General features: G+C 42.4%; 112 protein-coding genes, 1 tRNA gene and 1 riboswitch (2 of these 114 only partly in view). Of the genes, 78 read left to right on the forward strand and 35 right to left on the reverse strand.

The features are described from left to right. A protein-coding gene (locus tag QWZ01_RS21065) for an NIPSNAP family protein (RefSeq protein ID WP_290326823.1) crosses the window boundary here: on the reverse strand, positions 1-73 show its start. Its footprint begins 719 nt before the window's first position; the window shows 73 of its 792 coding nt (coding positions 1-73); its start codon is at positions 71-73; the stop codon falls past the left edge of the window. 169 nt (positions 74-242) lie between these two features. Here QWZ01_RS21065 and epsC point away from each other — a divergent pair, with 169 nt between their 5' ends. Together epsC and cysM are read left to right on the forward strand one after the other, a co-directional pair. Then, a complete protein-coding gene (gene epsC / locus QWZ01_RS21070) occupies positions 243-1,073 on the forward strand; it encodes a serine O-acetyltransferase EpsC (RefSeq protein WP_290326825.1) in 831 nt (276 codons plus the stop codon). A 30-nt stretch (positions 1,074-1,103) separates the two neighbouring features. Continuing rightward, a complete protein-coding gene (gene cysM / locus QWZ01_RS21075; RefSeq protein WP_290326827.1) occupies positions 1,104-1,976 on the forward strand; it encodes a cysteine synthase CysM in 873 nt (290 codons plus the stop codon). Between the two features lie 342 nt (positions 1,977-2,318). Here cysM and QWZ01_RS21080 read toward each other — a convergent pair whose 3' ends face one another. Both QWZ01_RS21080 and QWZ01_RS21085 read right to left on the reverse strand, forming a co-directional pair. After that, complete coding sequence (locus QWZ01_RS21080; protein ID WP_290326828.1) at positions 2,319-3,320, reverse strand: glycoside hydrolase family 43 protein; 1,002 nt, start codon at positions 3,318-3,320, stop codon at positions 2,319-2,321. Between the two features lie 4 nt (positions 3,321-3,324). Further along, positions 3,325-4,551 carry a DEAD/DEAH box helicase gene (locus tag QWZ01_RS21085; protein ID WP_435404569.1) on the reverse strand — a complete coding sequence of 409 codons (1,227 nt, stop codon included), beginning with the start codon at positions 4,549-4,551 and terminating at the stop codon, positions 3,325-3,327. A 375-nt stretch (positions 4,552-4,926) separates the two neighbouring features. On the opposite strand from QWZ01_RS21085, the gene QWZ01_RS21090 reads away from it, so the two are divergent. Next, positions 4,927-5,328, forward strand: coding sequence for an EthD family reductase (locus QWZ01_RS21090; protein WP_290326832.1), 402 nt, complete (start codon positions 4,927-4,929; stop codon positions 5,326-5,328). A gap of 120 nt (positions 5,329-5,448) precedes the next feature. On the opposite strand, the gene QWZ01_RS21095 is transcribed toward QWZ01_RS21090, so the two are convergent. Then, complete coding sequence (locus QWZ01_RS21095; RefSeq protein WP_290326834.1) at positions 5,449-5,880, reverse strand: CBS domain-containing protein; 432 nt, start codon at positions 5,878-5,880, stop codon at positions 5,449-5,451. Positions 5,881-6,177: 297 nt separating this feature from the next. Here QWZ01_RS21095 and QWZ01_RS21100 point away from each other — a divergent pair, with 297 nt between their 5' ends. The 6 genes from QWZ01_RS21100 (at position 6,178) to rbp (ending at position 12,045) form a co-directional block, all read left to right on the forward strand. Continuing rightward, on the forward strand, positions 6,178-7,221 hold the full coding sequence (locus tag QWZ01_RS21100) for a hypothetical protein (protein WP_290326836.1): 1,044 nt from the start codon (positions 6,178-6,180) through the stop codon (positions 7,219-7,221). Between the two features lie 154 nt (positions 7,222-7,375). After that, positions 7,376-8,047: a 3-keto-disaccharide hydrolase gene (locus QWZ01_RS21105; protein WP_290326838.1), complete on the forward strand. Its 672-nt coding sequence runs from the start codon at positions 7,376-7,378 to the stop codon at positions 8,045-8,047. A gap of 127 nt (positions 8,048-8,174) precedes the next feature. Beyond that, a complete protein-coding gene (locus tag QWZ01_RS21110) occupies positions 8,175-9,908 on the forward strand; it encodes a GMC family oxidoreductase (protein ID WP_290326840.1) in 1,734 nt (577 codons plus the stop codon). A 24-nt stretch (positions 9,909-9,932) separates the two neighbouring features. Continuing rightward, positions 9,933-10,571, forward strand: coding sequence for a gluconate 2-dehydrogenase subunit 3 family protein (locus QWZ01_RS21115; RefSeq protein ID WP_290326842.1), 639 nt, complete (start codon positions 9,933-9,935; stop codon positions 10,569-10,571). Between the two features lie 425 nt (positions 10,572-10,996). After that, positions 10,997-11,449 carry a 3-oxoacyl-ACP synthase gene (locus QWZ01_RS21120; RefSeq protein WP_290326844.1) on the forward strand — a complete coding sequence of 151 codons (453 nt, stop codon included), beginning with the start codon at positions 10,997-10,999 and terminating at the stop codon, positions 11,447-11,449. A 215-nt stretch (positions 11,450-11,664) separates the two neighbouring features. Next, positions 11,665-12,045 carry an RNA-binding regulator gene (gene rbp / locus QWZ01_RS21125; protein WP_290326846.1) on the forward strand — a complete coding sequence of 127 codons (381 nt, stop codon included), beginning with the start codon at positions 11,665-11,667 and terminating at the stop codon, positions 12,043-12,045. A gap of 219 nt (positions 12,046-12,264) precedes the next feature. On the opposite strand, the gene QWZ01_RS21130 is transcribed toward rbp, so the two are convergent. Beyond that, a complete protein-coding gene (locus QWZ01_RS21130; RefSeq protein ID WP_290326848.1) occupies positions 12,265-13,596 on the reverse strand; it encodes a MutS-related protein in 1,332 nt (443 codons plus the stop codon). A 269-nt stretch (positions 13,597-13,865) separates the two neighbouring features. On the opposite strand from QWZ01_RS21130, the gene QWZ01_RS21135 reads away from it, so the two are divergent. The 9 genes from QWZ01_RS21135 to QWZ01_RS21175 all read left to right on the forward strand — a co-directional run bounded on the left by QWZ01_RS21135 (position 13,866) and on the right by QWZ01_RS21175 (position 23,636). Further along, complete coding sequence (locus QWZ01_RS21135; RefSeq protein WP_290326850.1) at positions 13,866-14,711, forward strand: dienelactone hydrolase family protein; 846 nt, start codon at positions 13,866-13,868, stop codon at positions 14,709-14,711. Positions 14,712-14,792: 81 nt separating this feature from the next. After that, the gene (locus tag QWZ01_RS21140; protein WP_290326852.1) at positions 14,793-15,767 is read left to right on the forward strand and encodes a lysylphosphatidylglycerol synthase transmembrane domain-containing protein; all 975 of its coding nucleotides are present in this window, start codon (positions 14,793-14,795) and stop codon (positions 15,765-15,767) included. Further along, positions 15,751-16,881: a glycosyltransferase family 2 protein gene (locus QWZ01_RS21145; RefSeq protein ID WP_290326855.1), complete on the forward strand. Its 1,131-nt coding sequence runs from the start codon at positions 15,751-15,753 to the stop codon at positions 16,879-16,881. Before QWZ01_RS21140 ends, QWZ01_RS21145 begins: the two co-directional genes overlap by 17 nt. Positions 16,882-16,962: 81 nt before the next feature. Continuing rightward, the gene (locus QWZ01_RS21150; RefSeq protein ID WP_290326857.1) at positions 16,963-18,159 is read left to right on the forward strand and encodes an ABC transporter permease; all 1,197 of its coding nucleotides are present in this window, start codon (positions 16,963-16,965) and stop codon (positions 18,157-18,159) included. A gap of 38 nt (positions 18,160-18,197) precedes the next feature. Next, on the forward strand, positions 18,198-19,436 hold the full coding sequence (locus QWZ01_RS21155; protein ID WP_290326859.1) for a PP2C family protein-serine/threonine phosphatase: 1,239 nt from the start codon (positions 18,198-18,200) through the stop codon (positions 19,434-19,436). 327 nt (positions 19,437-19,763) lie between these two features. Continuing rightward, positions 19,764-20,360 (forward strand): ribonuclease HII, encoded by a 597-nt coding sequence (gene rnhB / locus QWZ01_RS21160; protein ID WP_290326861.1) that lies wholly within the window; start codon positions 19,764-19,766, stop codon positions 20,358-20,360. A 56-nt stretch (positions 20,361-20,416) separates the two neighbouring features. Continuing rightward, on the forward strand, positions 20,417-21,616 hold the full coding sequence (locus tag QWZ01_RS21165) for a glycosyltransferase family 4 protein (protein WP_290326863.1): 1,200 nt from the start codon (positions 20,417-20,419) through the stop codon (positions 21,614-21,616). A 131-nt stretch (positions 21,617-21,747) separates the two neighbouring features. After that, entirely contained in the window at positions 21,748-22,830 is a 1,083-nt protein-coding gene (gcvT, locus tag QWZ01_RS21170; RefSeq protein ID WP_290326865.1) for a glycine cleavage system aminomethyltransferase GcvT, read from the forward strand. 65 nt (positions 22,831-22,895) lie between these two features. After that, the gene (locus QWZ01_RS21175; RefSeq protein ID WP_290326866.1) at positions 22,896-23,636 is read left to right on the forward strand and encodes a 2-phosphosulfolactate phosphatase; all 741 of its coding nucleotides are present in this window, start codon (positions 22,896-22,898) and stop codon (positions 23,634-23,636) included. A 95-nt stretch (positions 23,637-23,731) separates the two neighbouring features. On the opposite strand, the gene QWZ01_RS21180 is transcribed toward QWZ01_RS21175, so the two are convergent. Together QWZ01_RS21180 and dtd are read right to left on the reverse strand one after the other, a co-directional pair. Further along, positions 23,732-24,058, reverse strand: coding sequence for a nucleotide pyrophosphohydrolase (locus QWZ01_RS21180; RefSeq protein WP_290326868.1), 327 nt, complete (start codon positions 24,056-24,058; stop codon positions 23,732-23,734). 12 nt (positions 24,059-24,070) lie between these two features. Beyond that, positions 24,071-24,529, reverse strand: a complete 459-nt coding sequence (dtd, locus tag QWZ01_RS21185) for a D-aminoacyl-tRNA deacylase (protein ID WP_290326869.1) — start codon at positions 24,527-24,529, stop codon at positions 24,071-24,073. A 225-nt stretch (positions 24,530-24,754) separates the two neighbouring features. Here dtd and QWZ01_RS21190 point away from each other — a divergent pair, with 225 nt between their 5' ends. Then, a complete protein-coding gene (locus QWZ01_RS21190; RefSeq protein WP_290326870.1) occupies positions 24,755-25,990 on the forward strand; it encodes a cystathionine gamma-synthase family protein in 1,236 nt (411 codons plus the stop codon). A 261-nt stretch (positions 25,991-26,251) separates the two neighbouring features. Here the strand turns inward: QWZ01_RS21190 and rsgA are convergent, their stop codons facing one another. Continuing rightward, positions 26,252-27,172 (reverse strand): ribosome small subunit-dependent GTPase A, encoded by a 921-nt coding sequence (gene rsgA, locus QWZ01_RS21195; RefSeq protein ID WP_290326871.1) that lies wholly within the window; start codon positions 27,170-27,172, stop codon positions 26,252-26,254. 518 nt (positions 27,173-27,690) lie between these two features. Here rsgA and thrA point away from each other — a divergent pair. From thrA to QWZ01_RS21220, 5 genes are all read left to right on the forward strand, one after another. Beyond that, entirely contained in the window at positions 27,691-30,141 is a 2,451-nt protein-coding gene (gene thrA / locus QWZ01_RS21200) for a bifunctional aspartate kinase/homoserine dehydrogenase I (protein ID WP_290326873.1), read from the forward strand. A gap of 89 nt (positions 30,142-30,230) precedes the next feature. Further along, positions 30,231-31,235, forward strand: coding sequence for a homoserine kinase (locus QWZ01_RS21205; protein ID WP_290326875.1), 1,005 nt, complete (start codon positions 30,231-30,233; stop codon positions 31,233-31,235). Between the two features lie 298 nt (positions 31,236-31,533). Continuing rightward, positions 31,534-32,841: a threonine synthase gene (thrC, locus tag QWZ01_RS21210; protein WP_290326877.1), complete on the forward strand. Its 1,308-nt coding sequence runs from the start codon at positions 31,534-31,536 to the stop codon at positions 32,839-32,841. A 210-nt stretch (positions 32,842-33,051) separates the two neighbouring features. After that, the gene (locus QWZ01_RS21215; RefSeq protein WP_290326879.1) at positions 33,052-33,396 is read left to right on the forward strand and encodes a hypothetical protein; all 345 of its coding nucleotides are present in this window, start codon (positions 33,052-33,054) and stop codon (positions 33,394-33,396) included. After that, positions 33,393-33,998: an HAD family hydrolase gene (locus QWZ01_RS21220; protein ID WP_290326881.1), complete on the forward strand. Its 606-nt coding sequence runs from the start codon at positions 33,393-33,395 to the stop codon at positions 33,996-33,998. The genes QWZ01_RS21215 and QWZ01_RS21220 overlap by 4 nt, the downstream gene beginning before the upstream one ends. A gap of 174 nt (positions 33,999-34,172) precedes the next feature. On the opposite strand, the gene QWZ01_RS21225 is transcribed toward QWZ01_RS21220, so the two are convergent. The 4 genes from QWZ01_RS21225 to pdeM all read right to left on the reverse strand — a co-directional run bounded on the left by QWZ01_RS21225 (position 34,173) and on the right by pdeM (position 38,848). Next, on the reverse strand, positions 34,173-34,967 hold the full coding sequence (locus QWZ01_RS21225; RefSeq protein ID WP_290326883.1) for a succinate dehydrogenase/fumarate reductase iron-sulfur subunit: 795 nt from the start codon (positions 34,965-34,967) through the stop codon (positions 34,173-34,175). A gap of 121 nt (positions 34,968-35,088) precedes the next feature. Further along, complete coding sequence (locus QWZ01_RS21230; protein WP_290326885.1) at positions 35,089-37,023, reverse strand: fumarate reductase/succinate dehydrogenase flavoprotein subunit; 1,935 nt, start codon at positions 37,021-37,023, stop codon at positions 35,089-35,091. Positions 37,024-37,131: 108 nt separating this feature from the next. Next, complete coding sequence (locus QWZ01_RS21235) at positions 37,132-37,911, reverse strand: succinate dehydrogenase cytochrome b subunit (RefSeq protein ID WP_290326887.1); 780 nt, start codon at positions 37,909-37,911, stop codon at positions 37,132-37,134. 271 nt (positions 37,912-38,182) lie between these two features. Continuing rightward, a complete protein-coding gene (gene pdeM, locus QWZ01_RS21240) occupies positions 38,183-38,848 on the reverse strand; it encodes a ligase-associated DNA damage response endonuclease PdeM (protein ID WP_290326889.1) in 666 nt (221 codons plus the stop codon). 349 nt (positions 38,849-39,197) lie between these two features. Here pdeM and QWZ01_RS21245 point away from each other — a divergent pair, with 349 nt between their 5' ends. The 10 genes from QWZ01_RS21245 to QWZ01_RS21290 all read left to right on the forward strand — a co-directional run bounded on the left by QWZ01_RS21245 (position 39,198) and on the right by QWZ01_RS21290 (position 46,188). Then, on the forward strand, positions 39,198-39,590 hold the full coding sequence (locus tag QWZ01_RS21245) for a hypothetical protein (protein ID WP_290326891.1): 393 nt from the start codon (positions 39,198-39,200) through the stop codon (positions 39,588-39,590). An 84-nt stretch (positions 39,591-39,674) separates the two neighbouring features. After that, positions 39,675-40,094: a cobalamin B12-binding domain-containing protein gene (locus QWZ01_RS21250; RefSeq protein ID WP_290326893.1), complete on the forward strand. Its 420-nt coding sequence runs from the start codon at positions 39,675-39,677 to the stop codon at positions 40,092-40,094. 6 nt (positions 40,095-40,100) lie between these two features. Beyond that, positions 40,101-40,883, forward strand: a complete 783-nt coding sequence (locus QWZ01_RS21255; protein ID WP_290326895.1) for an enoyl-CoA hydratase/isomerase family protein — start codon at positions 40,101-40,103, stop codon at positions 40,881-40,883. Between the two features lie 345 nt (positions 40,884-41,228). After that, a complete protein-coding gene (locus QWZ01_RS21260; protein ID WP_290326897.1) occupies positions 41,229-41,831 on the forward strand; it encodes an outer membrane beta-barrel protein in 603 nt (200 codons plus the stop codon). A 172-nt stretch (positions 41,832-42,003) separates the two neighbouring features. After that, positions 42,004-43,428 (forward strand): sigma-54-dependent transcriptional regulator, encoded by a 1,425-nt coding sequence (locus QWZ01_RS21265; protein WP_290326899.1) that lies wholly within the window; start codon positions 42,004-42,006, stop codon positions 43,426-43,428. Then, the gene (locus QWZ01_RS21270; RefSeq protein ID WP_290326901.1) at positions 43,429-43,644 is read left to right on the forward strand and encodes a hypothetical protein; all 216 of its coding nucleotides are present in this window, start codon (positions 43,429-43,431) and stop codon (positions 43,642-43,644) included. Positions 43,645-43,732: 88 nt separating this feature from the next. Continuing rightward, the gene (locus QWZ01_RS21275; protein ID WP_290326903.1) at positions 43,733-44,776 is read left to right on the forward strand and encodes an AI-2E family transporter; all 1,044 of its coding nucleotides are present in this window, start codon (positions 43,733-43,735) and stop codon (positions 44,774-44,776) included. Positions 44,777-44,934: 158 nt separating this feature from the next. After that, positions 44,935-45,201, forward strand: a complete 267-nt coding sequence (locus tag QWZ01_RS21280) for a YtxH domain-containing protein (protein ID WP_290326905.1) — start codon at positions 44,935-44,937, stop codon at positions 45,199-45,201. A 182-nt stretch (positions 45,202-45,383) separates the two neighbouring features. Next, positions 45,384-45,734: a phage holin family protein gene (locus tag QWZ01_RS21285; protein ID WP_290326906.1), complete on the forward strand. Its 351-nt coding sequence runs from the start codon at positions 45,384-45,386 to the stop codon at positions 45,732-45,734. Positions 45,735-45,738: 4 nt separating this feature from the next. Beyond that, the gene (locus QWZ01_RS21290; protein WP_290326908.1) at positions 45,739-46,188 is read left to right on the forward strand and encodes a hypothetical protein; all 450 of its coding nucleotides are present in this window, start codon (positions 45,739-45,741) and stop codon (positions 46,186-46,188) included. Positions 46,189-46,440: 252 nt separating this feature from the next. Here the strand turns inward: QWZ01_RS21290 and QWZ01_RS21295 are convergent, their stop codons facing one another. Continuing rightward, on the reverse strand, positions 46,441-46,563 hold the full coding sequence (locus QWZ01_RS21295) for a hypothetical protein (RefSeq protein ID WP_290326910.1): 123 nt from the start codon (positions 46,561-46,563) through the stop codon (positions 46,441-46,443). Positions 46,564-46,760: 197 nt separating this feature from the next. On the opposite strand from QWZ01_RS21295, the gene trmB reads away from it, so the two are divergent. Then, positions 46,761-47,411 (forward strand): tRNA (guanosine(46)-N7)-methyltransferase TrmB, encoded by a 651-nt coding sequence (gene trmB, locus QWZ01_RS21300; RefSeq protein ID WP_290326912.1) that lies wholly within the window; start codon positions 46,761-46,763, stop codon positions 47,409-47,411. Between the two features lie 55 nt (positions 47,412-47,466). Beyond that, positions 47,467-47,799: an MGMT family protein gene (locus QWZ01_RS21305; protein ID WP_290326914.1), complete on the forward strand. Its 333-nt coding sequence runs from the start codon at positions 47,467-47,469 to the stop codon at positions 47,797-47,799. Here the strand turns inward: QWZ01_RS21305 and QWZ01_RS21310 are convergent. Together QWZ01_RS21310 and QWZ01_RS21315 are read right to left on the reverse strand one after the other, a co-directional pair. Continuing rightward, positions 47,794-48,150 (reverse strand): VOC family protein, encoded by a 357-nt coding sequence (locus QWZ01_RS21310; protein ID WP_290326916.1) that lies wholly within the window; start codon positions 48,148-48,150, stop codon positions 47,794-47,796. The two genes, QWZ01_RS21305 and QWZ01_RS21310, sit on opposite strands and share 6 nt — an antisense overlap. Before the next feature lie 101 nt (positions 48,151-48,251). Further along, complete coding sequence (locus tag QWZ01_RS21315; RefSeq protein WP_290326917.1) at positions 48,252-49,517, reverse strand: hypothetical protein; 1,266 nt, start codon at positions 49,515-49,517, stop codon at positions 48,252-48,254. 398 nt (positions 49,518-49,915) lie between these two features. On the opposite strand from QWZ01_RS21315, the gene QWZ01_RS21320 reads away from it, so the two are divergent. The 6 genes from QWZ01_RS21320 to QWZ01_RS21345 all read left to right on the forward strand — a co-directional run bounded on the left by QWZ01_RS21320 (position 49,916) and on the right by QWZ01_RS21345 (position 57,513). Next, a complete protein-coding gene (locus QWZ01_RS21320) occupies positions 49,916-50,260 on the forward strand; it encodes a carboxymuconolactone decarboxylase family protein (RefSeq protein ID WP_290326919.1) in 345 nt (114 codons plus the stop codon). Positions 50,261-50,437: 177 nt separating this feature from the next. Continuing rightward, positions 50,438-50,998 (forward strand): DNA-3-methyladenine glycosylase I, encoded by a 561-nt coding sequence (locus QWZ01_RS21325; protein WP_290326921.1) that lies wholly within the window; start codon positions 50,438-50,440, stop codon positions 50,996-50,998. A 162-nt stretch (positions 50,999-51,160) separates the two neighbouring features. After that, positions 51,161-53,968 carry a DNA polymerase I gene (gene polA / locus QWZ01_RS21330; protein ID WP_290326923.1) on the forward strand — a complete coding sequence of 936 codons (2,808 nt, stop codon included), beginning with the start codon at positions 51,161-51,163 and terminating at the stop codon, positions 53,966-53,968. A 605-nt stretch (positions 53,969-54,573) separates the two neighbouring features. Next, positions 54,574-55,998, forward strand: coding sequence for a glycogen synthase (locus tag QWZ01_RS21335; protein WP_290326926.1), 1,425 nt, complete (start codon positions 54,574-54,576; stop codon positions 55,996-55,998). Beyond that, positions 55,995-57,257, forward strand: coding sequence for a glucose-1-phosphate adenylyltransferase (locus tag QWZ01_RS21340; RefSeq protein ID WP_290326927.1), 1,263 nt, complete (start codon positions 55,995-55,997; stop codon positions 57,255-57,257). The genes QWZ01_RS21335 and QWZ01_RS21340 overlap by 4 nt, the downstream gene beginning before the upstream one ends. Before the next feature lie 76 nt (positions 57,258-57,333). Next, entirely contained in the window at positions 57,334-57,513 is a 180-nt protein-coding gene (locus tag QWZ01_RS21345; protein ID WP_290326929.1) for a hypothetical protein, read from the forward strand. Positions 57,514-57,581: 68 nt separating this feature from the next. Here the strand turns inward: QWZ01_RS21345 and QWZ01_RS21350 are convergent, their stop codons facing one another. The 3 genes from QWZ01_RS21350 to QWZ01_RS21360 form a co-directional block, all read right to left on the reverse strand. Continuing rightward, complete coding sequence (locus QWZ01_RS21350; protein ID WP_290326931.1) at positions 57,582-58,262, reverse strand: metal-dependent hydrolase; 681 nt, start codon at positions 58,260-58,262, stop codon at positions 57,582-57,584. A 119-nt stretch (positions 58,263-58,381) separates the two neighbouring features. Beyond that, complete coding sequence (locus tag QWZ01_RS21355) at positions 58,382-58,687, reverse strand: YbaB/EbfC family nucleoid-associated protein (protein ID WP_290326933.1); 306 nt, start codon at positions 58,685-58,687, stop codon at positions 58,382-58,384. Positions 58,688-58,786: 99 nt separating this feature from the next. Further along, positions 58,787-60,001, reverse strand: coding sequence for a serine hydrolase domain-containing protein (locus QWZ01_RS21360; RefSeq protein ID WP_290326935.1), 1,215 nt, complete (start codon positions 59,999-60,001; stop codon positions 58,787-58,789). Between the two features lie 109 nt (positions 60,002-60,110). Here QWZ01_RS21360 and QWZ01_RS21365 point away from each other — a divergent pair, with 109 nt between their 5' ends. The 7 genes from QWZ01_RS21365 (at position 60,111) to QWZ01_RS21395 (ending at position 65,427) form a co-directional block, all read left to right on the forward strand. After that, positions 60,111-61,112, forward strand: a complete 1,002-nt coding sequence (locus tag QWZ01_RS21365) for a tetratricopeptide repeat protein (RefSeq protein WP_290326937.1) — start codon at positions 60,111-60,113, stop codon at positions 61,110-61,112. Positions 61,113-61,126: 14 nt separating this feature from the next. Beyond that, a complete protein-coding gene (locus tag QWZ01_RS21370) occupies positions 61,127-61,633 on the forward strand; it encodes an SMI1/KNR4 family protein (protein WP_290326939.1) in 507 nt (168 codons plus the stop codon). Further along, entirely contained in the window at positions 61,614-62,006 is a 393-nt protein-coding gene (locus QWZ01_RS21375) for a hypothetical protein (protein WP_290326941.1), read from the forward strand. Before QWZ01_RS21370 ends, QWZ01_RS21375 begins: the two co-directional genes overlap by 20 nt. Before the next feature lie 93 nt (positions 62,007-62,099). Then, positions 62,100-63,497 carry a class II fumarate hydratase gene (fumC, locus tag QWZ01_RS21380; RefSeq protein WP_290326942.1) on the forward strand — a complete coding sequence of 466 codons (1,398 nt, stop codon included), beginning with the start codon at positions 62,100-62,102 and terminating at the stop codon, positions 63,495-63,497. Between the two features lie 59 nt (positions 63,498-63,556). Next, positions 63,557-64,093, forward strand: coding sequence for a fumarate hydratase (locus tag QWZ01_RS21385; protein ID WP_290326944.1), 537 nt, complete (start codon positions 63,557-63,559; stop codon positions 64,091-64,093). Between the two features lies 1 nt (position 64,094). Further along, the gene (locus QWZ01_RS21390) at positions 64,095-64,889 is read left to right on the forward strand and encodes a S1/P1 nuclease (RefSeq protein WP_290326946.1); all 795 of its coding nucleotides are present in this window, start codon (positions 64,095-64,097) and stop codon (positions 64,887-64,889) included. Positions 64,890-64,986: 97 nt separating this feature from the next. Continuing rightward, positions 64,987-65,427, forward strand: coding sequence for a low molecular weight protein-tyrosine-phosphatase (locus tag QWZ01_RS21395; RefSeq protein WP_290326948.1), 441 nt, complete (start codon positions 64,987-64,989; stop codon positions 65,425-65,427). Positions 65,428-65,579: 152 nt separating this feature from the next. Here the strand turns inward: QWZ01_RS21395 and QWZ01_RS21400 are convergent, their stop codons facing one another. Next, positions 65,580-66,140: a GNAT family N-acetyltransferase gene (locus QWZ01_RS21400; protein ID WP_290326950.1), complete on the reverse strand. Its 561-nt coding sequence runs from the start codon at positions 66,138-66,140 to the stop codon at positions 65,580-65,582. A gap of 154 nt (positions 66,141-66,294) precedes the next feature. Between QWZ01_RS21400 and hisS the strand changes: the two genes are divergently transcribed. After that, on the forward strand, positions 66,295-67,665 hold the full coding sequence (gene hisS, locus QWZ01_RS21405) for a histidine--tRNA ligase (RefSeq protein WP_290326952.1): 1,371 nt from the start codon (positions 66,295-66,297) through the stop codon (positions 67,663-67,665). Between the two features lie 118 nt (positions 67,666-67,783). Here hisS and porX read toward each other — a convergent pair whose 3' ends face one another. Beyond that, entirely contained in the window at positions 67,784-69,337 is a 1,554-nt protein-coding gene (gene porX, locus QWZ01_RS21410; protein WP_290326954.1) for a T9SS response regulator signal transducer PorX, read from the reverse strand. A 265-nt stretch (positions 69,338-69,602) separates the two neighbouring features. Between porX and QWZ01_RS21415 the strand changes: the two genes are divergently transcribed. From QWZ01_RS21415 to efp, 6 genes are all read left to right on the forward strand, one after another. Continuing rightward, on the forward strand, positions 69,603-70,829 hold the full coding sequence (locus QWZ01_RS21415) for an HD domain-containing protein (RefSeq protein ID WP_290326956.1): 1,227 nt from the start codon (positions 69,603-69,605) through the stop codon (positions 70,827-70,829). A gap of 152 nt (positions 70,830-70,981) precedes the next feature. After that, entirely contained in the window at positions 70,982-72,025 is a 1,044-nt protein-coding gene (gene lpxD / locus QWZ01_RS21420) for a UDP-3-O-(3-hydroxymyristoyl)glucosamine N-acyltransferase (RefSeq protein WP_290326957.1), read from the forward strand. Positions 72,026-72,119: 94 nt separating this feature from the next. Further along, positions 72,120-73,529 carry a bifunctional UDP-3-O-[3-hydroxymyristoyl] N-acetylglucosamine deacetylase/3-hydroxyacyl-ACP dehydratase gene (locus QWZ01_RS21425; protein WP_290326959.1) on the forward strand — a complete coding sequence of 470 codons (1,410 nt, stop codon included), beginning with the start codon at positions 72,120-72,122 and terminating at the stop codon, positions 73,527-73,529. Further along, the gene (gene lpxA, locus QWZ01_RS21430) at positions 73,526-74,311 is read left to right on the forward strand and encodes an acyl-ACP--UDP-N-acetylglucosamine O-acyltransferase (protein WP_290326962.1); all 786 of its coding nucleotides are present in this window, start codon (positions 73,526-73,528) and stop codon (positions 74,309-74,311) included. Before QWZ01_RS21425 ends, lpxA begins: the two co-directional genes overlap by 4 nt. 107 nt (positions 74,312-74,418) lie before the next feature. Beyond that, positions 74,419-75,039, forward strand: a complete 621-nt coding sequence (locus QWZ01_RS21435; RefSeq protein WP_290326964.1) for an ABC transporter ATP-binding protein — start codon at positions 74,419-74,421, stop codon at positions 75,037-75,039. A gap of 123 nt (positions 75,040-75,162) precedes the next feature. Beyond that, positions 75,163-75,726 (forward strand): elongation factor P, encoded by a 564-nt coding sequence (gene efp / locus QWZ01_RS21440; RefSeq protein WP_290326966.1) that lies wholly within the window; start codon positions 75,163-75,165, stop codon positions 75,724-75,726. 261 nt (positions 75,727-75,987) lie between these two features. On the opposite strand, the gene QWZ01_RS21445 is transcribed toward efp, so the two are convergent. The 3 genes from QWZ01_RS21445 to QWZ01_RS21455 form a co-directional block, all read right to left on the reverse strand. Beyond that, positions 75,988-76,755, reverse strand: a complete 768-nt coding sequence (locus tag QWZ01_RS21445) for an exodeoxyribonuclease III (protein ID WP_290326968.1) — start codon at positions 76,753-76,755, stop codon at positions 75,988-75,990. 80 nt (positions 76,756-76,835) lie between these two features. Continuing rightward, positions 76,836-77,534: a peptidylprolyl isomerase gene (locus tag QWZ01_RS21450; protein WP_290326970.1), complete on the reverse strand. Its 699-nt coding sequence runs from the start codon at positions 77,532-77,534 to the stop codon at positions 76,836-76,838. A gap of 51 nt (positions 77,535-77,585) precedes the next feature. Then, complete coding sequence (locus QWZ01_RS21455; protein WP_290326972.1) at positions 77,586-77,933, reverse strand: hypothetical protein; 348 nt, start codon at positions 77,931-77,933, stop codon at positions 77,586-77,588. Positions 77,934-78,159: 226 nt separating this feature from the next. On the opposite strand from QWZ01_RS21455, the gene QWZ01_RS21460 reads away from it, so the two are divergent. The 15 genes from QWZ01_RS21460 (at position 78,160) to QWZ01_RS21530 (ending at position 95,032) form a co-directional block, all read left to right on the forward strand. Then, on the forward strand, positions 78,160-78,492 hold the full coding sequence (locus QWZ01_RS21460) for a hypothetical protein (protein ID WP_290326974.1): 333 nt from the start codon (positions 78,160-78,162) through the stop codon (positions 78,490-78,492). Between the two features lie 67 nt (positions 78,493-78,559). Continuing rightward, positions 78,560-81,076, forward strand: coding sequence for a TonB-dependent receptor (locus QWZ01_RS21465; protein ID WP_290326976.1), 2,517 nt, complete (start codon positions 78,560-78,562; stop codon positions 81,074-81,076). Positions 81,077-81,476: 400 nt separating this feature from the next. After that, entirely contained in the window at positions 81,477-81,893 is a 417-nt protein-coding gene (gene tsaE / locus QWZ01_RS21470) for a tRNA (adenosine(37)-N6)-threonylcarbamoyltransferase complex ATPase subunit type 1 TsaE (RefSeq protein WP_290326978.1), read from the forward strand. Between the two features lie 52 nt (positions 81,894-81,945). Then, on the forward strand, positions 81,946-83,172 hold the full coding sequence (locus tag QWZ01_RS21475) for an alanine dehydrogenase (RefSeq protein ID WP_290326980.1): 1,227 nt from the start codon (positions 81,946-81,948) through the stop codon (positions 83,170-83,172). A gap of 4 nt (positions 83,173-83,176) precedes the next feature. After that, positions 83,177-83,860 carry a M15 family metallopeptidase gene (locus tag QWZ01_RS21480; protein WP_290326982.1) on the forward strand — a complete coding sequence of 228 codons (684 nt, stop codon included), beginning with the start codon at positions 83,177-83,179 and terminating at the stop codon, positions 83,858-83,860. Positions 83,861-83,931: 71 nt separating this feature from the next. After that, positions 83,932-84,903: a YihY/virulence factor BrkB family protein gene (locus QWZ01_RS21485; protein ID WP_290326984.1), complete on the forward strand. Its 972-nt coding sequence runs from the start codon at positions 83,932-83,934 to the stop codon at positions 84,901-84,903. Positions 84,904-85,113: 210 nt separating this feature from the next. Then, complete coding sequence (locus QWZ01_RS21490; RefSeq protein ID WP_290326986.1) at positions 85,114-85,845, forward strand: Bax inhibitor-1/YccA family protein; 732 nt, start codon at positions 85,114-85,116, stop codon at positions 85,843-85,845. Positions 85,846-85,978: 133 nt separating this feature from the next. Then, a riboswitch (SAM riboswitch) is annotated at positions 85,979-86,088 on the forward strand. 161 nt (positions 86,089-86,249) lie between these two features. Further along, positions 86,250-89,939, forward strand: coding sequence for a methionine synthase (gene metH / locus QWZ01_RS21495; protein WP_290326988.1), 3,690 nt, complete (start codon positions 86,250-86,252; stop codon positions 89,937-89,939). Positions 89,940-89,998: 59 nt separating this feature from the next. Then, positions 89,999-90,361 carry a four helix bundle protein gene (locus QWZ01_RS21500; RefSeq protein WP_290326990.1) on the forward strand — a complete coding sequence of 121 codons (363 nt, stop codon included), beginning with the start codon at positions 89,999-90,001 and terminating at the stop codon, positions 90,359-90,361. Between the two features lie 37 nt (positions 90,362-90,398). Then, a complete protein-coding gene (gene metF, locus QWZ01_RS21505) occupies positions 90,399-91,355 on the forward strand; it encodes a methylenetetrahydrofolate reductase [NAD(P)H] (protein WP_290326992.1) in 957 nt (318 codons plus the stop codon). Between the two features lie 85 nt (positions 91,356-91,440). Beyond that, complete coding sequence (locus tag QWZ01_RS21510) at positions 91,441-91,998, forward strand: hypothetical protein (protein WP_290326993.1); 558 nt, start codon at positions 91,441-91,443, stop codon at positions 91,996-91,998. A 407-nt stretch (positions 91,999-92,405) separates the two neighbouring features. Further along, a complete protein-coding gene (locus QWZ01_RS21515) occupies positions 92,406-92,924 on the forward strand; it encodes a hypothetical protein (RefSeq protein WP_290326995.1) in 519 nt (172 codons plus the stop codon). 14 nt (positions 92,925-92,938) lie between these two features. After that, positions 92,939-93,589, forward strand: a complete 651-nt coding sequence (locus tag QWZ01_RS21520) for a hypothetical protein (RefSeq protein WP_290326998.1) — start codon at positions 92,939-92,941, stop codon at positions 93,587-93,589. A gap of 71 nt (positions 93,590-93,660) precedes the next feature. Beyond that, positions 93,661-94,335 carry a sensor histidine kinase gene (locus QWZ01_RS21525; RefSeq protein ID WP_290327000.1) on the forward strand — a complete coding sequence of 225 codons (675 nt, stop codon included), beginning with the start codon at positions 93,661-93,663 and terminating at the stop codon, positions 94,333-94,335. Between the two features lie 46 nt (positions 94,336-94,381). Then, positions 94,382-95,032: a response regulator transcription factor gene (locus QWZ01_RS21530; RefSeq protein WP_290327002.1), complete on the forward strand. Its 651-nt coding sequence runs from the start codon at positions 94,382-94,384 to the stop codon at positions 95,030-95,032. A 6-nt stretch (positions 95,033-95,038) separates the two neighbouring features. On the opposite strand, the gene QWZ01_RS21535 is transcribed toward QWZ01_RS21530, so the two are convergent. Further along, the gene (locus tag QWZ01_RS21535) at positions 95,039-95,935 is read right to left on the reverse strand and encodes an AraC family transcriptional regulator (RefSeq protein ID WP_290327003.1); all 897 of its coding nucleotides are present in this window, start codon (positions 95,933-95,935) and stop codon (positions 95,039-95,041) included. A gap of 125 nt (positions 95,936-96,060) precedes the next feature. Between QWZ01_RS21535 and QWZ01_RS21540 the strand changes: the two genes are divergently transcribed. After that, the gene (locus QWZ01_RS21540) at positions 96,061-96,882 is read left to right on the forward strand and encodes a phytanoyl-CoA dioxygenase family protein (protein ID WP_290327005.1); all 822 of its coding nucleotides are present in this window, start codon (positions 96,061-96,063) and stop codon (positions 96,880-96,882) included. 19 nt (positions 96,883-96,901) lie between these two features. Here QWZ01_RS21540 and QWZ01_RS21545 read toward each other — a convergent pair whose 3' ends face one another. The 6 genes from QWZ01_RS21545 to QWZ01_RS21570 are packed head-to-tail and all read right to left on the reverse strand — an operon-like array spanning position 96,902 to position 103,280. Then, entirely contained in the window at positions 96,902-97,894 is a 993-nt protein-coding gene (locus tag QWZ01_RS21545; RefSeq protein WP_290327007.1) for an L-histidine N(alpha)-methyltransferase, read from the reverse strand. Positions 97,895-97,915: 21 nt separating this feature from the next. Next, positions 97,916-99,064, reverse strand: coding sequence for an ergothioneine biosynthesis protein EgtB (gene egtB / locus QWZ01_RS21550; RefSeq protein WP_290327009.1), 1,149 nt, complete (start codon positions 99,062-99,064; stop codon positions 97,916-97,918). Positions 99,065-99,068: 4 nt separating this feature from the next. Continuing rightward, positions 99,069-100,643, reverse strand: coding sequence for an ABC transporter permease/substrate-binding protein (locus QWZ01_RS21555; RefSeq protein WP_290327011.1), 1,575 nt, complete (start codon positions 100,641-100,643; stop codon positions 99,069-99,071). After that, the gene (locus QWZ01_RS21560) at positions 100,640-101,599 is read right to left on the reverse strand and encodes an ABC transporter ATP-binding protein (RefSeq protein WP_290327013.1); all 960 of its coding nucleotides are present in this window, start codon (positions 101,597-101,599) and stop codon (positions 100,640-100,642) included. Before QWZ01_RS21560 ends, QWZ01_RS21555 begins: the two co-directional genes overlap by 4 nt. 8 nt (positions 101,600-101,607) lie before the next feature. Next, entirely contained in the window at positions 101,608-102,996 is a 1,389-nt protein-coding gene (locus tag QWZ01_RS21565; protein WP_290327015.1) for a mercuric reductase, read from the reverse strand. Positions 102,997-102,998: 2 nt separating this feature from the next. Further along, complete coding sequence (locus tag QWZ01_RS21570) at positions 102,999-103,280, reverse strand: DUF427 domain-containing protein (RefSeq protein WP_290327017.1); 282 nt, start codon at positions 103,278-103,280, stop codon at positions 102,999-103,001. A 194-nt stretch (positions 103,281-103,474) separates the two neighbouring features. Between QWZ01_RS21570 and QWZ01_RS21575 the strand changes: the two genes are divergently transcribed. The 3 genes from QWZ01_RS21575 (at position 103,475) to QWZ01_RS21585 (ending at position 105,344) form a co-directional block, all read left to right on the forward strand. Beyond that, a tRNA-Glu gene (locus QWZ01_RS21575) sits at positions 103,475-103,546 on the forward strand. Between the two features lie 250 nt (positions 103,547-103,796). Continuing rightward, a complete protein-coding gene (locus QWZ01_RS21580) occupies positions 103,797-105,017 on the forward strand; it encodes a site-specific integrase (RefSeq protein ID WP_290327018.1) in 1,221 nt (406 codons plus the stop codon). A gap of 75 nt (positions 105,018-105,092) precedes the next feature. Then, on the forward strand, positions 105,093-105,344 hold the full coding sequence (locus tag QWZ01_RS21585; protein ID WP_290327019.1) for an ORF6N domain-containing protein: 252 nt from the start codon (positions 105,093-105,095) through the stop codon (positions 105,342-105,344). A 205-nt stretch (positions 105,345-105,549) separates the two neighbouring features. On the opposite strand, the gene QWZ01_RS21590 is transcribed toward QWZ01_RS21585, so the two are convergent. From QWZ01_RS21590 to QWZ01_RS21605, 4 genes are all read right to left on the reverse strand, one after another. Beyond that, positions 105,550-106,347, reverse strand: a complete 798-nt coding sequence (locus tag QWZ01_RS21590; protein ID WP_290327021.1) for an FRG domain-containing protein — start codon at positions 106,345-106,347, stop codon at positions 105,550-105,552. A gap of 164 nt (positions 106,348-106,511) precedes the next feature. Then, complete coding sequence (locus tag QWZ01_RS21595; RefSeq protein ID WP_290327023.1) at positions 106,512-107,375, reverse strand: DUF6615 family protein; 864 nt, start codon at positions 107,373-107,375, stop codon at positions 106,512-106,514. A 10-nt stretch (positions 107,376-107,385) separates the two neighbouring features. Continuing rightward, on the reverse strand, positions 107,386-108,831 hold the full coding sequence (locus QWZ01_RS21600; protein WP_290327025.1) for a phage exclusion protein Lit family protein: 1,446 nt from the start codon (positions 108,829-108,831) through the stop codon (positions 107,386-107,388). Next, positions 108,828-109,148 (reverse strand): hypothetical protein, encoded by a 321-nt coding sequence (locus tag QWZ01_RS21605; protein WP_290327027.1) that lies wholly within the window; start codon positions 109,146-109,148, stop codon positions 108,828-108,830. The genes QWZ01_RS21600 and QWZ01_RS21605 overlap by 4 nt, the downstream gene beginning before the upstream one ends. Positions 109,149-109,691: 543 nt before the next feature. Between QWZ01_RS21605 and QWZ01_RS21610 the strand changes: the two genes are divergently transcribed. The 3 genes from QWZ01_RS21610 to QWZ01_RS21620 all read left to right on the forward strand — a co-directional run bounded on the left by QWZ01_RS21610 (position 109,692) and on the right by QWZ01_RS21620 (position 113,586). Beyond that, the gene (locus tag QWZ01_RS21610) at positions 109,692-110,045 is read left to right on the forward strand and encodes a hypothetical protein (RefSeq protein WP_290327029.1); all 354 of its coding nucleotides are present in this window, start codon (positions 109,692-109,694) and stop codon (positions 110,043-110,045) included. 59 nt (positions 110,046-110,104) lie between these two features. Further along, positions 110,105-111,184, forward strand: a complete 1,080-nt coding sequence (locus QWZ01_RS21615; protein ID WP_290327031.1) for a hypothetical protein — start codon at positions 110,105-110,107, stop codon at positions 111,182-111,184. Between the two features lie 284 nt (positions 111,185-111,468). After that, positions 111,469-113,586 carry an ATP-binding protein gene (locus QWZ01_RS21620; RefSeq protein ID WP_290327033.1) on the forward strand — a complete coding sequence of 706 codons (2,118 nt, stop codon included), beginning with the start codon at positions 111,469-111,471 and terminating at the stop codon, positions 113,584-113,586. A 183-nt stretch (positions 113,587-113,769) separates the two neighbouring features. On the opposite strand, the gene QWZ01_RS21625 is transcribed toward QWZ01_RS21620, so the two are convergent. Further along, positions 113,770-115,343, reverse strand: partial view of an ATP-dependent nuclease gene (locus QWZ01_RS21625; RefSeq protein WP_290327035.1) — the 3' portion only. It continues 481 nt past the right edge of the window; 1,574 of the gene's 2,055 nt are visible here — the last part of the coding sequence; its start codon lies beyond the right edge, outside the window; its stop codon occupies positions 113,770-113,772.

Consider the following 115,343-nt stretch of genomic DNA (forward strand, 5'->3'; position numbering starts at 1 on the left):
TACTGCTTAGGGGTAATATACTTGCCGCGGCACCTGTTAAAACGGATGCCTTTACAAATGATCGTCTTTTCATTTATTGAAGGTTAATATGCTAAAGATAACAAGTAAACCTTAAACCGCAATATCATACAGCGCTTAGGTTATCTATCAATTAAGTAGTTGTTTTTACATATAAAACACATTCTTTTATATAAACTTGCAATTGTAAAACAGTTGCCACCCTTGGCAACCAAAAGTAAAACATGAGTCAGGAGTTTTATCAGCAAATTTTTAACAAGCAGCAAAGGCTTGAGGCTGTGCCATCTAATAAGGAGATCACCAAATGGGCTCTCCAGGTTATTCATTTGCTGTATCCCGAACAAACTGGAAAGGTATTTGGAAATGTGGATGACCTGAAGGCAGAGTTTGCATTGCTGGAAAAAGAGCTTTGCCATATAATGGAGGTTACCAAAGCCTGCATTAATCACGATAACAAGAAACGGGCAAGCTACTTTTTTGAACAGCTGCCGCAGCTGTACGAGGTATTGAATACCGATATACAGGCCATATTTAACGGCGACCCTGCTGCACGCAGCGAGTTTGAAGTGGTACGCACCTACCCCGGTTTTTATGCCATATCGCTTTATCGCCTGGCGCATAGTTTATATAAGGAAGATGTGCCCCTGATACCCCGGATACTGACAGAATATGCCCACTCCAAAACAGGTATTGACATACACCCTGCCGCGGAAATTGGTGAGTATTTTTATATAGATCACGGCACAGGAATAGTTATTGGCGAGAGCTGTAAAATTGGCAATCATGTAAAATTATACCAGGGCGTAACCTTAGGTGCCTTAAGTGTTGATAAGAGCATGGCCAATACCAAACGCCATCCAACGGTTGAAGATAATGTGGTGATCTACTCGGGCGCTACCATACTCGGCGGCGAAACCATTATTGGGCACAACAGTATTATTGGGGGCAACGTTTGGCTTACCAAAAGCCTGCCGCCAAATTCAAGGGTGTATCACACACCAAGTCACCGGATACTTAAAAGCCTGAGCCGGCGTATATTTGGTGATAAGAAATAAGCATACATCTACATATAAAAGCAATATATTATGGCTGGTATAATTGATATAATTGGTAATACGCCACTGGTTGAGATCAAGAAACTGAACCCCAACCCTAACGTTAAAATATACGCCAAACTGGAGGGAAATAACCCCGGTGGCAGCGTAAAAGACCGAGCCTCGCTCAATATGATCCGCAGCGCTATTGAACGCGGAGAAATAAAACCAGGCACTAAATTGATTGAGGCTACCAGCGGTAATACCGGCATAGCCTTGGCCATGATAGCACGCCTGTTTGATCTGGAGATTGAACTCATTATGCCATCAAGCTCTACCCGTGAGCGTACACTTACCATGGAAGCCTATGGGGCTAAAGTGACCTTAATGGAGAGCATGGAAGCAGCCCGCGACTATGCCGAAGAGAAAGGTGCTACAGCAGGTTACTTTTTGCTGAACCAATTTGCCAACCCGGATAACTATATGGCCCACGTAAAAACAACCGGCCCCGAAATATGGCGTGATACCGAGGGAAAAATAACTCATTTTGTAAGCGCCATGGGTACTACCGGTACTATTATGGGTTGTTCTCGATATTTAAAAGATCAGGATAAGGATATTCAGATAGTGGGCTGCCAGCCAACCGAAGGCTCATCAATACCAGGTATACGCCGCTGGCCCGAACCCTATTTGCCAAAGATATTTGATGCCACCCGGGTTGACAGGGTAATGGATATATCTGAAGCTGATGCCACACAAATGGCCCGGGATATGGCCAAAACCGAAGGCATTTTTGCCGGGATGAGCAGCGGAGGAGCACTATCTGCAGCTATAAAACTGGCAGGGGAGCTTACCGAAGGTGTGATCGTTTTCATTTGCTGCGACCGCGGCGACAGGTATTTAAGCAGCGACTTGTTTGGGTAAACCAAAAGATAGATAGGAGCCCAAAGTAAAGAAAGCAATTCCGTCATCCTGAACTTGTTTCAGGATCTCACAGATAGAGGTTCTTGTAGTAAAAAGGTGACCTGAGCAGTGGGATGCCGAAATAAATTCGGCATGACGTCCTGTTTACAATATTTATTATTCAGAAAAATCAACCGTACAATCTTTTGTCATTTCGATAGAGCATAGGCAGGCCAGAGCTGGGTGCGAAAGAGAAATCTTATACATATGCCAACAGATTTACTGCTTGTTTTATATAAGATTTCTCCTCGTTCCTCGTCGAAATGACAGCTTTTATGTTTAAAAAGTGGTGAGTTTTCCTCGCTATTTCAATTTTCTGGCAGTCACCCCTTCATTGGTGATCTTCACAGGTTGAATGTTACCATCAGCATCAAAGTACATTTTATCAATACACATCACGCGGTGGTTGGCATCGGTTTCTGTTAGCGGGCGGCGATGGTAAACAATATACCATTCATCAGTTCCGGGAACGTTGATCACCGAGTGGTGGCCTGCCCCGGTTGCTATACTTGCATCCTGCTTAAGGATGGTAGCAATACGTTTAAAGGGGCCAAAAGGCGAATCGCCAACGGCATAAGCCACACGGTAATCGGGACCTGTCCAGCCGCCTTCGCTCCACATAAAGTAATATTTCCCTTTGCGTTTAAACATTACAGGGCCTTCTACATAGCCTTCAGGAGTTATCTTTTTATAAGTTTCGCCGTCTTTGAATGGTATAAGACCTGTAAAATCATCTTTTAACTTCGCGATGTTGCACTGACCCCATCCGCCATATATCATATAATACTGGCCGTCATCATCTTTATAAACAAACTGGTCAATAGGTTGTGCTTTGTTAATGATCTGGTCAATAAGAGGTTTGCCTAAAAGGTCTTTAAAAGGGCCTTCGGGCTTATCGCTAACAGCAACACCTATCCCTCCCTTTTCATTATTATTCTGGATATCATTAGCACCAAAAAAGATATAATATTTGCCACCTTTTTCAGTAACGGCAGGTGCCCATAAGGCGCGCTTTACCCATTTTACACCGGTGGTATCAATAATGTGCGGGTGTTTTGTCCAATGCACCAGATCGGTTGAAGAAAAGGCATCCATAAATACCTGCTGGTTGTATTTGGCCGAGTAGGTTGGATATAACCAGTACTGGTTATTGAAAATTTTAGCTTCAGGATCGGCATACCAGCCTTCTACAACGGGGTTACCCGAAGTTTTTTTGTCTTGTGCAAAAGTATTAACGGCAGGCGCAACCAATGCGGCGCCTAATAGTACTTGTAAAAGCAGCTTTTGGGCTACGTTGTTTTTCATTTTATTACTGTATGTTCTTTTTAGGTTTCTTTTTGTTAAAGCGCCTGTTGGGTTTCCTTTTAGCGTCGGATTTTTGATCGTGCTGGCCAGGCAGCGGCTGTATAGCGGCAAGTTCGTCAGGTAAACCAACCAGCCTGATAGGTTTTTCTATCAGCTGTTCAATATTTTTCAGCTTGCGCTCGTCGCGGTGGTTAACAAAGGTGATGGCGGTGCCGGTAGTTGCAGCGCGGGCGGTGCGGCCAATGCGGTGAATATAATCTTCGGGGTCGCCCGGTACATCATAATTGATCACGAGGTCTATACCCTCCACGTCAATACCGCGCGATAAGGCATCGGTGCCGATAATTACCGGTAACTGCTTGTTTTTGAATTTCAACAGTATTTCTTCACGTTCCTTTTGTTCCAGATCGGAATGAAAGGCCATGGCGTTGATCTTGATTGCCTTAAGTTCTTTGTACAGTGATTTTACAATTTCCTTGCGGGAAGCGAAGATGATGGTGCTGGTATAAGCCGAATCGCGCAGGATAAGCTGCAGTAACGGTGTTTTTTGCTGATCATGCAGGCGGTAGATCTGCTGATCGATACCAACGGCAGGTTGAGAAATAGCGATATTGATCTGCTGTGGATCTTTCAGTACCGACTTAGCCAGCGAACGGATGCGCCCCGGCATGGTTGCCGAAAACAGCAGCGTTTGCCTGGTTTTAGGCAGGTAGCTGATGATCTTCATAATATCGTCGGAGAAACCCATGTCCAGCATGCGGTCGGCTTCGTCCAATATCAGATGGGTTAAATGGTTAAGCTTTAAAACACCTGATGTAAGGTGAGCGATTAAGCGGCCGGGTGTGGCAATAATAATGTTCACATTATTTTGTATTCCCCTGCGTTGCTGTTCATAAGCCATGCCATCGCCGCCGCCGAATACGGCAATAGAACTAACGCCTGTAAAATAAGCCAGGCCTTCAACCTGCTGGTCAATTTGCTGGGCAAGCTCACGGGTTGGCGCTAATATAAGTGCGCTGGTATGGTGTTTATTGGTGCTGCTGATGTGGTTTAAAACAGGCAGCAGGTATGCGCCGGTTTTACCGGTACCGGTTTGTGCGCAGGCAATAAGATCCTGCCCGTTCAAAATAACCGGGATGGCCATTTCCTGTATAGGCGTAGGGGTGGTAAATCCCATACTTTGAATGCCTTCAAATAATTGTTCGTTGAAATTAAAATCCTGAAACGTCACTATATGTTGTTAGTAAATTATGCAAGGTATGAAAATTTGTTGTTTAAATAGCAATTAAACAGGATGGTAGGTGCCAGAAGTATTGGCCTGCTTAAAACCATGCCCGCACCCCGGAGAGGTATACTGTTTATAGCAAAGTCATTTTTGCACATTTGAGCTCCGTGGGAGCTTCCTATAATCAGTATATCTATCATCAGGAAGCTCCTCCGGAGCTAAGAGGTTATCAATTGAATGCTAAAAACTGGCGGCCCTGGTGGGGTATTTACCAGCATTAATCTAATTGCTTTAACGGTATTAAATGATTGATTATAAGTTCTTAAAATTTTGAATGATGATTTTTTTCTATCTTTAATTTAACCTTAAAGCATGATGAAAATGAAAACAAAGACTATTCTACTACTCTTATTTTTTGGCCTTTCTTTCGGTAACCTGAAAGCCCAAACAAAAGATGCTTCACAGATTAAAAAGGGAATGATCAAAGTAACCATTCTTTACCCGAACGGCGAGGGTAAAACATTTGATATGGACTACTACACCAAGAATCATATGCCTATGGTGGCTAAACTCCTTAACCTGAAAGCTTACTCAATTGATAAAGGAATAGCCGGCGGCGCGCCAAATGCACCGGCCCCTTACCTGGCGATTGGCTACTTATATTTCGACAAACTTTCCGATTATCAAAGCGCTATCCCACAGCATGTAGATGAGATCAGGGCCGATTTTTCGAAGTACACCAATGTTACGCCTGTTATCCAGATCAGTGAGGTGGTTCAATGATATTTTCGGGATACCAATGGACTATAAAAGTTAACGCCTTGTGTTTTTAATAGCACAAGGCGTTAAGTTGGATCTTTGATCCATTATTTTTTATTTCCACTTCATCAGCATTAACTGATGTTACGAATGGATGTAAGTTTTTAGTTGTTCAATGGTTTCTGCTTGCGATAATATAGTTTCGGTAACAAGGTCATTGATGGATATGATACCACACAGCGCGTCGTCAATAAAAACGGGCAGATACCTGATGTTGCTTTCGCTCATGATGTGCATACAGGTTTCGATGGAGTTATCCGGAAGTATGCGCGGCAGGCCGGTACTCATAATGTCCCTTACCAGTGTTTCATGTGATGATTTGCCTTTCAGGATAACCTTGCGGGCATAATCTCTTTCGGTTAGTAAACCCACATACTCGCCATCATCTTCTAATACTACAACCGAACCAATATTTTTCTCGGCCATTAATTTTAAAGCGTCTAAAACAGATGAACCGGCATCAATAGTAATTAAGCGGCCACCCTTGCGTGCAAGGATATTTGAAACTTTTATCATGGTAATCAGATTAAAATTGGGGAATTGGCTTTAAACAAATATAACAAAACAGAATTGAAAAGCAAACCAAAGTTTTTTATAAATAGCAACAATTCAGCATTTTAATGTTTTAACACGCGTTATGTAGGACTAATAATTACAGACAGCTTTTACGTTTGCTTGACACTGTGTATGCCTTACGGAATAAGAATAATATCTAATATTGCCAACTCAATTCTTAACAGTATTTTAACATGTATTGCTAAGTAAATTGATGATAAAATTCAATTACTATCGGTTAAAATAATACATACTCAATTGACTACTTTACCCCTGAGGGCCGTTATAAAAAAAGCGGTTCGCGATATTAAATTCCTGACCTTGATTTGCTGCCTGCTGGGTTTTACCTTGCCAGGTAGGCTGATGGCTAAAGCTACTATCTTGAATCTGTCATACCACTTTGTATCAGACTCACTGGCTGATTCTGTCTTGTTAAAAAAGCGGCTTATCAATAATGCATTTGATGATATTTTTGTACAAAACCTCAGGGCATCTGAGGGAGGTAATGACTACTTTAACAAGGTAAAAACGTTGCTCACTGCCGATCTTCAACCCAACTTTATATTATTCAGCACGCCTAAATCAAGGTTTTTCGCGGTATTTACCCCACGGGTGAAGATTCGTTTGCTTGATTCAAGAGGAGCTCCCGTAAAATCACCAAGTTTTATGCCGGGCCTAACGGTGTTTTACCATCTTAATGATGATACTTACAAACCAAAGTTCTTATCGTTCGGGTATTCACATCACTCCAATGGGGTGCGTGGGCCCTCGCTTAACCCCGATGGCAGCTTTAACCGCGACAGCGGCAAGTTTACTACCAACTTTTATACCCTTACCTATTATACAGGTAAACGTGTAGATAAAAAGGACCTGATCATTAACCGTTACGATAATGTGGCGCTGGAGGTTCATGCCGGGCTGTTTGGTCTTGGTGCTTCTGAAGGCTTAAAAGATCATTACGGTTTTATCAGGGTTAACGGCAGCCGCATGTATAATTTTGCCAAAGCCTATGAAGATCCATTGGTAAAAGGGAAAAAGACCTACAAAAACTGGCAGCAGGTACGGTTTGATTTTACCTACATTGCCGATAAGTATGACAACTACTCGGCCGCTGATATTAAAAAGCGGCTTAACGTGAGCCTGCGTTATTATTACCAGTTCCCTTTTATGCCAAGTGCAGCACTGATGTTTGGCGGAGGATACCGCGGGCAGGATGATTATAACCAGTTTTTTGAGGATAGCTATGGATACATCACCATAGGTTTGGCATCAAGCCTGGCGTTTAGTTTTCATCAGCACTAAGCCCTAATGGCACCTGATTTTTATATAACCACATTTTTACATTGTCGGGCATAGCTACGGCAATTTATTTTTAAAAGAATCGTTTTAGCATTGAAAAAAAGCCAATATATTAGCCCGAGCTAATGATATATCTTAATTAATTCTAAAACTTTAAATGAAGAAGATCTTTTTAGGCCTTATGGCTATTCCTGTGCTGCACTTTGGTGCGCTTGCACAAACCAAGGGATACAAGCCATTATTTGATGGTAAAACCACTACAGGCTGGCACACCTACTTAAAAACCAACGTTACCGCATGGAAAGCCGTTGATGGCACCCTGCAGCTTGATCCTAATGCCGAAGGTCAGGGCGATCTGGTTACCAATGACGAGTACGAAAATTATGAACTGAAACTGGATTGGAAAATCTCTGAAACCGGCAACAGCGGAATTATTTTTGGTGTGCACGAAGATCCTAAGTTTAGCGATACCTATTTAACCGGTGTTGAAATGCAGGTGCTTGATAATCAAAAAGCATCTGATAATAAAAAAGCCACTCACCTTGCCGGTTCATTATATGATTTGAAAGCTCCATCGGCAGATGTAGCTAAGCCTGCCGGCGAGTGGAACGCTGTTGTGCTGCGCAAAAAAGATGGTCACCTTACCTTTTGGTTAAACGGTACCAAAATAGTTGAGATCCAGATTGGCGGTGAGGAGTGGAAACAATTGGTGGCCAACAGCAAGTTTAAAGACTGGGCAGATTTTGCCAAATATCCAAAAGGACACATTGCCCTGCAGGATCATAACCACGAGGTTGCCTTTCGTAACATTTATATAAAACAATTATAAATTAACAACATAAATGTGTTTAACGCCCGGCGTTTAATATATTTATGCCCACAAACCAACTTAACGCAGATGCATGTGTTAGCATGCATTTTCTTCTGCTAAAAACAGAAGATACACTTGACATTATATGAGCGATCTACAAATCAAAAAATCAACAACTACTTACGATGTGGTAATTGTTGGTTCTGGTGCCGGTGGCGGTATGGCAGGCTATGTTTTAGCCAACGCCGGTGTAAAAGTATTAATGCTGGAGGCAGGCGCGTATTTTGACCCTGCTAAAGATTCGCAGCAGTTAAAATGGCCATGGGAGTCGCCTCGCCGCGGTGCAGGTACTACCCGCCCTTTCGGTGATTTTGATGCTGCCTTTGGCGGCTGGGAAATTGACGGCGAGCCCTACACTACCAAAGATAATACCGAATTTTCATGGTTCCGTTCACGTATGCTGGGCGGCCGTACCAATCACTGGGGCCGTATCTCTTTACGTATGGGTCCAATTGATTTTCAACCTAAAGATGGCCTTACCGACAGCTGGCCAATAACCTATGATGATGTTAAACCATATTACGATAAGGTTGACAAGCTTATAGGTGTGTACGGTACCAAAGAAGGATTGGAAAACGAACCTGATGGTATCTTCCTCCCTCCTCCTAAGCCAAGGCTGAATGAATTATTTATAGTTCAGGGCGCTAAAAAAGCAGGTGTTAAGATTATCCCTGGTCGTGGAGCGGTATTAACCGAAGCGCTTCCGGGTAATAAAGACCGTGGCGCATGTTTCTTTTGCGGTCAGTGCGGCCGTAGCTGTAAAATTTACGGCGATTTCTCGGCATCATCATGTTTGGTAATACCGGCCCTTAAAACAGGCAATTTAAAGGTAATTACCAATGCTATGGTACGCGAGGTAATCACCAATAAAGAAGGTTTAGCTACCGGTGTATCATACGTTAATAAAGAGGATATGCAGGAATACCAGGTAAATGCCAAAACGGTTATACTTGGTGCAAGCGCCGGCGAATCGGCCCGTATCCTGCTTAACTCACGTTCGGCAGAGCATCCGGGAGGTTTGGCTAACAGCAGCGGTGTAGTTGGCCGTTATCTGCATGATTCAACCGGATCAAGCGCGGGTGGCTTTTTACCGCAACTGATGGATCGTAAACGTTATAACGAAGACGGTGCGGGCAGTGTGCACATCTACTCACCATGGTGGTTGGATAACAAAAAACTTGATTTCCCTCGCGGTTACCACATCGAGTACGGCGGCGGTTTACATATGCCATCATACGGTTTTGGCCACGGCATTCAGAATATGAATGGTATGGTACCTGATCGTAATGGCAAAACAAAAGAGGCCGGAGGTTACGGCGCATCATTAAAAGACGATTACCGTCGTTTTTATGGTACCCAGATAGGTATGGCTGGTCGTGGTACTGCTATTGCCCGTTGGGATAACTATTGCGAAATAGACCCTAACGTAGTTGATAAATATGGTATTCCGGTATTGCGTTTCCACTACAAATGGGCTCCTGACGAAATTAAGCAGGCTAAGCACATGCAGGAAACCTTCCAGGAAATTATGCACAATATGGGCGCAATTTACGGTCCGCCGGCAGGCCCAGAAACCAACTACGGTTTAGAGGCTCCAGGTAAGATCATTCACGAAGTAGGTACTATCCGCATGGGTAACGATCCTAAAAAATCGGCCCTGAATAAATGGTGCCAGGCTCATGATTGTAAAAACTTATTCGTGGTTGATGCCGCGCCGTTTGTACAGCAAGGTGATAAAAACGCTACCTGGACTATATTGGCCATGTCTATGCGTACCGCGGAATACATATTACAGGAAAGAAAAAAATTAAACGTTTAACAAGCCCATCCATAACAATTTATTATGAACAGACGTGACTCCCTTAAAGCCTTAGGCTTAGGCACACTTTCGGCAGGATTATTACTGGAAGCCTGTAAAACCGAAACTAAAAAAACAGCAGAAGAAGCAGTACCGGCATCAGGCGAAGTGCCTCCCGGCCGCCAGCCTTTTGAAGTTGAGCGTGATAAAAAGCTAAATGCAGATAAGTTTTTTACCGCTGCAGAAATGGCCACAATAACCGTTTTGGGTGATATTATTATCCCTAAAGACGAAAAATCTGGCAGTGCATCTGATGCTAAAGTGCCCGATTTTATTGAGTTTATTGTAAAGGATATTCCAGAGCACCAAACCCCAATGAGGGGTGGCCTGCGCTGGCTTGATCTGCAATGCTTAAATCGCTTTGGTAAAACATTTACCGATTGCTCAAAAGCTGAGCAAATACAAATGGTTGACCTGATAGCTTATCCTAAAAAAGCTACCCCGGATATGGCTCAGGGTGTTGCCTTTTTTAACCGCATGCGCGATTTAACCGCATCGGGCTTTTTCACCAGCGAAATGGGTGTTAAAGATGTTGGCTATGCCGGTAACGCTCCAAACAAATGGGTAGGTGTACCAGCCGATGTGTTGAAACAATACGGTATGGAAAACGTAAGTTTTTCATAGGCACCAATTTTAATAATTTTAAAAGGCCTGCAGATTTATCTGCAGGCCTTTTGTGTTTTTTATATACTGGTTGAAAATAATTTAAATAAAAAATTTTCTTTTAAGTAAATATTAAATAATTGATTATCAGATACTTGTTTGTTTTTGTGATATGCGATTATCATTTTTTTGTCAATTACCCATACCCCAATATACCAATTCGGCAATTTGATACGTTTATCTACTTTGTAGGTTCACACCTGCAAATAGTGATAAGGTTTAGGTTTAAAGCCCCCAAGCAGCGAGTGCAAGGGGGCTTTTATTTTAAGCCATATTTGCTTGCTCTCAATCTTAATAATTTGTTTTACTTTGTTGCTTTTTAATTGATGAGCCTCCTCGTTTTGGATGGCTTTGATCTTCTGTTTGATATAATCTGATACCTGTAAATGAGCGATCTGAAGAAAAAATTATATGACCTGTGTATAAGCTACGTGCGCAAAAGTATGGACGCCGCTGAGCTGGGTATCCAGGAGGCACAAAAAGCATCAAACGAAGATACCAAAAGCAGCGCCGGCGATAAGTACGAAACGGGCCGCGCCATGATGCAGCAGGAAACCAACCGCAATTTGGCCCAGTTAAATGAAGCTAATAAATTATTGGTTGCCCTGAACCGGATCAGTACAAGCAGTTCCGCTGCCAAAGCCGAAACAGGAAGTGTAATTATCACCAGTAACGGTAATTTTTACCTGGCTATAAGCGCGGGTAGCTTATCGGTTGATGGCAAAACCTATTTCGCTGTTTCACCGGCTTCGCCTGTGGGTTTATTGCTGGCGGGTAAAACTGCGGGCGAAAGTTTTATGCTTAACGGCAAGCAATACCTTATTCAATCAGTAATTTAATGATGTCTGGCATAATATTCTCTGATTTTTAGACCAGCCAAAATAGCATCATAGGCCAATATTTTGTTTTAATTAACCGTTATTTTAACTGGTAAAAAAAAATAAAAATGTTCATTCACAAATTCTTGCAGTAATCATCAAATATCTATTACTATATTTGATGTTAACAAAAGATGGCAAGCAAAATGATCTTGCTCATTATAAATTAAAGATTGATGAACATATTTGTAGGAAGCCTTCCTTTTTCATTAGAGGAAGCCGATTTAAAAGAGCTTTTTGAAGCGTATGGTGAAGTAAGCACCGTAAAATTAATTATTGACAGAGAATCTGGAAGAAGCAAAGGTTTCGGATTTGTTGAAATGCCTGATGATGAGGCTGCTCAAACTGCTATTACCGGCTTAAACGGCTCTGAAGTTAAAGGCAGGTCAATTGCAGTAAGCCAGGCAGAAGAGAAAAAACCAAGCGATCGCAGAAGCGGCGGTGGTGGTTATGGCGGCAACCGTGGCGGCGGTGGCGGCTATGGCGGCGGCAACCGTGGTGGTGGCGGTGGCTACTCAAAAGATAACAGAGGCGGCGGCGGTGGTGGTCGCTGGTAAATTATAAATTAAAAGAAAACACCGGAGGATGTTTCCCCCGGTGTTTTCTTTTAAGATAATAAATCCCCTTTTATCGGTTTACAGGTCATTTGCATTTTGCGGGTACTTTACCTGCTTGAGCTTGCTTTATCAAAAAAGTACTATTTAATACCGTAATGCAATTCAAAATATTGGGTTAGGGTACAACCAAGTACTTCATGAGAGAATCTCTGCAAAACACTAAGATTTTAAAGCACCATTTATAATTTCCAAGATTCCTTCATTTTTCACGATCCACATCCCTAATCGTTCCTCTGTAATACCCTTCTTAAGTTTATAACTATTTATAGGATTGGTTTCTTCAAAAATAGTTTCCATATATCTGAAATTGATGTTTTCAATAGATGATAATTCGTGAGCAACCTCAACAATGTGAGTAGAAACTACAAAAAAACAGTTTCTTACTTTGGCAAATGCATCGATTATGGCGAGAGAGGCATCATACGCATCCTTGACATTTGTTCCCCTGAACAATTCATCAAAAATCACGAAAAGATCTTTTGACTGATTTAATTTTTCAGCTACATGTTTAACACGTAGTACTTCTTTATAAAAATGGCTATGTCCCTGTTCTACATCGTCGGCCAGATTTATCGTTGTAATCAAACCTTTAAATGTAGAAGTCGCCATACTTTTAGCTGGCACCGGAAAGCCTATTTGAGATAAATAAATTGCAATGCCAATTGATTTAAGCAAAGATGATTTTCCCGCCATATTAGTACCGGTAACAAAACATACATTTTTACCTGTGCTAAATTTTACGTCATTACTTTTAGCATTGACAATAAATGGGTGGAATAAACCCTTGATATTTAATTCCCTTTCAATACTTTCATCAATTACCGGAAGTGTGAAACCAAGGGCTTTACCGCTTTGACTAACCGATTGATAAACATCTAACTGATAGGCAACGTTTAATAAAGCCTTCATTCGCTCATAAGCAAGCTGTCTGAAAAGATGGTCTGCTTTGGCTACATCCAAGGCGCTTCTACGAGGTTTCCTTATCAGTTGTTTTAGCCATTTAATCTCATCAGGATAAAAGGTGTTTAAAATTGTTGATCGAAAATCCTGTATCTTTTTTGGCACATTCCCCCGTAATGCCTCAGCAAAGTTTATCAGGCTATCAAGTATTGATAATGTACTTTCCACACCGGTTTTAATTACATAATGATCATTACTATTGTAAAATGTATTGATGATTTTCTCTAAAAAGCGGGTTATACCGGAAAATGGCTTAGCATGATAACGTTTATTAAGATAAAACTCTACGAAATCATAATCATTTCTATTTAAGCTGAGTTTAATATGATGTGCCTCAATGTATGAAAATACTTCAAGCCTTTCCTTTATGTGAGTAGGATTAGTGAGGGGCTTATTAAACATTTCTTGCAATACTTCACTACCGCCAATAGTGCTTGTGTTGCTAAAAAGACTATATATTGACTGGCGGGAATTGTTGTTATGAAATATGGCCAAATCATTTAGCGTTTGCCTGTCTATATCAAAATTCATAACATGATTGTAAGAGGTGCTTAAAACTAAACTTCTGATATTAATTAATACTAAGATTAGCCGCTGCTGACAAGTGTTGGTTTATACATCAACGCATAAAATACTATTGTAGTTTCCATGCGGTATTATTTAATAAGTTAAAAATAATCATCGATGCTTTTACCAAAAATGCCTAACTTGATATGTTTATTTTGCCCTATCAGCAACGCAAATCGTAGTATCATCGTAATGATAGCGTACCTATAATTCAACAATAAAAATCAATCCCAATGAAAAAACTTATCTTGTTTACCCTATTTATCTGTGCGGGAGTTTTTGCCTTTGGGCAAAAAAGAGTGGTGTGCTGCAGCAAGCCCTCAGCTACCAGACAATTTGCCATGTTGGCCTCCAATCCTAAATTTCAAATGGAGCATAAAACGCCGTTGCCTGTTCATTTCCAGAGTGCTATTGGTACAACCATCAACTATAAAACGGCAGATGGTAAAGAATCGGCTGCTTATTTCCTGAAAGCGAAAAAGGCAACCAATAACTACATCCTGGTTATCCACGAATGGTGGGGTTTGAATGATTTTGTAAAGCGCGAATCGGAAAAAATATATAACGACCTCGGTAACGTAAACATTATAGATGTTGACCTTTATGATGGCAAGGTAGCTACCACCCGTGAAGATGCCGGTAAATTTATGCAGGCTGTAAATGACAACCGCGCAAAGGCAATCATTAACGGAGCTATAGCCTATGCAGGTAAAAACGCGCATATAGCCACCCTGGGCTGGTGCTTTGGTGGAGGCTGGAGCCTGCAGGCCAGCTTACTGGCAGGCAAACAAGCGGCTGCGTGCGTAGTGTATTATGGTATGCCTGAGCAGGATGTTAACAAGCTGAAAACATTGAATGCCGATGTGCTGGGAAATTTTGCTAATAAGGATCAGTGGATAAACCCTAAGGTAGTTGCCAAATTTGATGACGATATGAAAAAGGCCGGTAAAAAGGTTTACCTGCACCAATATGATGCCGATCATGGCTTTGCAAATCCAAGCAATCCTATATATGACAGCAATGCCACTAAGGATGCTTATGCCAATACCATCACTTTTTTGAAGGCACGTTTAAAATAAACAAATCATATTAATGTTATGTTATACCGGGCAAGTTAACGCTTGCCCGGTTTTTTTGTAACATTGCATAAATTTTTCTTTTTGACCACTTCTACTAAAAAAATAATCTCTGTTTCATTGAAAGCCGCTGTATTGGTCATGGCGGGCTGGTATATATACCACCAGTTTTACAAAAAGAACAATGATCTGAAACAGTTTGAAGCACTTACTGCTCAAATAAACAGCACACACGTATTAGTAACCATGGGTATTGTGGTTTTACTGATGGTGGTAAACTGGCTGCTCGAAGCCTTTAAGTGGCGTTATCTTACCAAAACCCTCGTTAACATTACCTTGTGGGAAGCTGTAGAAGCCGTTTTTTGCGGACTTACCTGGGCTATTTCTACCCCTAACCGTGTTGGTGAATATGGCGGGCGGGTAATGTTTTTGCCTAATCGCAAGCGCATTCATGGGGTTTTTGCCATGGCTGTTGGGGCTTTCGGGCAAATCATCATGACCAACTTATTGGGCCTCATAGCTATTGTATGGCTCTTTTATAATTATATACCGGTAAGTACGTGGCTGTTTTGTCTTATTATACTGGTATCGGTTTTAACCATGGGCATATTGCTGATTTTTTTCTTTAATATAAAATGGATAGTAAACCTGCTTGACAGGATAGGTTTTCTGAAAAAATATCATAAGTTTTTTGAGATCATGGGGCGCTATAAAAAGCGCGAGCTCCTGAATGTGTTGGGTTACAGTATGGCTCGTTACGTTACATTTACCATTCAGTACTGCTTTGTGTTTCATCTGCTTATCCCCCAGTTCGCGTTTTTCCCGATGGTGATGATGCTGTTTGTGTACTTCTTTGTTACCTCGGCAGTGCCCTCGCTTGATCTGCTTGATGTAGGTGTCCGCAGCTTTACGGCATCACATTTATTCGCATTTGTAACCGATCAAAAAATAGCCGTTATTGCCGGTGTATCGTCAATATGGCTCATAAATTTAATTATTCCGGCTATTTTAGGATCTTTATTCGTTTTTAAACTCAAATTCTTTGATCGCACTGCATAGTTTTGTTTCGCTTTTTTTAACCGGCATTTACCTGCTGTTGGTAATTTATTTGATTCGTGGATGGGGTAAAATAAAAGTTACCACACCCCGTGCTGTCCCCTTTCAAACCAAAGTTACCGTATTGATAGCGGCCCGAAACGAGGAAGAAAGAATAAGCCTGACCATTGAAGATGTGCTGGCCCAAAATTATCCCAAACACCTGTTAGAAATAATTATTGTTGACGATCATTCAACAGATAATACAGCTGCTATCATCAGCAGCTATGCCAATCGCGGGGTAACGTTATTAAAGCTTAACGAGGCAGAACCGCTTAATTCTTACAAAAAGAAGGCTATTTCTGAGGCTATCAAGCTATCAACCGGAGAGTTGATGGTGGCTACTGATGCCGACTGCCGCATGGGACCCAATTGGCTGTCATCCATAGTAGGTTATTATGAAACCCAAAACCTGGTGATGATATCATCGCCGGTAACTTATTTTGAAGAGCGATCCTTATTTGAGCTGATGCAAACTCTGGAGTTTGGCTACCTGATTGGTATAGGCGCGGCATTTATCGGCAACGGCAGGGCATCAACCTGCAACGGAGCAAATTTTGCTTACCGTAAGGATGTATTTTACGAGGTGGGCGGCTTTAAAGGTATTGATGAACTGGCATCGGGCGATGATGAATTACTGCTTCAAAAAGTTGCCGAACGTTATCCCGGTAAAATAGGTTTCCTGAAACAAACAGAGGCCGTTGTTTATACACACGCCAAACATACCCTTCGCGAGTTTATGCAGCAAAGGCGCCGCTGGGCATCCAAATCAACCAAGTACAAGGACAAAAAAGTGGTGGCCTTTGGTATATGCATCTGGCTGTTCAATATCTCATTGCTGTTAAACGCGGGTCTGGGTTTCTACAATTTTTACTTTTTTAAACTTTTCCTGGTACAGATATTATTAAAATACCTGTTTGAGGTGGTTTATCTGCTGCCTATAACTTCGTTCTTTAAACGGAGCTACCTGGTGAGTTTGCTTGTTTTGCTGATACCGCTGCACATTGTATATTTTGTGATCATTGGCCTTATGGGCAATAATCATAAGTATTTATGGAAAGGCAGGGTAGTAAAATAGCCATCGATTGCAAATATTAGCCTGCACGCTTGCTAATTGTGTGTATTTGAGCGATATTTAGCCTCGACGCAAAAATTACTATTGACAGATCTTACTCCTTCAAAACGCACCTGGCAGGCGTTTAAACGCAATAAAATTGCTATCGCCGGTCTTGTTTTTATTACGCTCACCCTATTGGCGGCTATATTGGGCTATTTAATAATGCCCGACCAATCCCCGCACGCCAATAACATGACTATACAGTTAAGTATCAAAAAGCCGGGCAGCTCATTTATGATGTTGCGCATTAGGAAAAGTGAACCTGTTGATACCGTAGGCTTTTTTACACGCATGCTTTTTGGCCAGCCAGGTTTTTACCGTGACGTTCCTATAACCGGCTACCACTTTGCACAGGACTCTATTTATGTAAGCGAATACATTGGCGATGAGGACAAGCCCGAAATAAAGGCCTATAATATTTTTGAAGTGGTGCGGGGAACTAAGCCTTTATATAACCACGATACCATTTCTCTAAAACCGGGTGTTTTTATTAAAAACGAGGCATTATATAAACGATTTACAGACAAAATCATTACCGAACAGATCACCAACAGAACCTTTTGGCTGGGTACAGATATTTATGGGCGCGATATGTTGAGCCGCTTACTGCTGGGCACCCGTATATCACTGGCGGTTGGCCTTATGTCGGTTATCATCAGTATGCTTTTGGGGATAACTATAGGTGCTATTGCCGGTTATTTTGATGGCTGGATAGATAATTGCCTCAGCTGGCTCATGAATATATTGTGGAGCTTACCGGCATTATTGCTGGTTATTGCCATATCATTTGCATTAGGTAAGGGTTTATGGCAAATATTTATAGCCGTAGGTTTATCTATGTGGGTTGAGGTGGCACGAATGGTACGCGGGCAGGTAATGGGCCTGAAGCGGGTTGAATATATTGAAGCTGCCGGGGCTTTAGGTTTTAATAATACCCGCATCATTACCAGGCATATTTTACCTAATATTACCGGACCAATACTGGTATTGGCATCTTCCAATTTCGCGTCGGCTATTTTGCTGGAAGCGGGGCTTAGCTTTCTGGGTTTTGGGGCGCAGCCACCAATGCCAACCTGGGGCGGAATGATTAAAGAACATTATGGTTATATTGTTATGAATTCGGCGTATCTTGCTATAATTCCGGGCGTGGCCATTATGTTGCTGGTGTATGCTTTTAACCTGGTTACCGTTGGTCTGCGCGATGCCTTCGATATTAAATCACAAAGTGCCCGCATTTAAAAATATTTTTTTATTTTAGTCAGACCCACTAATAACAAATGCAATATATAGACGATAGTTCTGGCGAGGACGAATTAATCAGGCTGTTACTCAAAAGACAGTCAGAACTTAACTCCCTTCTGGAGATTACCCGCGCCATTAATAAGAATACGGCTACCCCTATATTGATACAAATGCTTGAGGTAATATTACAAAGTTACCTGCAGGTGGGTAAGCTCCGGTTTTTGATTGAAAAGGAAAATAAATTTGTTTGTATCTCCAGGTACGGCGGCGAAATGGAGTCGGCGGTATTATTAAATAAGGCCTGCAGCAAATTAAGTAAAATTAAATCACCCATTTCCATAGCCGATCACCCCGATCCACTACTTAAAAAATTCAATTACTTTATACCTATATACCATAAAAGCAAGGCCCTGGCGTATGCCCTCATCGGCGATTTCAATACCTCTGGTGAGATGCTTAACAACGATCTGAACTTCATACAAACACTGATGAATGTGATCATTGTGGCGTTGGAGAACAAGAAACTTTTTCGAGAGCGCCTGCAATCAGAACGTTTTCAGCGCGAAATGGAACTGGCCGTTGAGGTACAGAACATGCTGATACCGCTGCGGATGCATAAAGACCACAGCGTGGAGATAGGTGCCAAATACCTGCCGCATCAAAACATCGGCGGCGATTATTTTGACTTTATCAGGCTTAATGAAAGCGAATTTTTGTGGTGTATTGCAGATGTATCGGGCAAGGGAATATCGGCTGCACTACTGATGGCCAACTTTCAGGCCAGTTTGCATGCCTGGGCTGCGGTAGAGAACAACCTCACCAATATCGTTGAACGTCTTAATAAAATAGTACTGAGCAATACTAAAGGCGAACGATTTATAACCCTGTTCCTGGCCCGTTATGATGAAAAAACACGTAAGCTAAATTATGTTAACGCCGGGCACAATCCACCGGTTTTATATGCCAAAGGCGAAGTTTCACCTCTTAAATTAGGAACCACCATGATCGGTGTTTTTGAGGATCTGCCGTTTTTAAATGAAGGAGAGATTGATATGGAGCCCGGCAGCCTTATCTTTAATTATACCGATGGCTTAATGGATTTTGAATCAACCAGTTCCAGGGTATGGAATGAGGATAAGCTGATCAATTTTGTGAAAGACAAAGGACATCTATCGCCAGATGATTTGAACGATTCACTTTTAAACCACCTGAACCACGCCTTCAAAAGCAAACCAATTGATGATATTACCTTGCTTACTTTAAGGATATTTTAGAGTGGTGAGTGGTGAGTGGTGAGTGGTGAGTGGTGAGTGGTGAGTGGTGAGTGGTGAGTGGTGAGTGGTGAGTGGTGAGTGGGATTATGTTAAATAGAAATGCAAAGCCTATTAATATCGTCATGCCGAATTTATTTCGGCATCCCACAGGACAGATTGGGCGTATGACGTTTAACTCAGCATATGGGATCCTGAAACAAGTTCAGGATGACGGTTCTATTCGGCAATGTTGCTGGCAAGACAGGATCAGCTTACGCTTAAAAATCTTGATACCTGATACTCGTTACCTAATACCAACAACAGCCAACATTTTTTATATTTGCCCTCATGTTAGCAGCGAGGTACCAGCACGAGTTTATTGAAGCAGGATGTGACGAGGCCGGGCGCGGCTGCCTTGCCGGGCCGGTATTTGCGGCCGCTGTGATACTTCCGTATGATTTTGACCACCATTTGCTTAACGATTCTAAACAGATTTCCGAAGATATCAGGTATCAGCTGCGTGTGGAGATAGAACAAAAGGCCATTGCTTATGCTGTTGCATCTGTTGATAATTTTGAGATAGATGAGATCAATATCTTAAATGCTTCGTTTTTGGCCATGCACCGGGCCATTGAAAAACTAAGCATGGTTCCGCAGTTTTTAATTATTGATGGCAACCGCTTTAAAAAGTACCCTAACATACCGCACGAGTGTATCATCAAGGGTGATGGTAAATATTTCAGTATTGCCGCGGCATCCATACTGGCTAAAACCTATCGCGACGATTATATGCTCCAGATAGCTGCTGAGCATCCGGAGTATGACTGGCACAGTAACAAGGGCTATCCAACCATCAAACACCGTGAAACGGTAATGAAAATAGGCTATACACCCTATCACCGTAAAACTTTCAGGGTGACCGACCCTCAGTTAAGTATTTTTTAAAGATACTTTGATTAGCACTTGCAGGTTGGTATTTTTACAGCAAACCAAGTAACCATTTGAAGATCCTTATTTTAACCCATCGAGTTCCGTTTCCGCAAAACGGGGGCTATGCTATTGTGGTATGCAACACCATAAAGGGTCTGGTTACGCTTGGGCATGAGGTATCGCTGGTAGCTCTCAATATCAAAAAATACAATGGTAATCCGCAGGAAATAACCGACGAATTACTAAGCAAAATAAACTATACATCGTACAATATCGATATTAGCGTTTCCTTGCTTGATGGTTTAAGAAACCTGATCGGAAAAAAATCAAACGATGTTGACCGCTATTATGATCCGGAATTTGAAAAACTGTTGATACGCGAACTGCGGCAAACAGACTATGACGTTATTCAGTTTGAGGGATTATTCGTAACACCTTATTTATCAGCTATCCGCAAACACTCCAGGGCCAGGGTAATTTACCGCTCGCATAATATTGAACACCAGGTATGGGAAAGATTGGCGCAGCAAAAAAGCGACCTGTTTAAAAAATGGTACCTGCGCACACTGGCCCGGCGGGTAAAGGATTATGAGCTGCAGCAACTAAACAAGGTTGATGCCATAGCCGTTTTTACGGCCGAAGATAAAAGCACCATTTTATCATACGGAACTACTATCCCGGTGGAGATATTCCCGGTGGGGATAGATCTTACCCAATATAATCCCGACTTTAGTCGTACCGAATTTCCGAGCCTGTTTTTTCTCGGTTCGCTGGATTGGCTGCCCAACCGCGAGGGCATTGAATGGTTTATTGACAATTTTCATAAAGACCTTACCGATGGCGACCTGCGGGTGAAATTTTACGTAGCCGGCCATAACATCCCCGAAAGGTTTGATGATTACGAGGTGATGGGTAAGATATTTATCCAGGGCGAGGTTGATGATGCCTTTGAGTTTGTGAACAGCAAATCTATCATGATAGTGCCCCTCCTATCGGGCGGTGGTATGCGGGTAAAAATTGTGGAAGGTATGGCCATGCAAAAATGTATTATCTCCACATCATTGGGTGCCGAGGGCATCAACTTTGAAAATGGAACCAATATCATTATCGCAAACGATCAGGATGAGTTTTATAATGCCATTGAACGCTGCATCACCGATGAGGAACATTGCCGTACCATTGGCATAAATGCCCGTAAACTGGTTGAGCAGCAACATGATGTAAATGTGGTTACCCGCGGCCTGGCAGAGTTTTATACCAAACTCGTATAACCTTCAAATTTCCGGTCAGAATAATTACTTTTGCGCCAATAAATTTGATGATGAAACCTCATTTGTTACCGCTCAAAACAAGGGCGATCAACAGTTGATGGCCACATCTCAGGTATAAAACAATTACTCTGATGAAAAACACGGCTTTAACCGATATCCATATTAAAACCGGCGCCAAAATGGTACCCTTCGCCGGTTACAACATGCCTGTACAATACGCGGGTATAAACGCTGAACATGAAACCGTACGTAAAGCGGTTGGCGTGTTTGATGTTAGCCACATGGGCGAGTTTATTTTAAAAGGCGATAGCGCTATCGATCTTATTCAAAAAGTTACCAGTAACGATGCTTCCAAGCTATATGATGGCAAAGTGCAATACTCCTGCCTGCCCAATGAAGATGGCGGTATTGTTGACGACTTGCTGGTTTACCGCATTGACGAGAAAACCTATATGCTGGTTGTTAATGCCTCAAACATTGATAAGGATTGGGACTGGATCTCTAAATACAACACCATGGGTGTTGATATGAAAAACATATCTGACCGTACTTCACTGCTGGCTATTCAGGGCCCCAAGGCTGCCGAAGCCCTTCAAAGCCTTACAGATGTTGATTTGGTATCAATGGAGTATTACACTTTTAACAAAGGTACTTTTGCAGGTGTGGATAATGTACTGATCTCGGCTACAGGATATACCGGTGCGGGTGGTTTTGAAATCTACTTTGAAAACCAATATGCAGAGCAGATTTGGGATGCCATCTTCAAAGCCGGCGAACCTTTCGGCATTAAGCCAATTGGTTTAGGCGCCCGCGATACTTTACGATTGGAAATGGGTTTTTGCTTGTATGGTAACGACATTGACGATACCACCTCCCCTTTAGAAGCTGGATTAGGCTGGGTAACCAAGTTTAATAAAGAGTTTACCAACTCTGAAGCTTTACAGCAGCAGAAACAAGCTGGTGTAAGCCGCAAACTGGTTGGTTTTGAAATGATAGAGCGCGGTATTCCCCGTCATGATTACCCTATTGTTGATGCCGATGGCAACAACATTGGCAAGGTAACTTCCGGAACACAATCATACTCGCTGCAAAAAGCAATCGGCCTTGGTTATGTGGATACCGCGTTTGCCAAAGAGGGATCAGAAATATTCATCAGCATTAGGGACAGTAAGGTAAAAGCTAAGGTTGTAAAACCCCCTTTTTACAAAGCGTAGATCCCCTATTCTCCTGAAGGGCAAACTATAAATAATAGTTTGCCCTTCAATATTAATTAAAAACTATGTCTAACGAAACTCAAAATAGCACCGCACGGGCGGCCCACGTTTGCCTTACGCCTGCTTTATTGCCTTTATACAATGTAGCCGAATATATTGTAGTGGTTATTGATATTTTCAGGGCAACATCATCTATATGTTATGGTATTGAAAACGGTGCTGAGGCTATTATCCCGGTATCACAGGTTGAGGAGTGTGCCGCGTATAGAGAGAAAGGGCTGGATTACTTGCTGGCAGCAGAGCGCGACGGAAAAGTAGTGGAAGGGTTTGATTTTGGCAACTCGCCATTTTCATACACTGCCGAAAAAGTGGCGGGTAAAACCATAGTGCTTACTACTACAAATGGCACACACGCGCTGCATTTATCACGCAGTGCCAAACGTATTGTTATAGGTTCGTTTTTAAATCTTACAGCTTTAAGTAACTGGCTAAAAAGCCAGCATGAAAATGTATTGCTGGTATGCTCTGGCTGGAAAAATAACTTTAACCTGGAAGATACCCTTTTTGCCGGTGCTGTTATTGAGCAGCTAAAAACCGAAGGTTTTGAACTTGACGATGCCGCCATTGCAGCCAATGATCTGTTTCAATTAGGTAAAGGTGATATTAATGAATACCTCAAAAAAACGTCGCACAGCGAACGCCTCAAAAAACTGGGCATCGAAAAAGATATTGAGTTTTGCCTGCAAACTGATGTGATCACCGCTATCCCCGTATTAGACGGAGAACGCCTGGTGAAGCTGGTTTAGAGCGTTTAATCATCATAAAATGTTTCAAGACTTACGAAGTTTTAAAAACTTCGTAAGTCTTCTCGCCGTTAATAGTTCTGCCGCAAAAAAGCTAATTACTTCAGCTTTTCATTATTCTTATGCCTGTCGGCATCGCGGATGCTTTTCTTTTCTAAATTCTTTAACAGGGCTTCGGTAAGGTCGATACCGGTTTGGTTGGCCAGGCAAATCAGTACAAAAAGCACATCGGCCATTTCTTCGGCCAGGTTAACTTCGGTATCTGATTTTTTATAAGACTGCTCGCCATACTGCCGGGCCATAATGCGGGCCACCTCACCTACCTCCTCCATCAAAATAGCCGTGTTGGTCAATTCATTAAAATACCGGATACCCATGGTATTTATCCATTTATCTACAAGTTGCTGTGCTTCCTTAATCTCCATTGTTAAAATACTTTAATGATTTTCTTTGTCTTTCGTGTCCATTATGATGGTGACAGGGCCATCATTCACCAGACTAATCTTCATATGGGCCCCAAAAATGCCGGTAGCAATTTTTTTACCGGTGAGGTTTCGCAGGGTTGTGATCATCTGCTCATACAGCGGGGTAGCCTTATCGGGTTTGGCCGCACGGATAAACGATAGGCGGTTACCCTTTTTGGTTTGAGCGTACAGCGTAAACTGCGATATCAGCAAAATATTGCCGTCAATATCGGCCAGGGCTTTGTTCATCAGCCCGTTTTCGTCGCTAAAAACACGCATGCCGGCAATTTTATTGGCCAGCCAGTTCAGGTCGTCATCGGTATCGGTTTCTTCGATACCGAGTAGTACGAGGAAACCTGTTTGGATCTCGCCGGTTGTTTGGCCATCAACCCGGCAGCTTGCTTCAGAAACACGTTGTAATACAGCTCTCATAAATTATAAGTGAACACTAATTAACACGAATAAGGCCGAATTACACGAATAAAAATTTAATTTCCGGGTTTATCAGTCGTATTTATGTCAATAAGAATGTATTAGTGCTGTTAGTGCCTTTTTAATTCGTGCCTATTTCCTTAAGTTCGCAACCGCTACTAAATAAACACTGATTGCTCTTGATAATTACCCTGGTGTAATTGGTGCCTTTAAATATTTAATAAAATGACTACTAAAAGAGGCTTTACCACCACCATTTTACATGACGACCGCCTGGGCAAACCAGAGCATGGTTCCTTACACAAACCCATACATACCTCGGTAACGTACGGGCATGAGGATGTACAGGATCTGGTTGATATTTTTCAGAACAAGAAAAAAGGTTATGCTTACTCACGCCAGGGTAACCCAACGGTTACCGCGCTGGAGCATAAGGTAACCAACATGGAAAAAGGAATGGCTTCTATTGCCTTTTCAACAGGCATGGCAGCAATTTCGGCTACGGTAATGGCCCTCATTAAACATGGCGATCATATTGTGGCCAGTTCATTTTTATTTGGCAATACCCGAAGTATTTTTCAAACCTATACCGATATGGGTTTGGATGTTACCTATGTTGATGCCACTGATGTGCAAAACGTACGCAACGAAATTAAGGCAAGTACCAAAATGGTTTTTGTTGAAACCATTGCCAACCCGGCCACACAAATAGCCGACCTGGAAGCTATTGGTGATCTTTGCGCCGAAAAAGGCATCATATACGTGGTGGATAACACCATGACCTCACCCTACCTGTTTAACCCAATTGATGTTAAGGCAAGTTTGATCATCAACTCATTAACCAAATATATTGGCGGCCATGGCAATGCACTGGGCGGTTGCGTTACCGATACAGGCTTGTTTAACTGGATAAAGTTCCCTAATATTTTTGAAACATTTAAAAAGCAGGTAAAGCCAGAAACACTGGGCCTTACGCAGATCCGTAAAAAAGGATTGCGCGATTCGGGTGGTACATTATCACCGGAGGCAGCACATTCCATTTCTGTAGGTGCGGAAACGCTTGCTTTACGTTTGGAGCGAGCAAGTAACAATGCATTGGCGCTGGCTAAATATTTTGAGTCGCACCCGCTTATTAAAAAAGTATTTTACCCGGGTTTAGAGAGCCATCCGCAGCGTGAGCGTGCAGCCAAATTGTTTGCCAAATTTGGAGCCCTGATGAGCATTGAGCTTGATGAAAGCATTGATTGCCTTGCCTTTTTAAATAAATTGAAACTGGTTGTAAAATCAAGCAATCTTGGTGATACCCGCACCCTATCTATCCCGGTGGCTCAAACCATATTTTTTGAGCTTGGTGCTGAAAAGCGTGCCGAAATGGGAATCCCTGAAAGCATGATCCGCCTGTCGATAGGTATTGAAGACCTGGACGATCTGATGGATGATTTTAAAACGGCTTTGGCGTAAGCTGTTTTACACTACTTGTCATGCCGGGCGTAGCATCTATTTTACAGTATACATAGTTTAGGAAGATCCTTCACTACGCTCAGGGTGACAAGTAGTTATTATATTAGTAATATAAGCAAGTCATGCCGAATTTATTTCGGCATCCCACATGCAAGGCTTCCTTTTCGTTGGAGTAGTTTTATCCGAGAGATCCTGAAACAAGTTCAGGATGACGGAAAAGTTGTCTTAACTCTTGATTCTAAACTCTTGGCTCTTCCCAAATCAAGCTCTTGTATCGTTGCCGTTGTAAATGCTTAGGTAGCTTTCATAGCGCGATAGTTCTATTTCACCTTCTTCCAGGGCTTCCAGTACGGCGCAGCCGGGTTCGTTGATGTGGCGGCAGTTATTGAAGCGACATTGGTTCATGCGTGAGCGCATTTCCGGAAAAAAGTGGCTCAGTTCCTGTTTTTCTATGTCGATAACACCCAATTCGCGAATACCAGGAGTATCAATGATGAAGCCGCCTTGGGGCAGTTCAAACATTTCGGCAAAGGTGGTAGTGTGCATCCCCTTGTCGCTCCATTCAGATACCATGTGCGTGCGGAGGTCTAAACTGGGCAGCAAAGCGTTAATAAGGCTTGATTTACCCACGCCCGAATGGCCGGAAAACAACGTTACCTTATCTTTCAACAGGTCCTGAACCTGGTTAATATTGGTACCTTCCAGCGCCGAAACCTCAAAGCAGGGATAGCCAATGTTTTCGTAAATAGCTTTATAATCGGCCAGTATTTCCAGGCCCTCATCGCTAAACAGGTCGAGTTTATTAAAAATGAGCCTTGCCGGAATATCATAGGCTTCGGCTGTTACTAAAAAACGGTCGATAAAGCCCAGAGAAGTACGCGGTGATGCGAGGGTAACCACCAACAGGGCCTGGTCAAGATTGGCGGCGATGATCTGTGCCTGTTTGCTCAGGTTAATGGCCTTGCGAATGATGTAGTTTTTACGCTGATGCAAATTGGTGATCACACCATTTTCACTATCGGGTTCCATATCAAAGTCAACCACATCGCCAACGGCTACCGGGTTGGTGGTGGTGATACCCTTCATCCTGAACTTACCCTTAATGCGGCAATCTATCTTTTGCCCATCGGGTGTTTGCACCTGGTACCAGCTTCCGGTTGATTTTGTAATGAGTCCCTGCATATTATATAACCCCAAAAGTAATCATTACCGTTGGCTAAAGCCAAACGGCAATGAATGAAAAGGAAACATTGACAGGAGTTCGTTAAATTCATTGCCGTCCCATTTATGGGACGGGATGGAGAATGAGAAAGAGGCTTTAGCCAAAGCAATGCCAATAACTCTGTAAGTAACTCGTGCTCATTAATTAATTTAAAATAATGCTTGTTTATTAAAAAATAATCTACTTACTTTACAGACATTATATATGACAATTAACAACACCATTATTACATCTATTATTACCACCGGCATAAAACTCGGAGGAAGATAATCGTATGGTGTAAAACATAAAAGAAAAAACCAAATGAAGCCTTCCTCCGAAACGGGGAAGGCTTTTTTGTTTAAACATTAAAAAGAAAATTAAACAAGGCTAAACCGGCCTCACCTAAATCCTCTCCAAAAGAGAGGACTTTAAAAAGGAGAGTTTTAGAACCCTCTCCTTTGGAGAGGGCAGGGTGAGGCAACATACTAAACCATAAATGAAAGTTTTAAAATTTGGCGGTACATCCGTAGGGTCAGTTGCAAGCATCCAAACCCTTCTAAACATCCTGAGCGATGAAGTTAAAAACGACGAAAAACCGGTAGTTGTGCTATCGGCTATGGGCGGGGTTACCAACCTGCTGGCATCCATGGCCGAAGACGCGGCCAACGGCAATGAGTTTACAGCCGCCCTGGCCGAACTGGAAAGGCGGCACTTTGAAGTGGTGAAAAGCCTGCTTGATGTGCAAAACCAAAACCCGGCCTTTACCCGTTTAAAAATTCATTTTAACCAGTTAGAAGAATTATTGCAGGGGGTACTTACCCTAAGGGAGCTTACCCCTAAAACCCGCGACCAGATTTTAAGCTACGGCGAACGCTGCTCAACCATTATGGTGAGCAAAATTGCCGCCCAGCATTTTAAGGATGCACTTTTTGTTGATGCATCTGAAGTGATAAAAACCGATAGCTCTTTTGGCCAGGCTAAGGTAAATACAGAGCTTACCGAAATGCTGATCCGTAACCTGCACGATCAAAATAAGGATAAAATGCTGTTTGTAACCGGTTTTATTGCCGGTAACGAGGCCGGCCAAACCACCACCCTCGGCCGCGGCGGCAGCGATTATACAGCGGCTATATTTGGTGCGGCCCTTAACGCCAGCGAAATACAGATCTGGACAGATGTTAACGGTATGATGACCGCCGACCCACGTATGGTGAAAAAAGCCTTCCCGCTAACTGAGCTTACCTATACTGAGGCCATGGAGCTTTCCTACTTTGGTGCAAAGGTTATCTATCCGCCAACCATGATCCCGGCATTTTTGAAAAAGATCCCTATCGTTATTAAAAACACTTTTGAGCCCGGTTTTGAAGGTACCGTGATCCGTCATAACTGTAAGCCATCGGTGCTGCCAATAAAGGGTATCTCATCTATCAACAATATCAGCATTCTTAATTTAGAGGGCAGCGGTATGGTGGGTAAATCGGGCTTTAGCGGCCGCCTGTTCTCGTTACTGGCCCGCGAGCAGATCAACATTATCCTCATCACCCAATCATCATCTGAGCATAGTATCACCTTCGCGGTGCAGCCTCAGGATACCGAGCGCGCCAAACAGGTAATTGAACAGGAGTTTGAACTGGAACTGCTGGCCAAGAAACTGGAGCATTTAGTTATAGAAAAAAATCTGGCCATACTGGCCGTAGTGGGCGAAAATATGAAGCAAACCCCGGGTATGTCGGGTAAGTTGTTTCATGCCCTGGGCCGTAATGGTGTTAATGTGAGGGCCATAGCGCAGGGGTCGTCAGAGTATAATATATCGGTTATCATCTCGGCCAATGATCTGTCAAAAGCCTTGAATGCTGTTCACGATGCCTTTTTTGTGCAGCTGACCAAAACCCTGCATGCGTTTTGCCTGGGTACCGGCAACATCGGTAAAACCCTGTTCAACCAGCTTAGCGCTCATAGCGAATATTTAAAGGATAACAACGGGATACAGGTTAAAATAGCAGGTATCAGCAATACCCGCAAAATGACTTTTAATAGTGATGGCATATCGCTGGATACCTGGCAGGATGATCTCATTGCTTCACCACATGCAGCCGATCTGGAAGTATTTATCGATAAAATGAAAGAAATGAACCTGCCCAACTGCGTGTTCATTGATAATACCGCCAGCCCGGTACCGGTAGGTTTTTACGAGGAGGTTTTTAAAGCCAATATCTCGGTGATCACTTGTAATAAAATTGGTAACTCGGCAAGCTACAAACAATACAAAACTTTCCGCGATACCGCCCGCCAGCACGGGGTTGATTTCTTTTACGAAACCAATGTTGGTGCCGGTTTGCCTATCATCAACACACTAAAAAACCTGATGAACAGCGGCGACAGGGTACAGCGCATTGAGGCTATTCTTTCGGGTACTATCTCATTCATCTTTAATAACTTTAAGGGCGATGCCAATTTCCACGATGTGGTGAAAGAGGCCCAGGAAAAAGGTTATACCGAACCCGATCCGCGCGACGACTTAAGCGGTAAGGATTTTATGCGTAAAATGCTCATCCTGGCCCGTGATGCAGGCTACGCTATGGAAGAGGCCGATGTGGAAATTGAAAGTGTACTGCCAAAGGCGAGCCTCGAAGCTAAATCGGTAGAGGATTTTTACGCCAGCCTGAAAAGTGAGGACGCGCATTTTGCCAAACTGAAAAGCCAGGCCGAAAGTGAAAATAAAGTACTGCGCTACATAGGCAAACTGGAGGATGGCAAGGTGGCCATCACCCTCCAAATGGTTGATGAAAGCCACCCTTTCTTTACCTTATCGGGCAGCGATAACATCATATCATTCACTACCGACAGGTATAAGGAGCGTCCGCTGGTGGTAAAAGGCCCCGGTGCAGGTGCCGAAGTTACCGCCGCCGGTGTATTTGCCGACCTGATAAATCTGGGCGCGAATTAGAGCAGGGCTCATAAGCCCCCCTCCCCCTAAAGGGGGAGGGATAATTTGATAAGTATAATCCCTGAAGGGAATCATAATTTGAATATAAAATGGAACATAATAAAGTAGAAGATTTAAACCCATCGGCCACGCAAGTAGCACCCCCTTTAGGGGGCGGGGGGGGCATCCACGTTTTTGCCCCGGCTACGGTAGCCAATGTGGTTTGCGGGTTTGATGTACTGGGCTTTGCCGTTAATGCTCCCGGTGATGAAGTGATCATGCGTATTACCGATAAACCAGGCATCACCATCAGTAAAATCACTGGCGACGACGGACGTTTACCGCTTGATCCGGCTAAGAATACCGTAAGTGTGAGCGTGCAGCATTATCTGCAAAGTGTTGGCCGTACAGATATTGGATTGGATATTGAACTGCATAAGAAAATGCCGATAGGCAGCGGTTTAGGCTCAAGCTCGGCCAGTACCGTGGCGGGGTTGTTTGCCATTAAAACCTTGTTGGGCGATGATGCTGACCCTGCCAAACTGTTGCCCTTTGCCATGAAAGGCGAAGAAATGGCCTGTGGACATGGCCATGCCGATAACGTAGCCCCTGCCCTTTTGGGCGGTTTTGTGCTTATTCGCAGTTACGAGCCTCTGGATGTAGTGCGCTTGCCGCACCCGGCCGGTTTGTGGTGTGCCATTGTATTTCCTGATGTAGATGTACCAACACGCGAGGCTCGCCAGATCATCCGTAAAAACATACAGATGAAAGATGCCGTAACCCAATGGGGCAACATAGCAGGCCTGGTAAGCGGCTTATTTATGCAGGATATTGACCTGATAGGTCGCAGCATGAAAGATGTACTGGTAGAACCTGTACGCTCCATGCTGATACCTGATTTTTACAAAATGCGCGAAATGGCTATGGATATGGGTGCGGTAAGTTTTGGCATCTCCGGCTCGGGCCCATCAGTTTTTGCCTTTACTAAAGATGAGGAAACAGCCACACTCATCACCCAAAAGCTTCAGCAACATTTAACAAGCCTTAAAATTGGTTCAAATACCTACGTATCCCCTATCAACGATGGCGGGCCGAAGGTACTGGCGAGATTTTAATTTTAAGTCAAAATTCAAAAGTAAAAAGTCAAAAAAAGAAAAAAGGCTGTCACCCTGAGCCTGTCGAAGGACGCGCGTAGATGCCTGCCCACCATGCATCAGCGAGCTCATCATGACAGTCGGCTAAAAAGTAAAAGAAACAAAACCAACGTGTCATTATGAGCGTAAGACCCTGTTTAAATCTCCTCTTTAGGGGAGACTTTTTAAAGCCCTCTCCTTTGGAGAGGGTTGGGTGAGGCTTCTTAATAAAGAAAATCAATAAATCCGAAATCGATCATCCGAACTCCGAAATCAAAAAATGAAACTCTACAGCACCAACAATACCTTATCTGAAGTGTCTTTTAAAGACGCGGTTTTTAACAGCATGCCGCAGGATAAAGGTTTATATATGCCTATCAGCATCCCTCGTTTAGATGTTGAATTTATCAATAACCTGGATAAATACATTCTGCCTGAGATCGCTTTCCACGTAGCGCAGAACTTGCTGGGCGATTCCATCCCCGAAGCCGATCTGAAAGCATTGATTGATGATGCCATTAACTTTGATGCCCCCATTGTAAAATTAGATGAGCACGTACATGTACTGGAGCTTTTTCACGGGCCATCACTGGCGTTTAAAGATTTTGGCGCACGTTTCATGAGCCGGGTAATGAGCTATTTTTTAGAAGAAGGTGAAAAACAACTGGATGTACTGGTTGCCACCAGCGGCGATACCGGCGGTGCCGTAGCCCTTGGTTTTTTAGGCGTGCCAAATACCCGTGTAACTATACTTTATCCTAAGGGCAAGGTGAGTGGAGTGCAGGAGCAGCAGCTGACCACCAATGGTCAAAACATCCGCGCGCTGGAGGTTGATGGTACGTTTGATGATTGCCAGGCCCTGGTTAAACAAGCCTTTACCGATACGGAGCTGAACGAAAAATTTCGCTTAACATCGGCCAATTCTATCAACATAGCGCGTTTGGTTCCTCAAACTTTTTACTATTTTAATGCTTACGCGCAGCTATTAAGGCAGGGTGTTAAAAAAGTAATATTCTCGGTGCCGAGCGGTAATTTCGGTAACATAGGCGCCGGTTTACTGGCCTGGAAAATGGGCCTTCCGGTTGAAAAGTTTATTGCAGCAACCAATGCTAATGATGCTGTGCCGGAATTTTTAAAAACGGGTGTTTATCAGCCTAAGCCGTCGGTGGCAACATTGTCAAACGCGATGGATGTGGGTAACCCGAGCAATTGGGTACGTATTGCCGATCTGTTTAAGGATGATATGGACGAGCTAAAGAAACTGGTTACCGGCTTTAAATATAACGATGAAGAAACCGTAAAAGCCATTAACTGGGTATTTGATGCTTACGGCTATGTAGTTTGCCCGCATACAGCTATTGCCTGGCAGGCTCTGACTGATTATCAGCATGATCATAACAGTGCCGATACTGCAGGTGTATTCCTTTCAACCGCGCATCCATGCAAGTTCCCTGATGTTTTCAGCGAAGAAATGACAGCGAAGATAGAGATACCTGCATCGGTTAAAGAATTGGCTTCCAAAACAAAGCTTGCTGTACCGCTAAGTAAGGATTTTGCGGATTTTAAGGCGTATTTGCTGGGTGCTTAGTAAATATAAAAATGTCATTGCGAGGAGGAACGACGAAGCAATCGCGAATAGGGCATAACCGCTCTGTTTATTCGCGATTGCCACGCTCCGCTCGCAATGACATTTATTTTATGGTAGATTGCCCAATCATCTATTCTGTAATAGCAAACCTCATTGGCTGATTCTTATTATATTTGATCAATGAAAATTGGTAGCCTATTCAATAAAAAAATGCTTGTTTTGCCAGCGCTGGTATTGCTGACCTTAACAGGCTGTAAACAACATACAAAATTTAACAGGGAAGAGTGGGATTATGGTGATGGTTTGGAGTTTCCCTTCCGCAACAACATGGTTGATGACCTGTTGAAAACCCAAAAACTCAAGGGGCTTAAATATCAGGAAGTTATTCACCTGCTGCACCGCCCGCAGTTGAGTAACACTACTGAAATGGTTTATGATATTGATGAATACAATAAGCCTAAAAAGCCAAGATATGTTAAAAAACTTATCCTGACCCTGAAAGATTCAGTAGTTACAGATGCTAAGATTTACGAGCACACGGATAAAAAGAAATGATAAACACCATCATATTTGATTTGGGCGCGGTTTTAATTGATTGGAACCCGCATTACATGTACCGTACCCTGTTTAGTGATGAACAGGAAATGAAAAATTTTTTGGCCGAGATCTGTACCTCCGACTGGAACGAGGAGCAGGATGCTGGCCGGGCATTGCAGGAAGGTACGGATATATTAGTTGCCCGTTTCCCTGAGCACGAGGCTAATATCCGGGCGTTTTACGGACGTTGGAGCGAGATGCTCGGCGAACCCTTCCATGGCACCGTTGAGTTGTTAAAACAGCTTAAAGCAAGCGGTAAGTATAAAATTTACGCGTTAACCAATTGGTCGGCCGAAACATTTCCGGTGGCTTTAGAGCGTTATGATTTTTTGGGTTGGTTTGATGGTATTGTAGTTTCGGGCACCGAAAAAATGCGCAAACCTGCACCTGAGTTTTACCAGATCCTGCTTGATCGCTACCAGGTTGAAGCAAACGAAGCCCTGTTCATTGACGATAACTACCGCAACATATTAGCCGCCGAAAAGATGGGTATTAAAAGTATCCACTTTACTTCATCAGAGCAATTGGAAGCAGAGCTAAAGGGGTTAGGCGTGTTGTAATTGAATGATAATTGTGTCATTGCGAGCGTAGCGTGGCAATCGCGAACTATACAAATAAATCTGCAGAGTTCGCGATTGCTTCGTCGTTCCTCCTCGCAATGACAAATAGATAAAATAAAAAGGGCTTTGGAATATCTCCAAAGCCCTTTTTATTTATTACTTCAACAGTAGTGATTAAGCACCTCCGTGTTGTTCTTCATGGATACTTTCTTCCCTGAATAACTTGGCGCTGAAAAAATCATTGTTCATGCGCGCGATGTTGGTAAGCTTAATTTCTTTAGGGCATTCGGCCTCGCAGGCACCGGTGTTGGTACAGCTGCCAAATCCTTCTTCATCCATCTGGGCTACCATAGTTTGTACACGGCGGTAACGCTCTGGCTGACCTTGTGGTAACAGGCCTAACTGGGTTATTTTAGCCGATACAAACAGCATTGCCGATGCATTTTTACAAGCCGCAACGCAAGCACCGCAACCAATACAGGTAGCAGAGTTAAAGGCCTCGTCGGCAATAACTTTAGGGATCGGGATAGCATTGCCATCGGTACTTACACCTGTATTTACAGATACGTAACCGCCGGCCTGCTGTATACGGTCAAATGCAGAGCGGTCAACCGCTAAATCCTTCACTATCGGGAAAGCAGTTGCACGCCAAGGCTCAATGGTAATGGTTTCACCATCTTTAAAGCTGCGCATGTGCAGCTGGCAGGTGGTAACAGCACGTTTTGGCCCGTGCGGGTGGCCATTGATATATAACGAGCACATACCGCAAATACCTTCGCGGCAATCATGATCAAAGTGTATAGGCTCATCACCCTTAAGGGTAAGGCTTTCGTTAACAACGTCAAGCATTTCAAGGAATGACATATCAGGCGAAATACTTTCAGCCTTGTAGGTCACAAATTTACCCGCTGTTTGAGCGTTTTTCTGGCGCCATACTTTTAGCGTCAGGTTCATATTTCCGTTACTCATCTTATTATTAGATTTGAGATATGGTTATTTTGTTGATTAGGTGAGTGGTTGATTAAGTGAGTAGTTTTTGTTAGTTAATGAAACCAATCTAACTTAATCAACTCAATCAACCATTCACTATTTACGCGTAATTACGTTGTGTTAAGTGTACCGATTCAAATACCAGTTGCTCTTTGTGCAATTCCTCGGGTTGGTTTTCGCCTTTAAATTCCCAAGCTGCAACAAATGCAAAGTTCTCATCGTCACGTTTGGCCTCACCGCCTTCTGTTTGTGATTCTACCCGGAAGTGACCACCGCATGATTCGCGACGCATCAGCGCGTCGTCAACCATCAGTTCGCCCAGTTCAATAAAATCGGCAACACGACCGGCTCTTTCCAATGATGCGTTCACTTCTTCGTTTTCGCCAACAACCTTAGCATTTTTCCAGAAGTCGGCTTTAAGTGCCTGTATCAATCCTTTGGCTTTTTTCAGGCCCTCTTCGGTACGCGCCATGCCGCAATATTCCCACATAATGTGGCCCAGATCGCGGTGATAGGCTTCGGCCGTTTTGGTGCCGTTTAATGCCAGCAATTTATTTACGTGCTCAATTACATCCTTTTTAGTTTGCTCAAAAGCAGGGTGGCTGGTATCAACCTTTTTAGGGCCAATGGTAGCCAGATAATCGCCAAGGGTGTAAGGAATTACAAAGTAACCGTCAGATAGGCCCTGCATCAAAGCAGAAGCACCTAAGCGGTTAGCGCCGTGATCACTAAAGTTACACTCGCCCAAAGCGTATAAGCCCGGTACGTTGGTGCTCAGGTTATAATCAACCCAAAGACCACCCATGGTATAGTGTACGGCAGGGTAAATACGCATTGGCTGTTTGTACGGGTTCTCGTCAGTGATCTGGATATACATATCAAACAAGTTACCGTATTTAGCCTTAACGGTATCTTCACCCAAACGTTTAATAGCATCGGCAAAGTCAAGGAACACGGCAAAACCTGATGTACCTACACCGCGGCCATCCTCAACCATTTCCTTAGCGTTACGTGAAGCCACGTCGCGCGGAACAAGGTTACCGAAGGCTGGGTATTTACGTTCCAGGAAGTAATCGCGGTCGTCCTCTTTAACCTGGTCTGCTTTAAGTGTGCCTTTGCGCAGTTGCTCGGCAATTGCAGCAGTTTTAGGCGCCCAAACACGACCGTCGTTACGTAACGATTCAGACATCAGCGTAAGCTTTGACTGGTGATCGCCCGATACCGGGATACAGGTTGGGTGAATTTGAGTATAGCAAGGATTACCGAAGAAAGCACCACGTTTGTGTGCTCTCCAGGCTGCTGTTACGTTTGAACCAATAGCGTTTGTTGACAGGTAAAACACGTTGCTGTAACCACCTGTACATAACAATACGGCATGGCCCGCGTGTGTTTCAATAGCACCGGTAAGCATGTTACGGGTAACAATACCTTTGGCATGGCCGTCAACAACCACCACATCAAGCATTTCTGTACGGGTATACATTTTTACTTTACCGGCATGTATCTGGCGGTTTAATGCCGAGTACGCACCTAAAAGTAATTGTTGTCCTGTTTGGCCACGGGCATAAAATGTACGTGATACCTGCGAACCACCAAAAGAGCGGTTATCCAGCAAGCCACCGTACTCACGGGCAAAAGGAACACCCTGTGCTACGCACTGGTCAATAATATTAACAGATACCTCGGCCAAACGGTACACGTTTCCTTCGCGGGCACGGTAATCGCCACCTTTAATGGTATCATAAAACAAGCGGTAAACGCTGTCGCCGTCATTTTGATAATTTTTTGCCGCGTTTATACCACCCTGTGCTGCAATAGAGTGCGCGCGGCGTGGGCTATCCTGAAAGCAAAAAGATTTTACGTTATAACCTAACTCGGCCAGTGAAGCCGCCGCCGAGGCTCCTGCCAAACCTGTACCTACAATAATAACATCGTATTTACGCTTGTTGGCCGGGTTAACCAGCTTCAGGTTAAATTTATGCTTGCTCCATTTTTCGGCTAATGGGCCTTGAGGAATTTTAGCATCTAAACTCATTTCTTATCTAATTTTATATTTAGTGAGTGGTTGATGGAGTGAATGGTGAGTGGTTTTTAACCCGGCCATGCAACTTGAATCAACCCAATCTGACTTAATCAACTCTATTTAGCGTACGCAAAAAAAGTAGTACACTGGCATGGCAGCAAAAGCCAGCGGAATAATTACCGCGAAAAACCAGGTGCCAATAGCGTATACGATAGGTGTATATTTACGGTGTACCCAGCCCAGTGTGCGGAAAGCGCTCTGAAAGCCATGCAGCAAATGGAACGATAAAGCGCCCATTGCTATTACGTAGATAAGTACATACCAAATGTTGCCAAAGGTGTGTGCCACACGTGCGTGCAGATCTTTCACCCTAACTATCTCTACATTGTTTTCAACAGATACAGAGTGGCTGAAATCGGCAGATGCCGGTGTGTAGGCCGATTCTGTGGTTTGGCCTGTGGCCAGGTCTGTGCGGTACTCCTTAAAGGCAACCTCGTTGGTATATTTGTATTTGAACCAAAAGTCGCCCATGTGGATAACGATGAACAGAAACAGGATAGAGCCTAACAAGCCCATGTTTTTTGATGACCAGCTGGCATCAGATTTGGCCTGTACGGCGTAACCCACCGGACGAGCCTTACGGTTTTTAACCGTTAAAATAAGCGCATATAAAGCATGCACTAAAATTGACAGGTACAGAATGTATGCCACAACTTCTATAGGTGGAAAGTGTGTCAGGAAATTGGCATACACATTAAAACCAAAACCATTGTCGTTGCTAAACAGCAACAGGTTGCCCCCAACGTGTACTATAATAAAAGTACACAAAAACAAGCCTGTTAAAGCCATGATCAGCTTTTTTCCCAGCGATGAGTTAAAGGTTTGTTTAAATTCGCTCATTATGTAATAGATTTATTTTTAGGCAAAAGTATTTATTATATGCCAAAAGATAGAAATGCTTTCGGCTTATTGTCTGTGAATTGTCTATTTAGAATCAATCTAAGAAAATGCGGTGGGGAGAGGTAAGATATAAGAGTCAAGAATCAAGAATTGGAAGTTAGGAGCCAGGGGTTGAGAAAACAGGAATAAAGATAAATGATTGAGTGTCTATTCATTATTGCAGGTTTTTTATTCTTGTCTCTTGACTCTCACATCTTGATTCTCACCTCCCCTACTCAATAGGCAGCACTTTATCTTTCAAAACGGCAAATATCCTGTCGTCTTTTTGGCTGCGGATGGCCACCTTGCCGGTAAATTTGCCAAAGGAAGGTAATATGGCCTGCCTGGAGCCAAAGGCAAAACAAGGCAGCGTTACCGATTGCCTGCCCCTCCCGCTCAGGCTAACCCCGGGATGAATATGTCCACAAAAAACATAACCATCGGCATGCTGCAGTTTTTCGTCAGGTAGCGGATGGTGCAGCATCAGGAACGGGCCTATCAGCAATTGGTGATGCAGTTCGATATTTAATTGTTCATAATGGCTATCAGCAATAATATCATGGTTACCCCTGATCAGAATAATTTGCAGCCCGGGGAACTGGCTGCGCCAAAGAATGAACCAGTCCCAATCGTTATTCATATCGCTATGAAAAAGATCACCCAGGAATAACAGTTTTTTGGGGCGGTATTCATAAATAAGATCGCTTAGTGTAGCCAGATCGCTTTGTTCCATATCACGTGGCACGGCGATACCGGCCTTGCGGAAGTGACCCACTTTGCCAAAATGCACATCTGCAATTATTAAAGCCCTTTGCTGTTCCCAGAATATGGCTTTCTGAGGAAGCAAATGCAGGGTTTGATCAAGTAATGTAAATGGAGTTGCCGCACTAACCGTCATAAGAGGGCAAAGTTAAAATTTATTTTTTGGGGACGAGGTGAGATTAGTGATCAGTGGCTTAGTCTATTAATATTAATAGTACCCCATCGGGGTTAAAGCTTTGTAGCAATAAAATACATTTTAGTGAAGTGCCGTAGGTACTACACTTAGGCTGCATACCTACGGCATGCTAAATATTCCTTCGGTTTTACCTACAAAGCTTTAACCCCTATGGGGTTTGCCCCAGCCTTGATGTAATTCGGATGTTAATGATCAAGGCATAAATTTATGTGCTAAAGTGGTGAGTAACTGTATCATCCGGGTCAAAACTGTCGTAATATAATATATTCCACTTAAAGCCATTATTATTATGAAAGCGCAACCCATGTTAATAACATTGCTGATATCATTGAGTTTAGTCGCCTGTAAAAAAGATAAAGCAAAACCTGTAGGGCTGTCAGGCACATATTCGGGTAAGCTCTACAGTACAAGCCCGGGAGTTACCCAGGCCAATGCGCAGCTGGTTATATCAAATAGAAACTATACTGCTGCAGTTGATATACCCTTTGGCGGAGGCAGCCGTGGCACTTATATGGTTAATGGCAACGAGATAACCTTTACAGATAGCCTGGTTCATACCGCCAATTTTGACTGGGGCCTGCTGCTTAACGGTAAATATACATCAACTACCAAGGGCGATAGTTTGATACTGGTTAAAACAAGTAATAACTATAATTATACCTACCGGCTTAAAAAGCAATAATGTTTTGTTGCGGGTATGGGATTTTGCCGATACCAAAACATCATAAATTTCTTATTACTTTTACGGCAACCAATATGGTTTTACATGAGTAATACCTTTAACCGACCCATTCGTGTTTTAGTTGCCAAAGTAGGGCTCGACGGGCATGACCGCGGTGCACGCATTATTGCTACTTCCCTGCGCGATGCCGGGATGGAAGTGATTTATACCGGTTTGCGCCAAACCCCCGAAATGGTGGTGAATACTGCCCTGCAGGAAGATGTGGATGCCATAGGCATATCTATACTATCCGGCGCGCACATGACCGTTTTCCCCAAGATCATGAAACTGCTTCAGGAAAAGCAAATGAACGATGTGCTGCTTACCGGCGGCGGCATTATACCGCATGAAGATATGGTTGCCCTGAAACAATCCGGCGTGGGCGAACTTTTTCCGCCCGGAACAAATACCGGCGATATTGTTACCTATATAACCAACTGGGTGCACCAGCACCGTGATTTTTAACAGACTATGGAATTTCAAAATTTACTGATAGAGAATAAGGAGCGTATACAGTATATTATAATCAACCGCGAAAGCAAACTCAACGCACTTAATAAAGATACCCTTGCCGAATTACACCTTGCCTTTTCTGAGGCTTTCCGCAATCCGGCTGTTGGCGGTATTATTATTACAGGCGCAGGCTCCAAAGCTTTTGTAGCCGGTGCCGATATCAGCGAATTTGCATCCCTTGATGTAGAGGGCGGCACTGCCCTGGCCCGTGAGGGTCATGACAACGTTTTTAACCTGATAGCCAATGGTAGCAAACCGGTTATTGCGGCTATTAACGGCTTTGCGCTTGGCGGTGGGTTGGAGCTGGCTATGGCTTGTCATATCCGCATTGCTTCTGAAACTGCTAAGATGGGTTTGCCTGAAGTTACGCTGGGGCTGTTGCCTGGCTACGGCGGTACCCAGCGCCTTGCCCAGCTAATAGGTAAAGGCAAGGCCATGGAAATGATTTTAACTGCCGATATGATAACCGCGGTAGAGGCCCAGCAATTTGGGCTGGTTACCCACGTTGCCTGCCCCGAAGATTTGCTGCCCAAAGCTGAAGAGTTATTGCAAAAGATATTAACAAGGGCACCCCTGGCGCTGGCTTCGGCCATACGTGCGGTTAATGCCGGATATATAGATGGTGTAAATGGTTATGAAACGGAGATAGTCGAGTTTGGTAAATGTTTCGGAACAAATGATTTTAAGGAGGGTGTCGACGCATTTCTGGGAAAACGAAAGGCCGAGTTTAAAGGCGAATAAAAATATAGGGCTTTTACGAGCCCTTTTTTGTTGCTTACCGGAAGCAATTTTGGCGATACATTCGCGCTTTTTTGTTAAAAAGTGTTAAAAAAAGCAGAATTAGACCAAAATGCTTCTTTTAGGATGTCATTTTTCAATGTTAAGTCAATGTTAATTTGACAATTCCGGGATGTTAAGAGCCTCGTTTTACATTGTCCTGACCAAAATACCAATCGGGTCAAAAAATAAATTATTGTTAATCAATCGTTTAAATATTCATGACTTTTGGATGAAAAATGATATATGAAACCCTGCTTTACTTTGCTGTGTGTTTATAAAACATATATCAAAAACACACAATTTGTTATGAAAAATACATTTAAAATTTCAGCCTTAGCTTTAGCATTTGCAGCATTTGCATTTAGCGCAAAAGCACAAACAACTACCCCAACTTCTACATCTACTACTACAAAAGACGGTATCCGTTACAGCATTGGTGTTGACGCAGGTTTACCTCTTGGCAACTTCAAAGACAACTACAAATGGAACTTAGGTGGTTCGGTACAAGCAGATATCCCGGTTATTTCAAAACAGTTATTTGTTACTGTTAACGCAGGTTATAATAACATATTTGGTAAAAGCGATCTTGCCGGTATTAACGGTACTACTTTTGACCAAACCGATTTTCACCTGATCCCTGTTAAAGCTGGTTTAAAATTCTTCCCTATCCAGAATTTTTATGTACAAGGCGAAGCTGGTGCAGCATTTTTGTTAAACAAATCTGATGTTGGTGCTAATAAATCAACTGCGTTTGTTTATGCTCCGCAAGTAGGTGTTCAATTCCCGATAAGTGCAAACGGTAACTTTATTGATGCAGGTGTGCGTTATGAAGCAACTACCAAATTTGCCACAGGTGTTGACCAAAGCAAAGTAAGCTTTTTAGGTATCCGCGTAGCGTACGGCTTTTAAATATGGCCCTACTATTACCTATAAAATAAAACGGGAGGCCCAACGGCCTCCCGTTTTATTTTATGCTTTTTTGCGCCTGATGGCCTGTATTTTAATAAAAGGTCCATAAATTAGCAACATTGTTTGTACTTTAACACGTTTAAATACATTTACCGTTACCAGTATTGCACTTATGAAGAAAATCCTCATCATTGATGATGAAGTTAACGTGGCTTTATTGCTATCCAAGTTTTTAACTCGCAATGGCTTTGATGTAAGTACCGCCTCAAGTGGTACAAGCGGCATGGAGGCACTTAAAAACGAAGAGTTTAACCTTGTGCTATGCGATTTCAGGCTGGAAGATACAGATGGCCGCGAAATGCTCAGGAATATTAAAACCCAGTATCCTAAAACGGGGGTTATTATAATAACCGGCTATTCTGATATTAAGATGGCCGTTGAGCTTATTAAAATGGGCGCTTACGACTATATTACCAAGCCCCTGTATCCCGACGAAATATTAAATACGATTAATAAGGCATTTGAAACCCACCACGCTTTGGTGGAAGACGCAGGCAGTAATAATATTGCCGCCGCCGAAAAGTCAAGAAGCCACAATAATAAAAAACAAACCTTTGCCAGCGATTTTGTTGCCGGCACCAGCAAGGCATCTAAAGAATTGCTGAGGCAGATTGAACTGGTTGCACCTACCAATTATAGCGTAATCATATTGGGCGAAAGCGGTACCGGCAAGGAGTCGGTGGCTCAAAGTATTCACCTTAACAGCCTGCGCCATAACCAGCCTTTTATAGCTATGGATTGCGGATCATTAACCAAAGAGCTGGCCGCGAGTGAGTTTTTTGGTCACGAAAAAGGATCTTTTACCGGCGCTTTGTACACCAAGATCGGCCACTTTGAAATGGCCAATGGCGGTACCCTGTTTTTAGATGAGGTGGGTAACCTATCCTACGAAATTCAGGCGGCCCTGCTGCGTACCGTACAGGAGCGTAAGGTTAAAAGGATAGGCAGCACCAAAGAAATTGACCTGGATGTGCGTATCATCATAGCCACTAACGAAAACCTGCAGGAAGGTATTCAGAAAGGCCGTTTCCGTGAAGACTTATATCACCGCTTTAACGAGTTTACTATATACATGCCGCCATTGCGCGAGCGCGGTAATGATATTATGCTGCTGGCCGAGCATTTTTTAAAGATAGCCAATGCCGAGTTGGGCCGTAACGTAACTTCGTTCTCCCCGGAAGTGGTTGATTGCTTTATGAACTACAGGTGGCAGGGTAATATCCGCGAGCTTAAAAATGTGATCAGGCGTGCTGCATTATTGGCAGAAGATAATGAGATAACCATGAAGGCCCTGCCGCTGGAGATCTCGAACTTTAAGGCGCCAACGTATGAGCCAGCCTATGCTGCTCCGCAGCAGGAAGCCGCTGAAGCAAAAGAATCTCGCCATGATCTGAAAAACGCGGCGCTTGAAGCAGAATATGAAACAATAATTAAGGTATTAAGGGAAGTTAATTTTAATAAAACAAAGGCTGCCGAGATCTTAAATATCGACCGCAAAACCTTGTATAATAAAATGAAAGCTATCAACCTTAAATAAATGGACGAGCAGCAACAAAATACGGGTAGTGGCAATGATGAAAGTCTGCGTAAATTGAAACATGATATTAAAAATCAGCTTTCAAACATTTACCTGGCGCTGGAGCAGCTGAGGTATGAACTGCCCGATGATATTTCAGACGACTGCACATTTTATATGGATACTATTTTAACCAGCTCAACTCAGATCAACAACTTGCTAAACAATGCCGATTAGCCATTTTATAGCGTATATATTTCCGAAAACGCTAAAACTTTTTTAGCGTTTTTTTTGTTTTTAAACTATACTACTAACTAAGCCTTTAATGTCGATTTTTAACTATAAGCAGCGTAATAATATTATCCTGGTAAGTATCATTGTGCTGGGCTGTTTTTTGCTTTACGCGCTTAGCGGGCTGTTCAGTTCCATACTGGGAGCTATCGTGTTGTTCACTATTTTCAGACCATTGTATGTAAACCTGGTGGAGAAAAAAGGTTGGAACAAAGTGCTGGTAGCCCTGCTTATTATTTTTTCGTCGCTTATTGTTATCGTTATCCCCTTTCTGTCACTAAGTATCATGGTGGTGGGTAAAATATCCAGCATCAATATTAAATCGTTACCCATTGAACAGTGGACCTCCAAAATTGATGAGTTTGCTTCGGCCAATCTTAATCAACCACACTTTGCCGAAAACACGCTGCAAAAATTAGGAACCTTTGTAACCGAGCTTTTTCCATCTATATTAAGCAGCGCGGCTAACATCATTATAACACTGCTGGTATTGTATTTTTTGTTGTATTTTATGCTTACGCAGATCAGGGAGTTTGAAGCCGGTTTATTAAAGTATGCTCCCTTTCGTGAGCAACATGCATTAAAATTTGCTGCTGCCCTGCGCGATTCTACCTATTCAAACGTTTTAGGGCAGGGAATTATAGCCCTTACGCAGGGTGCTTTGCTGGCCATGGGCTTTTATGCCTTTAAAATTCCCGACGCTGTATTTTGGGGTGTTATAGGTGCTTTTATTTCGTTTTTGCCGGTGGTGGGCGCGCCCACATTGTGCATCCCCGCAAGTATCATTTTATTTGCACAAGGACATACGTTAAGCGGCATTTTACTGTTAGCATACGGGCTGCTGTTTATTGGTAATATTGATAACGCGCTGCGGATGATCATCAATAAGCGCATTGCCAATACCCACCCTATTATATCAGTAATCGGGGTGTTTATAGGCTTGCCGCTTTTTGGTATTTTGGGTTTAGTTTTCGGGCCGGTACTGTTATCGTACTTTTTATTGCTGCTTGAAATTTATGAAACAAACCGCATGGCTGCCGACAGGCTTGAACGCATCAGAACCTCTCCTGAAAATTGACCAGGAAGGCTGCATACTTTTGTGAACACCATGTCAAAAAACGGAGTTGCCTAAAAAAATATTTATGCGGAAATTACAGACAAATTAACTGATTGATGATATTTGGCAAGATATTTAGCCATATTAAAATTGAATGTTCAACTTAAAATTATATTACAATGAATGATAACACAAAAGTAGTTGTTGCATTGCTTGCAGGCTTGGCAGCAGGAGCAGCTTTAGGAATCCTTTTTGCGCCAGACAAAGGTGACGAAACACGTGATAAACTAACTGAATCATTAAAAAACCTTGGAGATTCTATTAAAGAAACTGCAGCTGCCGAAATTGATAACCTGGTGGGGTTAAAAGATAAAGTAGTTGAAAACATAAAATCAAAGATCAGAGGAGCCGAAGAAGAATATCAGGACGATCTGGAACACGCATAATTGAGGAGCAAAGAGTAAAGATTTATGGAATAAAGATTAGGGATTTATAGAGAAAAGATTGATATATGAAAGAACAAACAATTCTTTCATGTGTCGTAAATCCTTCCTCTTTATTCTCCTGCTCTTTGCTCAATAAATCCTTACTCTTTGATTCCTGATAAACATCTATAATACAAACACCTATGGAAGCCAAAAAAGATACACCACCACCAATACCGCCAATTGTTGACCAGCTGAAAGAGTATGCCGAAACGCGTTTTAAGCTGTTAAAATACGAAGCTGTTGAAGGTGGAACTTCAATTTTAGCAAGTGTGATCACCGATGCCATTACTGCTATAAGCATGGTGTTGGCTTTTGTATTTGCCAGTTTTACTTTAGCTTTTTATTTAGCCGATGTATTAGGTTCGCTATGGGAAGGCTTTGGATGCGTTGCGCTTATTTATTTAATAATTGCGGTTGTGATTAAGCTTAACAAAGCGCGAATTGAAAAACCGCTTATGAATCTCTTCATCCAAAAAATATTTAAAAAGTAAAATTATGAGCTTCCAGATAACTAACGTGAATGAGCTGCGTGAAGAAATTGCACGGTTAAAAGGAGTTGAGAGCCAGCAGAGCACTGCCTTGGCGGCACGTTTTAACAGTCCCTCTGCCATATTTTCAACCATAAGTTCGCTGTTTTCGGGCAAAGATGATGGCACAAAGCATCCCGGTTTATTTAATCAGGACCTGTTGGGCCTGATATCAAGGGTGGTATTGCCTGTAACCCTGAACAAAACCCTGTTTAAACACTCTAACTTTATAGTAAAAACGCTGGTAGGTTTAATATCGCAAAAAGCATCAAACTATATTAGTGAAGATGCGGTTGGTGGTATATGGACAAAGGTAAAAGGCATATTTAACAAAGCAGTAAGTGCCAAAACACCAAAAAGGAAACCCGAGCCCAATAAAGGATCATTGCCGCAGGTACCTCCGCCTATAGTTATATAGCATAAAAGATAGGTTATCCTTTATATTAAACATTGAAGTAGCGTAGGGTTTTGCTCCTATGGAGCAATTTTATAATTTTCATTCTTCTACCAAGCTTTAGCCCCCATGGGGCATCCCGACAACATCTCGATTGAATGATTTTCAAAGATTGCGATTCCGAACCTTTGTTACGGAGTAAATAGCTTTGTAGAAAATTGCAACAAAGCTTTTGGCCCTGTAGGAAATCCCGACAACATCTCGATTGAATGATTTTCAAAGATCGTGGTACCGAATACTTTGTTCCGGAGGAATTATAGCTTTGTAGAAAATATCCAATATAGGTTTGGCTCCGTAGGTGCCTCTCAAATCGTCGCCTATTTTGAACCAGGAATTCATGATTTTATGTTATAAACCTAAAAATCAACCATACTCCCAATTAGAATTTTTCAGTTCCGGAGGAACTACCTGTTTATAGCAAATCAGATAGCATTGTTAACGGTTACAGCGTGGCCTCCTGTATTTTAGAAAGGTATATTACCCCCCAGGGTTTCACATTTTGTAGAAAAGGCTATTTTTGCACTTTATTTAAAAAAGTGGGAAAAGATAAATTAAAACGCTTTGCTGAAATTGAAACTTTTAGCAATGTACTACAGTTAGATGCCGGCAAACCATTTAAAGGCGAATGGAGCAAGGGATTTTTTAAAAATGATAAACCGGTAGTTTTGGAACTGGCCTGCGGTAAAGGCGAATATACCGTAAACCTGGCTAACCTGTTTCCCAACAAAAATTTTATTGGTATTGATTATAAGGGCAATCGTATTTGGCGTGGTGCAAAAACTGCCATTGAAGAAAATGTGCCTAATGTTGCCTTTTTGCGCATACAGATAGAGAACCTGCTTGACTACTTTGCCGACGGTGAGGTTGATGAAATCTGGATCACCTTTCCCGACCCACAGCCTCAGCTGAGCCGCGAAAAAAAGCGCCTTACCTCTCCCCGTTTCCTGGATAAATACATTGAGATATTAAAACCGGGTGGTTGTGTTAATTTAAAAACCGACAACGATGGCTTGCACGCCTACACAGCCGAAAAAATTGAAGAATTGAAACTCAGGCTGCACGTTAAAACCGAGGACCTGTACCACTCGCCATATGCCGATGAGGTATTATCGATCAAAACATATTACGAGAAAAAATATTTAAAGGATAATAAGAACATTAATTATCTTAAGTTCTCATTTGCCTAAAGCTGTTGTGTATAAATAGCTTTAGCCTTATGCCTTTAACTTTAAGCTTTTTTGTATGGACGATATTAACTTTTATGATAAGGTATACCAGGTAGCCAGGCTTATACCGCCGGGCAGGGTAACCTCATACGGTGCCATTGCGGCTTACCTGGGTACAAAAGGCTCATCGCGTATGGTTGGTTATGCTATGCAGGCTGCAGGCAAAGTAGTGCCGCAAGTGCCTGCACACCGGGTAGTTAACAGGCAGGGCCTGCTTACAGCCAAATTTCACTTTGGGGGCAATACCATGCAGCAATTGCTGGAGAGCGAAGGCGTAACCGTAAAGGACGACCAGGTACAGGATTTTAAAACCGTATTCTGGGACCCGTCAATTGAGCTGGCCTTATAGCATTTGCAGCAGCTCCATCCTGTTGCCAAAAGGATCGATAAATGAAAAGCGGGTACGCCCTTCTATCAGGGGTTCTTCCAGGAATTTCAGGTTAAATTTTTCTAAATGTTCACGGGCCGCGGCAACATCGGTTATTTCAAAGGCAGTATGTCTTGATGTGTAGGGCAAGGCAGGCTCAACACCAATGTGCAATTCTATATTGCCGATAGTAAACCAATATCCATTTGTAGAAAACATGGGCCTATCCATGGGGTGCAAGCCAATTACTTCGGTATAAAAGATACGGGCCTCTTCCAGCCTTTCGGGCGTAACGCAGATGTGTATATGGTCGGCGCGTTTAAAGTTGATCATGGGCAGTTATTTAATAAAAATTCAGTGGGTACACAAAGGCCGCCATTTTATCTGAATGGCTCAAAGATAAAAAAGGCGACCCGCTCAGGAAATGTTTTTCCCTACCTGAAAATATAATTTACACCAGCCTGAAATGACGACTGATCGGCAGAGAAAAGAGTGTACCGGGTAACTGATGTTGGTAATCTGTAAGTTCCGTACAGTTCTACACGTTTATTGATCTGTACACCTGCTTTTACCGGAACTGAGAATGTAAAATCTTCAAAATTAGGGTATAGGTTTTGCTTATCTACCGATGTTGTGCTGCCATAGGTTCTTGCTATGAAGTAATTATAATTATCATATTTATAAACATTCATAGACAGCCCAATATCAATAAATGCCTTTAATTTATCGGCATTATAAAAGTTGTACATGATCTGCGGGATTCCCGAAAACATATATTGCTTAATGGCAAGTGAACTTTTGGTGTCATAAACGCCCGAAGAAGTTTCAGAAAATTGGTAACTGCCGGTAGTGGCCTGCAGCTCAAATCTAAAAACAATTTTTTCTGTGAACTTATTGGCCAAAAAATCAATCCCGGCAGCTAAAACCGGAGAAACATGATTATCGTGAGTGCCATCTCTGAAGGGAGCCAAATCTGTGTGCCCGTTAAACTGCAGCTTGCTGCGGTTAATGCCCGCGCCCGCAAAAAAGCGTATTCCGGAGCTTGAATGAACCGCTTGTTGTGTTGTCTTACCACCGTTTATCGCTATAGCCACAGCTTTTAACGGACCTTCCAGATAACTGGTCCCCAATATACGGGCCGGTAATCTTTTATTATCAGGCTGGTATCGATAGGCCAGTCGCAGCAACTGGTTGGTATAAATATTTACGTTAGATATGGTTTGATGTTCTGTATCATAGAACTGGTACTGTTTAAGATAATCAATTTCCCGCATGCTTTTATCCATTACATAAAAACTCGATTTGAGATCAGTGGTAAGTACGTATAATGACACTTTTTTGCCATTTACCAGGTTTTTCAGGAAAACGGTATCGGTTACAAAAGCGGTATCGATGTTAAGGCTCAGTTTTTCGGTTTCAATTTCGCTTGTGCTTACCTTCACTATAAATTTTTCGTAATACTCGGCGTTGGTTATGGCAAAGCCATTAGCATTTGCAGGTGAAAACCTTTGTACCGTGGCCCCTGGGGCTTGTTTAAAATTTACTTCTTTGGGATTTTTGATCCATTCGCGGTAATCGATAAAACCTTTAAGGGTATCATTTTTACTGTTAACAACATAGCCGGGTTTGTAATTGCTTTGAGCATGTAAAAAAAGAGGAGCCTGTACTATCAGGAGCAGGAGGCAAAACAGGTATTTCATGTATAAGATTTAGGGCGGCAAATGTAACGGAATTTCTGAAATGAAAAAGTGTAATACTGAGATTGAATTCAAAGTAATTGCCAATAATTTTAGTATTTTTGTTTGTGCAGCAGCCCGGGCTTTTTACATAAAGACGGGCTGTTTCTTTGAAAAACGGAAAACATCAGAAATTGGCCGATTATGGTTTATATGATTGTAAATCAGAAAATTAAAACTTTTTAAAGCTGTTTAAACGACAAAAAACGCGATGAAAACGATTAAAAGTGGAAGATTTGATATGATTTTGATCAATTTTTGAGGTGGTTTGCGCTTTTTTGAGGCCAAAAAATGTTAAAATTTTAATTTAAAAAGTATTAACGGCTATGGTATCTGAGCCGGTAAGTCAACAATAAAATAAAATGGGAAAACTAATAGAAGAATTTGATGCCTACCGTTCCAAAATGAATGATAGGATCATGGAAACTGCCAACACCAATATCAAACGCTTTTTCGCGCTTGATACCACCAGCTATGCCGAAGGCGCGCTGGATGTTAAAACCAAAGAAATGCTTGGCCTGGTTGCCAGCATGGTACTACGCTGCGATGATTGTATCAAATACCACCTGGGCAAGTGCAACGAGGCCGGTGTTAATCATGACGAAATGAACGAGGTATTTATGATAGCCAACCTGGTAGGCGGCTCCATCGTAATACCTCACTATCGTCGTGCTGTAGAGTATTGGGACGAGCTGAACGAAGCTTAGCAAGTAACGGGTTGTAGAATAAGCAAGTTAAGTTTATCCTCGCAGCAATTTTGAACATTGTGTGAACCACAATTTTGGGGATTGCCATGATTATCAGGAAGCAGAAGTAAAATCCTTTAATCAAGTAAATCTGTTTAATCCCGGTTCAGGCAGTATGTAAAATTTAATCAACAAACTATGTCTACTCAAAATTTAAAACGCTGTTCCTGGGCGGGTACCGATCCGCTGTATATCAAATATCATGACGAAGAATGGGGCAAAACCACTCATGATGATAAGGTGCTGTTTGAGTTCCTGGTATTGGAATCGGCACAGGCTGGTTTAAGCTGGATCACCATTTTGCGCCGCCGGGAGGGCTACCGGAAAGCCTTCGCCAATTTTGATGTGAAAAAGGTTGCGGCTTTTACTAATGAGGACGTGGAAAGACTGATGCAGGATACTGGTATTATCCGTAACCGATTAAAAATTCTGGCAGCTATTAATAATGCCCAATTGTTTATTAAGGTTCAAAAGGAGTTTGGGGCGTTTGATAAATACCTGTACAGCTTTATGCCAGATGGCAAACCCATTATTAATCACCCCGAAAGCCTGATACCTGCCAGTACCTCAATATCTGATGCTATAAGCAAGGATATGAAAAAGCGTGGTTTTAAGTTTTTCGGTACCACTATTTGCTACGCTTATATGCAAGCTACTGGCATGGTAAATGATCACCTGGCCAGCTGCGATTTTAAATAACTCAACATTACGAAATTCACTTATTAATTCTGAATAAACGAATTAATAAGTGAAAGCCAATAAATGATTTCTTTGTGCCCATAAATACTATTTTTGCATAGAACCATTGCGCCCCAAATTCGTGTGATCAGATTTAATGGGCGCAATTAGTGTAAAACATCAATGAAAAAACTATTTCTTTTGGATGGCATGGCCCTGATATACCGGGCACATTTTGCTTTAAGTAAAAGTCCGCGGTTTACCTCAAACGGACTAAATACATCGGCTGTAATGGGTTTTACCAATACCCTGCTCGATGTTTTGAAGAAAGAAAAACCAACGCATATGGCCGTAGTATTTGATACCGACGCGCCAACCGAACGCCATACTGATTACGAAGCCTACAAGGCCCATCGCGAGGCTATGCCCGAAGACCTGTCTGCCGCCCTGCCCTATGTAATTAAGGTAATACTGGGCTTCAACATACCGGTTATCACATCTGACGGGTACGAGGCCGACGATATTATAGGCACCCTTGCCAAAAAAGCAGAGAAAAAAGGCTACCAGGTTTATTGCATGACTCCCGATAAGGATTTTGCACAGCTGGTATCCGAAAATATCCGCATCTACAAACCGGCCCGCATGGGTAACGAAATGGAGATACTGGGCGTTAAGGAAGTACTTGACAAATGGGAAATTGAACGCGTAGAGCAGGTAATTGACATATTAGGTTTATGGGGAGATGCTGTTGATAACATCCCCGGCATCCCGGGTATTGGCGAAAAAACAGCCAAGGCTCTTATTAAGCAATATGGCTCTATGGAAGAGATCATAGCCCACAGCCATGAACTAAAAGGCAAGCAGCGCGAAAACGTGGAAACCTACGCCGAGCAAGGTTTGCTCTCAAAAAAACTGGCTACCATTTTATTAAATGTGCCGGTTGAGTTAGACGAGGAAGGCCTGGAGATATGCGCCCCAAGTAAGGATCTGCTGGAGCCGCTTTTTGCAGAGCTGGAATTCCGTACCCTGGGTCGTCGTGTTTTTGGCGACGATTTCAGCATTACCGAAATGAAATCAGTTTCGGTACAAACTGATTTGTTTGGCGATCCGGTTGCCACCGCCCGCACCACCATGACGGTTGATGTGGAAGACATTCGCGAAGACCTGACCACCGCATCTAAAAATATAGATAACGTACCGCACCAATATCATCTGGCCCATACACCGGAAACGCGCGCCGAACTCATCAGCTTGCTATTAAAACAGGAAACCATTTGCTTTGATACCGAAACTACCGGTACCGATGCCAACCATTGCGAGCTGGTGGGCTTGTCGTTCGCTGTAAAACCGGGCGAGGCCTGGTATGTGCCCGTTCCGGCCAATCAGGCTGAGGCTAAAAGCATTGTAACGGAGTTTAAACAGGTACTTGAACATGAAGGCATAGGAAAAATAGGCCAGAATATTAAATTTGATATCCTGATATTGAAATGGTACGATGTAGAGGTAAAAGGCAGCTTGTTTGATACCATGATGGCCCACTATGTTATTGACCCCGATACCAGGCATGGTATGGATGTATTGTCTGAAAATTATCTGGGCTACAAACCTGTTTCTATCACTACGCTTATTGGCCCTAAAGGCAAAAACCAGGGTAATATGCGCGATGTGGAAATTGAAAAAATAAAAGATTACGCCGCCGAGGATGCTGATATTACCCTTCAGCTTAAAACCGTTTTTGAACCCAAACTAAAACAGGTTGAAAGCGAAAAACTGATCAATGAAATTGAACACCCGCTGATATATGTACTGGCAGATATGGAGTACGAGGGTGTAAAAATAGATCACGACACCCTGCGCGAGTTCTCCAAACAACTGGAAACCGATATTGCCGGGTTTGAAAAAACGGTATATGAAAAAGCGGGCGTAAAATTCAACATCGCATCGCCAAAACAGTTGGGTGAAGTGTTGTTTGAAAAACTAATGCTCGACCCAAAAGCTAAAAAAACCAAAACCGGCCAGTACCAAACCGGCGAGGATGTATTATTAGCCCTTGCTGCCAAAAGCGATATTGTAAGGGATATCCTTGATTTTCGCCAGCTGCAAAAGCTGAAATCAACTTATGTGGATGCATTGCCTACGATGGTGAATCCTAAAACTGGTCGCGTGCATACCTCCTACAACCAGGCGGTAGCAGCTACCGGGCGGTTAAGCAGTGTTAACCCTAACCTGCAAAATATCCCCATCCGTACCGAGCGGGGCCGCGAGGTAAGGAAAGCATTTATACCAAGAAATAATGATCATAGCATTGTATCTGCCGATTATTCGCAGATAGAACTGCGCATTATTGCCGAGATCAGTAAAGATCCTAACATGATGCAGGCCTTTATTGATAATCATGATATTCACACCGCTACAGCAGCAAACGTATACGGTATTGCACTTGATGAGGTAACCAGCGATCAGCGCAGGAATGCCAAGGCGGTTAACTTTGGTATTATTTACGGACAATCGGCATTTGGGTTATCGCAAAACCTGGGTATTCCACGCAAGGAGGCCGCCGACATCATTGAACAATATTTTGCACAATTCCCGGGCATCAAACAATACATGAGCGATACCATGAACTTTGCCCGCGAAAACGGCTATGTTACCACGCTCATGGGCCGCAGGCGTTACCTGCGCGATATTAACTCGGCCAATGCTACCGTACGCGGTTTTGCCGAACGAAATGCCATTAACGCCCCTATACAGGGTTCGGCTGCCGATATGATCAAGATTGCCATGATCAATATTCACCGGGAACTAAAGGCCCAAAAGCTGGATGCCCGCATGACCATGCAGGTACATGACGAGTTGGTGTTTGATGTGCCTAACCATGAAATTGAACTGGTAAAACCTATCATTATGCACAACATGAAAACCGCCATTAAAACGGAGGTGCCTATCATGGTAGAGATCGGTACAGGCTTAAACTGGCTGGAAGCACATTAATAAAAAATCTTTGCCATTTTTTGGCTAAAGCCTTATTGCCTTATTGCTTGCTCGTGATCCGTTGGCTAAAGCCAACGGCAATGAACGGACGGAGAGGTTCAATGATAATACACTGTTGTTATTCATTGCCGTCACATTTATGGGACGGATAAAAAAAGAGTAATTGGGGCCTTAGCCAAATACATTCAGAGAACATACAGGTATCATAGCTTATAAGACGAATAAAAATGGTGTCATTTCGAGCGATAGCGAGAAATCGTATATGCCCGACAAATTCGCTTTGGAATAACTTATAAGACTTCTCTTTCGCACAGCGCTCATTCACGCTCCCAGGCTAACTCGAAATGGCAACTGTTGTTTGTCGCCAACAATATTTCTCCTGCCCTTAATTAGGTGTTTTTGGCGAAATAATAATCACTCAATGCTGCGAAGCCCTAATCTTATTTTGGCGCATTTTGCTGTTTTCGCTACAAATACTTCAAAGTAAAGCACAAAACCTTAATAAGTTTTTTACAATAATCGGCCTAAATTTTAAAAACTATATTAATTATTATCGGTTGCTTATTTAGTATATTGTTTGCTTAAATTGAGCCAATAAAACCTAAATGAAAATATTCCATCTGAGTGCCGAATGCTACCCGGTTGCCAAAGTTGGCGGCCTTGCCGACGTTGTAGGGGCCTTGCCAAAATATCAGAATCTGGCCGGATTACAGGCGGCGGTTGTGATGCCTTATTACGACCGGAAATTTACCCGCGAAAACGAGTTTGAGGTGGTTTTTAACGCGGCTACACTGTTAGGCAATAAGAGATATTATTTTGAAATATTAAAGGAGAAAACAAACAAGCTTGGTTTCGAGCTTTTTTTGGTTCATATACCGGGCTTGCTTGACAGGGAAAATGTTTATAGCTACCCCGACGAAAGGGAGCAGTTCATTGCCTTTCAACTGGCTTTTTTAGACTGGATAAGCTATTCGCAGCAAACGCCGGATATTATTCATTGTCATGATCATCATTCTGGTTTGGTGCCCTTTCTGCTTTATCATTCTAAATTATACCGCAGGCTGGCTAATGTGGCTACTGTTTTTACTATCCATAACGGACAGTATCATGGTGCCTTTAGCTGGGAATATGTATCGTTGCTGCCTGAGATTGATTTTACGCAGACCGGTTTGCTTGACTGGGCCGGTGGAATAAATCCGTTGGCATCGGCAGTAAAATGCTGCTGGAAATATACAACCGTATCTCCTACCTATTTAACTGAACTCACCATTAGCTCAAACGGGCTGGAGTATTTATTCTGGGTAGAAAGAGCTAAAGGCTATGGTATCATTAATGGTATTGATACCGAAATATGGAACCCGAAAACAGATGCCATGATAGCCTCCAGTTTTAACGTAAAAACACTGGCTAAAGGTAAACAAGCTAATAAACAGGTAGTGTGTGAAAGATTTGGCCTCAACCCTGATAAACCCCTGTTTTCATTCATAGGCAGGCTGGTTGTTGAAAAAGGCGCCGATTTGCTGCCTGAAGCTATTGAACGCAGCCTTATTGAACTGGAGGGCCAGGTTAGCTTTGCCATATTAGGTTCGGGCGATGAGGAAATGGAGCTTGCCCTGCTGGAGCTTAAAGAAAAATATCCCGGCTTGTGCGATGTTTTTATAGGTTACGACGAAGCGCTTGCACATCAGATATACGCCGGGGCCGATTTTTTACTGATGCCATCACGGGTAGAGCCTTGCGGCCTTAACCAGCTGTATTCATTAAGATATGGTACCATGCCAATAGTACGCAGCACCGGCGGCTTAATTGATTCGGTAATTGATTTTGGCGATGAGGGCGGCTATGGAATCCGTTTTAATAATGCCAGTGTTGATGATATATGCTATTCTATTACACGAGCTCATGGCCTGTACCAAAACCCGGCACAGCTGCTGGCGTTACGTAAACGCATGATGGCGCTTGATTTTTCCTGGGACCGTTCAGCAAAAGAATATATAGACCTATATGAAAGTTTAAATCCTACGATATGACATCTAAAGTAATTTCAATTGTACTTGGCGGTGGCCAGGGCAGTCGCTTATCCCCCCTTACTGCAACACGCTCTAAACCGGCTGTGCCTATTGCGGGAAAATACCGTTTGGTTGATATCCCTATTTCAAATTGCCTGCACTCGGGTATTACACGTATTTATGTGTTAACCCAGTTCAATTCGGCATCGTTAAATAAGCATATCAAAAACACCTACCACTTTAGTAGTTTTAGCGATGCCTTTGTGGATATTTTAGCAGCCGAGCAAACCCCATCAAACGTAGGCTGGTACCAGGGTACTGCCGATGCGGTAAGGCAAAGTTTGCACCACTTGGCGGTACATGAGTTTGAGTATGTACTTATCCTCTCGGGCGATCAGTTATACCAGATGGATTTTGAAGACATGATCAACCATCATATGGAGACCGGTGCCGAGATTTCAATAGCCACCATTCCGGTTGATGCCGCGGACGTACCGGGTTTTGGGATCTTGAAAACTGATGAAAACAGCATGGTTACCGCCTTTATTGAGAAGCCTAAAAAAGACTTTGAAAGCTGGGCATCTGACGTTAGCGACGAAATGAAAGCCGAAGGCCGGGTTTACCTTGCCTCTATGGGTATTTACATATTTAACCGTAAGCTTTTATATGAATTGCTGGAAGGTAATGATCGTACCGATTTTGGCAAGGAGATCATTCCTCAGTCAATTGAAGAACATAAGGTGGCCAGTTATCAGTACGAAGGTTACTGGACAGATATCGGTACCATTCCGTCATTTTTTGAGGCTAACCTTGGTTTAACGGATAATATTCCGAAGTTTAACCTTTTTGGCGAAAATGCCATATACACCCGGGCACGCATGTTACCGCCTACAAAAATTTCGGGTACATTGCTGGAGCATTCTATAGTGGCCGATGGCTGTATTATTAATGCCAAGCAAATTACACGTTCGTTGATCGGTATCCGTACCCGCATAGGCGTAGAGACTGTTATTGAGAATTGTTATGTTATGGGTAGCGACAGTTACCAGACCCTTGAGCAGATAGCCGAGTTGAAGCTCAGCGAATCGCCAATTATGGGTATAGGTGACCGCTGCGAGATCAGAAACGCTATCATTGATAAGAATACCTATATCGGTAACGATGTGAAAATAAACGTTGGAAAACCCCTGCCCGACGGCGATTTTGGTACACACACCGTACAGGATGGCATTGTGGTTGTAAAGAAGCGCGCTATTATTCCAAACGGTACTGTTATTTAATGAAAATTAATGAAAACTATTCATAGTTAATTTGTTATATAAGTGGACAAACTATTTAAAACTTAAAAGAAAGACTATGAAAAAGGTACTATGTATGGTTGCTTTAGCAGCAATCTCTTTTGGAAGCGTTTTTGCTTATGGAACGCCGGTAAAAACCGGGCACGGTACAATGCAAACTGATACCACCAAGAAAAAATGGAAACACAAAAAAATGAAGAAAGATTCGACCAAGAAGGACACCAGTAAAATGAGATAATGGTCTTTCTTCAAAAATAAAGAAGCCCCGTGGTTTGTACCGCGGGGCTTCTTTATTTTACAGGCTTTTTACAGCTCAAAAGGTTCGCCTATTGCAGGCAGTTTTAAATTAAGGCCTGCCTTAATAAACTTTTCAGCAACCTCATCTTTGTTAATTTCAATAACCGGGAAGGTATCATAATGCACCCCGATGATGTTTTTACAATTAATGAACGCGCTTGCTTTTATAGCATCATCAGCACCCATGGTGTAGTTATCGCCCAGCGGTAAATAAGCCCAGTCCAGGTTATCATCGGCCAGGAGTTTCATATCATAGGTAAGCGCGGTATCACCGGCAAAGTATATGTTTTTGCCTTCGTTGGTGTACAGTACAAAACCCGCAGGGTTGCCACCTGGTGCGCCATCGGGCATGGTGCTGGAGTGTATGGCATTAACCATTTTAACACGGCCAAACTCAAAGTTAAAGCCACCGCCGATGTTCATGCCGTGTACATTGTCGATACCTTTGCTGTTAAGCCAGTTGGCAATTTCGGCAATGCATATAACTTTTGCGCCGCTGTTCTTTTGCACCTCAATAAGGTCGGCAACGTGATCGCCATGGCCGTGCGATATCAGGATGTAATCTGGCTTAAAGCTATTGATGTCAATATGTTTAGCCAAAGGGTTATGCGTAATAAATGGGTCGAACAGCAGCTTTTTGCCGCCGGTTTCTATTTCAATGGTCGATTGTCCGTAATAGGTAGTTTTCATATGGATGTTGGGTTTTGTTGATCCGCATCAAAATTAAACACTTGCAAACCAGTGTTGCAACATATAACCATTGCGTGGCGAAAAAGTTACAAACAACCGTGTATACAGCAGTCCTTTTTTTATCTGCCAAACATTCCACCCAGATCGCCGAACATATTTTTAGTCATAGCTGCCATTTCGCTTTGACTTACATTTTCGGCTTGCTCCATAGCTTTATTGATGGCCACTACCATTAGCTCTTCAATTTCTTCCTTATCGGCATCGGCCAAAAATGCGCTGTCAATTTGTACAGATTGTACAACCTTATTTCCATTAGCTGTAACGGTGATCTTACCACCCTCGGCCGAGCCTGAAACGGTGATAGCATCTAATCGTTTTTTTACTTCGCCCGCCTTTTGCTGGGCTTCCATTAATTTATCGAACATGGTGTTTAGTTTATGGTGAGCAGTGAGTGGTTGATTGAGTTAATTGGGTTATAGGAAAACCATTCACCTGATCAATTCAATCAACCACTCACCAAATTTTTAATCTTCGCTGGTATCGCCGTTACCGGTGTAGGCGCTTTTGCGTACTATTGGCATACCCGCGGCCCTGAACAGATCATCTAATTTTAGTAAACTGCCATTAGCTAAATTAGTTAACAGCACAATAGTGATATCGTTTTTCATATCGCGCAAATAAATGTGCCTGAAACCGTGCCACCAGCCAGTGTGGTAAATAACTTCCTGCCCTGGGGCGGTGAAAGTACGCCAGCCATAGCCGTAGCTAAAGTGACCGTGCACCATAGGGTTGCGGGGCACATAGGCAGAATCAAGAGTGGCTTGTTTCAGCAGGCGACCTGCGCTTAAAGCGCGGTCAAACAGAAACAGGTCACCAACGGTACTGTAGATACCTTTGTCGCCCACGGGGCCATCTAAAAAGTTTTGTGCAACGGAGTATTTCCACTGGCCCCTGTCGTGCCCAACCACATCAACCGGTATTTTATCATACACAGCCTTTGAGTAAACATGAGTATGTGCCATACTTGCTGGGGCGAATACATTCTGCTTCATGAAATCGGCATAGCTCATACCGCTTACCTTTTCAATGATGGCGCCAAGCACCATAAAGTTAGAGTTGTTGTATAAAAAGCGTTTATTAGGAACGTTAAAAGGCCGTGGCTTATAATCGGCAATCATTTTCATGGCGTCGGCATTGGTTAGGCCTTTGCGCTGGTTAAGGTGCTGACTGCGGTATATATCATCGATAAAATAAACATAGTTCATCATGCCCGAGCGGTGGGTAAGCAGCAGCCGTATGGTAACCCCATCATACGGAAAATCGGGGAAGAATTTTTTTACGTCATCATCAAGTGTAAGTTTACCACGCTCCAACAGCATTAAAATGGCAGTTGAGGTCATGGTTTTGGTAACCGAGGCCAGCTCAAACTGCGAACTTAATTTAAGACTGTCGCGGTGCAGGTAATCTGCCCAGCCTATGGCATTTTCATAAACTATTTTTCCTTTTTTTGCCACCAGCACGTTGCCATTAAAGCCACGGGTGCGGTGAAGTTCTTTCATTACCTCATCAATTCTTTTATCGGCATTTTTGGGGTTGTAGGCCAGCAGGGCAGTAGTATCTAAAGGTTTGCTGTTGGTGGGGCTTGCACTTGTATTTTTATCGTTGTTTTTTGATTTGCAGGATGTCAATATTACCAGGGAGGCGGCAACAGTTAGTAGGCTTTTGTACACTAATCTCATAAATAAATTTCTCACTCTTAAACGAATGCGAAAATTAGAAATTATAATGCAGGTATGAATTAAAGTTTTACTTTTTTTCGTTTAGAAAATACTCTTTGTATGTTTAAGTATGAATACTGTGAAAAAGATAGGTTTAATTATACACATTTTGTTCCTCGGCCTTTTGGCCCATGCCCAGGATACCTCTGTTAGCGAATTGATAAAGCAGGGCATAGAGCTCAATAATGCCCATGATTATACCGGAGCCATTGAAAAATATAAACAAGCGTTAAGTGCTGAGCCCGATAATCCACAGGCTAATTACCAGATGGCTTTTAGCCTCTCGGCAGCGGGCAGGGGTACAGAAGGTGTACCCTATTTAAATAGGACCATAGCAGGCAGCAATAATTTTACCGGCCCGGCCTATGAACTTTTAGGTAGTATTTATGATGCCGCCAAGCAGCCGCAGCAAGCCATTGACGCCTATAAAGCCGGTATAAAAATTAAGCCCGACTATCAGCCATTATATTTTAACCTTGGGCTGGCCTATTTCCGCGCCAAGCAATTTGCCGATGCAGAACTTGCCGCTACCGAAGCTATTAAGCTCGACCCCAAACATGCCAACAGCCAGCGTTTATATGCGTTGGTAGCCTTCCATCAAAACAAACGGGCCCCTGCCCTGCTGGCATTATGCAGCTTTTTATTCATGGAACCCGATGGCCCGCGCTCGGCAGAGGCGTATACCAACATGCAGAGCATTTTAAAGGGAGGTACACTGAAAACCGAAAAGGCTGATGCTGCTACCATTGCCCTGAACAAAGCCCTATCCACAGCTGCTGCAACCACCGATTTAAGGAGGTACACCTCGCCTGCTGATTTACTGGCCGCCCAGTTAAAAGCTATATTTATAGCCATTGGTCCGCTGACCGAAAAACAAACCGGGAACGGTTTTTTCAGGAATTATTACGCATCGTTTTTTTACAAACTGGCCCAAACAGAACACATGCCCGCCTTTGCCCGGCTGATGGATCTGAGTGCCAACAAAGCCGCCGATAGCCAATGGCTGCAGCAAAATGAGGATAAACGGAAGGCGCTGGGGGCCTGGGTTGGAGGGCAGGAAAGAAAGTTTTAAATATTAAAAGGTATATGACAGATATTTTCGATCAATGTGATGCTATTTTAAATGAGCTTTCATTGTTTTCTAACGAATTGGTTTATATGGGCCCGGCTATAAGTGATGACAGATTGGAATTATTGGAAAAACAAATAGGTTTTGTATTGCCTTTTGATTTTAAATACATCGTTAAAAAACATAATGGTTTCTCGTTAGATGGCAATAAAGTTTACGGGATTGATAAGGAACTGCGAGGGACATCGCTTGATGAGGTGTATATGTTTGAGCATTTTGAGGTTGGAAATAAAATGCCGCTTGAGTTTTTTCCTTTTTCACCTGATGGTTATGGTAATCATTATTGCTTTGATCTTTCAAACCTTAACTTAGGGCAGTGTCCGGTTGTATTTTGGCAGCATGATTACATTTATGAAAATAAGGATAAGGTAGAGGAGTGTAATGCATCTTTTGTTGAATGGATAAAAGAGGTATTGATAAATTGGACACTCGAAGATTATAATTATGATGGTACTTCAAAATAATTCGGGATATAAGCTGGCTATTATGAAATCTCGCTTAAGACGCTTTTACTCATTGCCTGGGATTTTATTTCTTATATTATTGTTAGTTAATAACCTTATCGCGGTTGTTTTTGAAGGGATGGCCTTTTTGAGCGGTCCATCGAAGGGGCATTACGATACTTTAACTCTTGTTATGAAGTTAGCACTTTATGGATTTATAGTAAGCTTAGTATTTTCATTTGTTTCATTGGCTTTGAACTATCTTTTCAAAAAGTACTTTAAATCTGGATTGACCGGGCAACTTAAATTTTTCTTGACTCAGTTGGGAATGCTTTATTTGGTGTTTATTATTTCTTTTTTGGTTGTGTTTATTCTGCCAGCTATAAAATACTAAGTGTCCAGCTTTATATTAAAAAGATTACGCTTACCCTCTCCCATACATCATATAAAACCATAACTTTGCCCTGCTAAAAATTTTAATACTACCATGAGTTTCAGAACCGAACACGATACCATGGGCGAGGTACAGGTACCTGCCGATAAATACTGGGGAGCACAAACAGAACGTTCACGCAATAACTTTAAGATTGGTCCGGAGGCTTCTATGCCTAAAGAGATCATTGATGCGTTTGCTTACCTGAAAAAAGCTGCCGCTTTTACCAATACCGATCTTGGGGTATTGCCAGCTGAAAAACGCGACCTGATAGCACAGGTTTGCGATGAAATTTTAACCGGATCATTAGCTGCAGAGTTTCCGCTGGTTATTTGGCAAACCGGCTCGGGCACGCAATCAAACATGAACGTGAACGAGGTGGTAGCCAACCGAGCACACGTATTACAAGGTAATAAACTGGGCGAAGGCAAAACCTTCATCCACCCTAATGATGATGTAAATAAATCACAATCATCAAACGATACTTACCCAACTGCTATGCACATCGCAGCATACAAAATACTGATTGATGTAACCATCCCCGGTATTGAAAAACTGCGCGATACCCTGCAAGCTAAAGTTGAGGCTTTCAAAAATGTTGTAAAAATTGGCCGTACCCATCTGATGGATGCTACGCCATTAACTTTGGGTCAGGAATTTTCCGGTTATGTGTCACAACTTAACCACGGCTTAAAGGCATTACGCAATACGCTTGATCACCTTTCTGAACTTGCCCTTGGCGGTACTGCTGTAGGTACTGGTATTAATACTCCTAAGGGTTATGATGTAAAAGTGGCTGAGTACATTGCCCAGTTCACTGGCTTGCCATTTATCACTGCCGAAAATAAATTTGAGGCCCTTGCTGCTCATGATGCCATTGTTGAAAGCCATGGCGCGCTGAAACAAATAGCAGTTTCATTAATGAAAATAGCTAACGATATCAGGATGCTGGCTTCTGGTCCGCGTTCAGGTATTGGCGAAATTCATATACCGGATAACGAGCCGGGATCATCAATTATGCCAGGCAAGGTTAATCCAACCCAAAATGAGGCGGTTACTATGGTTGCTGCACAAGTAATGGGTAACGATGTTGCTATATCTATTGGTGGTTCAAACGGTCATTATGAGCTGAATGTATTTAAACCGCTTATGGCTGCAAACTTTTTACAGTCGGCCCGATTAATTGGCGATGCCTGCGTATCATTTAATGATCATTGCGCGGTTGGTATCGAACCAAACTACGAAGGCATTAAAAAGCATTTGGAAAACTCCCTGATGCTGGTAACCGCGCTTAACCCGCACATTGGTTATGAAAACGCGGCTAAGATTGCCAAAACCGCGCTGAAAGAAAACAAATCATTACGTGAAGCCGCCATTGCGCTGGGGCTATTGACCAGCGAACAGTTTGACCAATGGGTTAAACCCGAAGAAATGATAGGCTCATTAAAATAAGAACCTCCACCCCAACCCCTCTCTGTACAGAGAGGGGCTTTTTATTGAACTTGCAGTTTATGCAAATAAAATTCCGTTTTAAATACTTCCCTTTACGCTCCTGGCTTTCGGCCTTTGGCCTGTTGCTTTTAGCTTGTAGTTTTCACGCCTGTACCATGAACCCCGATATGCAAACACCCGGACAACAATATGTGCAGGGCGAATGGCAGCAGGATTCTGTACCGGCACAAAAGCGCCTGGTTGCTTATTCATTGTATAGCCTGAAATTTAACTGCGACTCATTTTTTATGAAGATCAGCTCATTCAGCAAGGTAAATTATGGTGCCGATACCTGTATGAACAGCGGCCACTGGGCCGAGTACATCAAAGGCACTTATTCTCAAAAATTGGATACCCTGCACCTGAAGGGCGAGTTTTGTAATGCCGATGGCAGTTATAAAGACGAGAAAGGCTGTTTCCGCTCGGGCGATTACGAAGAGTATTTTAAGGTGAAGCAAAAAAGCGATTCGCTTATTCAGTTTGCCAGTACATCAAACGTTATTCCCATTAACGCGCATTTAATAAAACGTACAAGTTGTGTCCCAAAACCACTATAGCATGAAAAACCACTTTTTTAAACGAATCTTTATCCTTGTTGCCTTGTTTTATGTGCCTTTGCAAAGCATGGCATGGGGAACAAACGGTCACCGTATTTGCGGCCAGATTGCCGATAGCTACTTAACGCCTAAAGCCCGTGCAGCCATAAAAGCTATTTTGGGCAATGAATCAATAGCGATCACCAGTAACTGGGCCGATTTTATAAAATCAGATCCTAATTACAAGTACCTGTATAACTGGCATTTTATTGACCTGGACAAAGCCTATAACTACCCAGAATTGCAGGATTATTTAAAAGCGGATACTGCTACAGATGCCTATACCAAAATGAACTTTTTGATAGCCGGCTTAAAAAAGAAGGATATCACCAAAGCCAATAAATTGCTTTATCTGCGTATGCTGATCCACATTGTTGAGGATGTGCACCAACCCCTGCATACCGGCCATACCCAGGATAAAGGCGGTAATGACGTTAAGGTGCAGTGGTTTGGTAAAGATACTAACCTGCACTCTGTGTGGGATAGCGAGCTGATAGATATGCAGCAACTGAGCTACACCGAATATGCGGCCATGATAAACCATACTACCGCTGCCGAGCGTGCACAATTACAGAAAGCTCCTATAAGCGAGTGGCTGTTTGAAAGCAACCAGCTTGCCGAAAATATTTATGCAGGCGTTACTCCTCACGAAAACCTGAGTTACAAATACAACTTTAAATATATTGAGCTGCTTAATCACCAGATGCTGAAAGCCGGTGTGCGTTTGGCAGGGATCTTGAATCAGCTATTTGGATAAAATAGTGAGTGGGTTAATTAAGTGAGTGGAGAATGGTTTAAAGATTGTTATAAACCACTCACTTAATCAATCCATTAACTACTCACCTCTCACAAAAATGAAAATATTAATGGTTTGCCTGGGTAATATATGCCGTTCGCCGCTGGCGGAGGGTGTTATGCAACACCTGGCATCTGAAGCGGGTCTGGATTGGCAGGTTGATTCGGCCGGAACGGGTGGCTGGCATGTAGGCGAAGGGCCCGACAGGCGATCAACCCGTACAGCGCGTAATCATGGCATTGATATCAGCAAGCAGGTTTGCCGCCAGTTTAGAACAAACGATTTTGACCGTTTTGATCACATCTTTGTGATGGATAAAAATAACCTGACTGATGTTATCTCGTTGGCCCGGAACGATCAGGATATTCAAAAAGTAAAACTATTGCTCGGCGATAAAGTTGTACCCGATCCCTACTATGATGATAACCAGTTTGAACCCGTTTTTGAATTAATTGAAGGCGGTTGCAAGGATATTATCAGGGAGTTGACGAAGGGGTAAAATAAAATTTTGTCATTGCTGCAAACCATAATTTAGGGACTGTCATAGTGAGCTCCGTCGAACCATGGTGGGCAGGCCTCTACGCGTGATCCTTCGACAAGCTCAGGATGACATGGCCTTTTGCACTACGCGTTTTGAGATGACTTAGTTTTTTAAAGAGGGCTTCTCGCCACCTTAAAAAACGGCAGACTTTCACCGTACCAAAACGCCCGGCCGTGTTGTATAAAGCCAGCCTTGGCCAGTACTTTTTGTGATGCTGCATTATCCGGATGGGTTACCGCGCAAATTTCTCTTAAACCAACATCATTCAGGCCATAAAATACCAATGCTTTTGCCAGTTCTGTAGCGATACCCGATCCCCAGTATTTCAGGTGCAGCCGGTAGCCCAGCTCAATGCGCGTTCCGTCATACTCGCTATAGTTCAGGATGCAAACACCAATAAAATCGTTATCATCCAGGTTGAATATTCCCCACCTGCCTAAGCCGGTTTGTTTCTCGTAATCTCTGAGGGTATCTTTAAAAACCTTTTTACTTTCCTGCTCGGTACGTTTTTTTACGTAACGGGTGAGGCGTGTATCGGCATCAAGATCTAATAAAAGTTGTTCGTCTTCGGCTGTAAACTCCCGTATCAGCAGGCGTGAGGTTTGGGCAATAACGTTCATGGTGCTCAAAAATATATTTTTACGCGGGTGTAAGGGTAAAAAGAGTGTCATTTAAGAGTAGAATGAATGATATTGGATTGTTTCGTTATCCTGAACTCGTTTCAGGATCCCACCGGAAGGGCTCCGCTCGTGAAGTGCCGAAACAAGTTCGGCATGACAGCACGTACTTTATTCAGCATAATTTGCTTTTTTGTACATTTGCCGCATGGCATCCATTAAACCATCTGTACCCAAAGGAACCCGCGATTTTTCACCTACCGAAATGGTGAAACGTAACTATATTTTTGATACTATTAAAAGCGTGTTCCGTAAATACGGCTACCAGCAGATAGAAACGCCAACGATGGAGAACTCCTCTACCCTGTTAGGTAAATATGGCGAAGAGGGTGACAAACTGATATTCAAAATCCTAAATAGCGGCGACTATCTTGCTAAGGTTGATGCTGATAAGCTTGCAGCCAAAAACTCCAACCAGATAGCTTCAGAAATTTCCGAAAAAGCCCTGCGCTACGACCTCACCGTACCCTTTGCCCGCTACGTAGTACAACACCAGAACGAGATCACTTTTCCGTTCAAGCGTTTCCAGGTGCAGCCGGTTTGGCGTGCCGACAGGCCGCAGCGTGGCCGATACCGCGAGTTTTACCAGTGCGATGCTGATGTGGTAGGCTCCGATTCGTTACTGAACGAAGCCGAGTTTATCATGATATATGATGAGGCCTTAGGCAAGCTTGGGCTAAAGGATTTCAGCATAAAAATCAACAATAGAAAAATACTATCAGGTATTGCCCAGATTATAGATAAAGCCGATAATATCATTGACCTCACTGTAGCCATTGATAAACTGGATAAAATTGGCCTGGATGGCGTTATCAAAGAACTGCTTGAACGCGGTTTTACAGAAGCCGACATCGACAAAATAAAACCGGTTATCCTGCTGGAAGGCACTAACGAGGAAAAGCTGCAGAGCCTGCGTGAGGCACTGGCTTCTTCAGAAATTGGCTTGAAAGGATGCGATGAGATTGAAACGGTATTTAACTATATCAAAAGCTGTCCGCTGCAAACCGCTGAGCTGGAGTTGGATATTACCCTGGCGCGCGGATTGAACTATTACACCGGCGCCATCTTTGAGGTTAAAACCAACGAAGTTGCTATGGGCAGCATCGGTGGTGGTGGCCGTTATGACGACCTTACCGGCATGTTTGGCCTGAAAGGACTTACTGGTGTAGGCATTTCCTTTGGTGCTGACCGTATTTACGATGTGCTGGAGGAGTTAAATCTTTTCCCGGTCGCAGCCAATCAAAGCACCCAGGTGCTCATCTGTAATTTTGATAAAGAAGGTGAATTGTATGGCTTGCCATTATTGCAACAGCTGCGCCGCCAAAACGTAAATGCGGAGCTTTACCCGGCAGGTGCCAAGATCAAAAAGCAGATGGAATATGCCAATAACAAAAATATCCCTTACACAGTGGTAATTGGCAGCGAAGAAATACAAAGCGGCCTGCTCGCATTTAAAAACATGACCTCCGGCGAACAGGAAAAACTGACCGCAGAGCAGATTGTGGAGCGGTTGGGGTAGACTGATGTCATTGCCACGCTACGCTCACAATGACAAAGCGGTATCAAAAAAGGGCATCACTCTTAAAAGTGATGCCCTTTTCTTGTTTATAAATTCCCCCTTTAGGGGGCTGTAGCTCCTATTTAGGCCCATAAGTAACTATCGGGATGATCATCTCTTCTAACGAGATACCGCCGTGCTGAAAAGTTTCATTGTAGAAGTTCACAAAGTGGTTATAGTTATTCGGGTAAACGAAGTAGCTGTCTTCCTTGGCAAATACAAAGCTCGAGCTTAGGTGCAGCTTGGGAAGCATGGCATCATGTGGGTTGCGGATGTGAAATACTTCCTTCGCGTTATAGTTCAGGTTTTTACCTTGTTTGTAGCGCAAGTTGGTGTTCGTATTCCTGTCGCCTACAATTTTGCTTGGGTTTTTAACGCGGATGGTACCATGATCGGTTGTGATGATCACCCTTACCTGTTTCTGAGCCAAAAACTTCAGCAAATCAAACAACGGCGAATGCTCAAACCACGACAGCGTTAACGAGCGGTAAGCCGCATCATCACTCGCCAGCTCACGGATCATTTGCATATCTGTACGGGCGTGCGATAGCATATCAACAAAGTTGTAAACCACTACGTTCAACTCGTTGTTCATCAGGTTATTTACCGATTCATTCAAGGCCCGGCCCTCGTCTATATTCAATATTTTATGGTATGAATATTTGCAATCCTTGCGCAGTACACGCTTTAAATGATCGGCAATAAATTCAGATTCGTACAGGTTTTTACCGCCTTCGTCCTCATCATTTTGCCACATGGTTGGGTATCGTTTTTCCATATCCAAAGGCATCAATCCCGAGAATATAGAGTTACGGGCATACTGGGTAGCCGTTGGCAGGATGCTGTAATAGGTATCCTCTTCCTCCATCCTGAAGTATTCAGATATAATGGGATTGATTACCTTAAACTGATCATAACGGAGGTTATCTATCAATATAAAGAACAACGGGCCGTTGCCGTCAAGCTTAGGGAATACCTTCTTTTTAAACAATTGCGGCGAACTGGTAGGCGCAAACTCCGGGTTTTTGATCCAGTTTAAATAGTTGCGTTCAATAAACTTGCAAAATTGCACGTTGGCCTCAGCTTTTTGCAGGGTCAATATTTCGTGCATGCCGGCATCTTCCAGTTTTTCCAGTTCAAGCTCCCAGTATATGAGTTTCTTGTATACATCAACCCATTCCTGGTGGCTAAGGTTATCATTAAGGGTCATGCCCAGCGTGCGGAAATCCATTTGGTAGGCCATGGTTGTTTTTTCGGTAACCAGGCGTTTGTTTTCCGTAAGCTTTTTAATGGTAAGCAGTATTTGTTTAGGGTGTACCGGTTTTATCAGGTAATCATCTATCTTGGAGCCAATGGCATCCTCCATCAAATACTCTTCCTCGTTTTTGGTGATGAGTACAATAGGTACATCGTTATTCAGGTTCTTGATCTGCTGCAGAGTTTCCAGTCCGGTTAAGCCGGGCATGTTCTCGTCCAAAAAAACCAGGTCGAAGTAGTTTTGCTTAAAGGCGTCAACGGCGTCGTTACCGTTGGTTACGGTAGTAACTTTGTATCCTTTTTCGTTCAGGAAAAGTATATGTGGCTTTAAAAGGTCAATTTCGTCATCGGCCCATAAAATGGTGGTGTCTTGCATAGTAGTATATTAAATAGTATTCTGAATCAGAATTTGCAGAATCAGAGAATTTTCAGAATGCTTTATGAGTAAGATTAAGTTGATCAAATATCGGCATTAAGTAGCTTTTATTTTGATAATTCTTAAATTCTGGCAATTCTGATTCAGACATTAAACCTCAAAGCGGTTGTTTTGTTGTTGATAAGTAAAGGTATTAACAAAAATTAACAAACATGATGCGCTTATTTTACCTTTGTTTTACATTTTTGTATTGTAAACAACCAAATTGAATAAAAAGAAAATTATAAACGATCCGGTTTATGGCTTTATCAGTATCCCAACAGAGTTGGTATTTGATCTGATACAACATCCGTATTTTCAACGACTGAGGTATATCAAACAACTGGGCATGACCCACCTGGTATATCCAGGCGCCCTGCATACCCGTTTTCACCATGCCCTGGGCGCTATGCACCTCATGGATATGGCCATTGAAACCCTCCGCAACAAGGGGCACAATATTAATAAAGACGAAGAAGAAGCATTAACCATTGCCATATTATTACACGATATTGGTCATGGCCCTTTCTCGCACGCTCTTGAACGTTCTATTATTGAGGGTGTTGCGCACGAAGATATATCGGCCATGCTCATGAACAAGCTTAACGATCAGTTTGAGGGCAAATTAGGCATGGCTATCAGTATTTTTAACGATACATATCCACGCCGTTTTTTGCATCAGCTGGTATCAAGCCAATTGGATATGGACAGGCTTGATTACCTTAACCGCGACAGCTTTTTCACCGGTGTATCTGAAGGCGTGATCAGTTCAGACCGCATTATCAAAATGCTGAATGTTAAGGATGATCATATTGTTGTTGAGGAAAAGGGGATATACTCGATAGAGAAATTTTTAATAGCCCGCAGGCTCATGTACTGGCAGGTATACCTGCATAAAACGGTTATAGCCGGCGAGGAGCTTTTGGTACGGGTGTTTAAGCGCTGCCGCGAACTGACGCTGCAGGGGCATGATCTGTTTGCTACACCTGCACTTAAGCATTTTATAAAGAACAAAATAAGCCGTGATGCCTTTATGAATGAGGATCATCACCTGGAAATATTTGCCAGTTTGGATGATGCCGATATCATGTCGGCCGTAAAGGTTTGGGCAGAGTATCCTGATTTTGTGTTATCAACGTTATCCAAAAATCTGGTTCAGCGTAACCTGTACCACGTTGATATTACCAGCAACGTGCCAGAAAAAAGCTTTGTTGACCAATTAACACAGCAGGCTATGGAGCAATATGGGGTAAGTGAGCATGATGCATCGTACTTTGTTTTTACAACCTCCATTCGCAATAATGCGTATACTGCCGGCGATGGTAACATAGGTATATTGATGAAAGACGGGCGTGTGCATGACATTACCACAGCCAGCGATAATTCAAATTTAGAGGCACTGGCCAAAACAGTAAAAAAATATATTCTTTGCTACAGTAAGGGTTTATTATAAGTTGGGAGTCATTAATAAAAGGTTTAAATTTTGAGTGATGCGTTTTGGTTGAAAAATGAAGATATTATTAATTATTTAGCTCAAAACACACTGCTTATTATGCACAACTCATTAATAATTTGCTGCTTTAATTTTAACATTTAAATTTGTCGATGCAATTTACTGCCCAGGAAATAGGTTTATTGCTCAACGGAACTGTTGAGGGTGATGCTTTTGTAACGGTTGATAAACTGGCTAAAATAGAGGATGGAGGCGCAGGAAGCCTTACATTTTTAGCCAATCCGAAATACGAACAGTTTTTATATACCACCAATGCCTCGGTTGTTATTGTAAATAATGACCTGGAGCTTGCCGGTGAAGTAAAAGCTACCCTCATAAGGGTCGAAAACGCGTACAGTGCCTTTTCGGTATTGCTCGAAAAATATAACACTATAAAGCTTAACAAACAGGGTATTGAACAGCCTTGCTTTATACACCCAACCGCGCAGGTGGGCGAAAACGTATATATAGGTGCGTTCGCCTACATAGGGCCCAACGCTAAAATAGGCGACTACAGTAAAATATATCCAAATACTTATATTGCTGATAATGTTACCATTGGTAAAAATGTTACCTTGTTTGCTGGTGTAAAGGTTTACTTTGACTGTGTTTTGGGCGATAATGTGATTATTCACGCCGGTGCGGTTATTGGCAGCGATGGTTTTGGCTTTGCCCCTGCTGCCGATGGCTCATACGCCAAAATAAGCCAGATAGGCAATGTAATTATTGAGGATGATGTGGAGGTTGGAGCCAATACAACTATTGACAGGGCTACCATGGGCTCAACTGTGATACGCAAGGGGGCCAAAATTGATAACCTGGTACAAATAGCCCATAATGCCGAAGTTGGCGCGCATACTGTTATAGCGGCGCAAACAGGTATATCGGGCAGTACTAAAATAGGCGAAAAAGTAGTTATAGCTGGGCAAGTTGGTATTGCCGGCCATTTAAATATAGCCAATGGCACGCAGCTATCGGCACAAACAGGTATTAACAGTTCCATAACCGAAGAGGGAAAAGCATGGGGCGGCACACCTTATATGCCGTATAAGGATTACCTTAGGGCTCATGCTAAACTCCGCAAACTGCCCGAGTTGGACAGGAAGGTTTATGAACTTGAAAAATTAATTGAAGAACTCAGAAAAGGTGATCATTAGTTCATCGGTTCATTAGTTCATTAGGCTTTTTCAATGAGTTAATGAACTATTTACCAATAAACAAATGAACTAATGTACCAATGAACATTATAAAATGAACGTAAAACAAAGAACTATTAAAGCGCCGGTATCGGTTTCTGGTACAGGCTTACACACTGGTCAGCGTGTAACCATGACATTTAACCCTGCAGCAGAAAATCACGGTTATAAATTCCGGCGGATTGATATGCCGGGCGCGCCTATAATAGATGCCGATGTTGATAACGTAACCGATACTTCACGTGGTACTACTATTTCGCAAAATGGTGCAACGGTAAACACTGTTGAGCACGTATTGGCGGCTTTAGTGGGTATGGAGATTGACAACGTTTTGATAGATATGGACGGTCCCGAGACCCCTATCATGGACGGCAGCTCTATACAGTTTGTTGATGTGATCATGGAAACAGGCCTGGTTGAACAGGACGCCGACCGCGAATACTATCACATACCTTATAATATACATTATTCGGAGCCCGACCGTAAGGTAGAGATGGTGGCTATGCCGCTTGATGATTACCGTTTTACCTGTATGGTTGATTATAACTCACAGGTGCTGGGAAGCCAGCACGCCAGTATTTCAACCATATCTGAGTTTAAAAAGGAAATTGCCTCGTGCCGTACTTTCTGCTTTTTGCATGAGCTGGAAATGCTGTTAAAGCACGACCTTATTAAAGGCGGCGATTTAAATAACGCCATTGTAGTGGTTGATAAAGATGTTGACGAAGAAGAACTTGCCCATCTGGCCAAGTTGTTCAACCGTAAAGACATTAATGTAGCCCCGCAGGGTATCTTAAATAATATTGAACTGCGCCATCAAAATGAACCGGCAAGGCACAAACTGCTTGATATGATCGGCGATCTGGCACTGGTTGGTGTACCGCTGAAAGGCCATATCATGGCGGCCCGCCCTGGTCATGCGGCCAACGTGGCTTTCGCTAAAAAAATTAAGGCCCTTATTAAAAAAGAAAAAAGCCGTAAGCATGTAAAAGTATACGACCCTAACATGACCCCGGTTTATGATACGGTTCAGATCATGAAGATATTGCCGCACAGGCAGCCCATGCTCATGATTGATAAGATTTTGGAATTATCAAAGAGCCATGTGGTAGGATTAAAGAATGTGACCATGAACGAAGATCTGTTTATGGGCCATTTTCCCGGATCTCCGCTTTTTCCTGGTGTTTTACAGATTGAGGCCATGGCCCAAACAGGCGGTATCCTGGTGCTGAATACCGTGCCAGATCCTGAAAACTACATCACCCTTTTCCTGAAAATAGAAAATGCCAGGTTTAAAGATAAGGTAGTGCCTGGTGATACCATTATATTCCATTGTAATTTACTTGCACCTATAAGGCGGGGTATAGCCCAAATGAAGGGTATAGGGATGGTAGGTTCGCGCATTGTTGTTGAAGCAGAACTGATGGCCCAGATAGTAAAAGTAAATAAAACCAACGAAGCATGATCCAGCCATTAGCATACATACACCCACAGGCCAAAATAGCCGACAATGTGGTGATTGAACCTTTTGTCACTATTCACAAGGATGTGGAAATTGGCGAAGGTACCTGGATCGGCTCCAACTCTGTAATCATGGATGGAGCACGCATAGGTAAAAACTGCCGTATATTTCCCGGCGCCGTAGTATCTGCCCCGCCTCAGGATTTAAAATATAAAGGTGAACAAAGCACCGTATCAATTGGTGATAATACCACCATCCGCGAATGTGTAACCCTTAACCGGGGCACCGCGCTTGATAAAAACACAACTACCATTGGCAGCAATTGCCTATTGATGGCTTATGTGCACGTGGCTCATGACTGTGTTATTGGCGATAACGTAATTATTGCCAACTCTGTGCAGCTGGCCGGGCATATCAATATTTATGATTATGCTTTTGTTGGCGGTTCATCTGCCGTACACCAGTTTGTTGAAATTGGCGCGCATAGCATGATATCGGGTGGTTCATTGGTACGTAAGGATGTTCCTCCTTTCACCAAAGCCGGTCGCGAGCCATTATCATACGTGGGTATCAACTCGGTAGGCTTACGCCGCAGAGGGTTTTCGGCAGCCACCATCAATGAAATTCAGGAAATATACCGCATCATATTCCTTAAAAAATATAATGTGAGCAAGGCGCTTGATATTATTGAAGCTGAGTTTACCCCAAGCGTAGAGCGCGACGAGATCATTAACTTCCTGCAAAACTCGCAAAGAGGTATCATGAAGGGATTCGGGAATACTTAATTGGTTAATGGCGGATAGTTCATGTTTCATAGCAATAAAATGCTTTAATAACCGTGAACTATCATTTGAATCTTTGCCATGAACTATTAACCATCATCTATAAGCTAATGAACATCACCCTCCAAAACATCGGCCGTAGATTTAACCGCGACTGGATATTCAAGGGTATTGATTATACTTTTAACAGCGGACAGGCCTATGCTATCCTCGGGCCAAATGGTTCAGGTAAATCTACTTTACTGCAGGTTTTAAATGCAAGTCTTACACCGTCTGTAGGTACTATCAACTTTAATTTTCAGGATAAACCTGTTGAAATTGATCGGGTGTTTACCCACCTGAGTCTTGCTGCCCCCTACCTGGAATTAATAGAGGAATTTACATTGAATGAGATGGTTGATTTCCATTTTAAATTTAAGCAGTACAAACCGGGTATCAACAAAAAGGAACTCATAGGCTTGCTGAACTTAGCGAAAAGTGAAAACAAACTGATCAGGTATTTTTCATCAGGCATGAAACAGCGCCTGAAACTGATCCTTGCTTTTTGTGCCGATACCCCTATGCTGATGCTTGACGAACCCACCTCCAACCTGGATAATCAGGGGGTAGACTGGTACCTGAGTTTGGTGCAACAGTTTGCCCAGGACAGGCTTACCATTGTTTGCTCAAACCAGGAGCATGAGTATGGGTTTTGTACTCATCGTTTAAGTATTAGCAACTACAAAAGTTAGATTTGAGAGGCATGATTATCAAATGTTTATTTGCCGGCATTTAAATTTTTGCTTTAAAAAATCTCACATCACCTATATTACATCTCAAATCTAATCCCTAATTTTGCGCCTCAATATTATTTTATGGCTAAAGCATCAGATGTTAAAAATGGAAATATCCTGCGCTTCAACGGCGAGTTAGTGCAGGTTGAAGAATTTTTACACCGTACACCCGGAAACTTACGTGCATTTTACCAGGCCCGTATGCGTAACGTAAAATCAGGAAAATTGGTTGAATACCGTTTCCGTACAGACGAAGAGGTAGATATTGCGCGGGTTGAAACTAACGATTACCAATATTTATATGACGAAGGCGATTCATTGGTAGTAATGGATAACACTACTTATGATCAGCATAATGTACCGAAGGCTTTATTTGGCCCTGCGGTTAAGTTTTTAAAAGAAGGCATGAATGTTATTGTTGCCTTTGAAAGCGAAGAGCCGATTATGGGGTCTATTCCAGGTTCTGCCGAACTTGAAATTACTTACACCGAGCCTGCAGTTAAAGGTGACACCTCAAGCGGTGCCCTGAAAAACGCTACTGTTGAAACAGGTGCCGAGATCCGCGTACCATTATTCATCAACATTGGTGATAAAGTTAAGGTTGATACCGCAACCGGCGCTTACGTAGAGCGTGTAAAAGGTTAAGCCCCCTAACCCCCTGAATGGGCAACTTTTGATTTGCATATTCTGCTTGGCAGATGATATAAAAAAAGAGGTTTCGTTTACGAAACCTCTTTTTTCTTTTTGGCCCTGCGTCATTGCTGAGGTACGGAAAAGATGTTTTAATTGTCATTGCTAGGAGGAACGACGAAGCAATCGCGAACTATTTAAGTTTTCTCTGTACTGTTTGCGATTGCCACGCTACGCTCGCAATGACAAAAATTAGTTTTTAGAGTGCGCTGGGGCCTAAAACGCCAGCTCCAGTAACACTGGGCAATGGTCAGAGTGTTTAGCCTCAGGTAGTATAGCAGCCCTTTTAATATTGGCTTCCAGTTCGGTGCTGGCCATAGCATAATCAATGCGCCAGCCTAAGTTCTTGCCTCTTGCACCGGCCCTGAAACTCCACCAGGTGTAGTTATGCGGTTCCTTGTTTAGATGGCGGAAGGTATCAATAAAACCACCCTCAATAAATTTCTCCATCCATTCGCGTTCTTCGGGCAAAAAGCCCGATGAGTTGGCGTTTGATTTAGGGTTGTGAATATCAATCGGGCGGTGGCAGATATTGTAATCGCCACATACAACCAGCTTAGGGATCTGGCTTTTCAGCAGGGTAAGATATTTACCAAACTCATCTAAAAAGCGAAACTTGAAGATCTGGCGCTCGTCGCCACTTGATCCGGAAGGGAAGTAAACACTCATTACGGATACCTCATCAAAATCAACACGAATACAGCGGCCTTCGCGGTCAAAATCAGGAATACCACAACCGTATTCAATATGTTTAGGCAGTTGTTTAGTGAAAATGGCCGTACCACTATAGCCCTTTTTTTCTGCCGGGAACCAATAATGTTGATAACCCAACTGATCAACCAAGCCAAGATCGGTCAGTACATCAGGAGTAGCTTTAATTTCCTGCAGGCAAACTACATCGGCATCAGTAGCTTGCAGCCAGGCCAGCCAGTTTTTGTTAATAGCCGAACGGATGCCATTAACGTTATAGGTGATTATTTTCATTTCAAATTGTGAATATGTATTACCAAATTTTATTGGTTAGTTTAATTAGTTAAAATCTGAAATCTACGAGCGCTCCCCCTTTAGGGGGCAAAGGGGCTTAATATCTTATCTAATTGTGCGCATTCCTTTTTACTCAAAACCTCTACGGTCATTGGCACATCGGCCAGGGGGCGATCACATTCATCCTTTTTTACGGCGGCAATACGGTCGACCATGTCAATGCCCGAAATCACTTCGCCGTAAACTGTATAGTTTTGATCAAGATGAGGTACACCCCCAACAGATTTATACCACTCTCTTTGCCATGCTGGTATTTTTCGGCCCTTTAACCGGGTGTTTTCGAGGGTATCTAACTTGCCATCAGTAAAGCGTTTGCCTTCGGTAATGTAAAACTGGCAACCGCTCGATGCTTTTTTAGGATTGTCGTCGCGGGCTGCGGCCAGCACACCGCGCTTATGAAACAGGCTGTCTCTGAATTCGGCAGGTACGGTATAACCAACATCGCCATCGCCCAGTTCCAGGCCAGGTATGGCTTTTTTAGAATCCGGGTCGCCGCCCTGAATCATAAAGTTCTGTATCACCCTGTGAAATAGTGTGCCATTGTAAAAACCTTTTTTCGCCAGTTTTATAAAATTGTCACGATGCAAGGGAGTTTGATTGTATAACCTAATGATGCAATTGCCGTAGGAGGTTTTTATACGTACGTATTGATTTTTTGGCGGCTTTGCGAATGCCGCTATGCTTAGCAAGAGAAATGTAAGAGTAAGGAGTTTTTTCATATATCATTTACAGGCTTGAATATATTAAAATTAAGAATTTTGGTCAAGCTGTTATATTACTCCCTGTTCCTCAAAATAATTGATAATGAGCGATTTTAAAATCATTTCCTGTTCAAGCAGGGTATAATTGGGGATAACTTTTACGCGTTTCCAGTGTGGCCAGCCATCCTGATCTTGCGCCTCCAGTTCATAAAACCCCAGCATGCTGAACAAGCGGCAGTTGGCAATATGCATCAGTTCTTCTTTCTGTCGTTTGCTGAATTTTCGCGGGCCCTGGCCAAGTTCCTGCACGCCAATTAAAAACAGCATCACTTTCAGATCTGGCTTTTCGTTATCAAAATCCTCAGCAATACGTAGCTGAAGAGTATTCCACTTTGAATTAATTTCGGCAGGTGTCATGGCAGCAAAGATATAGAATAGTTAATTGCGTATATCCGGTAATAATAGAACATTAAAGCCCACGGTGATTTATTGACAGATCAATTAGAATGATCAATATAAAAAGGAGGCCACTACTGCTTTGCAAGCGTTTAATGCACGCCCATCATAAATGTTACAATGTTGCGTTAGATTTAACATATTATTAACTATTTTTGCCTGACCTTTGTAAAATAGGTTATTGAAGGTGAAACGAAGTAAATTATATATCACATACTCCTGGCTATTGCTTATCTGCTTTATAGCCGGGCAATATATGGTTTACTCGCACCAGCACCTTTTAGCCAAAGGCGTAATTAAAACCTCGTACATCAGCAATGATCATCATCAGCCGCAGCAAACCGTCAAGGAAAAATGCTGTATGTGCGATGCCATGCATCATCAGGCCGCAATAATTGGCGATGCTTTTCATTTTAGCCCACAGGTAGCAGTACTGCACATTTTTAAGGCCTGCCATTACAACTTTGTAAGTATAGGTCTTATACTTGCAGCCGGCAGGGCACCTCCGGTGTTTTCATAATAATATTCTTTCTGCAAAATGGGCCACAGCTTGTGTGGCATTTTATTGATCCAAAATTTATTTTATTATGAAATTAAAGCTAATAAGTAGCTTATTTGTCCTGTTTATAGGTTTATCGGCATTTGCTGATACCAGTGTTGTTACTATTAAAAATAATCCGGTTGAAGATGCGGTAGGCAGCCTTTCAGGAACCGTTACCGATAAAGCCGATGGCAAGCCCGTTATAGGCGCCACCGTAAATATTCCCGATTTAAAAATGGGCTCCATTACCGGTGTCGACGGGAAATATACTTTTAAAAGTGTACCAAAAGGCGTTTACCTGGTACAGGTAACCTATTTGGGATACGCCACCTTTAATCAAAGGGTTGATTTTTCTAAAACATCCATACTTAACGTACAGTTGCAAGCTTCGTCATTAGAGGCCGGCGAAGTAATCATAACCGGTGTAAGCAAGGCTACCGAAATAAAACGCAGCCCGGTACCAATGGTTGCCGTAGGCAAAACTTATTTAGATCAGCGTGCCGCCTCGGGTAATATCATTGACCAGGTGGCTAACCTGCCAGGAGTAAGCGCCGTTACTACCGGGCCAAACGTTTCAAAGCCATTTATACATGGTTTAGGCTATAACCGAGTTATCACCTTGCAGGATGGTATACGCCAGGAAGGCCAGCAATGGGGCGATGAGCACGGTATTGAGGTTGATCAAAACTCTATCGACCGTATTGAAATTATAAAAGGCCCGGCCAGTTTAACTTACGGATCAGACGCTATTGGCGGTGTGGTTAACCTGATTACAGCGGCCCCGGTTCCCGAGGGTAAAATTTTAGGTTCGGTGCAGGGTATTTATGGCACCAACCAGGGATTACTTAACGGATCATTCAAATTACAGGGTAACCAAAACGGATTTGTTTGGGGAACGGTAATTTCTGCAAAGGAAGCTAAAGATTACCAGAACCAGCACGATGGTCGGGTGTATGCTACCAGCTACCGGGAAAAAGATGCCCGCTTTATGGTTGGCGTAAATAAATCATGGGGTTACTCCTACTTTAACGCTTCAGTTTTTGACGATGAGCAGTCTATCCCTGACGGCAGCCGCGATTCTATCACCCGTAAATTTACCAAACAAATAACGGAAGACGATGCCTTCCGCCCTATTGTTCCGGAATCTGAATTAAACTCATACCGTATCCCTACACTGCATCAGCATGTACAGCTTTATCGTATCTACAATAACAGCAACTTTATTTTAGGCAACGGAAACCTGCTGGTGAACCTGGGCTATCAATTTAGCCACAGGCGCGAGTACACTCACCCTGAGGATGGCGATATTGCCGGCTTAAACCTGCACTTGAGCACCTACACATACGATGTTAAATACAACTTTAACATGGGTAATGGATATGAAACTACGTTTGGTGTAAACGGCCAGTACCAGAACAATACCATTGGCGATGCTACAGATTTCCCGATACCAGCTTACCACCAGTTTGATATAGGTCCTTTCTTTGTAGTGAAAAAGAGCTATGGCAAATTAGATCTTTCGGCCGGTGCACGTTTTGATGTACGCTCATTCAAAAACAATGCGGCCTATGTAGATACACTTGGCGGCCCTAAAGGTTACCCAGGTTTATATACCGGTACCAACCCAACTACTGCTCCAAACGTAGTTTCGCAGTTTGATGCTTTCAGTAAAACGTTTTCGGGTTTCTCGGGGAGTGTGGGAGCCACCTACAATGTGTCAGATGCATTCTTGTTTAAAGGTAACATAGCGCGCGGCTTCAGGGCACCAAGTATAGCCGAAATATCTGCCAATGGCCCCGATCCGGGTTCGCAGATCTATCACATAGGTGATAAGAACTTTAAATCGGAGTTTAGTTTACAGGAAGATATCGGCGCCTTTTTAACCCTGCCAAATATTTCGGCAAGTGTTGAAGTGTTTAACAATGATATTTCTAATTACATATACCAGCAACAGGTTTTAGGGGCCGATGGTTCTCCGGTTTATACTCAGGGTTATACCACTTTTACCTATGTGCAAAGCAAAGCAAGGATATACGGAGGCGAGGTTAATGTTGACCTTCACCCTATTTCATGGCTGCATTTTGAAAACTCATTGAGCTTAACCTACGGCGAAAACAAAGGCAACGGCGGCAAAGTGGCCGATAGTTTAAAATACCTGCCATTTATACCACCACTGCATACCCACTCTGAACTTCGCGGCAACTTTAAGGGCAGCATTGGTAGTGTTAAAAGCATGTATGTGTTTGTTGGTTTTGATCATTTCAGCGCTCAAAACCGTTTCTTTGCAGCGTATGGTACAGAAACCGCTACGCCAGGCTATAACTTGTTGAGCGCCGGTTTTGGCGGCAATATTGTAAACAAGGCAGGCCAACCAATATTAAAGCTGTTTATCGAAGGCACCAACTTGGCCAACGTAAACTACCAATCAAATATGAGCAGGCTTAAATATTTCGATAATCCAACAGTGCCTGATGGTGTTCGTCCGGGTATTTTTAATATGGGCCGCAATATCAGCTTTAAAGTGGTGGTTCCGTTTGGGTTTAATACTAATAAAAAATCATAAAGATAATTTCCATACCTATTGATGAACATGTAAGTCCTGCCCTAAAAAGCAGGACTTTCTCGTTTGTATTTACCTTAGGTCATTTTTTGCTGAGGTATAAACATTTGCATCGCTACTTGTGTATTACTACTGTGCATTGAAAAATAATATTATTGCTGCTGTAAGCCGAATGTGTTTGATGTTTGCAAACATGTTTCGGATATGGGGTATCGGTATATTCCTTAAGGCACTGGTTGAAAATATTTGATTATTTTTGGGTAATGGATGTTGTTGAGGAGAAGCCTCAGCCAACCCTTTCCAGAAGAGAGGGCTTTAAAAGCTTTTAAAGTCTCCTCCTTTGGGGGAGATTTAGAGGGGCCATCTTTTCAATAACATAGAAATTTAATAACGATCTACAAAAGTGTTACTAACCTTACAATCATTGGCAGAATTGCCGGCTGCCGCCGAAGCTATCATCGGGCATGCGGGCAATAACAGGATATTTCTTTTTTACGGCGATATGGGTGCCGGCAAAACCACACTTATTAAAAGCCTGTGCAGTTTTTTAGGCACAAATGATAATGTTACAAGCCCTACCTTTGCCATTGTAAACGAGTATCAGACTACAGGCGATAAAATATATCACTTTGATTTTTACAGGCTTAAAAACCAGACGGAAGCTCTGGATATGGGTTACGAAGAATATTTTTACGCAGGTGCCTGGTGCTTTATTGAATGGCCCGAAAAGATCCCGGATCTGCTACCGCAGCATTATACACGGGTTAGCATAGCTGCTTTGGGCGATGGCTCAAGGCAGATCAACATTGAAAACTTTTAGTTTAATGATAGCCCCTTTTTTATTATCTTCATCAGCCACAAAATAAAATAACATGAGTTCAGGGATATACAGTGGGTTTTCGGATATTGCGAAACAGGCAATGATGCAACCTCAGGAGTCGATGCTGGAGGTTAAAAGCAAAAAAGATAAGTTATACATCGGCATTCCTAAAGAGATCTCCTTCCAGGAAAACAGGATCCCGTTAACTCCTTTGTCCGTGGCTTTACTGGTTAACAATGGCCACGATGTTATTTTAGAAAGTAATGCCGGATTGGCTGCTAATTTCTCTGATAAAGATTACAGCGATCAGGGCGCCCGGATAGTGTATGATACTAAATCGGTTTATGAGGCAGATATCATTATCAAGATAGCCCCTCCTATGATGCAGGAGATTGAGCTGATGAAAGCCGGACAGATATTAATATCTGCGCTGCAGCTGGCCACGCTTAAAGCCGAATGTCTGCACGCCCTCATGACAAAAAAAATAACCGCTCTTAGCTTTGAACATCTGCGCGACGAGGGAAATACCCTGAGCGTGGTTAGGGCCATGAGCGAGATTGTTGGTGCTACCTCCATACTTATTGCAGCCGAATATTTAAGTAATGTATTTGACGGTAAGGGGTTAATGCTGGGTGGTATTACCGGTGTTCCACCAACAGAAATTGTGATATTAGGGGCCGGTACCGTGGGAGAATATGCTGCCCGTACCGCCATAGCCTTAGGTGCCGAGGTAAAGGTTTTTGACTCATCCATCTACAAACTGCGCCGCCTGCAAAACAATATAGGCAGCCGGGTATTTACATCGGTGGTACAGCCAATAGTGCTTGAAAAAGCCATCACTACCTGCGATGTAGCTATTGGTGCCATTCGTGCCGAAGATGGCCGCAGCCCGGCTATCATATCAGAATCAACTGTGAGTCGCATGAAACGCGATTCGGTGATTATTGATGTGAGTATTGACCAGGGCGGTTGCTTTGAAACATCAGAAGTTACTAACCATACTCATCCGGTGTTTCGTAAATATGATGTAATTCATTATTGTGTACCTAATATAGCCTCACGCGTGGCCCGCACCGCAACGTATGCGCTTACCAACATATTTGCCCCCATATTGCTTGATATTGGCGATCAGGGTGGTATCAAAAACGTGATATGGCAGAAATCAGGTGTTAGGAACGCTGTATACATTTACCATGGTCACTTAACCAATAAGCATATTGGCGAGCGGTTTTCAATCCCTTGTAAAGACCTCGACCTGCTTATCGTATCGCACCGGTAATAATATGATGCGCGGTTGTCTGGTAACTTTGTTATTAATAATTGTCGGATTTGGTGCCAGGGCACAGCATTATAAATACATTGATAGTACTAAAATAAGCGGAACTGACCGTTATAAAAGACAGGTAAAGGCTAATCCTGATAAACAACTGGTAGAAATTAAACGCTACATCCCGCAAATAATACTTGACATCAGGTATGCTACCAATAACAATTTTATGCACAGGCGCATGTACCAGCAAGCCCGCGCATTTGCACGCTTGCCTGTGGTAAAGGCCTTGCAGCAGGTAGAGGCTGATTTGCAAACAAGAGGTCTTGGTCTTAAAATTTATGATGCTTACCGCCCTTACTCGGTTACAGTAAAGTTTTACGAAATGACCAGCGATACCAATTTTGTGGCCAATCCGCGTTTAGGTTCCAAACATAACAGGGGTTGCGCTATCGATTTGAGCCTTATTGACCTTAAAACAGGTAAAGAACTGGATATGCCCACAGGCTTTGATAGTTTCAGCAGAAAGGCCGCGGCAAACTATCCTGATGTTTCTCCGGCCCAATTAAACAACCGCGAACTGCTGAAAACAATCATGCAGGCGCATGGGTTTAAAGTGCTTAATACCGAGTGGTGGCATTATGATTTTAACGGATGGACTGGTTATGAATTACTTGACATTCCGTTTCAGGTGCTTTAATTTATCACTAAGGGTTGTAAAGGCATCAAAATTGCTAAGATTAGTTAATGACGACTAATAATATAACAGGCATGAAAATATATAGCAAGGAATACCTTAAGCAACTGTGGAAAATATTAGTTGCCACATTTTCAGGCTTTTCAAACGATAATGGTTTAAAGCTTAGCGCTTCATTAGCCTATTACACTGTTTTTTCCCTGGCTCCGTTGCTTATCCTGGTTATATCGCTGGCAGGTCTCTTTTTAGGACAAGATGCCGCCGCCAATCAGCTTTATCCTCAAATACAAGGCTATGTAGGTAAGCAGGCTGCCGCCCAGATACAGGAAGCTTTAACTCATTTACAGCTCTCGGGCAAATCGGGTATGGCGGTGGTTATTGGTGTAATAACGTTGCTGGTAGGTGCCAGCAGTATTTTTATTGAGATACAGGATTCGCTGAATATCATTTGGCGGGTTAAGGCCAAACCAAAACGCGGTTGGGTTAAGCTATTGCAAAACAGGTTTGTTTCTTTCTCTTTAATCATAAGCTTAGGGTTTTTGTTACTGGCATCGCTGTTGGTAAACTTTATTGTGGATGCGCTGGGAAAAAGAATTGAACATTTTTTACCTGCTATAACCGGACTGTTACTAAAGGCCGTAAACTTGGGGATTACCCTGGTAGTGATCACCGTGTTGTTCGGAATCATATTTAAGTTTTTGCCCGATGTGAAGATCAAATGGAAAGATGTACGTACCGGAGCGTTTTTTACGGCCCTGTTATTTATGCTGGGGCAATATATTATTAGCTTGTATATCCAGTACACCGCGCAAGGCTCAGCCTATGGCGCGGCAGGTTCTATCATCGTAATTTTGGTATGGATCTATTATACATCGGCCATACTATACATAGGTGCGGAGTACACACAGGTTTATGCTGAAGCCAGCGGCAGCCATATTGAACCGGCCGAATATGCCGTTCATGTTAAGCAAACCGAAGTTGAACAATCTGTAAAAAGCCTCCCGGCCCAAAATCCGGAACTGCAGGGAAATTTGAAGAGACAATAAGGATTGAGGGGATTTTTGGACTATGAGACTATTGGACGAAAGACTATGAGATTGTAAGACTTTTGGATGAAGGACTATAAGACAAAAGATTCTTTTGTCCTTGCTCCTTTTGTCCTTCATCCCATAGTCCAAAAGTCCCATAGTCCCAAAATCCTTCACATTATATTCACAATTTATTCGTAAATTTGATTGTTAAATTTTTAATACAACATGGAAATTAAAGATCCTGAATACGTTTATAAAAACGTAGTACAATTAAACGAAGGCGACGCTTCACGTAAATTCATAGCCAATGTGTTTTTATGGATGTTTGTTGCTTTAGGGCTTTCTGCTGTTTGCGCGTTTTTGTTTTCACAGAACCCTGCCCTGCTTAATATGCTTATTGATCCGGCTACAGGCCGTAATACTGGTTTAGGTACCGCGGTTATGTTTGCACCACTTGCATTCGTATTATTGATATCTTTTGGTTTTAACCGTTTGTCATATGGTGTGCTGGCACTCCTGTTTATCGCGTTTTCGGCAATAATGGGTATCAGCTTAAGCTATATACTATTGGTTTTCACGGCTGGCTCGGTATTAGGTGTGTTCATCACCACATCGGTGGTGTTTGGTGTAATGGCTATTGCCGGTTATACCACTAATACAGACTTAACCAAATTTGGCTCTATCATGATGATGGGCCTCATCGGTATTATTATCGCCTCCGTGGTTAATATGTTTATGCATAGCTCTCAGTTAGAGTATATCATTAGCTACATTGGTATAGCTGTATTTGTAGGCTTAACCGCTTATGATGTGCAAAAACTAAAACGTATTGGCGCAGGTTTAGAGTACGGTCATGCATCGGCCTCAAAAATGGCCTTAATGGGTGGCTTAACGCTTTACCTTGATTTCATCAATCTTTTCCTGATGATACTGCGTTTATTTGGCAGAAGAAGATAATAACAAACAAAACATTATTATTAAAGCTGCCCAGCAACGGGCAGCTTTTTTTGTTTACATAAATTTACTTAGCATACACTTTTGAAGGAGCAGAAACTATTGCATATTAAAGCTTTATTATGCACCTTTGCATTGCTTATAGAGAAAGGCGGAGGGATTAGACCCTGCGATGTCTTAGCAACCTGTACTTCACAAGGTGCTACATTCTACTCAACAGCTTTAAAGCTTTGGGACAGATAAGCGAAAGTCAACATAACACCCGACTTTTCGAGATAAGCTGTATTTTTTAGTATCAAGTAGTTAGTATCAGGTATCAAGATTTTTTAGTCTTTTTTATTTGGTGCTACCGAAATCGACGACAGGTTTCTGTACTCGATACTTGATACTAACTACTTGATACTAACATGGATATTAGAAAAGAATTAGAGAAACGCATACTGGTGATTGACGGTGCAATGGGTACCATGATACAGCGCTACCAGTTATCTGAGAAGGATTTTCGTGGAGAGCGTTTTAAAGATCATGCAACTGATTTGCAGGGCAATAACGACCTGCTGAATATAACACGCCCCGATATTATCAAGGCTATTCATGCCGAATACCTGGATGCCGGTGCCGATATTATTGAAACCAATACATTCAGTACGCAGATAATTTCATTAGCTGATTATCAGCTGGAGGAATTGGCTTACGAACTAAGCTACGAAGGTGCGCGCCTGGCCCGTGAAGTGGCCGATGAATACACTCAAAAAGACCCAGCCAAACCAAGGTTTGTTGCCGGTGCTGTTGGTCCTACTAACCGTACGGCTTCCCTATCTCCTGATGTGAACGATCCGGGCTATCGTGCTGTAACTTTTGATGACCTGGCCGAGGCTTATTATGACCAGGTGCGCGGACTGGTTGACGGCGGGAGTGATTTGTTGCTGATTGAAACCATATTTGATACCCTGAACGCCAAGGCGGCATTATTTGCCGTTAATCGGTACGCGGAAGAATCGGGCAAACACTTGCCTATTATGATATCGGGTACTATTACCGATGCATCGGGGCGTACCTTATCAGGACAAACAGTTGAGGCTTTCTGGAACTCGGTGCGGCATGCCAACCTGCTATCAGTAGGTTTAAACTGCGCTTTGGGTGCCAAGGAAATGCGCCCACACCTGGCCGAATTATCTGAAAAAGCCAATGTGTTTATATCGGCCTATCCAAATGCCGGTCTGCCAAATGAGTTTGGCCAGTATGATGAAACCGCGCATGAAACCGCGCACCAGGTTGATGACTTTATAAAAGCAGGCCTGGTTAATATTGTAGGTGGTTGTTGTGGCACTACGCCCGAACACATTAAATGTATTGCCGATAAGGCAGCTAAACATCCGCCAAGATTAATTCCCGAAATTGAGCCCGACCTGCGCCTGAGCGGTTTGGAGGCGGTAACCATCAAGCCTGAAAGTATTTTCGTAAACGTGGGTGAGCGTACCAACATCACCGGCTCGCCAAAATTCTCCAAACTTATCCTTGCTGAAGATTACGAAGCAGCCCTGGCTGTTGCCCTGCAACAGGTAGAAGGCGGCGCCCAGGTAATCGACATCAACATGGATGAGGGCATGATCGATTCGGAAGCGGTGATGGTGAAATTCCTCAACCTGGTAGCTTCTGAGCCGGATATTGCCAAGCTGCCCATCATGATAGATTCATCAAAATGGACAGTTATTGAGGCAGGCTTAAAGTGTATTCAAGGCAAGGGTATCGTAAATTCAATCTCGCTTAAAGAGGGTGAAGATAAATTTAAGGAGCAGGCCCGTAAAATATTAAGCTACGGTGCAGCTGCTGTAGTAATGGCTTTTGACGAAACTGGTCAGGCCGATTCCCTGCAGCGCCGTATCGAGATCTGTAAACGTTCTTATGATATCCTGGTTAATGAGGTTGGTTTCCCTCCGCAGGATATTATTTTCGATCCAAACATATTAACAGTAGCCACCGGTTTAGAGGAGCATAATAATTATGCTGTCGACTTTATTGAGGCTACCCGATGGATAAAGCAAAATCTGCCCCATGCTAAAGTAAGCGGCGGGGTTAGTAATATTTCGTTCTCCTTTAGGGGTAACAATGTGGTACGCGAGGCCATGCACTCTGCATTCCTTTACCACGCAATCGGTGCGGGAATGGATATGGGTATTGTGAATGCCGGTATGCTGGAGGTTTACCAGGAAATTGATAAAACCTTGCTCGAATTGGTAGAGGACGTGTTGCTTAACCGCCGTGATGATGCCACCGAACGCCTGGTTGAATATGCCGATACCATTAAAAGCAAAGGCAAAGAGGTTGTAAGGGACGAGGAATGGCGCAAGGGAACGGTGCAGGAAAGACTTTCGCACGCCTTGGTAAAAGGCATCATCGAATACCTTGATGATGATGTGGAAGAAGCACGCCAGGCTTACAGTAAACCGCTTGAAGTGATTGAAGGGCCGCTGATGGATGGCATGAACATCGTAGGTGATCTGTTTGGCGCCGGCAAGATGTTTTTACCACAGGTAGTAAAATCGGCCCGGGTAATGAAAAAGGCAGTGGCTTATCTGTTGCCTTTTATTGAACTGGAAAAACAACGTGTTATAGACGCGGGTGAAGATGCAAGCGGGAGCCGGGCCAATGCCGGTAAGGTATTAATGGCTACCGTAAAAGGCGATGTACACGACATTGGTAAAAACATTGTAGGCGTGGTTTTAGCATGTAATAACTTTGAGGTGATTGACCTTGGCGTAATGGTGCCTGCACAAAAGATCATTGAAGAAGCTAAAAAACAAAATGTAGATATTATAGGACTAAGCGGCCTCATCACGCCATCGCTTGATGAGATGGTGCACTTTGCCAAGGAAATGGAGCGCGAAGGCTTTACCATTCCGCTAATTATTGGCGGTGCTACTACATCTCGCATACATGCCGCGGTAAAGGTGGCGCCAAATTATTCGGGTGCTGCTATTCACGTGTTGGATGCTTCACGGAGTGTTACCGTTTGCAGCAGCCTCATGAGTAAAGATAATCGCGAGGGTTATATTCAGGGTATTAAGGATGAGTATGCCAAAGCCCGCGAGGCACATTTGAACAAAAAATCAGACAAGCGCTTTGTGAACATTGAAGAGGCGCGCAAATCGAAATTTCAAATAAGCCTGGATGGTGATGTTGCGCCTAAACCTGCGTTTACAGGTACCAAAGTATTTGAATCATACCCGCTGGAAGAGTTGCTTCCGTACATCGACTGGACACCGTTTTTCCATACCTGGGAGCTTCGCGGCAGCTATCCTAAAATATTTGCAGATAAGTTTGTGGGTGATGAAGCCAAAAAGCTGTTTGATGATGCTCAGGTGCTGTTGAAAAGGATAGTTGATCAAAAACTGCTTAAAGCCAGTGGCGTGATAGGTTTTTGGCCGGCAAACAGCGTTGGTGACGATATTGAATTGTATACCGACGAAACCCGTAAGCACTTGCTTACCCGCATACATACGCTGCGCCAGCAAGCTGAAAAGGTAAAAGGTGAACCTTACTATGCCCTTTCAGACTTTATTGCACCAAAAGAAAGCGGGGTGCCCGACTACTTTGGCGGCTTTGCAGTAACTACCGGTATTGGTTGCGATGAGTTAGTGGCCGAATTTGAGCGCGATCATGATGACTATAATAGCATTATGGCCAAAGCCCTTGCCGACCGCCTGGCCGAAGCCTTTGCCGAAAAAATGCATGAGCTGGTGCGTAAAGAGCACTGGGGTTATTCAAAAGGAGAGCATCTGAGCACCGAAGAGCTGATCAAAGAAGATTACCAGGGTATCCGTCCGGCGCCAGGTTATCCGGCCTGCCCTGATCATACCGAAAAAACAACGCTATTTGATCTGTTAGAGGCTGAAGATAATGCGCATATGCACCTTACCGAAAGCTTGGCCATGACACCGGCTGCCTCTGTAAGTGGTTTCTACTTTGCGCACCCGCAGGCCCGTTATTTTGGCCTGGGTAAAATAAGTAAAGATCAGGTTGAGGATTATGCGGTACGTAAAAATATGTCGCTTGAAGAGGTTGAACGCTGGCTTGGCCCTAATATAAATTATTAATTAAGGAGCGGGGATTGAGGTGCGAGTGCGTACTTAGCTTATTATAATAAAGTAATTAAATGACATTTACAGATTTAGAGGCTTGGAAAGAGGCAAGGATCATTGTTAAAATGGTTTATGATTGTATATTATCTTTTCCTAAAGATGAAATGTATGGCTTACAATCACAAATAAAAAGATCCGTTATTTCCATTCCTTCAAACATAGCAGAGGGTTGCGGGCGTAGCCATCCGAAAGATACTGTGCGATTTTTTTATATTGCCAGAGGCTCGGCTTATGAGCTGGAAACACAGCTTTATCTGTCTTATGATTTGAGTTTTTTAGATGAAATAACACTAAATCTTTTATTAGAGAAATTAACCAGAGTAGGAATATTATTGGCGGGACTTATAAATTACCAGAAGGCTCAAATTACAAATTGATCCCGCACCTATAACCCCGCTCCTCGCACCAAAACACATGAAAATTACGGAGCACATCCAGAACGCCAACGGCAAAACACTTTTTTCTTTTGAACTGATACCGCCTTTAAAAGGGCAAAGCATACAGGGTATTTATAACGCCATTGATCCTTTAATGGAGTTTAAGCCGCCGTTTATTGATGTAACATCATTGCGTGAGGATTATATTTATAAACAACATGCTAATGGCTTATTGGAGAAACTGAGTTACCGTAAACGCCCCGGTACTATAGCTATTTGCGCGGCCATCATGAACAGGTATAAGGTTGATACCGTTCCGCATTTACTGTGCGGCGGCTTTACACGCGACGAAACCGAGAACGCCCTAATCGAACTGGAGTTTTTAGGGATTGAAAACGTACTGGTGTTACGTGGCGATGCGCGCAGCAGTGATTCGTCGTTTGTGCCAACGCCAAACGGGCACTGCTATGCTACCGATCTGTTGCAGCAGGTTGTGAATATGAACAATGGTATTTACCTGCATGAAGATTATGATAATATTGCTAAAACGCATTTTTGCATAGGTGTGGCAGGCTATCCTGAGAAGCATTTTGAGGCCCCTAACCTGAAAACCGACTTTAAATATTTGAAGCAAAAAGTTGATATGGGCGCCAGCTTTATTGTTACCCAGATGTTTTTCGATAATCAGAAATACTTCGACTTTGTGAATAACTGCCGGGCTAATGGTATCAATGTGCCTATTATACCAGGTTTAAAACCTATCACTACATCAAAACAACTTATTAATCTGGCCAAAACATTCCACATTGATATGCCTGAAGATCTGTGCGATGCCATTAACGGATGCAAATCTGAAAAAGACGTAAAAGACCTGGGTATTGAATGGATGATTAATCAATGTAAGGAGTTGATCAAATTTGGTGTTCCCGTACTGCATTTTTATACCATGAGCAACGCCGGCCCAACCCGCCGCATTGCCGAAGCTATATTTTAGTAGCTTGATAATAAGTGTTTTGGAGATTGATTGCTGACTGAAAATTTCTATTTTTAGTTTCATAAACCTCCAAAACACTTATCCTATGGATATTTTTAGCCATATCAAATCAGCCATTGGTATTATCCTGGGCCTTAGCATTACCCATCTGCTTAAAGGAGCGGCCAAGCAAATTCAGCACCCGGGCCGTAGTAAGCCGTACTGGGTACATTCCCTGTGGTCGTTTTACCTTTTTATTTTACTACTTCACTTTTGGTGGTGGGAATATAACCTGCACGATATTCAGCACTGGTTATTTGCCGAATATCTTTTCGTGATCATTTATATTGTGGTGTATTATAGTGTTTGCGCACTGCTTTACCCTGATGACCTGAAGGATTATAAGGATTATGAAGATTATTTTTATTCGCGCCGTAAATGGATATTCGGCATATTAGGGTTTAGCTACCTGCTTGATATTATTGATACACTAATCAAAGGCGAGGCTTACGTGCATCATTATGGAATAGAATACCCTATTCGTAATGTTACCCATTTTGTGCTGTGTATGGTAGCCATGCGGGTAAATAACCGCCTGTTTCACGGCGTATTGGTAATGATTTTTATAGTATATGAGTTTTCTTATATACTCCGGTTGTTTTAAAAAAAGGGTGCCAGTAGTGTGGCCCCCTTGGTATTTATAAGATCAGTTAATAGTTATTATAAACTTAAATAATAAATTTAATATAGTCATATTATATTTATAAAATATCTGCACCGATCGTTTACATTGTGTTAATAATGCGAATAAAGTGTTTATTATATGAGTGATACTAACATTTTTTGGTGTAAAAAATAGCCCCGCGTAATACTACAGTTTTTGATACGTAAAACTACGTAATATTACCTGCTAATATTTTTGGTTTAATGGTATTACTGCTTGTTTATGAGTTTGTTATGTGTTTAATTATTAGGAAACAAAAGTTGTGTTATGCTCTGTAATTGTTGAAATAACTATTAAATAATGTTAGTTTTAAACAATTAAATACAAAACCCTTATTAATTACAATCATGGAAGCAACAACCCCAACGCAAACACGTACAGGAGTAATCACCGGTCATGAAGGTGCTCCGATAGATCTTGACAAGGCGGCAGAATTTACTGCCTATCACAGGCATCGCCACACCAAAGGAGCTACAATTTCACAATTTTTTGGACACGTTATATTAAATAAGATACTTGAGCAGCCTGGTTGCCTGGGTATCCGGATATATTATGCAAACAGACAAAAGCTAAGCAGTTCTCAAAAGTTTTTGGTGGCTATCGGGAATTTCTTTATTAAGACTCTTGCGAATGCTGAAGGTGATATGCGCTTTGTAATATCGGGCGTTACCGAAGATGGAGAAGATATGTTACCTGGTGAAATGAAAGGTAAAGCTGCTATTTCAACAGTAAAAGCAATAGCTGAGAAAAAAGCAACGCCAGAAAAAACATATTCATTGAAAGCACCTGTTACTGTAGGCGATGACTCACACCCTTGTCCAGGATCATCCGGGTGTCCTCAAAATGCGCTAACGGGTGGGTATTAAAAAGCGGATAAAATATGGCGGGTATTGATATTGCATTAGATATCGCTTCTACAGTATCGGGAGTATTTCCTGTACTTGCGTCTTTATATAATTACAGGAATTTTGATAATGTTTTAAAAATAGTAGCCGTATTTTTCCTTATAGAATCTCTGTTTGATCCTATTATGTGGATGCTACCAGAACTATGGGGTGTAAGCAATAATATGCCGCTGATTCATATTAATATAATTGTAACCGTTTTGTTTTTTACCGTTATATATTATAGGTTGTTTTTAAAGCAAATCTTAAAAATGGTTACAATCGCACTTTCGGCGATTACATTGATCATTACATTTTATTATAATTTTAATATGCTGGAATATCCTTCAGTTTCCAGAACAACTGAAGGTATAATGATGATCATATTATCACTGCTTTATTTTTATCAGCTATTAAATCCCGAAAAGTTTGTTGATATTGAAAAACAAGGACTTTTTTGGATCAATGCAGGTGTGCTTATATACTTTTCTGTAAACATGTTTTTGTTTATGATATTTACACGGATACCAATAGCCGACCGGCATAACTATTACATTATTAACAGTGTTACTAATATTATTGCTAACATTTTATTTTCAGTAGGATTACTTTGCAAACCACAGAAAACAACCTTATCCCGGTATTAATTATTGGGACACTGGTAGTTGTTGTATTAATTACCTGCCTGTTTTTCTTTGTGATTATTTATCAGCGCAAAATGATAAAGAATCAGATAGAATTGCGCGCGCTGAACGATCGGCGGCAAGGCGATTTGATGAACGCTGTTTTTGAAACACAGGAAAGCGAACGCAAGCGCCTTGCCGAAGATTTGCATGATAGCGTGGGGCAGGTATTGTCGGCTATCAAATTAAATATGCACCGGCTTCATAAAAATACCGTTAGCGAAAGTTCGCAGCCCCTGCTGGTTGATACACGTAAACTTATTGATGAGTGTATACAGGAGATCCGTAATATTATTCATAACGTTTTACCCCCCGTACTTACCGATTATGGCTTGATGGCTGCATTAGAAGCCCTGTGCAACAAAGTGCAGCAGGTTACCAATATTAAAGTTAATTTTTATAAAAACTTACCCGACCAGCGTTTTTCGCACGATGTGGAGCTGGCGCTGTACCGTATAGCCCAGGAACTTTTTGGCAACGCCATTAAACACTCCAACGCTTCTACCATTAAATTGTCGGTCATCAAAAGCGGTGATAAGGTACTCATTGAATTCAAAGACGATGGAGTAGGCTTTAAACTCAATGAAATAAAGCATGGCTTTGGAATAAAAAACCTCGAGAGCCGGGTGCAGTTGATCAACGGCGAAATTGATATTCAGAGCGAACCATCGGCAGGTACAACCACAACCATCAAATTAAAAGTAGCATAGTTTGCATCTTTAAGCTATATTTAGCCACTATTTGTTATGCAATGCGATGAGTACTATAAAGTTAGGCATCATAGATGATCATAAAATTTTCAGAAATGGTTTAAAAGCAACCTTAGAAGATTGCGAGAATTTAGACTTGATATTGGAGGCTTCCAATGGTAAAGAACTGGTTGGTTTACTGGCCGATAAACTACCGGATGTGCTGTTGATGGATATAAAAATGCCCGAGATGGATGGCATTCAAACGGCCACTTATGTACATCAGCATTACAAACATATTAAGATACTTGCCTTATCCATGTTTAATGAGGATAAGTATATTGTAGATATGATGAAGGCCGGCGCATCAGGATATTTACTCAAAAATGCCGAACCGGAAGAAATTATTGAGGCAATATCAACCGTTTATCATAAAGGTTTTTATTTTAATGAACACCTGTCCATTACCCTCATTAAGCAGCTGGTGGTTAATGACCATGCAGATCAGGCTAACAATAAAGCCGACCTCAACGAGCGTGAAATAGAAGTGCTGAAACTGGTTTGTCAGGAATGCTCGAACCAGGAAATTGCCGATAAAATATTTTTGAGTGTGCGTACCGTAGAGGGCTACCGCGCACGCTTATTTGAAAAAACCAATTCAAAAAACCTGGTAGGCTTGGTTATTTACGCTATAAAGCGCGGTATTATTAGTGTATAGGGAGCTTTAAGCAGATAATTTCTTATCGTCGTCTATCAGGTTACGCATGAATCTTTTGCGGTAATTAAGCGGGCTCAGTTTCATTTTGGTTTTGAACATTTTGTAAAAGTGCGATACATCTCCAAAGCCACTTTCAAATGATATTTCTGATATTGATTTGTCTGTTTGAACCAGCTGTTGTATGGCGTAGTTCAAACGGTATTCAATAATCGTTTCCATGAATGTTTTGCGGGTTACCTTTTTAAAGTATTTGCAAAACGCGTTGGTGGTCATGTTGGCTATACCGGCCGCGGCATCTAAGGAAACCTGTTTTCTGAAGTTTTCAACCAGGTAAGCCAATACCGGGTTTATGCGCTCGCGCTGGGCAAGTGTTCGCTCGGCAACTACACGATGCTGATCAAGCAGGATATGCTCCGATGATGACGCTAAAAGCTGCAATATCTCTAATAAAGTTATCAGTATTCTGAAGTTGCTTTTCTCATCAATAAGGTTCAGCAAAAGTTTTTGGGCCTCGGCCTGGGTGTCTGAATGGAACGAGATTCCACAACCGCTTTTCTGGAAAAGCTTTTTGATTTGCTGCAGTTCAAACTTGTTAAAAAAATCATCGCCCAAAAAAGCGTCGTTAAATTGAATAACAATGGCGGTGGCTTCGGCAGGTAAAACCTCCCCCACTTCCAGTTTCCAGCAATGTGGTAAATTAGGGCCAAGTAACACCAGGTCGCCCGATACAAAATCATCCATGTGGCTGCCAACATAGCGTTTTCCGCTGCCTTTTATGACGCAGGTAAGCTCATACTCCTCGTGAAAATGGTAAGGGGCATCAAATGCAAGCTTGTCAAATTTCCGAACCAGGAACGACTGGCTATTGGCAGGCTGAAGAACTTCGTACGCGGCTTTGATCATTGCATATATTAACGTGATAAGTAAATATGAACAAAAAAAAGATAATATACCCCATAATCGGGGCACTAATCTCATTTTTTATTATATAAAGATAAGCTTCCTTTGAAAAATAACCCAATAAAATTATGAGCACAACAGCTTTGCATCTGCCTGATCTGAATGATTTTAAGGAATTATCAACCGTAAACATAAACGAATTTAGTGAAAAAGGGCATACCTTAACCCGAGGCCTACTGTCAGAATATGAGATTGAAGCTTACAGGCCCATAATTGTGAGCGCGGCAGACCATTACAACACCGAAAAACGCCAGCTGGAAGAACGGGATACTTATGGTAAGGCTTTTTTACAAATCATGAATTTGTGGCAGGTTGATGAGGATAGTAAAAAGTTTGTTACAGCCCGTCGTTTGGCAAAAATAGCGGCCGATTTAATGGGAGTTGAGAACGTGAGGTTATATCATGATCAGGCTTTATTTAAAGAGCCGGGAGGTGGCCCTACGCCATGGCACCAGGATCAGTATTATTGGCCAATTGATACTTTTAATACCGTAACCATGTGGATGCCTTTGGTTGATATTGACGAGGATATGGGTATGCTCACTTTTGCCTCACGATCATACGTTGGCGGGGCCGTATTTAATCACGAAATTTCTGATGAATCGGAAACGCTGTTTGACGATTATGTAAAGCAAAAACAATTTGAAATTAGCCGGCCCAAAACCATGAAGGCTGGCGATGCCACCTGGCACCGAGGTTTTACCATTCATAATGCACCCGGTAACCTTTCAAACAAAATGCGCGAGGTAATGACCATTATTTATGTTGCCGATGGGGCACGTATAACACCACCCAAAAATGAGTGGCAAAAAAACGATCATCAAAAGTGGCTGATGGATAAACCCATTGGTGGTTTTGTTGACTCGGAGTTAAACCCTAAGTTACTTTAGCTGCACCAAAAGCTGTGTTTTACACAGCCACCCAAATAGCATCGGTAAACCATTTTTTAGAATCAAAAAACTCTGCTATCTGGCTAAAACCAGCGCTTGCAGCCATTTGCCCGGCCTGTTGTGTGGTGAATTTTTGTGAAATTTCCATGTAAATGTATTCGTCCTTGGCAAAGGTGATGGTTTCTTTATCGCCAATGTTTACCTGCTGATCTGTGGTGCTAATGAGGTAGCTTTTACAGGCACCTGTTTCAGGATCGTAGGTAGGATAATGTTCAAACTTGCTTACATCAAAATTGGCATCTAATTCACGGTTAATGCGCTCCAGCAGGTTAAGGTTAAAGCGTTTGGTAATGCCCTCCTTATCATTGTAGGCTGCCAATACAGTCTTCGGGTTTTTTTTAAGATCCATGCCGATCAATACCATATCGCCGGGTGATAGGTGCTTGCGTAGTTCACGGCAAAACTCAATGGCATCATTCACGGGCATGTTGCCGATATTTGATCCCAAAAATAAAACCACCTTACGGCGGGATGAAATGGATGCTGCCCTGGTAAGCATCTGGAAGTACTCTCCATTAAGGCCGGTAACCTTTAGTCCGGGCAGGGTTACAGGCAGTGTTATGGTAAGGTAGGATATTACATTGTCTGAAATATCAATGGGCAGATATGTAAATTCGGCCTTTTGCGCCAGCAGATATTTAAGCAGGTAAGTTGATTTCATGGCATCACCGGCGCCCAGTTCTATCAGGTCAAACGGGTTGCCATCAGTGATAATGGCATCTGTGATCTCGGCGGTTTTTTTTGAAAATATCTCCAGCTCGCAATTAGTTGGATAGTATTCCGGACTATTCATGAGGTCCTGAAAAAGTTTATCGCCAACAGCATCATAAAAATATTTTGAACTTAAGCGCTTAGGACTTGAGCTTAAACCGGTTATTACATCGTTATAAAACTGGTTGGTTTTTGTTTTTGATGCCTCGTTCAATTCTGATTGAGTTAAGGTTGTGTCCATATCTCGGTTTTTTTGTGTAATCTACCTTGCAAGTCTTATGCCAGTAAATTGCCAGCGTAAATTTGTTTGAAAAAAGTTGCGATAAGTAATGCGGCTATGCCCCGGCGATGTTACCTCTGAGGCACCACGAAGTACCTTTTGGTTCACCATAAATTTGCCATTATACTCCCCTATAGCGCCGGGTGCCTTGGCAAAGCCCGGATAAGGGAGGTAAGAGCTTTCTGTCCACTCCCAGCTTTTACCCCAGTTAAATTGGTTTGCGGCAGCTTCCCACTCAAATTCGGTAGGCAGCCTTAAGCCTTTCCATGATGCATAGGCATAGGCTTCAAAATAGCTGATATGGCACACCGGATTTTTTAAGTTGATGGTTTCCAGGCCATGAAAGGTATAGTTGTGCCATTCATCATCAATTAAATGCCAGTATAGCGGTGCTTCAACTTGATTGTTTTTTACCCAATCCCAACCTTCGGCATGCCAGTGGCGAAAGTCATGATAACCCCCGCTGTTCATAAACTCCAGGTATTCGGCATTGGTTACCAGGTTGGGGCTTATTTCATAAGCATTTAAATAAACCTTATGACGATTGAGTTCATTGTCAAAACAAAAGCCATCACCTTCAAATCCTATTTCGTAGATACCCTCGTCTACATTGACGAAACCACTATCGATATATGGTACTTTTGGCGATATATAGCTTGTAGAATAAGCCGGAAACAAGGGGTTATGGCCCAGGATGTATTTAATATCGGTTAGTAATAATTCCTGATGTTGTTCTTCATGGTTAAAACCCAGTATTATCAGCTCCTGTACATCGGCGGCTGGTTCAACGCTCAGGAATTTCTCCATCGCTTCGTCCACATAAGCCCGGTACTGGTAAATATCGTTAACGGTTGGCCTGCTTAAATTGCCCCTGTCTGTACGGATAACGCGGTTGCCTACCGTTTCGTAGTAACTGTTAAACACGTAGTTGTAATTGGGATTGTATTCTTCATACCCCATAAAATAGGGCTTAAGGATAAAGGTTTCAAAAAACCACGTAGTGTGCCCTATATGCCATTTTGGGGGACTAACATCAACAACAGGTTGCACTACATAGTCCTCAGTTTGCAGGGGACTACAGATGTACTCCGTATGCTGACGAACTTTTTTGTATTGATCAAGTAAATTCATGTAGCTACTTACTATTCAAATATCGTTTGAGGTTAGAAATTGTTTTAATATTTAAACTTTTGGCTTGCTGTTCTCTCATCATTAAAGCATAGGCATTGTTAAAGCCAATGGGTTTTAACCATTTTATCTGATACCTGTTTTTAAACTCCTGTTGCACATAGTTGTAAGTGCTATCCTTGTTTTGAGTTACCTTGTTTATTGTTTCTGGCGAAGCCTGTAGTATAGCCAACAGGCCGGTGCCGGTATATTCCGGGTAAAAATCTATCTGATCATTAGTTAGGGCATCAAAGCAAATTTTGGTGCCGCCTAAACCTGTTTTTGTTGATACATCATAATTGGTGTAGCCTTTTATAAGCATGCTATACATGTTGGCCAGTATGTATTGCTCGCCAAAAATTTTAGAGCCAACACGCACAATGCCCGCATTGCTTTGGCCGCGAGCCGGTTTCCAAAGGTTATGTTGCGTTAAAAAATCTTTGGCTACCCGTTCCGGGCTTTGGTGAAGATAGTCAGTCCGGTAATTTAAATCGGTCATGACCGAATCATTTATTTTACCCGATAGTAAATTTAAGGTTTTTTCTAATTCGGGAAACTTCCGGAGTGCATCTTCCCGTATTATAGGAGCAGCATAGTACGGCGGGAAGATGCCTTTATCGTCATCAAGCACAACAAGCCCGTAGGCTTTTAAGCGGCCATCAGTTGAGTAGCCGCTAATTACATCAAGCTGTTTTTCATAGGCTGCCTTGTACATTACCGCATCACTGATCACGATGGTGTGTATTTTTAAGCCGTATTTGCTCTCTAAACCCAGGTTGCCATCCTGCCTGCCCATAAACTCAGGCGTAAAGCCAGCGGTGAGTTTGCCGCCATAGGCATTGGGGATAAAATAGAGGGAGGATAGCACCACAAGTAAAACAGGCATAGCGTACGTGCCTGCCTTTATTTTTTTGAAATTGAGCTTTTGTACCCGTGAAAGCAAAAAATCGAAAATAACGGCCAATAAAGCGGCAGGAATAGCGCCTGCCAGTATCATATTGGTATTGTTAAGTGATATACCGCCAAAAATAAATTCACCCAGACCACCCGCGGCTATGTATGAGGCCAATGTAGCCACCCCCACATTAATTACCGTAGCAGTGCGGATGCCGGCCAATATCACCGGCATAGCAAGAGGGAGTTCAACCTTAAAAAGTATCTGCCAGTTGTTCATTCCCATGGCTGTTGCCGCTTCCTTAACTGAAGCGTCAACGCCCGTAATACCTGTGTAGGTGTTGCGAATGATGGGCAGTAAGGCATATAACAGCAGGGCCACAATAGCGGGCTTTGGCCCAATACCCAATATGGGTATCATAAAACCAAGTAATGCAATGCTGGGTATGGTTTGCAGAATACCGGCTACACCTAAAACAGACCCGGAAAGCTGTTTTTTACGGGCGATCAAAATGCCCAGTGGCAAACCAATAAGCACAGCTATAAAGAGCGAAATAAAAGTGAGGCCGATATGCTGCAAGGTTTGCACAGCAAGTTTATCGGCCTGCTGCCGCATAAACTCAATTAAGGTTTGCTGATGCTCACTCATGCCCCTTGTTTGTTTTTATATCGATTAAAAGCCGACATGAGCTGCTCAAAATCGATAGTTTTTATTTCGTTTTCACTTTTGCTGATGGTGAGGGTTTCAGACTTGGCATATCGAAAATTTTCCAGTGCTGTCCACAGATCAATATCGGCGGATAATGAATTACCATTGGATTGTTTTTGTTTATCGGGCAGTAGATCCCATAGGTCGGTAATTTTGATGGCTTTAAACTCCAGGTGCAATCGTTGATCTTTTAAAAAGCTTTCAACAAACTCATTTGCCGGGTTAAACAAAAGATCGGCAGGTGTGCCCGATTGCACAATTTTGCCTTTATCCATAAGGCATATCCTGTTGCCAAGTTCAAAGGCTTCCTGTACGTCATGGGTAACCATGATAATAGTTTTTCGGGTAAGCTCATCAAGCGCTTTAAACTCCTTGTGGATATTGGCCCGGGTAACATTATCAAGCGCGCCAAAGGGCTCATCCATCAGTAAAACCGGAGGGTCAGATACCAAAGCCCTGGCCAGACCTATGCGTTGCTGCTGGCCGCCACTCAGCTCATTTGGGTAGGCGTTCAGATAATCGGCGCCGAGGTGCAGTTTTTCCATCAGTTCGGCAGTGCGTTTCTCTGTTTTCTTTTTGTCCCACTTTAATAATTGTGGAACTATGGCGATGTTTTCGGCTACGGTGTAATGCGGAAAGAGTCCATTGTTTTGTAAAACATAACCAATCTCGCGTCTTAAATTTTCGGGCTGCTGGCTGGTTACGTTTTTACCGTTGATGAAAATATTACCGCTGGTAGGTTCAATAAGCCGGTTGATCATTTTTAGGGTGGTAGTTTTGCCGCAGCCGCTGGTACCCAGCAAAATCAGGTTTTCCTGTTCCTGTACTTCAAACGAGATTGCATCAACCGCCTTAACCTTATTAAACTGCTTGCTTACCTTATCAACCTTTATCATAAGCAATGCTAATCCTCAAGCGACATAAACAGGTTATTCAATGATTCGGCATAAAGAGGGTGCGCGAATATAAAATATTTGATACGGTCATAAGTGATCCCCCCCTCCATGGCCATTTGCAATACGGTCATGATTTCACCTCCTTCGGCTCCCAAAACTGCAGCGCCTAATATTTTTTTTGTTTCCGGGTCAACAAGGACTTTCATAAAGCCACGGGTATCGCCGGTTTCAATGGCGCGGGCCACATATGCCATTGGCATTTTAACTAACTTGTAGTTTATATTTTTTGCCTTAGCCTCACTCTCACTGATACCTATACGCCCCAGCTGAGGGTCAGTGAACATACAATAAGGCAACAGCCGATTATTGGTGCTCAGGTTTTGATTTTTAATAAGATTACGGTAAACTATGGTATAATCGTTATAGGAGATGTGTGTAAAAGCGGGGCCTCCGTTTACATCGCCCAACGCATAAATACCGGGAACGTTAGTTTCCAGTTTATCATTTACAGGGATATGGCCATGCCCATCAGTTGTTACGCCCGTTTTTTGAAGGTTTAACGCCGCGGTTTGAGGCGTGCGCCCAACCGCTACCAATACATGCGAGCAGCTGATTTCATGATCTTTGCCACCTGTGGTTATGGTAACGGTAATTTTGCCGCCGTCTTTTTGTTTGAATTTCGTAGCCTGCGTATTATAGTGGATCTGGATAGCTTCGGCCTCCAGGATCTTCTGCATTTCTTCAGAAATATCCTCATCTTCATGGGCAACTATCCTGGCCGATCTTTCGATTATGGTTACCTTGCTGCCAAAGCGGCGAAACATCTGCCCAAACTCGAGCCCAACGTAATTGCCGCCCAATACTAATAAATGGTCAGGTACATAATCCAGATCAAGTATAGTGGTTGAATTAAGATAATCAATATCATGAAGCCCTTCAATATCGGGGATGGTTGGCAACTCTCCGGGATTGAGGAATACAAGATCGGCTTGTAAAACATGTTTTTCGCCATTATACAAGGTTACTTCGATGGTTTTGTCGCCGATAAAAGTGGCCTCACCCAATAATACATCCAGGTTTTCTGTTTTTTCGGCTGCGCGAAGGCCGCCATTTCTTGATTTAAGTACAATCTCGTCCTTGCGTTTTTTTATTTGCGGCATGTTAACCGAAAACCCGTCAACCGGAACGCCAAGTTCTGCACTTTTACCGGCCGCCATGTAAGCAGCCTTTGCCGATGCCACCATTGTTTTGGTAGGTGTACACCCGTCATTTACACAGGTGCCGCCATAAAATCGTTTTTCGATAAGTACAGTTTTTTTACCGGCACTGGCAAGTTTCTTGGCTAATGGGCCGCCAGCCTGGCCGGCACCAATAACAATGGCATCGTATGTTTTCATGGCTATTCGGTTATTTTAACACCTTTCCAGAAGGCAACATAATTGGTGATTTGCTTAGCCGCATCTTTAGGTTGCGGATAATACCAGGCAGCATCCTTATTCTGTTTACCCTTAACGTTAAGATTATAATATGAGGCCAGACCTTTCCAGGGACAAGTTGAGTGTGTGTCAGTAGTTTCCAGGTATTCGGCCTTTACGCTCTCTTTTGGGAAATAGTGGTTATTTTCAATAACAATGGTATCATTACTTTCGGCTATAACCTCATCGTTCCAGATTGCTTTCATGGCGGTAATTTATTTAGTATATAAAGATAGCTTTAACGCCAGTAGATTTACAATGCTGTGCCAATGATTTTGTTTTGAAAAGCTTTAAAATGACCCGAAATAAATGTTTTGAATTTTTTTTTAAAATTTATTTGCACTTTATGGGTAAAGCTCTATCTTTGCAATCCCAAAACAAGGGAAAATAAATAAAAAAAGGCCCGTTCGTCTAGGGGTTAGGACGTTAGATTTTCATTCTAGAAACAGGGGTTCGATTCCCCTACGGGCTACTTAAAACAATATCGAAAGATGCTAAAAACCTGCAAATCAAATGATTGCAGGTTTTTTTGTTTATATCAAAACACCATTTTATGCACCAAATTGCAACAAAAAAGACGCAAATTCGGTGCGTACCTAAATGGAAAAATGCTACGCACCGAATTGCTCATAATTAATTGATTATCAAGATGTTCAACCACTAAACATCTTGATAATAGCAGGCTACAAACTTACTTTTGTTTCACTTTTAAGCTTGTAATTATGAAAAGTAATTTCCACCTGCTTTTTTACCTGAGAAAGCAAAAAAACTACAAAGGCGGCCCTATGGCCGTCTACATGCGCATTACCGTAGATGGTAAACGTGTAGAAATGTCTGCCGGACGTGAATGTGATCCGGCCAAATGGAACAGCCATGCAGGCCGGGCCATCGGCGCAAAAGAAGAGATCAAATCGCTTAATAATTATCTGGACAGCCTGCTAACCAAAGTTAGAAATGCGCACCAGGTGCTGATTGATGCAAACCAGCGCATCACCACTGAAAGCCTACAAAACCAATTCACAGGAAAAACAGAAAAGAGCCGCTATCTGATGCAACTGTTTGCTGAACATAATGCCAAAGTAAAGGCATTGATTGGTAATGGGTTTGAAGCGAATACATTAAAAGGATACAATACGTCTGAAAAACACCTTACTGGCTTCCTGCAAAAAGAATATGGCAAAACAGATATAGAGATCAGCCAATTAAATTACGCCTTTATTACTGGATTTGAGTTTTACCTGAAAGCAAATTGTAAAATTACCGGTGTATCTGCCGCCAAGTACATTAAACATCTTAAAAAAATAGCTAATCACTGTATTGCTAATGGATGGCTAAAGCAAAATCCATTCATCAATTTTAAATCCACTGCTAAGGCAAAAGAACGCACTTTTCTTACGCAGCAGGAACTTGATAATATTACGACATCCCCAAAGATTACGATTGAGCGCCTGAAGCAAGTAAGAGATATTTTTGTTTTTTGCTGCTACACTGGTTTGTCTTATGCCGATGTCAAGAAGCTGAAAAGAAATGAGATAGGCATTGGCATGGACGGCGAACAATGGATATTTACCAGCCGTCAAAAAACGGATACATCTTCCCGTATACCTCTGCTCCCTGTAGCTTTAGCAATATTAAACCGTTATCAGGATCATCCCCAATGTGAAAATAAAGGATTGCTATTACCTGTATTGAGTAATCAAAAAATGAATGCTTACCTCAAAGAAATAGCTGACCTATCGGGTGTTCTTAAACATTTGACGTTCCACCTGGCGAGGCACACGTTTGCCACAACAGTTACCCTATCCAATAGCGTACCGATAGAAACGGTCAGCAAAATGTTAGGACATACCAATATCAAAACCACCCAGCACTATGCTAAAATATTGGATTTAAAAGTTAGCCAGGACATGGCAGCTCTCAAACAGAAATATCTAACCATTTAATAATTACAGCTCTATAAGGTGGCAAAATGGCACCTTATAGAGTTTATTCCCATCTTATCCTTTCAATCTAAAAAAATGGAAAATCAATTGATCCCTGATGAAATCATCATGAATAAAATCTATTATATCCGTGGGCATAAAACAATGCTGGCAAGCGATTTGGCGGAATTATACAATATTGAAACGTGTGTTTTAAATCAATCAGTAAATAGAAATCTAAAACGATTCCCGCCTGACTTCATGTTTCAGCTTTCGGAAAATGAATATTCATCTTTGACATCACAAATTGTGATGTCAAAGAAAGGGCGCGGAGGGCGAAGGGTATGACCGTTTGTCTTTACTGAGCATGGTGTTCTTATGCTTTCGAGTGTCCTTAACAGCGACAGAGCGATAGAAGTAAATATTCAAGTAATGAGGATCTTTACGAAGATTCGCCAAATGCTTTTCGACAATACGGAATTGAAACTCGAAATCGGCTATGGATCAGGCCTCAGCTTATCTGAGATATATCTAAATAGTGGCGTTCAGATAATTAATGCAGGTAGCTGATTATCTTTTCGAAATAGGCTTTTACCGGGTCGCTGATATCGTTGTTTTTAACAATATGTGTATCGTACCAGTCAAGAATATGCGGAATCACGTCATCGCCTGATGCATGCAATAAATTGGGGTTGAGATACAAATCTTTATCTTCCTGGGTTAGGGTAAACTGGTGCCAGGTAGTATGGTATTGGTTGGTAAAATCGGCGTTTTTCAGATCTAATGCGGATGTGCCATGAAGGACGTAAGCGCTTTGTAGTTTGGCGCGGTTGCCGAACATGTCAGTCAAATCAAAATATTCATCTTCGACGTATTTGGTTTCCAGTACCATGATCTGGCCGGTTTCTCTCGGTGAACCGGTAGCTGCAAAGCTGGCAGCAACGAGCAAATCGCTGCTGACATCCAATAGTGAGGTATCGAAGCCGTAATGCTGCATGATTCCATTGATATAGATTTCTACCATTGGATCGGCCCTTTTTTCTTCAGTTGTCCAAAGGGCGTACTTCAGAAAGGGATATAGAGCGTAACGATTTAACGGAACAGCAGTTTCCAATTGCAGGCCGCTAACCCAATGGTTGATCTCTCGAAAATCTGGGTGGCCTTTTAAATTACGGCTAAAGGTATTCATGGAGGTCGGCCAGGTAATGGTCTTTTCGCCCCGGTACAAATAGCGGGGTTGGGGGCTTAATGGCGAGATTAATGTTTTAAAATCAAAATAATGCAGCTGGACGATTTCCTGCGAAAATTGGATATTGAGTTGGGTAATCAGTTCTTTTAACGAAGGTGTCATGATACAAGGTTGAGTGTTTAAATAACTATATATATTTCTACAAATGGATAATAAAATACTTGGAAAGTATTTAGGTTATATGCGGCTAAAGCTGCCCCTGCGCTGGCTAAAATCACGGCAGCTGCTGGTTTATTTCTTTGGTGCCGTGATGATGCTACACATAATCAGGATATACTATAAATTGCGCGTTGGGGACGCTCAAGCGAAAAGACAATACGGTATTTGGGGTCAAAATCAGGTCTATTCTTGCCACGGGTTTCCACGCTTTTAGTCAGGTCCGCGTTGGTCACAAAACCGATTCGGCCTGCCGGTGTAAACGATGACCAGTCACCGTCATCCCTAACGGTGCTATCTTTACGGAATTTAACTTCGTAACCATTTTTTGTGCCATAGTCTGTCAGTTCGGTTTTCCATGGTTTTGGGAAATGCAGCATCTGGCAGATCAGGTCGGCAAGCGGTCTTCCTGTGTGCGGATGCAGTGTTTTGAAACCAGGTACTTTTTTTACTTTTTTGCGTCCTGTCCGGGTATAATGAAAATACATCACATCAATGGCTATTGCAGGTGCCCATGACACACCCCAATGAGAGAGTTCAAATGCTCGGTAGGCTTGTAAGGCGGTGAGTGTTGCGGGGTCGACTTCATGGTTATAAAACAGGTAACCCGGCACCGCTCCTTCCCGTCTGGCATAACTGATCAAAAGATCGATCTGCAAATCAGGGTCGACACGATGGCCGATTTTTACATATTTTCCATTGCGGTCCATGATCTTAGCCTGACAGGGAAAGCTGGCAAACTCCCCGCCAAGTTCAACAAAAATTTCTACATCATTACCATTAGTCTTTTCGGATTTCGCCTCCAATATCTCAATGCCTAGTTTCGCCCGTTCGGCAAATTGCCAAAGATCGAATATGAATCCTTCGGTGATGGTTGTTTCGCTGATCCGAAGCTTTTTTCGCCGCGAAAAACCGATCTTATCCCAGATGTACGTGGATTGATGATAAAGAAAATTACAGGTTTCATCGATCATACTTCTCATCTTAACTCATCTTGTTATCATCTTCTATTTGCCTTTTAACGAAAAAGTAAAGTTCCTTGTAGCTACCTAAATTGTGTGTAGACCAACTAAAGAATTTCTGAAATTGGTCGTCCCAGAGTTTAAAGGCTAAAGCAGCGATGCCCCATAGCGGACTTGCCTCGTCTGGTTGAATGATGGTGAGTAAATTATTAATACGATCATCAGTATTCGGGTGCGTGGTTCCCTTAGCTGTTCTTCTCAGGAACAATAAGCTGCAAAGACCGATAAGTACGCCGGTATGAATCGTGGCTTTCATTTCTTCGGTCTCTCCGGCTAATATCCATTTAATCGCCCGGTCGTCCGCTGCCCTTTCATTGTTAAGGATGCGCTGATTGGTCATCGTCGCACGGTTTTGCCGGGTATGGCCGAGTTCGATGTGCGCAATCTCATGACAAAGGATAAAGTTCATCGCCTGCAGGTACAAGCCGTTTGATTTTTCTACATAAAAACTTTGCTGTGCATGATATTGCTGAGGGTTCGGAAGGCCTTCATCTAGTGACGACGAGTAAAAGCTATACAAGGATAGACCATATTTGAAGAGTTTAACGGAAGTGTCTATTTGGAGTCTATCAATATCATTTATCTCCCTTCCCGCATGAAGATTCTGGGATGGTCTGGCCACTGCCTCATCATATAGCGTCCACAGGCTGTAGGCCATGCACCAGACATAGGACAGGAAGGTTTCGTGAATAAATATCTCTCCCTTAGCATTGACATAGGGAGTCTGAATATGGCCCTCTATTTCTGTGTTGATCGGGTCCTCGCTTCTCACATATTTAATGCCCGGCTGTAACAGGCCTCTGGCAATAAGATCTCTTGACATCCTGAGAAAGTCACCGTTGGTGTTTTCTAACTGGTGTTCCAGGTTATACTGCAGTACCCGGATGGGTTGGAGTCCGATATGATTAGGGCTAAAGCGGTCAATCAGTGGAAAAAACCGGTTATTAAAATCATTAGCCGCTACAATGTAGGCATCCAGGTTTGTGCGGTTCAGCTTATTGTTGAACCAAAGGACAACGGTTTGGATACAACGGTCAACAGATGATTGGGTTAAAAGGATGGTAATAACCAATTCATCTACCTTATTTTCATTTGTACTTTTATCAAATTCACGTTTGTCAATCCAGGCATCCAGCAAAAACATATTTGGAAACTCCTGTAACTCTTCGGGGTTTACCTGAACAATGCGGAGCGCCTTACTTTTTTCTTCAGAATAATAGCTAAAAATGGGGTTGCCATCATAAAAGTTTTTCCCCGCCTCATTCTTATTTTGTATCGGTTGTTCTGCCAGTTCGATCTTTTGAACTAGGGCTTTTTGCAACTTCCTCCGCCAGTAACCTACATTCAGGTTGTAGGTATTCTTGTCCGTTAGGAACTGGTTAAATAATATTTTCCCCTGATCTTTCATGTTGCTGGTACCTCATCGTTTGCAAATGCCCATCCGGCCCTTATTTCCACATCAACCCTGATGGCCTTCCGTTGTCCCGGATTATTAAATATTTTGATGACCTGGCCCTGATAGCCGGATGCAGGGGCGTCCATTACAAAGGTTCGTGCTTTTTGTAAGGCAATATCTCTTACTTCCAGTTCTCTGCGGGTGAGCTGACCTTCCAGCGCAACCAATAAAGCTGTTGCCGAAGTTTTGTTGATCACAGTCATTTGCGCCCAGTTTTCTGATTTTTCGACATTCTCGCCCTGCGCCTGAAATCTGCCTCTGTGATCCATTAGGTTTAAATTTGAAATAAAGCTAAGAAGAATTTATTTGGGAAAACACTACAGTTAAAAAATGAGCCGAAACCTTGCTTTACCGAAATCCAGCCGCAAGGAAACTTTGGAGACCATTTCCAAGAACCAACTGTCATTATTATTTGATCAATCGCTATTGAACTGTAGCCGAAAAATCAGCGCGACAGGGGATTGATTTCATCGGTGAGATCAAGCAGAATGGGGTGTACACCAACTTCCGCTTTGCGATACAATTAAAACTGGCAGTAATCCTTCGTATTGGCGGCTATAAACAATAAAAGAAATATTGTATTTATAACCAAGCGATGGTGGATCATAGGTCAAATATTGGCAGTATTTGATTAAGCCACATTTGATTATCTATTCAGATAAAGGATTATAAGCCTATCTTAATTCTCTTATTAAAAAGTCGACACGCGACATATGCTTAAATAGTTTCTCAAGTGACCTACATTTATCAACAGGCCAAATAATCTGTTTTTTTCGCACTATTTTAGGGGTTTGATATACAATCGGTTAATCATGGCAGTAAAAGATTTTTTTAGAATTAACTTCCCATACGGAATTAGGAAAAAGAACAATGAAGAATGGTTCGCATTTAACAGAGATAGTATGCCGTTAGGTGTTTATAAAAATACTTTACTGCCCTATGATGAATGGCTGAATACTTTTACAGGATTAGGTTATAGCGGCTTGACCGAAAAATTATTAACTCAATTAGCTATTAGCCGTATTGAAATGGATGATGATGGAAAAATATGCTGTATTTGGCTTTATAATGACGGTACGAATCCGATGAAGAGCGCTCAGAATTGGGAAGATTACATGTCTAAATTGAAAAAACTGGGTAAATTAAAAGTTAAAGCGTCTCATTGATGCCATGCGGTAATATGTATTAAAAACACATCACAACACATAAAAATCTAAATAGCCGCATGAATCCTCAAATACTAAGTTCCAATGCAAGCGCGTTCGACAACATTCCATCTCTTGACGAACAGATAAGTCTTCTAAAGGAACGAGGATTAGATTCTTATCTTAAAAGAGATCTACATATTTTTAAACAGAAATTTGACCGTCTGCGTGAATTGCTGAATGAGCCAGCAAACAATAAGAATTTCGAGGAGGCTTACCAACTGTTCTACTATATTTTTGATGTCGTTCCGATGATGTACCATCGACTGTCCGACATGCCGATCTTCCGTGCCGCTCGTAATAAGATCAACGAAGTGTTTTCTATACAATCACGGATTTCCTATAACAAAAATATTTCAGCTATACCAGCGGGGAAATTCAACGTTTGGTATCAGCCTATGTTTTATGGATGTCTACCTTATGGACCAAGTAAACCGGAATTATATCCACCACCAAGGTTGGTTGCTTCCCTTGAATGCTGCAAAGATCTTTATAATGACAAGACTAAGCTACTAATTCAAGATATCACGATTGGTAAATGGCAAATTAGGGAACCTATTAATGCGATTAACCTTGGCTTTGATCATGTCCATCTTTCGCGGAATCCTGAACTAAAACAAGTAAACGAACAATTTATAAAGCATATTTTTGAAGTTTATTCTGGGGAAGCTGGTCATTTTATTAAAGATTTGCTTGAATACTTTTCATGCCTTTGCCGCACTGGGAGCGATGAAAAATCCTACTACGTCCTAACTGCATTATTCAATGCGTTGAAGATATATCATGAAACAAACAACGAACTAAAGGTTGATGCGTTAATTAGTTCAAGTGCTGCATCTGATGGCCATGGTTTAAATATAGTAATGACACCGGAGATTGTAGATCGTTGCCTTTGGCTTAAGGCTGTAATCATGGATCGCTTTTTTCTTGTCTCGCCGGAGCGTAACACTTACAGCATCTATCCGTGTACTGAAATTATAGAAAATCATTTAGAAGTATCAGATTTCCATTTTCAGTTTAAAAAATATATACAAGTGGCGCAAAACTATATAGAACGATATGCTTTTAAAGATTATGGATATTTACCTTCAGACAAGTAACCGCCCATGACACAGATGATTTTTAGATTTGCATCCGAAAATGAAGAAGAACATTTGTTTGGGGGGAATAAACAAAAGGATCATAAAAGAAGGATTTGTCTGGATCTAATTAATTGGCAGAACAAGGTGAGATCAGTCTCTTAAAGGTTCATTTCTGTTTCTGTAGGACTAAAACATGGCTTGCTTTACACTGCCCATTTAGACCGCATAGTAGTAATAGACTATTTCGAAATCCTACAAACATTATCTTTAATTTCTATCTTTAGTAACTGGTAAATCGTTATATGGACTTAAACAAAATCGGATATTTGGTAAATGAGGGGCTTTATTACCCCGCTGTCCTTAATGAAGTTAGCAAAAATAATGTGCCCTTGCAGCCACTATTTGAAGCCTTTACTAATGCCTTTGAAGCGATAGCACTCTTGAAAAAGGACCCGTCCGAACACCAGATTACCGTTCGTATTTCCTATGATCCAGGACTGTTTGATGAAAAACGGATGAGCCAGATCGTGATTGAAGATACCGGAATTGGCTTCAATGACAATGAATTTCGTCGCTTTCTTACTTTTAAGGATACCCGCAAAGGCTTTCACAATCGCGGTTCAGGCAGGCTGCAACTGATCCACTTCTTTTCCAGTGTGCAATACGACAGCGTTTTTGAGGAAAACGGCCAATTTAAAATGAGAAGATTTCACTTAAGTAAAAGCGCACCATTTCTTAAAGAAAATGCCATTGCCTATCTTGATGATTACAGTTCGAGTAAGGATACGTTTTCTCATACTTCCTTAATGCTTTCCGGGTTACTTTCTGCAAAAGACCAGACTGCCTACGATATGACTTTAGCGAACTACAAGGAGGCAATCATAAACAGATATATCCAATATTTTTGCGCCCATCGGAATGCTTTACCAAAGATTGTATTGCAAGCCTATAATGGTAATGAGCCGGACGAAGTGCTTGAAATCACCGCTGAAGACATTCCGGCTATTGATTCACAGGAGGTCTTTTCGTTAAATTACCAAGCACACGGGGCATTTCAATCTTTGGAAAAACTAGAAGAATTTACCTTGCAGGCTTTTCGTATCCCCAAGACGAAATTAGGGAAGAATGTAATAACTTTAACCAGTAAAGGTGAAATCGTCGAAGAAAAGAATTTTCGATTGACCTTAAGCATTCTGGGACCGGAAGACCATGTAGCGGACACCCGATTTCTATTCCTGATTTCCAGTCCATATATCAATGAGCGCGATTCCGATATACGGGGCCAGCTCCGGATACCTTGGCGCAAGGAGGACCCTTCACTTTTTGACGGAGATGTTATTTACTTGGACGATATTGAATCCGGTGCCAACGAGACCATCATAAAGATGTACGATGAATTAGCGGAAAAGGCAAAAGAAAAGACCCTGCGGTTATCAGCATTGAAAGAAATGTTTCTTCTTAACGATCATTTCCTGAGTAGCCTGAATATCTCCATAAACGATACTGAAGAAAAAATACTGGAAAAGGTCTATGTTCATGAATCAAAATTGGCCGCAAAGGGCGATGCCGAGCTAAAAAAGCAATACGACCAATTGACTACGCTCGACCCCAAGTCGAAAGGCTATGACGGCGACATGGATAGGATTGTTAAGCAATTGGTGAAGGAAATTCCCCACCAAAACCGTGCGGCGTTAACTCACTATGTGGCCAGAAGAAAACTAGTTTTGGAGCTTTTCCAACAAGTATTGGACAGAAATTTAGACATCCAGCGGTCGGGCAGGAATGAAGATGAAAAATTGTTGCATAATATCCTTTTCACGCAAGGGGCCGGCTCTGCTGAACAAAGTGATCTCTGGATACTGAATGAAGACTTTATTCTGTTCAAAGGGGTTTCAGAAACGAAATTAAAAGATGTCACAATCGACGGGGAAAAGATCTTTAAGGATGTCTTAACTGTCGAAGAGGAAGCTTTCGTGAATGCAAACCGGGAAAAAAGACTGACCAAGCGTCCCGATGTCCTGCTGTTTCCGGCCGAGGAGAAATGTATCATATTAGAATTTAAAACACCTGAGACAAACATTGCAGATCACCTTGCCGAGATTAATTATTATGCATCGCTGATCCTGAATTTGACCAAAGACACGTACCCGTTCAAAACATTTTACGGTTATTTGATCGGAGAAACGCTGGAACCCCTGGACATTAAATTCAATGATTCAGATTTTCAGGATTCAGCACATTTCGACTATGCTTTTAGGCCTGCCAAACGCATTCTGGGTGTATTTAAATCCTTCCAGGGGTCGCTATATACTGAGGTGCTTAAATATTCAACTTTATTGAAGCGTGCCAATAAAAGGAACGAAGCCCTGATTAACAAATTATTTCCGCCCGCCAATGTAAATGATGAACCACCTTTTTAAAGCCCAAATCACAACCGATCGCTTGAAAATACAACAAAAGAGGAACTGTACCCGCATTGGTAACTATAGCGCTGATTTTATTTAACAAATAAAGTTTCACCCCTATTACCGGTTTTTTTAATCAATGGTATTCAGCCTAGAGACGCTATATTCATTAATGAAAGCAAATTTTTATTCAAATGGCTACTTCAAATTTCGTATAGATATAAAATCGTATAATTCCTCGATAATCTCTTTTAAAATTTCAGATTCAGCAAAGTCAGCCCAAGTCAGCTCTTTTGCCATCGCCATTCGATAAACAAAATCTGAGATTCCTTTTTTATAACGATATTCAAGTGTTCCGTTGCCTTGTAATTTTTCAATTTTTAAATCTCTCCCGTTTTTTTTGATCTTGTTTTGAAAGTGCTTCCCTAATTTCATAGTATGATCAAAATCTAATGCCTCCAGAATCGATTCCGAATCACATTGCAGGCTTTCAATAAAAAATCGTTCCCAAATAGATTTCGGAAGTAAATTTTCAATCTCTGGCAGGCTCGTGTGCCTATACTTAAAATTTGGCCGTTTTATACTGTCAAATGCCTTATGCTTTTCATCATTTAAATCATTATCTGCCAATACATAAACATTTGAATTGATAAAAAAGGCATTGATCTTTTCGATAATACCATCTTCATCATTTGAATAGCCTTCATCAAAATTGTAATGACTTAAATTTTTTCCGCCGTATTCAATAAATGCATAGTTCAGTCCTTCTTTAGGGCGATAGAAGTCATCCGGTTTACTATTCAAAAATGCAAATAGGAAAGCTTTCAGATATAATCGATCAGTAATTCCTTCGATCCATACTGTACAGTTGCTTATTAATACTGATGTGTTTAATACACCCAGCATTTCCAAAGTATTACGTTCATTGCCGTTGATAGAAGTTATATAAGATGAGCGTTCGTCTCTTCTTTTAAATACAAACACTTCCAAGCCCGTCGTTGTGAGCAATGATTCACTAAGTATATGATTGGAATGAGTGGTAATAAAGTACTTCAGATCCTTTTTTCTTAAAAAATCGTTGCCGGCAAGCGCCTGAATAAAAATTAACTGGTAACCTGGATGCAAGTGGTTCTCGGGTTCATCTATGATGACCCAGCTGCTATTAGGCGCAGTAAATACTGGGAACAGCAGGCTGATGATACCCTGGATGCCATCACCCAGATCATGAATTGAAATGTCTTCCAGTTCATCAGGGAGGCTTATATGTATATGCTCACTCTGTGAATTTCCGGTTCGCCTGGCAATTATATGCACCTCCTTCCCCTGAAAAAAAGTATCACCGATAAATTTTTCAAATGCATGGAAATTACGGATATCATTCCTGCTGCCATTTCGCGCCAGATTAACTTTCTCATACAACGAGAGACCGGTCTCTATTGATAATTTTGAATCTTCTGAAATTTTATATTGCTTCCTAAGTGTTTCCTGAAAAATATCCACGTTTACACCATCCAGTTTTCTGGCAGTACGCAGGACAGGAATATATATAATATTGGGAAACAAGGGGCCGAGCGTGATCTGTTGGAATTTATCAGCTAAGGACAATGCCTTCTGTAATAATTCAAGGCGCTCTTTCCAATACGGGACATGGTCGCCCGGGTTTACCTTTTCAAACCCATAGGATATGGATTTTATTTGTTCGCCAAGTCGACTGCCATCCATATGCCGACCACCATTGCGACCAATGTATTCGTATATAGCTACCGCCATAT

Origin of the sequence: Mucilaginibacter aquaedulcis, assembly GCF_030409325.1 — a bacterium.
GTDB lineage: Bacteria > Bacteroidota > Bacteroidia > Sphingobacteriales > Sphingobacteriaceae > Mucilaginibacter > Mucilaginibacter aquaedulcis.

Bases quoted from the DNA above. Each gene is read 5' to 3' on its own strand.
- epsC (WP_290326825.1), top strand. From the start codon at position 243: ATGAGTCAGGAGTTTTATCAGCAAATTTTTAACAAGCAGCAAAGGCTT.
- cysM (WP_290326827.1), top strand. From the start codon at position 1,104: ATGGCTGGTATAATTGATATAATTGGTAATACGCCACTGGTTGAGATC.
- QWZ01_RS21080 (WP_290326828.1), bottom strand. From the start codon at position 3,320: ATGAAAAACAACGTAGCCCAAAAGCTGCTTTTACAAGTACTATTAGGC.
- QWZ01_RS21090 (WP_290326832.1), top strand. From the start codon at position 4,927: ATGAAAACAAAGACTATTCTACTACTCTTATTTTTTGGCCTTTCTTTC.
- QWZ01_RS21095 (WP_290326834.1), bottom strand. From the start codon at position 5,880: ATGATAAAAGTTTCAAATATCCTTGCACGCAAGGGTGGCCGCTTAATT.
- QWZ01_RS21105 (WP_290326838.1), top strand. From the start codon at position 7,376: ATGAAGAAGATCTTTTTAGGCCTTATGGCTATTCCTGTGCTGCACTTT.
- QWZ01_RS21110 (WP_290326840.1), top strand. From the start codon at position 8,175: ATGAGCGATCTACAAATCAAAAAATCAACAACTACTTACGATGTGGTA.
- QWZ01_RS21115 (WP_290326842.1), top strand. From the start codon at position 9,933: ATGAACAGACGTGACTCCCTTAAAGCCTTAGGCTTAGGCACACTTTCG.
- QWZ01_RS21120 (WP_290326844.1), top strand. From the start codon at position 10,997: ATGAGCGATCTGAAGAAAAAATTATATGACCTGTGTATAAGCTACGTG.
- rbp (WP_290326846.1), top strand. From the start codon at position 11,665: ATGAACATATTTGTAGGAAGCCTTCCTTTTTCATTAGAGGAAGCCGAT.
- QWZ01_RS21130 (WP_290326848.1), bottom strand. From the start codon at position 13,596: ATGAATTTTGATATAGACAGGCAAACGCTAAATGATTTGGCCATATTT.
- QWZ01_RS21135 (WP_290326850.1), top strand. From the start codon at position 13,866: ATGAAAAAACTTATCTTGTTTACCCTATTTATCTGTGCGGGAGTTTTT.
- QWZ01_RS21155 (WP_290326859.1), top strand. From the start codon at position 18,198: ATGCAATATATAGACGATAGTTCTGGCGAGGACGAATTAATCAGGCTG.
- rnhB (WP_290326861.1), top strand. From the start codon at position 19,764: ATGTTAGCAGCGAGGTACCAGCACGAGTTTATTGAAGCAGGATGTGAC.
- gcvT (WP_290326865.1), top strand. From the start codon at position 21,748: ATGAAAAACACGGCTTTAACCGATATCCATATTAAAACCGGCGCCAAA.
- QWZ01_RS21175 (WP_290326866.1), top strand. From the start codon at position 22,896: ATGTCTAACGAAACTCAAAATAGCACCGCACGGGCGGCCCACGTTTGC.
- QWZ01_RS21180 (WP_290326868.1), bottom strand. From the start codon at position 24,058: ATGGAGATTAAGGAAGCACAGCAACTTGTAGATAAATGGATAAATACC.
- dtd (WP_290326869.1), bottom strand. From the start codon at position 24,529: ATGAGAGCTGTATTACAACGTGTTTCTGAAGCAAGCTGCCGGGTTGAT.
- QWZ01_RS21190 (WP_290326870.1), top strand. From the start codon at position 24,755: ATGACTACTAAAAGAGGCTTTACCACCACCATTTTACATGACGACCGC.
- rsgA (WP_290326871.1), bottom strand. From the start codon at position 27,172: ATGCAGGGACTCATTACAAAATCAACCGGAAGCTGGTACCAGGTGCAA.
- thrA (WP_290326873.1), top strand. From the start codon at position 27,691: ATGAAAGTTTTAAAATTTGGCGGTACATCCGTAGGGTCAGTTGCAAGC.
- QWZ01_RS21205 (WP_290326875.1), top strand. From the start codon at position 30,231: ATGGAACATAATAAAGTAGAAGATTTAAACCCATCGGCCACGCAAGTA.
- thrC (WP_290326877.1), top strand. From the start codon at position 31,534: ATGAAACTCTACAGCACCAACAATACCTTATCTGAAGTGTCTTTTAAA.
- QWZ01_RS21215 (WP_290326879.1), top strand. From the start codon at position 33,052: ATGCTTGTTTTGCCAGCGCTGGTATTGCTGACCTTAACAGGCTGTAAA.
- QWZ01_RS21220 (WP_290326881.1), top strand. From the start codon at position 33,393: ATGATAAACACCATCATATTTGATTTGGGCGCGGTTTTAATTGATTGG.
- QWZ01_RS21225 (WP_290326883.1), bottom strand. From the start codon at position 34,967: ATGAGTAACGGAAATATGAACCTGACGCTAAAAGTATGGCGCCAGAAA.
- QWZ01_RS21230 (WP_290326885.1), bottom strand. From the start codon at position 37,023: ATGAGTTTAGATGCTAAAATTCCTCAAGGCCCATTAGCCGAAAAATGG.
- QWZ01_RS21235 (WP_290326887.1), bottom strand. From the start codon at position 37,911: ATGAGCGAATTTAAACAAACCTTTAACTCATCGCTGGGAAAAAAGCTG.
- pdeM (WP_290326889.1), bottom strand. From the start codon at position 38,848: ATGACGGTTAGTGCGGCAACTCCATTTACATTACTTGATCAAACCCTG.
- QWZ01_RS21245 (WP_290326891.1), top strand. From the start codon at position 39,198: ATGAAAGCGCAACCCATGTTAATAACATTGCTGATATCATTGAGTTTA.
- QWZ01_RS21250 (WP_290326893.1), top strand. From the start codon at position 39,675: ATGAGTAATACCTTTAACCGACCCATTCGTGTTTTAGTTGCCAAAGTA.
- QWZ01_RS21255 (WP_290326895.1), top strand. From the start codon at position 40,101: ATGGAATTTCAAAATTTACTGATAGAGAATAAGGAGCGTATACAGTAT.
- QWZ01_RS21260 (WP_290326897.1), top strand. From the start codon at position 41,229: ATGAAAAATACATTTAAAATTTCAGCCTTAGCTTTAGCATTTGCAGCA.
- QWZ01_RS21265 (WP_290326899.1), top strand. From the start codon at position 42,004: ATGAAGAAAATCCTCATCATTGATGATGAAGTTAACGTGGCTTTATTG.
- QWZ01_RS21270 (WP_290326901.1), top strand. From the start codon at position 43,429: ATGGACGAGCAGCAACAAAATACGGGTAGTGGCAATGATGAAAGTCTG.
- QWZ01_RS21275 (WP_290326903.1), top strand. From the start codon at position 43,733: ATGTCGATTTTTAACTATAAGCAGCGTAATAATATTATCCTGGTAAGT.
- QWZ01_RS21280 (WP_290326905.1), top strand. From the start codon at position 44,935: ATGAATGATAACACAAAAGTAGTTGTTGCATTGCTTGCAGGCTTGGCA.
- QWZ01_RS21285 (WP_290326906.1), top strand. From the start codon at position 45,384: ATGGAAGCCAAAAAAGATACACCACCACCAATACCGCCAATTGTTGAC.
- QWZ01_RS21290 (WP_290326908.1), top strand. From the start codon at position 45,739: ATGAGCTTCCAGATAACTAACGTGAATGAGCTGCGTGAAGAAATTGCA.
- QWZ01_RS21295 (WP_290326910.1), bottom strand. From the start codon at position 46,563: ATGAATTCCTGGTTCAAAATAGGCGACGATTTGAGAGGCACCTACGGA.
- QWZ01_RS21305 (WP_290326914.1), top strand. From the start codon at position 47,467: ATGGACGATATTAACTTTTATGATAAGGTATACCAGGTAGCCAGGCTT.
- QWZ01_RS21310 (WP_290326916.1), bottom strand. From the start codon at position 48,150: ATGATCAACTTTAAACGCGCCGACCATATACACATCTGCGTTACGCCC.
- QWZ01_RS21315 (WP_290326917.1), bottom strand. From the start codon at position 49,517: ATGAAATACCTGTTTTGCCTCCTGCTCCTGATAGTACAGGCTCCTCTT.
- QWZ01_RS21320 (WP_290326919.1), top strand. From the start codon at position 49,916: ATGGGAAAACTAATAGAAGAATTTGATGCCTACCGTTCCAAAATGAAT.
- QWZ01_RS21325 (WP_290326921.1), top strand. From the start codon at position 50,438: ATGTCTACTCAAAATTTAAAACGCTGTTCCTGGGCGGGTACCGATCCG.
- polA (WP_290326923.1), top strand. From the start codon at position 51,161: ATGAAAAAACTATTTCTTTTGGATGGCATGGCCCTGATATACCGGGCA.
- QWZ01_RS21335 (WP_290326926.1), top strand. From the start codon at position 54,574: ATGAAAATATTCCATCTGAGTGCCGAATGCTACCCGGTTGCCAAAGTT.
- QWZ01_RS21340 (WP_290326927.1), top strand. From the start codon at position 55,995: ATGACATCTAAAGTAATTTCAATTGTACTTGGCGGTGGCCAGGGCAGT.
- QWZ01_RS21345 (WP_290326929.1), top strand. From the start codon at position 57,334: ATGAAAAAGGTACTATGTATGGTTGCTTTAGCAGCAATCTCTTTTGGA.
- QWZ01_RS21350 (WP_290326931.1), bottom strand. From the start codon at position 58,262: ATGAAAACTACCTATTACGGACAATCGACCATTGAAATAGAAACCGGC.
- QWZ01_RS21355 (WP_290326933.1), bottom strand. From the start codon at position 58,687: ATGTTCGATAAATTAATGGAAGCCCAGCAAAAGGCGGGCGAAGTAAAA.
- QWZ01_RS21360 (WP_290326935.1), bottom strand. From the start codon at position 60,001: ATGAGATTAGTGTACAAAAGCCTACTAACTGTTGCCGCCTCCCTGGTA.
- QWZ01_RS21365 (WP_290326937.1), top strand. From the start codon at position 60,111: ATGAATACTGTGAAAAAGATAGGTTTAATTATACACATTTTGTTCCTC.
- QWZ01_RS21370 (WP_290326939.1), top strand. From the start codon at position 61,127: ATGACAGATATTTTCGATCAATGTGATGCTATTTTAAATGAGCTTTCA.
- QWZ01_RS21375 (WP_290326941.1), top strand. From the start codon at position 61,614: ATGATGGTACTTCAAAATAATTCGGGATATAAGCTGGCTATTATGAAA.
- fumC (WP_290326942.1), top strand. From the start codon at position 62,100: ATGAGTTTCAGAACCGAACACGATACCATGGGCGAGGTACAGGTACCT.
- QWZ01_RS21385 (WP_290326944.1), top strand. From the start codon at position 63,557: ATGCAAATAAAATTCCGTTTTAAATACTTCCCTTTACGCTCCTGGCTT.
- QWZ01_RS21390 (WP_290326946.1), top strand. From the start codon at position 64,095: ATGAAAAACCACTTTTTTAAACGAATCTTTATCCTTGTTGCCTTGTTT.
- QWZ01_RS21395 (WP_290326948.1), top strand. From the start codon at position 64,987: ATGAAAATATTAATGGTTTGCCTGGGTAATATATGCCGTTCGCCGCTG.
- QWZ01_RS21400 (WP_290326950.1), bottom strand. From the start codon at position 66,140: ATGACACTCTTTTTACCCTTACACCCGCGTAAAAATATATTTTTGAGC.
- hisS (WP_290326952.1), top strand. From the start codon at position 66,295: ATGGCATCCATTAAACCATCTGTACCCAAAGGAACCCGCGATTTTTCA.
- porX (WP_290326954.1), bottom strand. From the start codon at position 69,337: ATGCAAGACACCACCATTTTATGGGCCGATGACGAAATTGACCTTTTA.
- lpxD (WP_290326957.1), top strand. From the start codon at position 70,982: ATGCAATTTACTGCCCAGGAAATAGGTTTATTGCTCAACGGAACTGTT.
- QWZ01_RS21425 (WP_290326959.1), top strand. From the start codon at position 72,120: ATGAACGTAAAACAAAGAACTATTAAAGCGCCGGTATCGGTTTCTGGT.
- lpxA (WP_290326962.1), top strand. From the start codon at position 73,526: ATGATCCAGCCATTAGCATACATACACCCACAGGCCAAAATAGCCGAC.
- QWZ01_RS21435 (WP_290326964.1), top strand. From the start codon at position 74,419: ATGAACATCACCCTCCAAAACATCGGCCGTAGATTTAACCGCGACTGG.
- efp (WP_290326966.1), top strand. From the start codon at position 75,163: ATGGCTAAAGCATCAGATGTTAAAAATGGAAATATCCTGCGCTTCAAC.
- QWZ01_RS21445 (WP_290326968.1), bottom strand. From the start codon at position 76,755: ATGAAAATAATCACCTATAACGTTAATGGCATCCGTTCGGCTATTAAC.
- QWZ01_RS21450 (WP_290326970.1), bottom strand. From the start codon at position 77,534: ATGAAAAAACTCCTTACTCTTACATTTCTCTTGCTAAGCATAGCGGCA.
- QWZ01_RS21455 (WP_290326972.1), bottom strand. From the start codon at position 77,933: ATGACACCTGCCGAAATTAATTCAAAGTGGAATACTCTTCAGCTACGT.
- QWZ01_RS21465 (WP_290326976.1), top strand. From the start codon at position 78,560: ATGAAATTAAAGCTAATAAGTAGCTTATTTGTCCTGTTTATAGGTTTA.
- QWZ01_RS21475 (WP_290326980.1), top strand. From the start codon at position 81,946: ATGAGTTCAGGGATATACAGTGGGTTTTCGGATATTGCGAAACAGGCA.
- QWZ01_RS21480 (WP_290326982.1), top strand. From the start codon at position 83,177: ATGATGCGCGGTTGTCTGGTAACTTTGTTATTAATAATTGTCGGATTT.
- QWZ01_RS21485 (WP_290326984.1), top strand. From the start codon at position 83,932: ATGAAAATATATAGCAAGGAATACCTTAAGCAACTGTGGAAAATATTA.
- QWZ01_RS21490 (WP_290326986.1), top strand. From the start codon at position 85,114: ATGGAAATTAAAGATCCTGAATACGTTTATAAAAACGTAGTACAATTA.
- metH (WP_290326988.1), top strand. From the start codon at position 86,250: ATGGATATTAGAAAAGAATTAGAGAAACGCATACTGGTGATTGACGGT.
- QWZ01_RS21500 (WP_290326990.1), top strand. From the start codon at position 89,999: ATGACATTTACAGATTTAGAGGCTTGGAAAGAGGCAAGGATCATTGTT.
- metF (WP_290326992.1), top strand. From the start codon at position 90,399: ATGAAAATTACGGAGCACATCCAGAACGCCAACGGCAAAACACTTTTT.
- QWZ01_RS21510 (WP_290326993.1), top strand. From the start codon at position 91,441: ATGGATATTTTTAGCCATATCAAATCAGCCATTGGTATTATCCTGGGC.
- QWZ01_RS21515 (WP_290326995.1), top strand. From the start codon at position 92,406: ATGGAAGCAACAACCCCAACGCAAACACGTACAGGAGTAATCACCGGT.
- QWZ01_RS21520 (WP_290326998.1), top strand. From the start codon at position 92,939: ATGGCGGGTATTGATATTGCATTAGATATCGCTTCTACAGTATCGGGA.
- QWZ01_RS21525 (WP_290327000.1), top strand. From the start codon at position 93,661: ATGATAAAGAATCAGATAGAATTGCGCGCGCTGAACGATCGGCGGCAA.
- QWZ01_RS21530 (WP_290327002.1), top strand. From the start codon at position 94,382: ATGAGTACTATAAAGTTAGGCATCATAGATGATCATAAAATTTTCAGA.
- QWZ01_RS21535 (WP_290327003.1), bottom strand. From the start codon at position 95,935: ATGATCAAAGCCGCGTACGAAGTTCTTCAGCCTGCCAATAGCCAGTCG.
- QWZ01_RS21540 (WP_290327005.1), top strand. From the start codon at position 96,061: ATGAGCACAACAGCTTTGCATCTGCCTGATCTGAATGATTTTAAGGAA.
- QWZ01_RS21545 (WP_290327007.1), bottom strand. From the start codon at position 97,894: ATGGACACAACCTTAACTCAATCAGAATTGAACGAGGCATCAAAAACA.
- egtB (WP_290327009.1), bottom strand. From the start codon at position 99,064: ATGAATTTACTTGATCAATACAAAAAAGTTCGTCAGCATACGGAGTAC.
- QWZ01_RS21555 (WP_290327011.1), bottom strand. From the start codon at position 100,643: ATGAGTGAGCATCAGCAAACCTTAATTGAGTTTATGCGGCAGCAGGCC.
- QWZ01_RS21560 (WP_290327013.1), bottom strand. From the start codon at position 101,599: ATGATAAAGGTTGATAAGGTAAGCAAGCAGTTTAATAAGGTTAAGGCG.
- QWZ01_RS21565 (WP_290327015.1), bottom strand. From the start codon at position 102,996: ATGAAAACATACGATGCCATTGTTATTGGTGCCGGCCAGGCTGGCGGC.
- QWZ01_RS21570 (WP_290327017.1), bottom strand. From the start codon at position 103,280: ATGAAAGCAATCTGGAACGATGAGGTTATAGCCGAAAGTAATGATACC.
- QWZ01_RS21580 (WP_290327018.1), top strand. From the start codon at position 103,797: ATGAAAAGTAATTTCCACCTGCTTTTTTACCTGAGAAAGCAAAAAAAC.
- QWZ01_RS21585 (WP_290327019.1), top strand. From the start codon at position 105,093: ATGGAAAATCAATTGATCCCTGATGAAATCATCATGAATAAAATCTAT.
- QWZ01_RS21590 (WP_290327021.1), bottom strand. From the start codon at position 106,347: ATGACACCTTCGTTAAAAGAACTGATTACCCAACTCAATATCCAATTT.
- QWZ01_RS21595 (WP_290327023.1), bottom strand. From the start codon at position 107,375: ATGATCGATGAAACCTGTAATTTTCTTTATCATCAATCCACGTACATC.
- QWZ01_RS21600 (WP_290327025.1), bottom strand. From the start codon at position 108,831: ATGAAAGATCAGGGGAAAATATTATTTAACCAGTTCCTAACGGACAAG.
- QWZ01_RS21605 (WP_290327027.1), bottom strand. From the start codon at position 109,148: ATGGATCACAGAGGCAGATTTCAGGCGCAGGGCGAGAATGTCGAAAAA.
- QWZ01_RS21610 (WP_290327029.1), top strand. From the start codon at position 109,692: ATGGCAGTAAAAGATTTTTTTAGAATTAACTTCCCATACGGAATTAGG.
- QWZ01_RS21615 (WP_290327031.1), top strand. From the start codon at position 110,105: ATGAATCCTCAAATACTAAGTTCCAATGCAAGCGCGTTCGACAACATT.
- QWZ01_RS21620 (WP_290327033.1), top strand. From the start codon at position 111,469: ATGGACTTAAACAAAATCGGATATTTGGTAAATGAGGGGCTTTATTAC.